102 protein-coding genes, 1 tRNA gene, 2 pseudogenes and 1 riboswitch (1 of these 106 running past the window's edge) are annotated in these 112,859 nt (G+C 70.9%); of the genes and pseudogenes, 40 read left to right on the top strand and 65 right to left on the bottom strand.

Annotated features, from left to right (window positions below; translation table 11 throughout):
* Nucleotides 1–203 carry the 3' portion of a DsrE family protein gene (locus AB0M36_RS27835; RefSeq protein WP_364162913.1) on the top strand. It extends 172 nt beyond the left edge of the window, so the window shows 203 of its 375 coding nt (coding positions 173–375); its start codon lies beyond the left edge, outside the window; it ends in the stop codon at nt 201–203.
* Between the two features lie 7 nt (nt 204–210).
* Here AB0M36_RS27835 and AB0M36_RS27830 read toward each other — a convergent pair whose 3' ends face one another.
* The 6 genes from AB0M36_RS27830 to AB0M36_RS27805 all read right to left on the bottom strand — a co-directional run bounded on the left by AB0M36_RS27830 (nt 211) and on the right by AB0M36_RS27805 (nt 4,569).
* On the bottom strand, nt 211–1,071 hold the full coding sequence (locus AB0M36_RS27830; protein WP_364162910.1) for a hypothetical protein: 861 nt from the start codon (nt 1,069–1,071) through the stop codon (nt 211–213).
* Nucleotides 1,072–1,204: 133 nt separating this feature from the next.
* The gene (locus AB0M36_RS27825) at nt 1,205–1,534 is read right to left on the bottom strand and encodes a DUF1416 domain-containing protein (RefSeq protein ID WP_364162907.1); all 330 of its coding nucleotides are present in this window, start codon (nt 1,532–1,534) and stop codon (nt 1,205–1,207) included.
* Nucleotides 1,535–1,539: 5 nt separating this feature from the next.
* Nucleotides 1,540–2,388: a sulfurtransferase gene (locus AB0M36_RS27820; RefSeq protein ID WP_364162905.1), complete on the bottom strand. Its 849-nt coding sequence runs from the start codon at nt 2,386–2,388 to the stop codon at nt 1,540–1,542.
* A gap of 160 nt (nt 2,389–2,548) precedes the next feature.
* Nucleotides 2,549–2,626 (bottom strand): Ms5788A family Cys-rich leader peptide, encoded by a 78-nt coding sequence (locus tag AB0M36_RS27815; protein WP_364163170.1) that lies wholly within the window; start codon nt 2,624–2,626, stop codon nt 2,549–2,551.
* Between the two features lie 70 nt (nt 2,627–2,696).
* On the bottom strand, nt 2,697–3,485 hold the full coding sequence (locus AB0M36_RS27810) for a DUF2993 domain-containing protein (protein WP_364162902.1): 789 nt from the start codon (nt 3,483–3,485) through the stop codon (nt 2,697–2,699).
* Nucleotides 3,486–3,561: 76 nt separating this feature from the next.
* Nucleotides 3,562–4,569: a hypothetical protein gene (locus AB0M36_RS27805; RefSeq protein WP_364162899.1), complete on the bottom strand. Its 1,008-nt coding sequence runs from the start codon at nt 4,567–4,569 to the stop codon at nt 3,562–3,564.
* A 236-nt stretch (nt 4,570–4,805) separates the two neighbouring features.
* Here AB0M36_RS27805 and AB0M36_RS27800 point away from each other — a divergent pair, with 236 nt between their 5' ends.
* The 6 genes from AB0M36_RS27800 (at nt 4,806) to pstB (ending at nt 10,845) form a co-directional block, all read left to right on the top strand.
* Nucleotides 4,806–5,528 carry a response regulator transcription factor gene (locus AB0M36_RS27800; protein WP_364162896.1) on the top strand — a complete coding sequence of 241 codons (723 nt, stop codon included), beginning with the start codon at nt 4,806–4,808 and terminating at the stop codon, nt 5,526–5,528.
* Nucleotides 5,529–5,539: 11 nt separating this feature from the next.
* The gene (mshD, locus tag AB0M36_RS27795) at nt 5,540–6,406 is read left to right on the top strand and encodes a mycothiol synthase (RefSeq protein ID WP_364162893.1); all 867 of its coding nucleotides are present in this window, start codon (nt 5,540–5,542) and stop codon (nt 6,404–6,406) included.
* Between the two features lie 259 nt (nt 6,407–6,665).
* A complete protein-coding gene (pstS, locus tag AB0M36_RS27790; protein ID WP_364162890.1) occupies nt 6,666–7,760 on the top strand; it encodes a phosphate ABC transporter substrate-binding protein PstS in 1,095 nt (364 codons plus the stop codon).
* Nucleotides 7,761–7,790: 30 nt separating this feature from the next.
* Nucleotides 7,791–8,840, top strand: coding sequence for a phosphate ABC transporter permease subunit PstC (pstC, locus tag AB0M36_RS27785; RefSeq protein WP_364162887.1), 1,050 nt, complete (start codon nt 7,791–7,793; stop codon nt 8,838–8,840).
* 129 nt (nt 8,841–8,969) lie between these two features.
* Nucleotides 8,970–10,052 carry a phosphate ABC transporter permease PstA gene (gene pstA / locus AB0M36_RS27780; RefSeq protein ID WP_364162884.1) on the top strand — a complete coding sequence of 361 codons (1,083 nt, stop codon included), beginning with the start codon at nt 8,970–8,972 and terminating at the stop codon, nt 10,050–10,052.
* A gap of 16 nt (nt 10,053–10,068) precedes the next feature.
* Nucleotides 10,069–10,845, top strand: coding sequence for a phosphate ABC transporter ATP-binding protein PstB (gene pstB / locus AB0M36_RS27775; protein WP_364162881.1), 777 nt, complete (start codon nt 10,069–10,071; stop codon nt 10,843–10,845).
* Here pstB and AB0M36_RS27770 read toward each other — a convergent pair.
* Nucleotides 10,842–11,612 carry an NUDIX domain-containing protein gene (locus tag AB0M36_RS27770; RefSeq protein WP_364163167.1) on the bottom strand — a complete coding sequence of 257 codons (771 nt, stop codon included), beginning with the start codon at nt 11,610–11,612 and terminating at the stop codon, nt 10,842–10,844. The two genes, pstB and AB0M36_RS27770, sit on opposite strands and share 4 nt — an antisense overlap.
* Nucleotides 11,613–11,668: 56 nt before the next feature.
* Here AB0M36_RS27770 and AB0M36_RS27765 point away from each other — a divergent pair, with 56 nt between their 5' ends.
* Nucleotides 11,669–12,634 carry a Gfo/Idh/MocA family oxidoreductase gene (locus AB0M36_RS27765; protein ID WP_364162878.1) on the top strand — a complete coding sequence of 322 codons (966 nt, stop codon included), beginning with the start codon at nt 11,669–11,671 and terminating at the stop codon, nt 12,632–12,634.
* On the opposite strand, the gene AB0M36_RS27760 is transcribed toward AB0M36_RS27765, so the two are convergent.
* On the bottom strand, nt 12,610–12,831 hold the full coding sequence (locus AB0M36_RS27760) for a hypothetical protein (RefSeq protein ID WP_364162876.1): 222 nt from the start codon (nt 12,829–12,831) through the stop codon (nt 12,610–12,612). The genes AB0M36_RS27765 and AB0M36_RS27760 overlap by 25 nt on opposite strands.
* Nucleotides 12,832–13,064: 233 nt before the next feature.
* Between AB0M36_RS27760 and AB0M36_RS27755 the strand changes: the two genes are divergently transcribed.
* Nucleotides 13,065–13,994, top strand: a complete 930-nt coding sequence (locus tag AB0M36_RS27755) for a helix-turn-helix transcriptional regulator (RefSeq protein ID WP_364162873.1) — start codon at nt 13,065–13,067, stop codon at nt 13,992–13,994.
* A 24-nt stretch (nt 13,995–14,018) separates the two neighbouring features.
* Here the strand turns inward: AB0M36_RS27755 and AB0M36_RS27750 are convergent, their stop codons facing one another.
* The 5 genes from AB0M36_RS27750 to AB0M36_RS27730 form a co-directional block, all read right to left on the bottom strand.
* Entirely contained in the window at nt 14,019–14,339 is a 321-nt protein-coding gene (locus AB0M36_RS27750; RefSeq protein WP_364162870.1) for a hypothetical protein, read from the bottom strand.
* Between the two features lie 10 nt (nt 14,340–14,349).
* Nucleotides 14,350–14,754: a DoxX family protein gene (locus AB0M36_RS27745; protein ID WP_364162867.1), complete on the bottom strand. Its 405-nt coding sequence runs from the start codon at nt 14,752–14,754 to the stop codon at nt 14,350–14,352.
* A 127-nt stretch (nt 14,755–14,881) separates the two neighbouring features.
* Nucleotides 14,882–15,889, bottom strand: a complete 1,008-nt coding sequence (locus AB0M36_RS27740) for an inorganic phosphate transporter (RefSeq protein WP_364162864.1) — start codon at nt 15,887–15,889, stop codon at nt 14,882–14,884.
* A gap of 3 nt (nt 15,890–15,892) precedes the next feature.
* On the bottom strand, nt 15,893–16,519 hold the full coding sequence (locus AB0M36_RS27735) for a DUF47 family protein (protein ID WP_364162861.1): 627 nt from the start codon (nt 16,517–16,519) through the stop codon (nt 15,893–15,895).
* Between the two features lie 158 nt (nt 16,520–16,677).
* Nucleotides 16,678–17,601 carry a hypothetical protein gene (locus AB0M36_RS27730; protein ID WP_364162858.1) on the bottom strand — a complete coding sequence of 308 codons (924 nt, stop codon included), beginning with the start codon at nt 17,599–17,601 and terminating at the stop codon, nt 16,678–16,680.
* Nucleotides 17,602–17,763: 162 nt separating this feature from the next.
* Between AB0M36_RS27730 and sigJ the strand changes: the two genes are divergently transcribed.
* Nucleotides 17,764–18,651, top strand: a complete 888-nt coding sequence (gene sigJ / locus AB0M36_RS27725; RefSeq protein ID WP_364162856.1) for an RNA polymerase sigma factor SigJ — start codon at nt 17,764–17,766, stop codon at nt 18,649–18,651.
* Here sigJ and AB0M36_RS27720 read toward each other — a convergent pair.
* Nucleotides 18,634–19,140: a DUF402 domain-containing protein gene (locus tag AB0M36_RS27720; RefSeq protein WP_364162853.1), complete on the bottom strand. Its 507-nt coding sequence runs from the start codon at nt 19,138–19,140 to the stop codon at nt 18,634–18,636. The genes sigJ and AB0M36_RS27720 overlap by 18 nt on opposite strands.
* 164 nt (nt 19,141–19,304) lie before the next feature.
* Between AB0M36_RS27720 and AB0M36_RS27715 the strand changes: the two genes are divergently transcribed.
* Nucleotides 19,305–21,446: an ATP-dependent DNA helicase gene (locus AB0M36_RS27715; RefSeq protein WP_364163164.1), complete on the top strand. Its 2,142-nt coding sequence runs from the start codon at nt 19,305–19,307 to the stop codon at nt 21,444–21,446.
* Nucleotides 21,447–21,569: 123 nt separating this feature from the next.
* Here AB0M36_RS27715 and AB0M36_RS27710 read toward each other — a convergent pair whose 3' ends face one another.
* Nucleotides 21,570–22,826 carry an AI-2E family transporter gene (locus AB0M36_RS27710; protein ID WP_364162851.1) on the bottom strand — a complete coding sequence of 419 codons (1,257 nt, stop codon included), beginning with the start codon at nt 22,824–22,826 and terminating at the stop codon, nt 21,570–21,572.
* A 131-nt stretch (nt 22,827–22,957) separates the two neighbouring features.
* Here AB0M36_RS27710 and AB0M36_RS27705 point away from each other — a divergent pair, with 131 nt between their 5' ends.
* On the top strand, nt 22,958–23,254 hold the full coding sequence (locus AB0M36_RS27705; protein ID WP_364163161.1) for a co-chaperone GroES: 297 nt from the start codon (nt 22,958–22,960) through the stop codon (nt 23,252–23,254).
* Here the strand turns inward: AB0M36_RS27705 and AB0M36_RS27700 are convergent.
* The 3 genes from AB0M36_RS27700 to AB0M36_RS27690 are packed head-to-tail and all read right to left on the bottom strand — an operon-like array spanning nt 23,251 to nt 26,314.
* Entirely contained in the window at nt 23,251–25,086 is a 1,836-nt protein-coding gene (locus AB0M36_RS27700; protein WP_364162848.1) for a PrsW family intramembrane metalloprotease, read from the bottom strand. The two genes, AB0M36_RS27705 and AB0M36_RS27700, sit on opposite strands and share 4 nt — an antisense overlap.
* A gap of 57 nt (nt 25,087–25,143) precedes the next feature.
* The gene (locus tag AB0M36_RS27695) at nt 25,144–25,482 is read right to left on the bottom strand and encodes a hypothetical protein (RefSeq protein WP_364162845.1); all 339 of its coding nucleotides are present in this window, start codon (nt 25,480–25,482) and stop codon (nt 25,144–25,146) included.
* Nucleotides 25,457–26,314 (bottom strand): FUSC family protein, encoded by an 858-nt coding sequence (locus AB0M36_RS27690; RefSeq protein ID WP_364162842.1) that lies wholly within the window; start codon nt 26,312–26,314, stop codon nt 25,457–25,459. The genes AB0M36_RS27695 and AB0M36_RS27690 overlap by 26 nt, the downstream gene beginning before the upstream one ends.
* Before the next feature lie 101 nt (nt 26,315–26,415).
* On the opposite strand from AB0M36_RS27690, the gene AB0M36_RS27685 reads away from it, so the two are divergent.
* On the top strand, nt 26,416–27,057 hold the full coding sequence (locus tag AB0M36_RS27685) for a metal-dependent phosphohydrolase (protein ID WP_364162840.1): 642 nt from the start codon (nt 26,416–26,418) through the stop codon (nt 27,055–27,057).
* On the opposite strand, the gene AB0M36_RS27680 is transcribed toward AB0M36_RS27685, so the two are convergent.
* The 4 genes from AB0M36_RS27680 to groL all read right to left on the bottom strand — a co-directional run bounded on the left by AB0M36_RS27680 (nt 27,038) and on the right by groL (nt 31,801).
* On the bottom strand, nt 27,038–27,310 hold the full coding sequence (locus AB0M36_RS27680) for a DUF4031 domain-containing protein (RefSeq protein WP_364162837.1): 273 nt from the start codon (nt 27,308–27,310) through the stop codon (nt 27,038–27,040). The genes AB0M36_RS27685 and AB0M36_RS27680 overlap by 20 nt on opposite strands.
* Entirely contained in the window at nt 27,307–29,088 is a 1,782-nt protein-coding gene (locus AB0M36_RS27675) for a glycerol-3-phosphate dehydrogenase/oxidase (RefSeq protein WP_364163158.1), read from the bottom strand. Before AB0M36_RS27675 ends, AB0M36_RS27680 begins: the two co-directional genes overlap by 4 nt.
* A gap of 62 nt (nt 29,089–29,150) precedes the next feature.
* Nucleotides 29,151–29,981 carry a winged helix-turn-helix transcriptional regulator gene (locus AB0M36_RS27670; protein WP_364162834.1) on the bottom strand — a complete coding sequence of 277 codons (831 nt, stop codon included), beginning with the start codon at nt 29,979–29,981 and terminating at the stop codon, nt 29,151–29,153.
* A gap of 197 nt (nt 29,982–30,178) precedes the next feature.
* Nucleotides 30,179–31,801 (bottom strand): chaperonin GroEL, encoded by a 1,623-nt coding sequence (groL, locus tag AB0M36_RS27665; RefSeq protein ID WP_364162832.1) that lies wholly within the window; start codon nt 31,799–31,801, stop codon nt 30,179–30,181.
* A gap of 378 nt (nt 31,802–32,179) precedes the next feature.
* On the opposite strand from groL, the gene AB0M36_RS27660 reads away from it, so the two are divergent.
* Both AB0M36_RS27660 and AB0M36_RS27655 read left to right on the top strand, forming a co-directional pair.
* Nucleotides 32,180–32,722: a GNAT family N-acetyltransferase gene (locus AB0M36_RS27660; protein ID WP_364162829.1), complete on the top strand. Its 543-nt coding sequence runs from the start codon at nt 32,180–32,182 to the stop codon at nt 32,720–32,722.
* Complete coding sequence (locus AB0M36_RS27655; protein WP_364162826.1) at nt 32,719–33,237, top strand: hypothetical protein; 519 nt, start codon at nt 32,719–32,721, stop codon at nt 33,235–33,237. Before AB0M36_RS27660 ends, AB0M36_RS27655 begins: the two co-directional genes overlap by 4 nt.
* Before the next feature lie 256 nt (nt 33,238–33,493).
* On the opposite strand, the gene thrC is transcribed toward AB0M36_RS27655, so the two are convergent.
* Nucleotides 33,494–34,768 (bottom strand): threonine synthase, encoded by a 1,275-nt coding sequence (thrC, locus tag AB0M36_RS27650; RefSeq protein ID WP_364162823.1) that lies wholly within the window; start codon nt 34,766–34,768, stop codon nt 33,494–33,496.
* A gap of 10 nt (nt 34,769–34,778) precedes the next feature.
* Nucleotides 34,779–34,918: riboswitch (SAM riboswitch) on the bottom strand.
* Nucleotides 34,919–35,051: 133 nt separating this feature from the next.
* On the opposite strand from thrC, the gene AB0M36_RS27645 reads away from it, so the two are divergent.
* The 3 genes from AB0M36_RS27645 to AB0M36_RS27635 all read left to right on the top strand — a co-directional run bounded on the left by AB0M36_RS27645 (nt 35,052) and on the right by AB0M36_RS27635 (nt 37,450).
* The gene (locus tag AB0M36_RS27645; protein ID WP_364162820.1) at nt 35,052–36,047 is read left to right on the top strand and encodes an ATP-binding cassette domain-containing protein; all 996 of its coding nucleotides are present in this window, start codon (nt 35,052–35,054) and stop codon (nt 36,045–36,047) included.
* A complete protein-coding gene (locus AB0M36_RS27640) occupies nt 36,044–37,030 on the top strand; it encodes an ABC transporter permease subunit (protein ID WP_364162817.1) in 987 nt (328 codons plus the stop codon). The genes AB0M36_RS27645 and AB0M36_RS27640 overlap by 4 nt, the downstream gene beginning before the upstream one ends.
* A 66-nt stretch (nt 37,031–37,096) precedes the next feature.
* The gene (locus AB0M36_RS27635) at nt 37,097–37,450 is read left to right on the top strand and encodes a DUF3263 domain-containing protein (protein ID WP_364162814.1); all 354 of its coding nucleotides are present in this window, start codon (nt 37,097–37,099) and stop codon (nt 37,448–37,450) included.
* A gap of 2 nt (nt 37,451–37,452) precedes the next feature.
* Here the strand turns inward: AB0M36_RS27635 and AB0M36_RS27630 are convergent, their stop codons facing one another.
* Nucleotides 37,453–39,660 (bottom strand): AAA family ATPase, encoded by a 2,208-nt coding sequence (locus tag AB0M36_RS27630; protein WP_364162811.1) that lies wholly within the window; start codon nt 39,658–39,660, stop codon nt 37,453–37,455.
* A gap of 114 nt (nt 39,661–39,774) precedes the next feature.
* On the opposite strand from AB0M36_RS27630, the gene AB0M36_RS27625 reads away from it, so the two are divergent.
* The 3 genes from AB0M36_RS27625 to AB0M36_RS27615 are packed head-to-tail and all read left to right on the top strand — an operon-like array spanning nt 39,775 to nt 44,263.
* Nucleotides 39,775–42,540, top strand: coding sequence for an alpha/beta fold hydrolase (locus tag AB0M36_RS27625; RefSeq protein WP_364162808.1), 2,766 nt, complete (start codon nt 39,775–39,777; stop codon nt 42,538–42,540).
* Nucleotides 42,537–43,394 (top strand): ABC transporter permease subunit, encoded by an 858-nt coding sequence (locus tag AB0M36_RS27620; protein WP_364162805.1) that lies wholly within the window; start codon nt 42,537–42,539, stop codon nt 43,392–43,394. Before AB0M36_RS27625 ends, AB0M36_RS27620 begins: the two co-directional genes overlap by 4 nt.
* Complete coding sequence (locus AB0M36_RS27615; RefSeq protein WP_364162803.1) at nt 43,391–44,263, top strand: alpha/beta hydrolase; 873 nt, start codon at nt 43,391–43,393, stop codon at nt 44,261–44,263. Before AB0M36_RS27620 ends, AB0M36_RS27615 begins: the two co-directional genes overlap by 4 nt.
* Here the strand turns inward: AB0M36_RS27615 and AB0M36_RS27610 are convergent, their stop codons facing one another.
* Complete coding sequence (locus AB0M36_RS27610; protein WP_364162800.1) at nt 44,264–45,049, bottom strand: DeoR/GlpR family DNA-binding transcription regulator; 786 nt, start codon at nt 45,047–45,049, stop codon at nt 44,264–44,266.
* A gap of 193 nt (nt 45,050–45,242) precedes the next feature.
* On the opposite strand from AB0M36_RS27610, the gene AB0M36_RS27605 reads away from it, so the two are divergent.
* From AB0M36_RS27605 to nagA, 3 genes are read left to right on the top strand one after another with little or no spacing between them, the layout of a single operon-like run.
* Nucleotides 45,243–46,169 carry an SIS domain-containing protein gene (locus tag AB0M36_RS27605; protein ID WP_364162798.1) on the top strand — a complete coding sequence of 309 codons (927 nt, stop codon included), beginning with the start codon at nt 45,243–45,245 and terminating at the stop codon, nt 46,167–46,169.
* Complete coding sequence (locus tag AB0M36_RS27600) at nt 46,166–47,101, top strand: ROK family protein (protein ID WP_364162795.1); 936 nt, start codon at nt 46,166–46,168, stop codon at nt 47,099–47,101. The genes AB0M36_RS27605 and AB0M36_RS27600 overlap by 4 nt, the downstream gene beginning before the upstream one ends.
* Nucleotides 47,098–48,195, top strand: a complete 1,098-nt coding sequence (gene nagA / locus AB0M36_RS27595) for an N-acetylglucosamine-6-phosphate deacetylase (protein ID WP_364162792.1) — start codon at nt 47,098–47,100, stop codon at nt 48,193–48,195. Before AB0M36_RS27600 ends, nagA begins: the two co-directional genes overlap by 4 nt.
* On the opposite strand, the gene AB0M36_RS27590 is transcribed toward nagA, so the two are convergent.
* Both AB0M36_RS27590 and AB0M36_RS27585 read right to left on the bottom strand, forming a co-directional pair.
* A complete protein-coding gene (locus AB0M36_RS27590) occupies nt 48,161–48,838 on the bottom strand; it encodes a phosphatase PAP2 family protein (RefSeq protein ID WP_364162789.1) in 678 nt (225 codons plus the stop codon). The genes nagA and AB0M36_RS27590 overlap by 35 nt on opposite strands.
* A gap of 29 nt (nt 48,839–48,867) precedes the next feature.
* The gene (locus AB0M36_RS27585; RefSeq protein WP_364162786.1) at nt 48,868–50,226 is read right to left on the bottom strand and encodes a serine protease; all 1,359 of its coding nucleotides are present in this window, start codon (nt 50,224–50,226) and stop codon (nt 48,868–48,870) included.
* A gap of 114 nt (nt 50,227–50,340) precedes the next feature.
* Between AB0M36_RS27585 and AB0M36_RS27580 the strand changes: the two genes are divergently transcribed.
* Nucleotides 50,341–51,513 (top strand): DUF4032 domain-containing protein, encoded by a 1,173-nt coding sequence (locus AB0M36_RS27580; RefSeq protein ID WP_364162783.1) that lies wholly within the window; start codon nt 50,341–50,343, stop codon nt 51,511–51,513.
* Here AB0M36_RS27580 and AB0M36_RS27575 read toward each other — a convergent pair.
* Nucleotides 51,510–53,294: a TrkA family potassium uptake protein gene (locus AB0M36_RS27575; protein ID WP_364162780.1), complete on the bottom strand. Its 1,785-nt coding sequence runs from the start codon at nt 53,292–53,294 to the stop codon at nt 51,510–51,512. The genes AB0M36_RS27580 and AB0M36_RS27575 overlap by 4 nt on opposite strands.
* A gap of 103 nt (nt 53,295–53,397) precedes the next feature.
* On the opposite strand from AB0M36_RS27575, the gene AB0M36_RS27570 reads away from it, so the two are divergent.
* Nucleotides 53,398–54,120, top strand: a complete 723-nt coding sequence (locus AB0M36_RS27570) for a hypothetical protein (RefSeq protein ID WP_364162777.1) — start codon at nt 53,398–53,400, stop codon at nt 54,118–54,120.
* Nucleotides 54,121–54,206: 86 nt separating this feature from the next.
* On the opposite strand, the gene AB0M36_RS27565 is transcribed toward AB0M36_RS27570, so the two are convergent.
* The 9 genes from AB0M36_RS27565 to AB0M36_RS27525 all read right to left on the bottom strand — a co-directional run bounded on the left by AB0M36_RS27565 (nt 54,207) and on the right by AB0M36_RS27525 (nt 64,644).
* Nucleotides 54,207–54,626 (bottom strand): GNAT family N-acetyltransferase, encoded by a 420-nt coding sequence (locus tag AB0M36_RS27565; protein ID WP_364162775.1) that lies wholly within the window; start codon nt 54,624–54,626, stop codon nt 54,207–54,209.
* Nucleotides 54,627–54,648: 22 nt separating this feature from the next.
* Nucleotides 54,649–55,050, bottom strand: a complete 402-nt coding sequence (locus AB0M36_RS27560; RefSeq protein ID WP_364163155.1) for a DUF5565 family protein — start codon at nt 55,048–55,050, stop codon at nt 54,649–54,651.
* A 134-nt stretch (nt 55,051–55,184) separates the two neighbouring features.
* A complete protein-coding gene (locus tag AB0M36_RS27555; RefSeq protein ID WP_364162772.1) occupies nt 55,185–55,826 on the bottom strand; it encodes a hypothetical protein in 642 nt (213 codons plus the stop codon).
* A gap of 230 nt (nt 55,827–56,056) precedes the next feature.
* Entirely contained in the window at nt 56,057–57,802 is a 1,746-nt protein-coding gene (locus tag AB0M36_RS27550) for an ABC transporter ATP-binding protein (protein ID WP_364162769.1), read from the bottom strand.
* A complete protein-coding gene (locus tag AB0M36_RS27545; RefSeq protein ID WP_364163152.1) occupies nt 57,799–59,391 on the bottom strand; it encodes an ABC transporter ATP-binding protein in 1,593 nt (530 codons plus the stop codon). Before AB0M36_RS27545 ends, AB0M36_RS27550 begins: the two co-directional genes overlap by 4 nt.
* Before the next feature lie 175 nt (nt 59,392–59,566).
* The gene (locus AB0M36_RS27540) at nt 59,567–60,586 is read right to left on the bottom strand and encodes a calcium-binding protein (RefSeq protein WP_364162766.1); all 1,020 of its coding nucleotides are present in this window, start codon (nt 60,584–60,586) and stop codon (nt 59,567–59,569) included.
* 179 nt (nt 60,587–60,765) lie between these two features.
* Nucleotides 60,766–63,105, bottom strand: a complete 2,340-nt coding sequence (locus AB0M36_RS27535; protein ID WP_364162763.1) for a hypothetical protein — start codon at nt 63,103–63,105, stop codon at nt 60,766–60,768.
* The gene (locus AB0M36_RS27530; RefSeq protein WP_364162760.1) at nt 63,102–64,112 is read right to left on the bottom strand and encodes a glycosyltransferase family 2 protein; all 1,011 of its coding nucleotides are present in this window, start codon (nt 64,110–64,112) and stop codon (nt 63,102–63,104) included. Before AB0M36_RS27530 ends, AB0M36_RS27535 begins: the two co-directional genes overlap by 4 nt.
* Before the next feature lie 458 nt (nt 64,113–64,570).
* Nucleotides 64,571–64,644: transfer RNA gene (locus tag AB0M36_RS27525), tRNA-Thr, on the bottom strand.
* Between the two features lie 181 nt (nt 64,645–64,825).
* On the opposite strand from AB0M36_RS27525, the gene ugpC reads away from it, so the two are divergent.
* The gene (ugpC, locus tag AB0M36_RS27520) at nt 64,826–65,914 is read left to right on the top strand and encodes a sn-glycerol-3-phosphate ABC transporter ATP-binding protein UgpC (protein WP_364162757.1); all 1,089 of its coding nucleotides are present in this window, start codon (nt 64,826–64,828) and stop codon (nt 65,912–65,914) included.
* Between the two features lie 43 nt (nt 65,915–65,957).
* Here the strand turns inward: ugpC and AB0M36_RS27515 are convergent, their stop codons facing one another.
* From AB0M36_RS27515 to AB0M36_RS27495, 5 genes are all read right to left on the bottom strand, one after another.
* Entirely contained in the window at nt 65,958–68,957 is a 3,000-nt protein-coding gene (locus AB0M36_RS27515) for an Hsp70 family protein (protein ID WP_364162755.1), read from the bottom strand.
* A 113-nt stretch (nt 68,958–69,070) separates the two neighbouring features.
* On the bottom strand, nt 69,071–70,186 hold the full coding sequence (gene rlmB / locus AB0M36_RS27510) for a 23S rRNA (guanosine(2251)-2'-O)-methyltransferase RlmB (RefSeq protein ID WP_364162752.1): 1,116 nt from the start codon (nt 70,184–70,186) through the stop codon (nt 69,071–69,073).
* The gene (gene cysS / locus AB0M36_RS27505; protein WP_364162749.1) at nt 70,186–71,601 is read right to left on the bottom strand and encodes a cysteine--tRNA ligase; all 1,416 of its coding nucleotides are present in this window, start codon (nt 71,599–71,601) and stop codon (nt 70,186–70,188) included. Before cysS ends, rlmB begins: the two co-directional genes overlap by 1 nt.
* 93 nt (nt 71,602–71,694) lie before the next feature.
* Entirely contained in the window at nt 71,695–73,344 is a 1,650-nt protein-coding gene (locus tag AB0M36_RS27500; RefSeq protein ID WP_364162747.1) for a S8 family serine peptidase, read from the bottom strand.
* Nucleotides 73,345–73,410: 66 nt separating this feature from the next.
* Nucleotides 73,411–74,820, bottom strand: a complete 1,410-nt coding sequence (locus tag AB0M36_RS27495; protein WP_364162744.1) for a class II fumarate hydratase — start codon at nt 74,818–74,820, stop codon at nt 73,411–73,413.
* A gap of 149 nt (nt 74,821–74,969) precedes the next feature.
* On the opposite strand from AB0M36_RS27495, the gene AB0M36_RS27490 reads away from it, so the two are divergent.
* A complete protein-coding gene (locus AB0M36_RS27490; RefSeq protein WP_364162741.1) occupies nt 74,970–75,491 on the top strand; it encodes a hypothetical protein in 522 nt (173 codons plus the stop codon).
* A 49-nt stretch (nt 75,492–75,540) separates the two neighbouring features.
* Here AB0M36_RS27490 and AB0M36_RS27485 read toward each other — a convergent pair whose 3' ends face one another.
* From AB0M36_RS27485 to AB0M36_RS27475, 3 genes are all read right to left on the bottom strand, one after another.
* Nucleotides 75,541–77,217, bottom strand: coding sequence for a fumarate hydratase (locus AB0M36_RS27485; protein ID WP_364162738.1), 1,677 nt, complete (start codon nt 77,215–77,217; stop codon nt 75,541–75,543).
* Between the two features lie 70 nt (nt 77,218–77,287).
* A complete protein-coding gene (locus AB0M36_RS27480; protein ID WP_364162735.1) occupies nt 77,288–78,604 on the bottom strand; it encodes a hypothetical protein in 1,317 nt (438 codons plus the stop codon).
* A gap of 62 nt (nt 78,605–78,666) precedes the next feature.
* Complete coding sequence (locus AB0M36_RS27475; protein WP_364162732.1) at nt 78,667–79,152, bottom strand: Lrp/AsnC family transcriptional regulator; 486 nt, start codon at nt 79,150–79,152, stop codon at nt 78,667–78,669.
* Nucleotides 79,153–79,251: 99 nt separating this feature from the next.
* Here AB0M36_RS27475 and AB0M36_RS27470 point away from each other — a divergent pair, with 99 nt between their 5' ends.
* From AB0M36_RS27470 to AB0M36_RS27455, 4 genes are all read left to right on the top strand, one after another.
* On the top strand, nt 79,252–79,854 hold the full coding sequence (locus AB0M36_RS27470; RefSeq protein WP_364162730.1) for an RDD family protein: 603 nt from the start codon (nt 79,252–79,254) through the stop codon (nt 79,852–79,854).
* Nucleotides 79,851–80,813, top strand: a complete 963-nt coding sequence (locus AB0M36_RS27465) for an RDD family protein (protein ID WP_364162728.1) — start codon at nt 79,851–79,853, stop codon at nt 80,811–80,813. The genes AB0M36_RS27470 and AB0M36_RS27465 overlap by 4 nt, the downstream gene beginning before the upstream one ends.
* Nucleotides 80,810–81,886, top strand: a complete 1,077-nt coding sequence (hisC, locus tag AB0M36_RS27460) for a histidinol-phosphate transaminase (protein WP_364162725.1) — start codon at nt 80,810–80,812, stop codon at nt 81,884–81,886. The genes AB0M36_RS27465 and hisC overlap by 4 nt, the downstream gene beginning before the upstream one ends.
* 127 nt (nt 81,887–82,013) lie before the next feature.
* Nucleotides 82,014–83,126, top strand: coding sequence for an ROK family protein (locus AB0M36_RS27455; protein ID WP_364162722.1), 1,113 nt, complete (start codon nt 82,014–82,016; stop codon nt 83,124–83,126).
* Here AB0M36_RS27455 and AB0M36_RS27450 read toward each other — a convergent pair.
* From AB0M36_RS27450 to AB0M36_RS27440, 3 genes are all read right to left on the bottom strand, one after another.
* Complete coding sequence (locus AB0M36_RS27450; RefSeq protein WP_364162720.1) at nt 83,123–84,268, bottom strand: PQQ-binding-like beta-propeller repeat protein; 1,146 nt, start codon at nt 84,266–84,268, stop codon at nt 83,123–83,125. The two genes, AB0M36_RS27455 and AB0M36_RS27450, sit on opposite strands and share 4 nt — an antisense overlap.
* 31 nt (nt 84,269–84,299) lie before the next feature.
* Nucleotides 84,300–84,758, bottom strand: a complete 459-nt coding sequence (locus AB0M36_RS27445; protein WP_364162717.1) for an SRPBCC family protein — start codon at nt 84,756–84,758, stop codon at nt 84,300–84,302.
* Between the two features lie 81 nt (nt 84,759–84,839).
* The gene (locus tag AB0M36_RS27440; protein WP_364162714.1) at nt 84,840–85,685 is read right to left on the bottom strand and encodes a hypothetical protein; all 846 of its coding nucleotides are present in this window, start codon (nt 85,683–85,685) and stop codon (nt 84,840–84,842) included.
* 244 nt (nt 85,686–85,929) lie between these two features.
* Between AB0M36_RS27440 and AB0M36_RS27435 the strand changes: the two genes are divergently transcribed.
* Nucleotides 85,930–87,117 carry an ROK family transcriptional regulator gene (locus AB0M36_RS27435; protein ID WP_364162711.1) on the top strand — a complete coding sequence of 396 codons (1,188 nt, stop codon included), beginning with the start codon at nt 85,930–85,932 and terminating at the stop codon, nt 87,115–87,117.
* Between the two features lie 206 nt (nt 87,118–87,323).
* Here AB0M36_RS27435 and AB0M36_RS27430 read toward each other — a convergent pair whose 3' ends face one another.
* Nucleotides 87,324–88,928, bottom strand: a complete 1,605-nt coding sequence (locus AB0M36_RS27430) for a hypothetical protein (RefSeq protein WP_364162708.1) — start codon at nt 88,926–88,928, stop codon at nt 87,324–87,326.
* Nucleotides 88,929–89,829: 901 nt separating this feature from the next.
* Here AB0M36_RS27430 and AB0M36_RS27425 point away from each other — a divergent pair.
* A complete protein-coding gene (locus AB0M36_RS27425; protein ID WP_364162705.1) occupies nt 89,830–90,684 on the top strand; it encodes a glycerophosphodiester phosphodiesterase in 855 nt (284 codons plus the stop codon).
* 318 nt (nt 90,685–91,002) lie between these two features.
* On the opposite strand, the gene ispF is transcribed toward AB0M36_RS27425, so the two are convergent.
* From ispF to AB0M36_RS27405, 4 genes and pseudogenes are all read right to left on the bottom strand, one after another.
* On the bottom strand, nt 91,003–91,473 hold the full coding sequence (gene ispF, locus AB0M36_RS27420; RefSeq protein WP_364162702.1) for a 2-C-methyl-D-erythritol 2,4-cyclodiphosphate synthase: 471 nt from the start codon (nt 91,471–91,473) through the stop codon (nt 91,003–91,005).
* Nucleotides 91,474–91,478: 5 nt separating this feature from the next.
* Nucleotides 91,479–91,607: pseudogene (locus tag AB0M36_RS27415) on the bottom strand (2-C-methyl-D-erythritol 4-phosphate cytidylyltransferase); the annotation flags it as partial.
* A 585-nt stretch (nt 91,608–92,192) separates the two neighbouring features.
* Nucleotides 92,193–92,744, bottom strand: a pseudogene (locus AB0M36_RS27410) (2-C-methyl-D-erythritol 4-phosphate cytidylyltransferase); the annotation flags it as partial.
* Between the two features lie 46 nt (nt 92,745–92,790).
* Nucleotides 92,791–93,276, bottom strand: a complete 486-nt coding sequence (locus AB0M36_RS27405; RefSeq protein ID WP_041832964.1) for a CarD family transcriptional regulator — start codon at nt 93,274–93,276, stop codon at nt 92,791–92,793.
* Between the two features lie 334 nt (nt 93,277–93,610).
* Between AB0M36_RS27405 and AB0M36_RS27400 the strand changes: the two genes are divergently transcribed.
* Entirely contained in the window at nt 93,611–94,390 is a 780-nt protein-coding gene (locus AB0M36_RS27400) for a hypothetical protein (protein ID WP_364162699.1), read from the top strand.
* Between the two features lie 235 nt (nt 94,391–94,625).
* Here the strand turns inward: AB0M36_RS27400 and AB0M36_RS27395 are convergent, their stop codons facing one another.
* The 3 genes from AB0M36_RS27395 to AB0M36_RS27385 are packed head-to-tail and all read right to left on the bottom strand — an operon-like array spanning nt 94,626 to nt 97,626.
* Nucleotides 94,626–95,687: a type III polyketide synthase gene (locus AB0M36_RS27395; RefSeq protein WP_364162697.1), complete on the bottom strand. Its 1,062-nt coding sequence runs from the start codon at nt 95,685–95,687 to the stop codon at nt 94,626–94,628.
* A gap of 44 nt (nt 95,688–95,731) precedes the next feature.
* Nucleotides 95,732–96,889, bottom strand: coding sequence for an acyl-CoA dehydrogenase family protein (locus AB0M36_RS27390; protein ID WP_364162695.1), 1,158 nt, complete (start codon nt 96,887–96,889; stop codon nt 95,732–95,734).
* Entirely contained in the window at nt 96,886–97,626 is a 741-nt protein-coding gene (locus AB0M36_RS27385) for a methyltransferase domain-containing protein (protein WP_364162692.1), read from the bottom strand. The genes AB0M36_RS27390 and AB0M36_RS27385 overlap by 4 nt, the downstream gene beginning before the upstream one ends.
* Before the next feature lie 46 nt (nt 97,627–97,672).
* Between AB0M36_RS27385 and AB0M36_RS27380 the strand changes: the two genes are divergently transcribed.
* From AB0M36_RS27380 to disA, 4 genes are all read left to right on the top strand, one after another.
* Entirely contained in the window at nt 97,673–98,509 is an 837-nt protein-coding gene (locus tag AB0M36_RS27380) for a UbiA family prenyltransferase (protein ID WP_364162689.1), read from the top strand.
* Between the two features lie 95 nt (nt 98,510–98,604).
* Nucleotides 98,605–99,384: a hypothetical protein gene (locus tag AB0M36_RS27375; RefSeq protein ID WP_364162687.1), complete on the top strand. Its 780-nt coding sequence runs from the start codon at nt 98,605–98,607 to the stop codon at nt 99,382–99,384.
* 38 nt (nt 99,385–99,422) lie between these two features.
* Entirely contained in the window at nt 99,423–100,832 is a 1,410-nt protein-coding gene (radA, locus tag AB0M36_RS27370) for a DNA repair protein RadA (RefSeq protein ID WP_364162684.1), read from the top strand.
* Nucleotides 100,833–101,040: 208 nt separating this feature from the next.
* The gene (disA, locus tag AB0M36_RS27365) at nt 101,041–102,144 is read left to right on the top strand and encodes a DNA integrity scanning diadenylate cyclase DisA (protein WP_364162681.1); all 1,104 of its coding nucleotides are present in this window, start codon (nt 101,041–101,043) and stop codon (nt 102,142–102,144) included.
* On the opposite strand, the gene AB0M36_RS27360 is transcribed toward disA, so the two are convergent.
* From AB0M36_RS27360 to AB0M36_RS27340, 5 genes are all read right to left on the bottom strand, one after another.
* Complete coding sequence (locus AB0M36_RS27360) at nt 102,121–102,828, bottom strand: MOSC domain-containing protein (protein ID WP_364162678.1); 708 nt, start codon at nt 102,826–102,828, stop codon at nt 102,121–102,123. The two genes, disA and AB0M36_RS27360, sit on opposite strands and share 24 nt — an antisense overlap.
* 11 nt (nt 102,829–102,839) lie before the next feature.
* Nucleotides 102,840–103,652 (bottom strand): phosphotransferase, encoded by an 813-nt coding sequence (locus AB0M36_RS27355; protein ID WP_364162675.1) that lies wholly within the window; start codon nt 103,650–103,652, stop codon nt 102,840–102,842.
* Between the two features lie 93 nt (nt 103,653–103,745).
* On the bottom strand, nt 103,746–104,480 hold the full coding sequence (locus tag AB0M36_RS27350) for an adhesin (RefSeq protein WP_364162672.1): 735 nt from the start codon (nt 104,478–104,480) through the stop codon (nt 103,746–103,748).
* An 82-nt stretch (nt 104,481–104,562) separates the two neighbouring features.
* Nucleotides 104,563–105,114, bottom strand: a complete 552-nt coding sequence (locus tag AB0M36_RS27345) for a peptide deformylase (protein ID WP_364162669.1) — start codon at nt 105,112–105,114, stop codon at nt 104,563–104,565.
* Nucleotides 105,111–105,614 carry an ACT domain-containing protein gene (locus tag AB0M36_RS27340; protein WP_364162666.1) on the bottom strand — a complete coding sequence of 168 codons (504 nt, stop codon included), beginning with the start codon at nt 105,612–105,614 and terminating at the stop codon, nt 105,111–105,113. The genes AB0M36_RS27345 and AB0M36_RS27340 overlap by 4 nt, the downstream gene beginning before the upstream one ends.
* A 25-nt stretch (nt 105,615–105,639) precedes the next feature.
* Here AB0M36_RS27340 and AB0M36_RS27335 point away from each other — a divergent pair, with 25 nt between their 5' ends.
* The gene (locus AB0M36_RS27335) at nt 105,640–106,542 is read left to right on the top strand and encodes an A/G-specific adenine glycosylase (protein WP_364162663.1); all 903 of its coding nucleotides are present in this window, start codon (nt 105,640–105,642) and stop codon (nt 106,540–106,542) included.
* Here AB0M36_RS27335 and AB0M36_RS27330 read toward each other — a convergent pair.
* From AB0M36_RS27330 to AB0M36_RS27315, 4 genes are all read right to left on the bottom strand, one after another.
* Nucleotides 106,524–107,075 (bottom strand): DUF4291 domain-containing protein, encoded by a 552-nt coding sequence (locus AB0M36_RS27330; RefSeq protein ID WP_364162660.1) that lies wholly within the window; start codon nt 107,073–107,075, stop codon nt 106,524–106,526. The two genes, AB0M36_RS27335 and AB0M36_RS27330, sit on opposite strands and share 19 nt — an antisense overlap.
* A 106-nt stretch (nt 107,076–107,181) precedes the next feature.
* Complete coding sequence (locus tag AB0M36_RS27325) at nt 107,182–109,704, bottom strand: ATP-dependent Clp protease ATP-binding subunit (protein ID WP_364162658.1); 2,523 nt, start codon at nt 109,702–109,704, stop codon at nt 107,182–107,184.
* A 423-nt stretch (nt 109,705–110,127) separates the two neighbouring features.
* The gene (locus AB0M36_RS27320) at nt 110,128–110,481 is read right to left on the bottom strand and encodes an Lsr2 family protein (RefSeq protein WP_364162656.1); all 354 of its coding nucleotides are present in this window, start codon (nt 110,479–110,481) and stop codon (nt 110,128–110,130) included.
* 673 nt (nt 110,482–111,154) lie between these two features.
* Complete coding sequence (locus tag AB0M36_RS27315) at nt 111,155–111,916, bottom strand: type III pantothenate kinase (protein ID WP_364162653.1); 762 nt, start codon at nt 111,914–111,916, stop codon at nt 111,155–111,157.
* Nucleotides 111,917–112,859: the final 943 nt, after the last annotated feature.

Here is a 112,859-nt window from a genome sequence, read left to right as displayed (position 1 = left end):
CGGAGTTCCAGCTCCCGCACGCCGCTCCCCTGCCCGACCTGCTCGGCCTGCTGCTCGAGGCCGGCACGGTCACGCTGTGCACCCAGTGCGCGGCCCGCCGGGACATCGGACCGGACGACGTGCTCCCCGGCATCCGCATCGCGGGCGCCGCGGTCTTCGTCGAGGAGATCATGGGCGAGGGCGCCCAGGCGGTCGTTTACTGACGTCTTCCTAGCGGCACGAGGTGGTGGCGCTGACCCGCGCGTCACCCTCGTCGCCGGTGACGAGCACCGAGACCTCCCCGACCCGGTAGGCCCACGCCCGCGGCTCCGCCCGCACGACGAGCCCGTCGCCCACCGCGTCGCGCAGTGCCCGGCCCAGGTCGCCCGACATCGTCGGGCCGCCGACGGTCACCGTCGCCGCCGTCTTGCCGTTCGGGCAGGCCACCTCGACGCTCGTGGCGGGACCGGCGGCCTTGACGGCCGTCATCGCGGCGGAGAGGGCGTCCGGGGTGGTCGCGGCCGGCCGAGGCGCGGCAGCGAGGTCCACGCCGGCGTTGGGTGGCCGGCAGCCGGTCAGGATCCGCACCGCGATGATCATCCCGTCGTTCTCGGCCGTGGCCTCCACCTCGATGAACTCACCGGCGTCGGCGCGAAGCACGTGCCGCGTGTCGTTGTCGAGGTGCCGGATCGCCGGCTTGTACGACCGCGGAAGCGCCCGGGCGATCGACTCGAGCGCGCCCGGCGCCTGGTCGGCCCGGACCCGGACGGTGATCTCCTGGCTGGCCTCGACCCCGGCTCGCACCGAGGTCAGCCCGCACCGCGTGTCGAAGCGCAGCGGTCCGATCTCGATGGTCCGGTCGGGGGCGTCCGCGGCGGTGACGACCGCACCCGCCGCCCGGTGCAGCACGGGCAGGGCGGCGGCGATGTCCCGCTGCTCGACGACGGTCGGCGGATCGTTGCGCACCGACCAGACGGCGGCGCCGGCAAGCACGAGAGCCCACACCGCCACGATCGCGATCAGCCACCAGCGCGGCGCACGGCGCCGCGGAGCGGGTGATGGCACTACCTCGGGATGGCCGGTCTGGGTCACGGGAGCCATGCTCGCACGCCCTCACCCCAGCCAGCACCTCACGCTCCCACCCCAGGCAGCACCTCACGCTCCCGCCCCAGGCAGCACCGAAGGGCGGAACCCGAGGGTTCCGCCCTTCGCAACAGAGCGTGGGTCAGGCGGCGACGCTGAGGCCGACCTCGTTCACCCCGCGGGCGGCGTCCACGGCGAGATCGCCGTTGCCCGCGCGGGACAGGGCACGCAGCGTCCACGAGCCCGGTGCCGCGAAGAAGCGGAAGACGCCGCCGGGCGACGTCACCACCTCGGCGGTGAATTCGCCGGTGGCGTCGAGCAGGCGGACGTACGCGCCGCCCACCGCCTCGCCCTCGGCATCGGTCAGGACGCCCGTGATGACGGTTTCCTTCTGCAGGTCGACGCCGGCGGGGAGGGGAGCCGACTGGTCGGGTGCGGCGCAGCCGTCCGCGATGTTCGACGATGTGGTCATGGCGGTCACGCCTTTCCCGGCTCGTCGCCGAGCGCGATCGGCACGCCGATGAGCGAGCCGTACTCGGTCCACGAACCGTCGTAGTTCTTCACGTTCTCGTGGCCGAGGAGCTCTCGGAGCACGAACCAGGTGTGCGAGGAACGCTCGCCGATGCGGCAGTACGCGATCGTGTCCTTGCCGCCGTCCAACCCGGCCTCGCCGTAGATCTTGGCGAGCTCGGCGTCCGACTTGAAGGTGCCGTCCTCATTCGCCGCCTTGCTCCACGGCACGTTGATCGCCGTGGGGATGTGGCCCGCGCGCTGCGACTGCTCCTGCGGCAGGTGGGCCGGGGCGAGCAGGCGGCCGGCGAACTCGTCGGGGCTGCGGACGTCGACCAGGTTCTTCGCGCCGATGGCCTGCACGACCTCGTCCCGGAAGGCGCGAATCGACAGGTCCGGCGCCGACGCCCGGTACTGCGTCGCGGCGCGCTGGGGAAGGTCCTTGGTGTACGGCCGGGCGTCGAGCTCCCACCGCTTGCGGCCACCGTCGAGCAGCTTCACGTCACCGTGGCCGTAGAGCTTGAAGTACCAGAACGCGTACGCGGCGAACCAGTTGTTGTTGCCGCCATAGAGGACGACGGTGTCGTCGTTGGCGATGCCCCGCTCGGAGAGCAGCGCGGAGAACTGCTCCTGGTTGACGAAGTCCCGGCGCACCGGGTCCTGCAGGTCCTTCTTCCAGTCGAGCTTGATGGCGCCGGGGATGTGCCCGCCGTCGTAGGCGGTGGTGTCCTCGTCGACCTCGACGAAGACCACCCCGGGGGCGTCCAGGTTCTTCTCGGCCCAGTCGGCAGAGACGAGTGCGGTGTCGCGACTCATCGCATTACTCCCTTGTCAGGTGAGAGATGGGGGGTGAGTCGGCGCGAAAGCGGGAAATAGAGCGCACGCGCGCGCCGACCCGACGAAACGGATCACGGTATGCGTACGGCGCCACTGCCGGGCGAAACACTGCCGGGCTAAGGAAACGCGAGTGGCCCCGTCAGAGGACAGGGCAACACAGGCAGGCGGCCACGCGGCACAGGTCGACCGCGCGCCTCTTGGTGAGCAACAGGCTCATGGGAAACGACCCTACCAGCGGCTCGGGTGAGCGGAACACCATCGACCAGCATCCGGGAAGGAGGCGGCGGTCACAGCCCTCCCGAGCTGAGCGACACGTTGCTGGCGCCCGTGGTGATCACGAGGCCCTCAGGGCGGGGCTCCACCTTCTGCAGCTGCAGTCCCATCGGCAGTGCGGGCACCTTGAGGTCGAGCGCCAGGTTCTTGGCGTAGTTGTCGATGAGGTTGCGCACCAGCGGCACGTCGGGCAGCCCTTCGGCGGTGACCTCGGAGAAGCGCACCTGCACCACGCCGTCCTTCACCTCGAGCGACGCCGTACCGGAGACGTTGAAGGTCTGGCCGAGCGCCTCGACCGGCGCCGAACCGATCAGCTTGCCGTCCTTCTCGCTGACCGTGATGCCCTCCCGGCCGATCAGGGCCGCGAGGTCGGTGTAGCCGATCGTGCCGGTGCCGGTGACGGTCTTCGCCACGATGTCGCCGTTGCCGGAGCGGATGGTGTCCAACGGCGCGGTCACGTCCCGCGCCCGGATGTCGAGCTCGGGCATCTTGACGGTCTTGCCGTTGCCCGCGGGGCCGGCGTAGTTCTTCAGCAGGATCTTGATCTCCTGGTACTCGCCCGCGAGCACCTGGGTCAGGAACGGCACCCCGGCCACCGTCACGTCCGGCTTCTCCGAGGTGGCCTGCCGGTCGGCGATCTGCCGGGAGACGCGGTCGCCGATCTCCCGTTCGGCGTACGAGGCCGCGACGCGGTCCGCCACCACCACCGCGACGGCGACGATAGCCAGCAGCACCAGGAAGGTGATCAGCAGTCGCCGACCCCACCTTTTGCGCGGTCGTGTCGACTCGTACACCTCAGCCACCGGTCCTCCTCGTTTCCGCCTGAAGAGACAGGGCGATCACTGTATGGGCTCTAGATGGGAAAGAACTGTACGAGCTTCAGGTGAGAAAGAAGAGCGTCAACGCGTAGGTGGCCGGCAAGATCAGCGCGAACGCGCCCAGCGGACCCTGCATGTGCCGGGCCACCCAGAACGTCGGCGCGTCGCCGGCCATGCTGCGTCCGGCCTCGGAGTAATTCACGGCGAGATCGACCAGCCCGGCGATGCCGGCGACGGCGAAGCCCAGCACCGCGCCCTTGCCGGGGGTGAACGGCAGCACCAGCACGCTGCCCAGCCCGGCCGCGGCCAGCGTGCCGAGCATCGCACCGAGCACGATGCCGGCCGCCCCCCGCGGCACCTGCGCGGCGATCCGCGGCTTGGGCCAGACCGCGTCCGTGAGGTGTGCGACCAGCAGCGCGATCCCGGCCGCGGTGAGGCAGACGAGGATGGCCTGGGTGCCCACCGGCCGGCGGGTGAGCACGATCAGCAGGGAGAACGACACCACGCCGAAGACGATGAGGAAGGTGCCGCCGAACGCGTCGCGCAGCTGTGTGCGGTCGCGGGCGCGGATCGCCTGCCCGGCCAGCGCGGCGACGAGGGCGCCCGCGGTGACAAAGAGCAGGGGCAGCATGCCCGCCGAGTCGCTCGTGATCGCCAGCCGGTCGGCGAGCCCGCCGGCCACCGCGCAGACGCCCGCGACGACGCCGGCCGCGGGCGGACGGATCGCCATGGTGAAGGCCAGGACATAGAGCAGCTGCACCCCGAAGACGACGACCGCGTACGACAGCCGCGCGTCCGGCCCCGAGCTCTGGGCGCCGAGGATCAGGCCGACGCCGAGCAGGGCGGCGAAGCCGGCGATGGCCACCGACAGCTTGCGGCGCACCGGCGCGACGGGAATCTCCTCGTCGATTTCCTCGTCGTCGTCCTCCTCACGCTTCCCGAAGTCGGGCTCCTTTTCCGGGGCGCCCGCGTAGAAGCCGGACGAGGAGCGGCCGGGTGCGGACCGCGCGATCTCCCGGGAGACGTCCTCGTCCCAGGGGTCGTCACCGCGTCCAGTGGTGGGTAACACGCCTGCGATGGTGCCAGACCCGGGCCCGAACGTCCCCATCGCGGCCGGTCACGCCTTTGCACCGAGGGTATTCGTCACATCATTCGGCGGCTCTGACGCCGAGGGTCGGGCCGCTGAATCAGATAAGGTGATCCCAGCCCACCCGTCGGTGACGCCGGGACGAGACCCTTCCGGTCGCGCGCGTCCTTGGCGTGAGACCGGGTCACCCGAAGCGGCCTGGCGCCGCGAGGATCGAGGTGAGTGTGGAAATCCTCCTGTTGGTGACGGCCCGCGCTGGTGAGCCCTCCGCTGTGCTCCCCGCCCTGGACCTGCTACCCCACTCCGTGCGCACCGCGCCCCGCGACGTGCGCACCCTGGTGGCGGGCCCCAGCCCCGACGCCGTGCTGATCGACGCCCGCTCGGAGCTCTCCGAGGCCCGGGCCACCTGCCGGATGCTGCACGCGACCGGCAGCGGTGTGCCGCTGTTCGCGGTGGTCACCGAGGCGGGTCTGATCGCCCTGAACGCGGACTGGGGTGTCGACGACGTCATCCTGGCCGGAGCCGGACCGGCCGAGGTCGAGGCCCGGCTGCGCCTGGGCGTCGGCCGCCTGACCAACGCCACCGCCGGCGCCGGCGGCTCGATCCGGGCCGGCGAGCTCACCATCGACCCCGACACCTACGCCGCGAAGCTCAAGGGCCGGCCGCTCGACCTCACCTACAAGGAGTTCGAGCTGCTCAAGTTCCTGGCCCAGCACCCCGGCCGGGTTTTCACCCGCGACCAGCTGCTGCGTGAGGTCTGGGGCTACGACTACTTCGGCGGCACCCGCACGGTCGACGTGCATGTGCGGCGGCTGCGCGCCAAGCTCGGCTCGGAGTACGAATCGATGATCGGCACCGTGCGCCAGGTCGGGTACAAGTTCGTGACGCCGCCCACCGGCCGCCAGTTGCCCGACAACGAGCCCGTATCGCTGCCGGTCTAAGCTCGCGCAGCATGACTGACGTCCGGCCCATGAACCGGCTCACCCCCGCCGAGGTGGCCGACGTGCTCGCGTTGGCCGCCGCGGCCGAGGAAGCCGACGGGGTCGGCCCCCTCTCGGAGGAGGGCGTGCTCGGACTCCGTGGGACGGCACACCGGCACCTGCTCGCGTTCGCCGAGGACGAGGAGCTCGTGGGGTACGCCTATCTCGCGGAAACCGCCGGCGAGCTGGTCGTCCACCCGAAACACCGACTGCGCGGGCACGGCACCGCCCTGCTGGCCGCGGCCGGGCCCGGAGAACTGCAGTTCTGGGCGCACGGCGACGAGCCCGCCGCCCGCGCGTTCGCCGAGCGGGCGGGCTTTACCCGGTCCCGCGTCCTGTGGCAGATGCGCCGCCCGCTCACCGACCTGCCGGACGTGCCCCTCCCCGAGGACGTCCGGGTGCGCGCCTTCGTGCCCGGCGCCGACGACACCGCGTGGTTGGGCGTCAACGCGCGGGCCTTCGCGCACCACCCGGAGCAGGGCCGCTGGACGCTGGAGGACCTGCGGCTGCGGTTCGCCGAGCCGTGGTTCGACCCGGAGGGCTTCCTGCTCGCGGTCGACCGGACCGACACCCTGGTCGGATTCCACTGGACCAAGGTGCATCCGCCGACCGCCGTCGAGCCGGCCCTCGGCGAGATCTACATCCTCGGCGCCGATCCGGGCGGTCATCGCCGTGGGCTCGGCACTGCCCTGAGCGTCGCGGGCCTGCGCCATCTCGCGGATCGCGGCCTGAGCGACGTCCTGCTGTACGTGGACGAGTCGAACACGGCCGCGGTGGCCCTCTACCGCCGCCTCGGCTTCGAGATCCACACCACCGACGTGCAGTACCACCGTTCCTGACCGACAGTGACGCGCGCCACATGAAAGCGTGCCAGGTTAACGGAAAAGGTCGGGCATAGCGGTCACACGCCCCGTCGTTCACGTAACGGACAACCCCTTCTTAGCCAAAGGCAACGAACAGGGGCTCAACCGTTCACCCTTCGTTCACTTAGCTCCGGGAAGCCGGCCATCTGGCCCTCTTAGCTTTCCGGGTGTGCCGATGAGACCTCGGCCGGCCGGGACTACGGAGCCCGGAGCAAGCTCATCCGAAGGGAACACCGTGAAGCTCCAGCGGTACTACGTTGCCGGCATTGCCTTGACGACCGCCCTCGCGCTCAGCGCGTGCGGTTCCGACAACACCGACACGTCCGCGGCCCCGGGAGCGTCCGCGGCCAAGGGCAACTGCGCCGCGGGTCAGCTGACGGCCCAGGGTTCGTCCGCGCAGAAGAACGCGATGGACGAGTGGATCAAGACCTTCCAGGGCCAGTGCGGCGCCGACACCAAGATCGGCTACGAGAGCACCGGCTCCGGCGCCGGCATCCAGGCGTTCATCGCCGGCACCGCCGACTTCGCCGGCTCGGACTCCGCCCTCAAGCCCGAGGAGCAGCCGCAGGCCGACGCCAAGTGCCCCGGCGGCCAGGCGCTCAACCTGCCGATGGTGACCGGCCCCATCGCGGTCGTCTACAACGTCGACGGTGTCGAGGGCCTCCAGCTCTCCCCCACGACGCTGGCCAAGATCTTCAGTAACAAGATCACCAAGTGGAACGACCCGGCCATCGCCGCCGAGAACTCCGGCGCCAAGCTGCCGGCCGCCACGATCCAGGCGGTGCACCGCTCGGACGAGTCGGGCACCACCGACAACTTCACCAAGTACCTGAGCAAGACCGCCGAGGCGGACTGGACCTTCGGCAACGCCAAGGCCTGGAAGGCCCCGGGCGGCACCGGCGCCCCCAAGTCCGACGGCGTCGCGTCGCTGGTCAAGAGCACCGCCAACACCATCTCCTACGTCGAGCTGTCCTTCGCCGAGAACAGCGACCTGAAGAAGGCGAAGATCAAGAACGGCGCGGGTGAGTACACCGAGCTGACCGGCGAGAGCGCCGGCAAGACCATCGCGGGCGCCAAGATCGCCGGCACCGGCGACGACCTCAAGCTCGAGATCGACTACGCCACCAAGGAGGCCGGGGCCTACCCGATCGTCCTGGTCACCTACGAGATCGCCTGCAGCAAGGGCAGCCCGAAGGCCGCCGCCATCAAGGGCTTCCTGAGCTACACCGCCAGCACCGGCGGCCAGTCGGCACTCGCTCAGCTCGGCTACGCCCCGCTGCCGGAGTCGGTCCGCGGCAAGGTCGAGGCCTCGGTCGCGAAGATCTCCTGAACCCCCTTCTAGACGACAGCGAGCGAGCGAATGGGTGACTACCCCTCCCGCTCGGCGGTCCGTCGGTCCACCGGGACCGACGGATCGCCGATCCCTCCCGACCAACGCCACGGCAGCCGCCCGCCGCTGGGCGGCGGGGGTGGTCTGCCCACGAAGGCGCGGTTCTCCATGGAGGCCGGCTTTCGGGGCCTCAGCACCGCCGCCGGCGCGATGGTGCTGGTCATCATCGTGGCCATCGCGATCTTCCTGGTCAGCAAGGCGGTGCCCGCGCTCAGCGCGAACACCGAGAACTTCCTGACCTACAAGACGTGGTTCCCCAACGAGGCCGAGCCCCGGTTCGGCATCGCCGCGCTCGCGTTCGGCACCCTGTTGACGTCCGTCATCGCGCTGATCGTCGCGGTGCCGATCGCCCTGGGCATCGCGCTGTTCCTGTCGCACTACGCGCCGAGGCGACTGGCCACGCCGCTCGGCTTCGTCATCGACCTGCTCGCCGCCGTACCCAGCGTTGTCTTCGGCCTTTGGGGTTTCGCCGTGTTCTCCGAGCCGGTGCAGGACTTCTCGGTCTGGCTGAACAAGTACTTCGGCTGGCTGCCCATCTTCGGCGGCGACGGCCCGTTCGGCCGCTCGATCCTGCTCGGCAGCCTGGTGCTCGCGATCATGGTGCTGCCGATCATCACCTCGCTGTCGCGCGAGGTCTTCCAGCAGACCCCGGGCATGAACGAGGAGGCGGCCCTCGCCCTCGGCGCCACCAAGTGGGAGATGATCCGCACCGCGGTGCTGCCCTACGGCAAGCCCGGCGTCATCGCGGCGGTCATGCTCGGCCTGGGTCGCGCGCTCGGCGAGACCATCGCCCTGGCCCTGACGCTGGGCACCACGTTCACCATCTCGGCCAACCTGATCCAGAGCGGCGGCAACTCCATCGCCGCGAACATCGCCAACACCTTCGGCGAGGCCAACGCCACCGGCCGCGGCGCGCTGATCGCGTCCGGCCTGGTGCTCTTCGCCATCACCCTGGTGGTCAACATGGCCGCGAGAGCGATCATCTACCGCCGCCGCGAGTTCCGGGACAGTGCGGCATGACGGACTGCACCGGAGCGAGCCTGCGAGTGCAGGGCCAGGACGGCATGCCCAGTAAACCCAGCATGACGAACTGCACCGGAGCGAGCTTGCGAGTGCAGGGCCAGGACGGCATGCCGAAGTGGAGCACGTATGAGCCTGCTTGAGAGAGAGACGCCCGGCGTCGTCATGACGCCGGACAACATCCGGTCGCGGAAGCTGCCGGTCGTCGCCGACCTCGGCATCGCCGCCCTGGCCCTGGTCCTTTCCGCCGCCGTAGTCCTCGGCCCGGGCATCGGCAACTGGGTGCTCGTCGTCTTCCTCGGCGTCGTCTTCTACCTCGCCGGCCTCTACTTCGGCGCCAGCCGGGTCGAGGGGTCGCGGTCGGCCCGCAACCGGATGTGGCGAGCGCTGATCTACATCGCCTGCGTGCTGGCCATCCTGCCGCTGGCCTCCGTGGTGTGGACGCTGGTCTCCAAGGGCGCCGCCCGACTGGACGCCAACTTCTTCGGCACCTCGATGAACAACATCGGCGCCCGGGACCCCAACGGCGGCGCGTACCACGCGATCATCGGCACGCTGGAGCAGGTCGGCATCGCCACGTGCATGGCAGTTCCGCTCGGCGTGCTCGGCGCGATCTACCTGGTCGAGTACGGCCGCGGCAAGTTCGCCCTGACGGTCCGCTTCTTCGTCGACGTCATGACCGGCATCCCGTCGATCGTGGCGGGCCTGTTCGTGCTGGCCTTCTGGGTGCTCATCGTCAGCCCGTGGTTCAACAACGGCACCCCGCGCTTCTCCGGCTTCGCCGCCTCGCTGGCGCTGACGGTGCTGATGCTGCCCACGATCGTGCGGTCCACCGAGGAGATGCTCCGGCTCGTGCCCGGCCCGCTGCGCGAGGGCGCGTACGCGCTGGGCGTACCCCAGTGGAAGACGATCGTGAAGGTCGTCCTGCCCACCGCCCTGCCCGGCATCGTCACCGGCATCATGCTCGCCGTGGCCCGCGCCGCCGGCGAGACCGCCCCGGTGCTGCTCGTCGCCGGCGGCGCCGCGGCGATCAACTTCGACCCGTTCGGCGGCAACCAGACGTCGCTGTCGCTCTTCGTCTACCAGCAGGCCGGCGACGCCTCGAAGTACGCGCCGGACCGCGCCTGGACGGCGGCGCTGACGCTGGTCGCCCTGGTCCTCGTCCTGACCATCGCAGCGAAGCTGCTCGCCCGCCGCAACCGGCTGACCTGAGGTAAAGGTGTCCCCCATGGCCAAGCGCATCGAGGCGAGCAACGTCTCGTCCTACTACGGCTCGTTCAAGGCGATCGACAACATCTCGATGACCGTCGAGCCGAAGACGATCACCGCCCTGATCGGCCCGTCCGGCTGCGGCAAGTCGACGTTCCTGCGGTCCATCAACCGCATGCACGAGGTGCTGCCGGGCGCCCGCATCGAGGGCCGGCTGACCATCGACGACCAGAACGTCTACGACCCCGACGTCGACGTCACCGCCGTACGCCGCATGATCGGCATGGTCTTCCAACGCCCCAACCCGTTCCCCACGATGTCGATCTACGAGAACGTGATCGCGGGCCTCAAGCTCAACGGCGTCAAGAAGAAGGCGGTGCTGGACGAGGCCGCCGAGAGGTCGCTGAAGTCGGCGAACCTCTGGGACGAGGTCAAGGACCGGCTCAACCGTCCGGGCGCTGGCCTCTCCGGCGGTCAGCAGCAGCGGCTGTGCATCGCCCGTACCATCGCGGTCGAGCCGCAGGTCGTACTCATGGACGAGCCCTGCTCGGCGCTCGACCCGATCTCGACGCTGGCGATCGAGGACCTGATGTTCAAGCTGAAGGACCGCTTCACGATCATCATCGTCACCCACAACATGCAGCAGGCCGCAAGGGTCAGCGACAAGACCGGCTTCTTCTCGATCGACAAGACCGGCGACCCCGGCCGCCTCATTGAATACGACGACACCCAGAAGATCTTCAGCAACCCGTCCGAGCGCAAGACCGAGGACTACATCACGGGCCGCTTCGGCTAAGGAATCCGCACCACGGCGCCGCCGTCGCCGGTCAGCTCCACCTGGGGCATGACCGGCACGGCGGCGTTTCTGGTCGCGGTCGCTGCCACGAGATCTTCCACATTTTCGTACGCGGACAGCTGGTCCAGTGTCACCCGCGTCGGCGGCAGCATCTTCAGGCCGTCGGCGGCCGCCGGGCTGATCCACGCGGTCGCCTCGGCCTCTCCGGACACGTCCCGCGCCGTCTGGGCTTGCGGCAGGAGAGCGACGAAGAACCAGGTGTCGAAGCGCTTGGGCTCGAACTCCGGGGTGATCCAGCGTGCCCACGGAAACAGCAGGTCGTCGCGCAGGCGCAGTCCGCGCCGGGCCAGCAAGTCCGTCATGGTGAGCTCCCGGGCCGCCACCGCGGCGCGGTCGGCCTCCCAGTCGTCGCCGGTCACGTCGCCGACGGTGCGGTCCGGCTCGTCGACCGGGCCGGCCAACAGCACGCCGGCCTCCTCGAACAGCTCACGCGCGGCGGCGCCGACAACGGCCCGTGCCTGCTCGTCGGGCACGCCGAGCCGCTCCGCCCAGTCACGCCGCACGGTGTCCGGGCTGTCGCCGGGATCGACGCGGCCGCCGGGGAAAGCGTGGAGGCCGCCGAAGACCATCGTGGCGGCGCGCCTGAGGACGTACACCTCGAAGCTCTCGGGATGCACGAGCACGACGGTGGCCGCGGCGCGGGCCTCAGCGGGGGTGCCGCGAAACTCGCGGGCCTTCTGGACCATGGCGGGCGGCAACGGGATCATTCGGCTCACGCCCTGATCCTCCCCCATCCGACCGCGCGGGCGATACGGTGACGCCCATGCGCTGGGGCATTCTGGGCACGGGCGGCATCGCCGGCAGGTTCGCGTCCGACCTCCGCCTCGTCCCCGGAGCGGACCTCGCCGCGGTCGGCTCCCGCACCCCCGAAACGGCGGCCGCCTTCGCCGCCAGGCACGGCTTCGCCCGCTCCCACGGCACCTGGACCGAGCTGGCGACGGACCCCGCCGTCGACGTCATCTACGTGGCGACGCCCCACGCCTTCCACCACGACGCGGTCATGACCTGCCTGGCCGGCGGCAAGGCGGTCCTCTGTGAGAAGCCGATGACCCTGGAACTGGCCACCTCGGCGCGGCTCGTCGAGGAGGCACGCGCCCGCGGGCTGTTCCTCATGGAGGCCATGTGGATGCGCTGCAACCCGGCGATCCGCAAGGTCGCCTCCCTGGTCGCCGACGGCGCCATCGGCGACATCGTCACCATCCACGCCGACCTGGGCCTCCAGGGCCCGTTCGAGGCCACCCACCGGCTGCGCGACCCCGCCCTGGGCGGCGGCGCCCTGCTCGACCTCGGCGTCTACCCGGCCCACCTGACGCACCTGCTCATGGGCAACCCGTCGACGGTGCGAAGCTGGGCCCGCCTCACCGGAGAAGGCGTCGACGAGACCACCGCCATGCTCCTCGGCTACGACTCCGCCGTGGCGGCCCTGACCTGCAGCATCGCGGGCGCCTCCCGCAACGCCGCCACAATCACCGGCACACGCGGGCGAATCGACCTGCCCGAGGGCTTCTGCGCGCCGCGATCCTTCATCCTGCACCGTGAGAACACCTTCGACTTCCAGTTCGAAGGAAACGGCTTCCAGTACGAGGCGACCGAGGTGCAGCGCTGCCTGGCGGAGGGGTTGCTGGAGAGCCCGCTCGTTCCGCATCAGGCGACGCTCGACGTGATGACCCTCCTGGACACCGTCCGCACCGAGATCGGCGTGGTCTACACCCCGCCGGGGAGTCTCTGACCAGTTCCGCTCGGATCCGGTTTCCCGGATGCGACCTGCGTCAGGGTCGCCCGCAGCTCTTCCGGATCGAGGACCAGCACGATGTTGCCCCGATCCTGAGCCACCGAGTCGACATCGACGAGGATGCCGTTGACATCGACCGTGACGCATTCATTGTCTTGTTCGCTGAGTTTGATGATCAGATCGTTGCGCAGCATCACAGGAACCGTGTTCCTCTCGTGAGTCAGATGGCAGGGCCGATGCTCGGAGGTAGCGCTCTCCGCGATGCCGCTGAGTCATATCCACCTCCGGCGATCATCTCTGTCGCCGCCGATCGTCATGGGGAAGGTGGCGCCGCGCAAGGCGCCGAATGGTGAAATCGAATGTTGATCATTGACGATGGCAGGTTGGCGGCGTAGACCTTTCAGAACGCAAAGCGGACGGTTCCAAAATGGAAAGCCTGGTCGACCAGAACGGAAGGAGGCCGGGCATGGGTGTCGCAGGCGGTGTCTCGACGGTCCCACGACGCACGCTCGGCATCGGGCTACGCGCCGCGAGAGACAGGGCAGGTGTCAAACTCAAGGACGCTGCCGAGCTGCTCGGGGTGAGCGAGCAGACGATCTGGCGGATCGAGCAGGGCACCACCTCGACCAAGCCTCCCTATGTGCAAGCTCTCTGCGACGCCTATGGAGTCCCGGACGGCATGCGTGACGTGCTCCTCGGACTTGCCAGGGAGACTCGAGCGCCCGGGTGGTGGCAGGCCTACGGCGACGTGCTCCCCAACTGGTTCGGGGCCTACGTGTGCCTGGAGCAGGCGGCCAACCGCATCCGGATCTTCGATCCGACCATGATGCCCGGACTGCTCCAGTGCCACGACTACTCAGACGTCGTCATCAGGATCGATCGACCCGACTGGTCCGACGATGAGGTCAGCCGGTGCCTCGAGCTGAAGCAGGCTCGGCAGCAGGTGCTGACCCGCGCCTTTCCAACCCCGCCCTCGGTCGAATCGATCATCAGCGAAGCGGTGCTGACGGCCGAGCCGAAACCCGAAGGAACGATGCGCAGGCAGTTGTGGCATCTCCTGAAGGCGACCGAGCTGCCGAACGTGTCCATCCGGATTCTCGACCGGCGGATCGGCCCGCATCTCGGCTCCCTAGCGGGTTCGTTCAAGATGCTCGACTTCCCGGAGCAGAATGGCTACATGCCACCGCCGACGGTGTTCAGCGAGAATCTGGTCGGCGCGGTGTGCCTGGACAAACCGTCGGAGATCAAGGCCTACTCCCGAGCGTGGGATTCGATCTCGAGAGCCGCCTTTTCAGAACACGAAACCATCGGGCTACTGCGGGAGAATCTGCGGGAGTGGAACGACCGCGAGCGTTGACTCCACCGCAGCGGTTTCAAGAAATCACTGCGTGCCGGCAATAGTGGGTTGGGGGTCTTTGTAGTACCAGACGGTGGCGTGGGGAAGTTCTTCGGCGACGCGTGCGGCCAGCAGGCGCGCCTCCGCGTCGAACGCTTCGTCCTCGGCTGTGGTGACGGCTCTGCTGTCATGGGGGTCCGCGAAGTTGACCATGGATTCGTACCATTGCTGCCAGGCGGCCAACCGTCCGACGACGCTGTCGCTGAGGCCGAGGGTGGCCGGATCGCATGTTTCGAAGATCTCGTCGTCGTCGCCACGAACCCACAGTGGCCAGCAGTTGTAGTCGTCCAATACCTTGATCAGCACTTCGGCAACGCTAGCAAGCAGTTCGGGAAGAGCGGGCGATCGAGGCCCGGCGCCCCCAGGCGATGAACGCGAAGAACACGAACAGCACCACCGGCGTGAGAACAAGCGCCCCGCCATCCAGGATGAACGCCTGGGTGATAGCGGCTCCGACCATGAGCAGCGCGAGTCCAACCGCCGCGAGGCCGGCGAGGCGGGGGACGAGCAGGCCGATTCCCCCGGCCAGCTCCACCAGGCCGATGAAGTAGCGGAACCAGGCACCGGCTCCCATGTCCTCGAAGGTCTGGACCGCCGTCGCCTCACCGAAGAGCTTGGGGCCGGCCGAGGCGACGATGAAGAACAAGCCGAGCAAGATCTGGAGCGCCCAGAGGGTGCGGTGCAGCCCACGGGCGACCGGTGCGGTGTCGATGGCAGTCATAGCGCTCGTCCCTTGGTCTCGAAAGTGCTGAGTCGACTTCTCAGACTTGCGAGGCGGGCCGAACTCATCGCTCCGCCGGAAAGATTTCCACCACGCCGCGGAGGCCGCGGCGTGGTGGTCGAAACGACTATCCGAAGAGCGGGCGTACGCAGAAGTACGTGACGCAGGCGATCGCCGCGGCCGCCGGGAAGGTAGTCAGCCAGGCGAGCACGATGTTGCCCGCCACGTTCCAGCGGACGGCGGAAAGGCGCTTGGTCGCACCGACGCCCATGATCGCCGAGGTGATCGTGTGCGTGGTGGAGATCGGCGCGTGGAGGACCAGGGCGTTGAAGAACAGGACCGAGCTTGCCACCGTCTCGGCGGCGAAACCCTGGGCCGGGCCGAGGTCGATGATCTTACGGCCGAGCGTACGGATGATGCGCCAGCCGCCGGCGTACGTGCCCGCCGCGAGCACCGCCGCCGAGGTCCAGTACACCCACCACGGGATGTGCGTGGCGTCGGACTGGAAGCCGCCGGAGTAGAGGGCGAGCACGATGATGCCCATCGTCTTCGCCGCGTCCTGCATGCCGTGGCCGAGGGACATGAAAGCCGCCGAGATCGTCTGGGCCACCCGGAAGCCGCGGTTGAGCTTGCCCGGGTGTCCGCGCCGGAACCCCCACATGATCGCCACCATGACGATGAAACCCAGCAGGAACCCGACGAATGGCGAGGCCACCATCGGGATCAGGACCTTCTCGATGATGGTGGCCCATTGGACCGTGCCGTGGCTGGCGAAGAGGGTCGCGCCGACGAGGCCGCCGAAGAGGGCGTGCGACGAGGACGACGGCAGGCCGAAGTACCAGGTGATGAGGTTCCAGGCGATGGCGCCGACCACGCCGGCGAAGACCACTCCGAGGCTGGGGATGCCGACAGGCAGCTTGACCAGGCCGTCGCCGACCGTCTTGGCGACGCCCGAGCCGAAGTAGGCGCCGATGAAGTTGCCGACCGCGGCCATGGCCAGGGCCACGCGCGGGGTCAGGGCCCGGGTGCTGACGCTGGTCGCGATGGCGTTCGCGGCGTCGTGGAAACCGTTGGTGTAGTCGAAGGCCATCGCGGCGAGGATCACCGCGAGGACCGCTATGAGCTCCGGGGACAAGGCCTAAGACTCCTTGACCGTGATGGTCTCGACCGTGTTGGCGACGTGCTCGAAGGCGTCGCAGGCGGCCTCGAGCTCGTCGGCGACCTCCTTCATCTTGAGCACCGTCAACGCGTCGTACTCACCGGAGAAGAGGCGGACCAGCAGCATCCGGTAGACCCGGTCGCCCTCGTTCTCCAGCCGGTTGATCTCGATCCAGTACTCCTCGAGACCCTTCATCGTCTTCAGCTTCGGCATCGCCTCGGCCGTGATCTTGGCCTGCTGGTCGAGCACGGTGACCAGCTCGTGCATCTCCCGCGGCAGCGAGGGCAGCTCGGTCAGGCCGTACAGATAGAGGAGGTTGCCGACCGCCTCGAGGTGGTCCATGACGTCGTCGAGCTGCGAGCCCAGCGAGTAGATGTCCTCGCGGTCGAACGGCGTGATGAACGTGGAGTTGATCTTCTTGTAGAGATCGTGGGTGATCTGGTCGCTGTCGTGCTCGACGTCGGTCAGCCGGTCGCTGACGGACTGCACGTCGGCGCCGGGCAGCGCCAGCTCATTCAGCAGGTCGGTGCCCCGCACGAGGTTCTGAGCGGCCCGGCTGAACAGCTCGTAGAAGGCGCCCTCGGTGGGGCGGAAGGAGAACTTCACGGCGCGAACCTCGTTTGACGGGGTGGACGGGTCTGGCGGATTCCCGGGGAATGCTAGGTAACACCTCTCCCCTTGCGAAGATCGCCTACCCCTGCTCAGCGGCAGTTCAGGGCACGTTCATCTGGCGTTAACCTTGCCTGTTCGTTTTTGTGGATCTTTCAGCTGGTTTGCGCCAGGTCCGGGCGGCGTGGCTGCGGCGACGGACGGCGCACCACCGGCAGCGGCCGGCGTACCGGATGCCGGCGCAGGTGCCGGGCCAGGCCCACGTAGTCGGCGTCGGCGACCACGTCCACCCCGGCCTCGCCCAACTCGGTCCAGACGGCCTGGCGCGCCCGGCGCGAACCGGACGGCAGGCCCGAGATCCGCACCGTACGGCCGTCCTCGTGCGCCGACCGCACGAGCGCGTGCAGCAGATGTCGCTCCTCGGCGGGGATGGGCTCGCAACCGTCCCAGCCGAACCGCCGGGTCCACTGCTCGCTGACCATCGGCACCAGGGTGGGCGGGGCCGCGGCCGCGCCGATGTCGTCGAACGAACCGTCGGCGAACGCGTACCGTTCCCGCTCGGTCGCCAGCAACTCGCGCGCGTCCACGATGCCGGCGACGGTCACCGTGACCGCGCCCGCGTCCAGCCTGCCGTCGACGCAGCGGCTCAGCAGCGGGGCGTGGTCCCGCAACTGCTGATCAAGCATTCGGTACGCCCGCAGCAGCGTCTCCGCGTCCCGGGTCGGCCCGGTGAACTCCACGACCAGCCGGAACGGCACCCGCTGATCCCGGCAGAGCCGGCCGCCCCGGGCATTGGCGCGGGCGAACAACGGGCTGAGCACGAGCCGGCGCAGCGTACGCCCGGGTCGCGGAATGCCCGGCCCGAGATAGAGCTCGCCGTGCGGTCCCGGCCGGACCGGCACGGATATCCCCGCGAGCCCGCGCCGCAGCACGTCCGGCAACGGGTCGACGGCCCGCTCGCCGGCGAGCGCATGCCCGGCCGGCAGGTAGGGGCGAGGCCGACGGGCCACCGCGATCCCGAGGGTCGTCGCGCCGGTGGCCCCGGCGAGCCCGGCCAGGCCGCCCAAGAGGGTCGCCACGTCCGCCACTGTCCTACCCCCTCCGCCCGCCAGCAAATTGGGTTAAATGCCCTATAGCGTCCACCACTGTGTCACATGTGACACCGGCGACCGGGCAATGTCGCGCAGAATTCCTCCATGCCGTCCGCATTTGACCGCAGCGGAAAACCGAAACGAGATCAAGTGGTCATTGACGAGTTCGAGACAGAACGACCGCACCTGCTCGCGGTCGCGTACCGCATGCTCGGCAGTCGTGCCGAGGCCGAGGACGCCGTGCAGGACGCCTGGCTGCGCTACCACCGCGCCCGGGACTCCGGCGACGACATCCGGGACCTGCGCGGCTGGCTGACCACCATCACCGGGCGGATCTGCCTCGACGTGCTCCGGTCGGCCCGGGTACGCCGCGAGGCCTACCCCGGCCAGTGGCTGCCCGAGCCGGTCGTCTCCCGCCTCGACGACCCCTCCGAGCAGGTCACGCGGCGGCAGGAGGTGAGCCTCGCCCTGCTCGTGGTGCTGGAGAAGCTGACCCCGGAACAACGCGTTGCCGTGGTGCTGCACGACGCGTTCGCGGTGCCGTTCGAGGAGATCGCCGCCGTACTGGACATCACCCCGGCGGCGGCACGCCAGCACGCGTCCCGGGGACGCAAGGCGGTGGCCGAGGGCCAGGCGCGCCACACCGCCGACCTCGCCGAGCAGCGCCGGGTCCTGGAAGCTTTCCTGACCGCGGCGGCCAGCGGCGACCTGCACGCCCTCGCGGCGGTGTTGGCGCCGGACGTCGTGGCCATCGGAGACGGCGGTGGTGTGGTGAACGCCGGCCGCAACGCCATCCTCGGCCAGGACAAGGTGGCACGGTTCTGGGCCGGCCTCTTCAGCCGACTCATGCGCGAGGCGTCCGACGTCACCACCGAACCCATTCTGGTCAACGGGGACGCGGGGATGCTGGTCACCGGCACCTACGCCGACGGGCGCGACCTGCTGACGGTGCTGTCCGTGGCCGTCGCCGACGGCCGCATCACGGCCGTCTACAGCCAGCTCAACCCCGCGAAGCTCGGCTCAGTCGTGGACCGTTGACAACCATTTACGGTACGCGGAAGCGAACGGCTCGGTGCCGTCGCCCAGGGCCCCCACCAGGTGCCGGGCGGCGGCGCGCGCCTGGGCGACCACCTCGTCGGGATAGCCGAACCGCACCCGGTGATCCTCGAACTCGTCCTCGTCCCGCAGCTCGACCAGCCCCGAGTCCCGCCGGCGCGAGACGTCGAGGTCCAGATCGACGATGTGGACCGTGTCACCCTCCCAGCGCGCCGGGGTGGTGATATCGCAGTAGACCTCGCTGGTGCGCGGCGGCGGGTTGAACATGCCGGTCCACCACGCGCTGTGCGGGATGAGCAGGACGAACGGGATCTGCTCGACCGAGGGTTGTCCGTGATAGACGGACGCGGTGCCGCGGGTCACTCCGACCCATATCCCCAGGTCGTCCTCGTTGAGCCGACGCGCCGGATAGTCGCGATGGGCGGATCCGTCGAACTTGGTGTAGATCACCCGGACCATCTCGCTCGGCATGACAAGACCCTAACGGTGCGACGGTTTCGTCGGTGGTGGCGGGTACGGTCTTCGTCGTGACTGCCCCCGCCAAGTCCCGCCGCACCACCGCCGCCGCCAAGGACCTGCTCGCCGCCGCGGTCGGCGCGGTCCCCGGAGGGTCCTCCCGCCCAGGTCAGGAGCGGATGGCGGCGGCGATCGAGCGGGCCGTGCGGCAGCGCGAGCACCTGCTCGTCCAGGCCGGAACGGGCACCGGCAAGAGCCTCGCCTACCTGACGCCCGCACTGCTCGTCGACGGCCCGGTCGTGGTCTCCACGGCAACCCTGGCACTGCAGAACCAGCTCGTCGAGCACGACCTGCCGCGGCTGGCGGACGCGGTCGAGCCGATCCTCGGCCGGCGCCCGACGTTCGCCGTCCTCAAGGGCCGCCACCACTACCTCTGCGTGGCGAAACTCGAACACGCCGACGAGGAGGCGCCGACCGACACCCTCTTCGACGACGCCCCCGCCCGCGCCACCCAGTGGCTCGGCGAGGCGGGCCGGCTCGGCAAGCAGATCCTGCGCGTGCAGGAATGGGCGGAGAAGACGGCGACCGGCGACCGTGACGAGCTGGACCCGGGCGTCGACGACACGGCCTGGCGCCAGGTCTCGATGCCGGCCCGCGACTGCGTCGGCGCCGCCCGCTGCCCGTACGGCGCCGACTGCTTCGCCGAGGCCTCCCGAGCCCGAGCCCGCGAGGCCGACATCGTGGTGACCAACCACAGCCTGCTCGCCGTCGACATGCTGGCCGACCGCCACATCGTGCCGCCGCACAAGCTGCTGATCGTCGACGAGGCCCACGAGCTGGCCGACCGGGTCTCCTCCGCGGCCCAGGCGGAGCTCACCCCGGAGGCCGTCGAACGCGCCGCGAAACGCGCCCGCCCCCTGCTCTCCCCGGCCGCCGGCGAGTCCCTGGCGGCCGCTGCCGACTCCCTCACCGTCGGCCTGGCGGACATCCCGGCGGGCCGACTGACCACCGGCCTGCCCCCACTGCTGCACCAGGCGCTGCTCCTGGTGGACGCGGCAACCCGCGCGGCGCTCGAGGCCATCGGCGACATCAAGTCGGACGACCCCGACCCGGTCCGCAAACAACAGGCCAAAGCCACCCTCGACGAGCTCTCCACGACGACCCAGCGCCTCCTCGAGGAGTCCGACTTCGACGTCGCCTGGGTCGAGAAGAACGACCTCGGCAACGGCCGCCGCGCGCTGGTGGTCGCGCCCCTCTCGGTGGCCGGCACACTGGCGACAAGCCTCTATGACGACCGCACCGTGGTGGCGACCTCGGCGACTCTGACATTGGGTGGTCGCTTCGACACCGTGGCCCGCTCGCTGGGGCTCCCAGCGAGCGGGCCCAGCAAGCCCTCCGCCGCCCCCTCCACAACCGGCCCTGCCAGCTCCTCGACCGCCCGGGTCGGCGCCTCCTCGACCGCTCGCGTTGGCGCTTCCTCGACCGACGGCGCCTCTTCCGCAGCCGGCCGGGGCGGGGTCGCCGCGGGCGGGGTCGCCGCGGGCGGGGTCGCCGCGGGCGGGGTCGCCGCGGGCGGCGCGGTTCCCGCTGCCCGCTCCGGCTCCGGCTCCGGCTCCGGCCTGAGTCCGGATGCGCAGCCCATGTCCGGCGAGGGCTGGACCTCCCTCGACGTCGGCTCTCCCTTCGACTACCCCAAGCAGGGCATTCTCTACGTCGCCGCCCACCTTCCCCGGCCCGCCGCCTCAGGCCTGCCAGACCTCGCGGGCGAGGAGTTGCTGAAACTGGTCGAGGCGCTCGGCGGCCGCACCCTGGGCCTGTTCTCGTCCCGCCGCGCGGCGACCCAGGCCGCGGAGCTGCTGCGCGAGAAGACCGATCTGCCGGTGCTGCTCCAGGGCGAGGAGACGCTGCCGATCCTGGTCCGCAAGTTCAAAGAGCAGAAGGAGAGCTGCCTCTTCGGCGTGATGTCGCTGTGGCAGGGCGTGGACGTCCCCGGCGACGCCTGCCAGCTCGTCGTCATCGATCGCCTGCCGTTCCCCCGCCCGGACGAGCCCCTGGCCGCCGCCCGCGCCGCCGCCGTGGACGCGACGGGCGGCTCGGGCTTCGCCTCCGTGAGTGTCCCGATCGCGGCGGTGCGTCTCGCCCAAGGTGTCGGCCGCCTGATCCGGTCGACCGGCGACAAGGGCGTCGTCGCGGTCCTGGATTCCCGCCTGGAGACAGCGCGCGGCTATGGCGCCTTCCTCCGCAAGTCCCTGCCCCCGTTCTGGTACACGACCCGGCCGGACGTGGCACTCGGCGCCCTCCAACGCCTCGCCGGAGGATAGCCAGGCACGCGGGAGCGTCCACCAGCTCAAGCCCCAGAGCCAGAAATCAACGGCTAGTCAGCCGGTGCCCGACGCGGAGGCGGCCCGATATCTCGTGCCGTCGCGGCGGGATCACCGGCTCAGTCACGACGGCGGGTCGCCGGCGGTGACGAGGACCGCGTCCGGGGGGATCTCGGGTCGGCGGCGGGCCAGTCGGCGGACACCCGTGTTCAGCACCGCGATCAGCGGCACGGCCACCAGCGCGCCCACGATGCCTGCCAGGACCACCCCCGAGGCGATGCCAATGATCACGACGAGCGGGTGGATGGCGACCGCCCGGCCCATGATCAGCGGCTGGAGGATGTGTCCCTCGACCTGCTGGACCACGATGACCGCGCCGAGCACGATCAGGGCGACGATCCAGCCCTCGTCGACCAGCGCCACCAGGACCGCGACCGCGCCGGAGACGCTGGCGCCGACGATCGGGATGAAGGCGCCGAGGAACACCAGTGCCGCCAGCGGGAACGGGAAGGGGACGTCCAGGATCATCAGGGCCAGGCCGATGCCCGCCGCGTCGATGAAAGCCACCAGCACCGTCGCCCGGACGTAGGAGCCGAGCGTCGCCCACGAGGCGTCGCCGGCGTCGGACAGGCTCCAGCGGGCGTTGACCGGGAACAGACGTACCAGAAAGCGCCAGATCTTGCGGCCGTCACGCAGGAAGAAGAACGTCGCGAAGAGCACCAGCAGCGCCCCGGTCAGCACCTCCGCCAGGGTGGCCGCGGTCGCGAAGCCGGTCGCCGTGAGCTGCGACGTGTGTGCGTCGATCCAGTCCCGGCCCGATTCGATCGCCTGGGTGAGCTGGTCGTCGTTGAGGTGCAGCGGGCCGTTGCGGGCCCACTTCTGGATCTGCCTGATGCCCTCGCTGGCGTTTTCGCTGAGCTCCGGCACCCCGTCGACGAACTGGTTGACCACCAGGGTCAGCGTGCCCGCCACCGCCCCGATCCCGCAGATCAGCACCAGGAACGTGGCCAGCGACGGCGGGAGGCGCAGCTTCAGCAGCCAACCCACGGCCGGGGCGAGCAGCGCCGAGAGAAGCAGGGCGATCGCCAGCGGGACGACCACGATGCTGATCGTGCCGATGAAGCGGAGCAGCACCCAGCCCACGACCCCGACGACGATCAGGCGCCACGACCAGGCCGCGGCGATCCGCAACGAGTGCGGCACCTCGGCGTCGTCCAGGCTGGTCGTCGAGTGGTGCTCGAAGACCGGCGGCGGGGATTCGTATTCGACCTCGGCGTCGTCGGTCGGCCGATCCGACTCGGCCCGGGACGTCCGTACGGATTCGCGACCCGCCTCGTAGGCCCTACGCAGGTTCGCCCGTACTCGTTGGAAGCGGCTCAACCGCTCAACCCCCTCGCCTTCGACACGCGGTTCCCACCGTAGTCGAGACCGGCACGCGTCCCCGCCAAGGTCGGGCGTACCGTCTCTGCGTGAGCACCGACACCCAGACAGAGGCCGGTCTGCCCATTCGCATGCTGCACGACCGCGTCCTCGTGCGGCTCGACGGCGGCGAAGGGGAACGTCGTTCGAGCGCCGGCATCGTGATCCCGGCCACCGCGTCGATGGGCCGACGCCTGTCGTGGGCCAAGGCGGTCGGCGTAGGACCGAACGTCCGTTCCATCGTCGTCGGCGACCGGGTCCTGTTCGACCCCGAGGACCGGGCGGAGGTGGAGTTGCACGGCAACAGCTACGTGCTGCTCCGCGAACGCGACGTGCACGCGGTCGCGGCGAGCCGCGTGGAATCCGACGGAACCGGCCTCTACCTCTAGGAACCGGGCGGCGGGCCATAGCCCGGCGGCGGCGGGTCATAGCCGGTGGGCGCGCCGTAGCCAGGCGGCGGTGAGCCGTAACTCGGCGGCGGGGAGCCGTGAGCGGGCGGCGGGGAGCCGTAAGCAGACGGTGGTGAGCCGTAACCGGGCGGCGGACCGTAACCCTGCGCCGGCGAACCATTGGACGGCCCGTAACCGGACGACGTCCCATAGCCGGCCGGCGGCGCGCCATACCCGGAGGTCAGGCCATAGCCACGCGGCGGCACGCCATAGCCGGCGGGCGGGCCATAACCGGGCTGCGGCACGCCATAGCCGGGCGACGGTGAACCGTAACCGGCCGGAGGGCCGTAACCGGCGTACACCGGCATGGGGGGTGGAATGCGCACCGGCACCGGAACGACCGGCTCGTCCGGCGGGCTGACCGTGCGCGTCACACCGTCCGGGAACGCGATCTGATAGCTGACGCCGTCCCAGAAGGCGTGCGGCGTCCGCGGATCGCGGCCCACGAAGACCGACCGGTAGCTGGAGATGTCCGTGAGCAGCTTGCGCTCCTCCTCCTGCGCCGCGGTCAGTTCCCGGGGATCGCGGTGGAGGCCGCGCTGCATGCCGTCGCGCAGCAGGGCGAGCTGCGTCGACGCCGATTGGAAGCCGCGCATGGCCCGCAGGCCCGCCTCGCCGGAGACCCGTTTCGCCCACTGCCGGGCGGAATGCCGGCGGCCCAGGCTGCCCAGCGTCGCCACCTCCGGCGGGGACAACCAGCCGGTGCGTACGTAGTGCGGCAGGATCCGCTCGCTGAGGCGCCCCTCGTAGCCACGCAACGCGATCGCGAAGCCCAGCGCGGCGAAGAAGAACGGGACCATGAAGCCGAGGTACCCGTACAGCATGATGATGGTCTCGCCGGTGGCGACCGAGAGCGTTGGCAGCAGGTTGAACAGGCCGTGCAGGATCATCGCCAGCAGCAGGCCGGCGATCGGCGCGAGCCAGCGCACCCGGCGGTCCGCCGAGCGTGCGGCGATGCCCAGGCCGATGCCGGACATCGCGGTGAACAGCGGGTGCGCGAAGCCGGTGAACAGGATGCGCACGATGAAGATCAGGAAAAGGTTCTGAATGCCGGTGGCGGGCCCGTATTGGTCCGCGCCCGCCGCGTAGCCGTGGCCGCCGAGGTAGAGCACGTTCTCGACCATCGCGAAGCCCAGCGCGGAGAGGCCACAGTAGACGATGCCGTCGGTGATGCCGGACCATTCGCGGCGGCGGCGCCAGAACAGCAGCATCGGGCCGAGCACCTTCATCGACTCCTCGATGAAGGGCGCCACGAGGACGGCGACCAGCGCCTCGGGCAGGCCCAGCTTGTCGAAGCCCCACGCGGCCGTCATGTTGACGCCGAAGGCCACCAGGGTGGCGACGGCCGACCCCCAGGCGAAGCAGAAGACCAGGTAGCGGATGGGTTCGGGCTCGTAGCGGTCAAGCCACAGGAAGCAGCTGACCAGCACCGGAACCGGCAGGATGGCGGCGGTGAGGCCGACAGCCAGGCCGACCGGACCATTGCTGACGCCGAGGATGACCAGCATCGTGATCGCGCAGAGGGCGATGAAGGTGATAATCAGCACGAGCGACAGCCAGCGTGGCCACCCGGTCCGACGGCCCGGCGTGGGCGGCAGATGCTCGAGATCAGGGGGCTGATAGGGCGGGTGGGTCTGGGCCTGGGCAACCTCGGCAGGGGCGGTCTCGGCGGGGACCGCGGGACCGGTCACCTGCTGCGCCGGGCCCGGAAACGCCCCGAGGGCCGGGTGCGGTGCCGGGTCGGGCGGTCCACCGGGAGCTTCATCGGCCATGCCGCCAGCGTAGCCACCCCGTCCCGCCGAGGCGGGCCCGCGCCCATGACGACCGAATCAGGTCCGCGCCGGCCCTCGCCGCGCCGCGCGTCCGCGCCACCCGATCGCCCGCCGCACCAGCCGGGGCGCCTCCGCATACTCGACGCCGGTAGCCCGCAGCAGATCGGTCACCGTGGTCCGCACCTGGGCCACGACCACGCCGCCGGAAAACCCGACACCTTCCTCGTAAGCCTTGGCCGACTCCGCCGCGCCCCGCAACGCCCGCCCCCGGGCCGCCTCCGGCTCCGCGCCCCGCGCCCATTCCTGCCGCATGAGCTCCACGGAGCCGGCCAGCGTCGTCAAGGAGGTCGGCAGGCAGACCGGCACGGGCTCACCGTCGTCCAGCGCCGTGATCATCCGCCGGGGTCAGCACCCGAACGTTGCGCAGAGCGTACGTAAGGTGCGGCGCGCCCTCCACGTACTGGCTGAGCGCGCCGCGGGAGCGCCACCGGGCCGGCGCGAAGGCGACGTTCTCGCTTGCCGCCGCAGCCGCCTCGGCGAACGCCGCGAAGTCGCTCTCGGCGTCGCGCAGCCGGACGAGCGCCGCCCGCACCTGCTCCACGTCGCCCTTCTCGGCCCCCTCGCCGACGGCGCGCAGCCCCGCGGCCATCGCCTCCAGGGCGGGGTCGGCCGCCCGGCGCACCACCGTCAGCGGGTTGAGCGGGAGCAGCAGCGTCATCACCGTCAGACCGACCACGCCGCCGACCAGGGCGTCGAAGAAGCGCGTGTACGGCAGCCCGGTGGCGGTCGTCAACGTCGCGACCAGCACGGCGGAGGAGGCGGACTGGATGACGAGCGAGGGTCCGCCCCCGACGGCTGCGGCGAGGAGGATGGCGAGCACCACCACCAGGCCGATCTGCCACGGGCCGGAACCGATGAGCGCGATGATCGCGTCGCCGACCCCGATGCCGATGGCGACCCCGACGACCAGTTCGACCGTACGCCGGGCGCGCCGCCCGACCGACGACGCCAGGGTGATCACCGCCGCGATCGGGGCGAAGAAGGGGCTCGGCCGCCCGATGAGGTCGTGGGCGACGAACCACGAGATGCCCGCGGCGGCACCCGCCTGGGTGGCGAGCCCGAGGCCGCCGCGTACCCGCGTCCAGCCGGCCTCGACCCCGGAGCGGGACCGGCCGCGCAGCCGGACCAGGGCGGCGGCGACCCTGCGCTGCGCACCCGCGTCGGTCATGATCCGACCCTAGGGTGCGTCTGGCGGATCACGGCGACGCCGAGCCGAGGTCCAGCAAGCGGGGTAAAGGACCGGCAGGCGGGCGTGCCAGGATGGCGGCCGTGACAACTCTTCTCGACCGATGGGTGGCCGCGGTCCGGGGCGCCGGGGCGGCCGCCGCGGAGCCGGATCTGCGGGCCGCCGGTGGCTACCTGCTCACGCGCTGGTCGGAGCCGCAGCGGCAGTATCACGACGTCGGCCATCTGACCGCCGTGCTGGACGTGGTCGACGAGTTCGCCGGACTGGCCGCCGCGCCCGACCGGGTACGCCTCGCCGCCTGGATGCACGACGCGATCTACGACCCACGGGCCCTCGGCGACGCCAACGAGCGCGACAGCGCCGATTTCGCCGAGGGGCTGCTGACGACGCTGGGCGTCTCGCCCGAGGTCGCGGCCGAGGTGGCGCGCCTGGTCGGGCTCACCGCCGGCCACGCGACCGGCGAGACCGACCCGGACGGCGAGCTGCTCTGCGACGCGGACCTCGCCATCCTGGCCGCCGAGCCCGACCGGTACGCGGCCTACACCGAGGCGATCCGCCGCGAGTACGCCCACGTGCCGGACGACACCTTCCGGGCGGCCCGGGCACAGGTCCTCGTGTCACTGCTGGAGCTGCCGGCGATCTATCGCCACGCCCCGCTGCACGAGGCGTGGGAGGCCCGGGCGCGGGCCAATCTCGAGAAGGAGCTCAGGACGCTCGCCGGCTGAGGTGCTTCGGGCGGCGCAGCCCGGCACCGCGCAGGCGGGCGGCGAGATCGCGCGGCGGCACCAGGGTCGCACCGAGCCACAGCGCCATCGCGAAGCGTGACTCCGGAATGTCGTAGTGGTCGCGGTCGAACCCGCGCCGGGGCGCGCCGAGCATCTCCGCGAAGACATGCAGCTCGGCGAACGAGACGTCGCTGACCAGATGGGACCAGAGCCGTCCCCGAGCCGGCCAGCGCGGCTCGTCGACGAGGATCACAGGTCCACGTGCAGCAGATCCGTCCCCCGGTCCGCCGCATATCCGCGCACATCCGGGACGCCGAGCCGGGCCGCGTCCGCGGTGAGGTCGTCGGGCATCTTCTGGGACTGCCGTTCGGCCTCGACCCGGGCGAGGTAGTGCTCGATCTCGCGGGCCCGCACGGCCTCGTCCCAGCCCAGCGCGTCACCCATGACCGCGGCCGCGTGCCGGGCGGTCTCGGCGCCGCGGTGCGGCGTCTCGATCGAGATTCGGGTACGGCGGGTGAGCACGTCGTCGAGGTGCAGGGCGCCCTCGGCGGTGGCCGCGTACGCGATCTCGGCCGCCAGATACTCGGGTGCCCCGGTGAGCGGCGTGGCCAGCGCCGGATCGGCCGCGATCATGGCGAGCAGGTGGACCGAGAGGGTGCCGTAGCGCTCCAGCAGGTGCTCGATCACTCCGGCCGTGACGCCGTGCCGGCGGGCGGTGTCCTGCCGGTCGCGCCACGCCGCGGCGTACCCGTCGGCGCCGAGCAGGGGGAGCTGGGCGGTGCGGGACGGCCGGTCGATGCCGAGCCGGCGGACCGCGCGGTCGATGACGTCGGCGGCCATGACGCGATAGGTCGTGTACTTGCCGCCGGCGACGAGCAGCAGCCCGAGCATGGGCTCGACCACGGCGTGCTCGCGGGACAGCTTCGAGGTGGAGTCGGCCTCGCCGGAGAGCAGGGGGCGCAGGCCGGCGTACACACCTTCGATGTCGTCGGTGGTGAGCGGACGGTCCAGCACTGTGTTGACCTGATCGAGCAGGTAGCTGATGTCACGGGCGGACGCGGCGGGGTGCGACCGGTCGAGCTGCCAGTCGGTGTCCGTGGTGCCGATGATCCAGTGGCCGCCCCACGGGATGACGAACAGGACCGAGGTCGCGGTGCGCAGGATCAGCCCGGCGTCGCCGGTGATCGCCGAGCGCGGCACGACGAGGTGCACGCCCTTGGAGGCTCGGACCCGCAGGCCCGGGCGGACGCCGACGTCGCTGAGCATGCGCGACATGTCGTCGCTCCACACCCCAGTGGCGGCCACGACGGTGCGGGCGCGCACCTCGATCTCGGGCGAGCCGGGCGCCTCCAGGTCGCGCACCTTCACGCCGACGACCTCGCGGGCTTCCCGGATGAAGCCGGTGACCCGCGCGCTGGTCACGACGGCGGCACCGAGGCTGGCGGCGGTCCGGGCCAGGTTGACCACCAGGCGGGCGTCGTCGACCTGCCCGTCGTAGTAGCGGATCGCCCCAGCGATCTTGTCCGCCCGCAGGCTGGGGAAGACGTGCCGCGCGCCGTCGCGGGTCAGATGCCGGTGCAGCGGCATACCGCGGCCCTGGCCGAACACGCCGGCGAAGACGTCGTAGGCGGCTACGCCGAGCCCGTAGTAGAACCGGTGCCAGGCGCGGGCCGGCGGCGAGGAGGTCTCGAGCGGCACGAGGATCGGCACCGGTCGGACGAGGTGCGGCGCGAGGCGGCTGGTGAGCAGGCCGCGCTCGGTCAAAGCCTCGTGCACGAGGTGGAACTCGAACTGCTCCAGGTAGCGCAGGCCGCCATGGATCAGCTTGCTGGATCGGCTGGACGTGCCGGAGGCCAGGTCGCGCGCCTCCACGAGGGCCACGCTCAGGCCGCGGGAGGCGGCGTCCAGGGCCGCACCGGCACCGGTGACTCCACCGCCGATGACGAGCACGTCGAACTGCTCGTCGCGCAGCCGCTTGAGGTCGGCGACGCGACGGATCGGCGAGAGCCGCCCGGCCGAATACCGGGACACGGAGGGAGAACGCACGACCCCACCGTAGCGCCGTCGGCGGTCAGACCGGGGAAGGATGTTTCTCAGCCGGAGATCGTGACGAGCATCTCGGCGACGGAACCCGCGGGGTCCGTGACCGGAAACTGCACCGACTGGATCGTCGTGGTGGCGTCGACGAACAGGGTCAGGCGCTTGAACCGGTCGGTGCCGCCGGCCCGGAAGGTCGGCAGGCGCAGGCTCGCGGCCAGCTTGCCGTCGGTGTCCGACAGCAGCGGAAACGGCAGTCCCGCGTACGCCGCGAAGGCGTCGAGCTGGTCCGGGCGCTGGGTGCTGACGCCGCGGATCTCGACTCCCCGGGCGGCGAAGTCGGCGGCCCGCGCGGCATAGGTGGTCGACTCGAGCGTGCAGCCGCCGGCGCCCGGAATATCCGTCCAACCGGGCGGATATCCCTGGGTTCCGGGGGCGTAGGCGCCCGGGAAGAAGTACAGGACCGTGGGCGCTCCGACCGTCAGGTGCGCGATGCGGCGACCGACTAGGCCGTGCACCCGGCGCGCCTCGGCGGAGGTGGGCGCGGCCGTCGCGGTCAGCGACCCGTCGCCCATCACGTGCCGGGTGCCCCAGTCCTGCAACGCGATGAGTACGGGCAGCAGGCCCTCACCCTTCTCCGTCAGCAGGTAGTCGTAGCGCGGCGGATGTTCGGAATACGCCACCCGGCGCAGCACGCCGTGCTCCGCCAGGCCGCCGAGCCGGTCGGTGAGCGCCCGACGGCTCATGCCGAGCTCGCGTTGCAGTGCGTCGAAGCGGGTCACCCCGCCGGCGATGTCGCGCACGATCAGGAACGTCCACCAGTCGGTGAGCACGCCGAGAGCCTGCGCGATGCCGCAGTCCGCGTCCGTGAGATCGTCCCGTCGCACGCCATCGAGTATAGTCCGTTCCAGATTGAAACTGACACGGTAGGCGGGGACTGTGCGTGCCTTCCGGCGGTGGTGCGCGGCCGGCGCGACCGAGGGTCGGCCATCGGGGGCGTGCACTGCCGCTGACGGCGCGTCCGTCAGCTAAGACGAAACGGGCCGCCCCCGAAGGGACGGCCCGTTTCAGCGTGGCTCTGGACTCAGAAGTCCATGTCTCCGCCGCCCGGGGCACCGGCCGGGGCCGCCGCCTTCTCGGGCTTGTCCGCCACGACCGCCTCGGTCGTGAGGAACAGCGCGGCGATCGACGCGGCGTTCTGCAGCGCCGAGCGGGTGACCTTGGCCGGGTCGATGATGCCCGCGGCCAGCAGGTCGACGTACTCGCCGTTCGCGGCGTTGAGGCCCCAACCGGACTCGAGGTTGCGGACCTTCTCCACCACGACGCCGCCCTCGAGGCCGGCGTTCACGGCGATCTGACGCAGCGGGGCGTCGAGCGCGACCTTGACGATGTTGGCGCCGGTGGCCTCGTCGCCAGCCAGGTCCAGCTTGTCGAACGCGGTCTTGCCGGCCTGCACGAGCGCCACGCCACCGCCGGGCACGATGCCCTCCTCGACGGCCGCCTTCGCGTTGCGAACGGCGTCCTCGATGCGGTGCTTGCGCTCCTTGAGCTCGACCTCGGTGGCCGCGCCGACCTTGATGACCGCAACGCCGCCGGCCAGCTTGGCCAGGCGCTCCTGCAGCTTCTCGCGGTCGTAGTCGGAGTCCGACTTCTCGATCTCGGCGCGGATCTGGTTGACCCGGCCCTGGATCTGCTCGGCGTTGCCGGCACCGTCGACGATGGTGGTCTCGTCCTTGGTGATGACGACCTTGCGGGCCTGGCCCAGCAGGCTCAGGTCGGCGGCGTCGAGCTTGAGGCCGACCTCCTCGCTGATGACCGTGCCGCCGGTGAGGATGGCGATGTCGTCCAGCATGGCCTTGCGGCGGTCACCGAAGCCCGGGGCCTTGACGGCGACGGACTTGAAGGTGCCACGGACCTTGTTGACGACCAGGGTCGCCAGGGCCTCGCCCTCGACGTCCTCGGCGATGATGATCAGCGGCTTGCCGCCCTGCATGACCTTCTCGAGGACGGGCAGCAGGTCCTTGACCGCGGAGATCTTGCTGTTCGCGATGAGGATGTACGGGTCGTCGAAGACGGCCTCCATCCGCTCGGCGTCGGTCATGAAGTACGCCGAGATGTAGCCCTTGTCGAAGCGCATGCCCTCGGTGAGCTCCAGCTCGAGCCCGAAGGTGTTGCTCTCCTCGACGGTGATGACGCCTTCCTTGCCGACCTTGTCCATGGCCTCGGCGATGATCTCGCCGACCGTGGAGTCGCCGGCGGAGATGGAGGCGGTGGAGGCGATCTGCTCCTTGGTCTCCACGTCCTTGGCGAGCTGCGAGAGACCCTCGGAGACGCTGGCCACGGCAGCCTCGATGCCCCGCTTCAGGGCCATCGGGTTCGCGCCGGCCGCGACGTTGCGCAGACCCTCACGGACCAGCGCCTGGGCGAGGACGGTCGCCGTCGTCGTGCCGTCGCCGGCAACGTCGTCGGTCTTCTTCGCGACCTCCTTGACCAGCTCGGCGCCGATCTTCTCGTAGGGGTCCTCGAGCTCGATCTCCTTGGCGATCGACACACCATCGTTGGTGATGGTGGGAGCGCCCCACTTCTTCTCGAGCACGACGTTGCGGCCCTTGGGGCCGAGCGTCACCTTGACGGCGTCGGCGAGCTGGTTCATGCCCCGCTCGAGGCCGCGACGAGCTTCCTCGTCGAATGCGATGATCTTGGCCATACGGCTGTGTCCTCCTGGACATTCGCGGTGCCGGGCCTGCTCGGCCTAGCCCTCCGCACGGTGAGGAAACGCTGCGGACGTCACCACCTGGCGATGCGACGTCCTCAGGTCGAGCCGGATAGCCCGCGACGACCGGTCCCGTGCCCCGGCACCGATGGCGGCGCCGTGGCCGCGACCCCACCGTCCCGACCTGCTGGCACTCACGTGGCGCGAGTGCCAAGAACTTGTTTAGCACTCTCGGGGGTCGAGTGCAAGGACAACGACCACGGCCGGGGGGCCCGCGGGAGCGCTGGATGGTGGAAATCCGCACGCTCCCGAGGGCGGCAATAGTGGCGGTCCGGCTTGCCTGACCGGGCGCCACCAGGTAGGCAGACAAGCATGACCAGCACGTTGGCGCCCACCCTCACCAGCGCGTTGACGCCCACCCTCACCGTGCACCGGGTGACGCCCGGCGACGCGGCCCGGATGCGGGCGCTGCGGCTGGAGATGCTGGCCGACAGCCCGCTCGCCTTCCTGGAGACCCTGGCCCAGGCGGCGGCCCGCCCCCACGCCGACTATCGGCGCCGGATCGTGCAGGCGTCGACGGGCATTCAGCTCGCCCAGTTCGTCGCCGACCCGGGCGGCCGGCTGATCGGCCACGCCGGCGGCACGGTCCTGCCCGAGGAGCCAGCCGCGACGGTGGTCTTCGCGGTCTACATCACGCCGACGCACCGCGGCCGGGGAGTGCTCGCCTCCCTGATGGAGGCAGTGGCCGAATGGTCGCTCTCCGTAGGACGGCGGGAGCTCATGCTCGAGGTCGTGGTCGGCAACGACCGGGCGGTCCGCGCCTACGAGCGGCTGGGCTTCGAGGACACCGGCGTACGGGTACCGCACCCCGTCGTCCCCGGCCTGTGGGAGCTCCAGATGCGCCGCCGCGCATGAGCCCAGAACCGCCCGGGTCCACCGGCCCGGAAGGAACCACCGGCCCGGAAGAGTCGGGGCGGGCGCGGCTGCGCCGGTGGCCGTTGGCCCGGTCGACGCTCACGGCGGTCAACGGCACCACGCTGGCCGGCCTGGCCGTCGCCGTCCTCACCGGCGCGCGGGTCCGCCGAGGACGCGACGGCATCCTGGTCGCCGAGGGATACCGGTTCAGGGTGCCGCCCGCGACCTGCTTCACCGTCGGCTCGGTGATCATCACCCGAAGGCCCGCGGAGTGGCTGCTCCATAAGGACCGCTCCGACCTGCTGGCACACGAGAGCCGGCACGCGGATCAGTACGCCGTGCTCGGCCCGCTGTTCTGGCCCGCCTACTGGGTGGCGTGCGGTTACTCGTGGCTGGCGACCGGCAGTTACGGCAGCCGCAACGTCTTCGAGCGGCACGCGGGTCTCGACAAGGGCGGTTACGCCGAGGCGGCCCTGCGCCCGTGGATCCGCAAGCTGCGCACCAGACGCCGCTGAAGAAAGCATCAGGCGCCGCTGAAGAAAGCACCGAGCGCCGCGGAGAGCGGGGCCGGAAGTTTGGTCGGGAGGACGCGCGCACAGCGCCTCCGGCACTGGGTCGTTGGGCCCCGAGAGATTGTCGCCAAGCTCGAAGGTGGGGCCACGTACGGCGTCGCGTCCTCCCGCGTAGAGCATCCTGCCGACCCCACGATCCTGGCGCAAGCCCTCGCGGGAAGGAATTCCTGACGTACGGCAGATAGCTCGCTACACAGTGTTATCCCAGCAGCCCGGCATCGCGCGCGCCGCGGAGGGAGGGCTTGATGCGGTGGGTCGGGCCGACCAGCTCGGCGACCGCGTCGATGGTCTTGAGACCCTCGCCGGTGTTGTAGACGACCGTCTCCTTGTCGGGGTCGAGCTTGCCGCTCTCCACCAGCTTCTTCAGCACCGCCACGGTCGTGCCGCCGGCCGTCTCTGCGAAGATGCCGGTGGTCCGGGCGAGCAGGCGGATGCCCTCGCGGATCTCGTCGTCGTCCGCGTAGTCCATCCAGCCGCCGGTGCGCCGGACCGCCTCGATCGCGTACGCGCCGGCCGCCGGATCCCCGATGTTCAGGGACTTGGCGATGCCGGTCGGTTTGACCGGGGTGATCTGGTCGGTGCCGTCTTGCAGCGCGACGGCGATGGGGTTGCAGCCGGCCGACTGGGCGCCGAAGACGGTCCAGCCTCCCTCGGGAGCCTCGACCAGGCCGATCTCGACCAGCTCGCTGAAGGCCTTGTCCACCTTGGTGAGCAGCTCCCCGGACGCCATCGGGATGACCACCTGGGCGGGGATGCGCCAGCCGAGCTGCTCGGCGACCTCGTACCCGAGGGTCTTGGAGCCCTCGGCGTAGAACGGGCGCACGTTGACGTTGACGAACGCGGTGTCCTCGAACTCGTCGGTCTCCACGAGCTCGCCGCAGAGCCGGTTGACGTCGTCGTACGAGCCCTCGATCGCGACCAGGTCACCGCCGTACACCGCGGAGGTGATGACCTTGCCGGGCTCGAGGTCGCTCGGGATGAAGACGATGCTGGGCACTCCGGCGCGGGCGGCGTGCGCGGCGACGGAGTTGGCCAGGTTGCCCGTGGAGGCGCAGGCGAAGCGGGTGAAGCCGAGTTCCCGGGCGGCGGTGAGCGCGACGGAGACGACCCGGTCCTTGAACGAGTGGGTCGGGTTGGCGGAGTCGTCCTTGACCCACAGCGGCGCGCGCAGGCCGAGCTCCGCGGCCAGGGCGGGGGCCGCCACCAGCGGGGTCAGGCCCGGGTCGAGGGTGACGCGGGTGGCCGGGTCCTGGCCGGCGGGCAGCAGGGCGGCGTAACGCCAGATGTTCGGCGGGCCGGCCTCGATGTGCTCGCGGGTGACGGCGGCCAGGGCGGCGGTGTCGTACGCGACCTCCAGCGGCCCGAAACACTCGTAGCAGGCGTGCTGCGCGGCGAGGGGGAACTCGGTGCCGCAGCCGCGGCAGATCAGGGCGCGGGCGGGGCTGGTGGTGGGGGCGTCGACCGTCGACGTCATGCGAGGCTCCTTCTCATCTTCCCCGGGCGCGGGCAGCCGCGATTCCGGGACGGAATTAGCACCTGCCGCACGCTGGCCTCGTCATCGAGTCAAGAGCGGTGGTTGCCGGGGCGTCGTCGGGCCGTATCCCTCAGCCCCTCTGGATGAGGTATTCAGTTGTGTTACCGCCACCTTACGTGCCCGTCCCGCTGAGCCAAGGGGAACGTCTCAGGGTGTGAGCACAGGGGTGGCATCCAGTGCATAGGGTGACGAAGGTCATTCCGACGATGCGGGGAGGTTCGGCGTGAGCGCCGTCCTTGAGATCCAGGGTCTGCAGAAGACCTATCGCAGCCGGAAGGGGGTGCGCAAAGCCCTCGACGGCTTCGACATGGTCGTCGAGTCCGGCCAGGTGCACGGGTTCCTCGGCCCCAACGGCTCCGGCAAGACCACGACCTTGCGCACCCTGCTCGGCCTGATCCGACCCAACGGGGGCCGGATGGCGCTCCTCGGCCGCGAAGTGCCCCAGTCGCTGCCCGAGGTCGCCGGCTCGGTCGGCGCGATCGTCGAGAGCCCGCAGTTCTTCGGCAACTTCACCGCGCTGGAAACGCTGCAGCTGCTGGCCGACGCGGGCGGCGTTCCGCCGGCGCGGGTCTTCGAGGTGCTGGAGCTGGTCGGGCTGCGGGACCGGGCCAAGGACCGCGTCAAGACCTACTCGCTCGGCATGAAGCAGCGCCTCGCCGTGGCGTCCGCGCTGCTCAAGAACCCCAAGCTGTTGATTCTCGACGAGCCGGCGAACGGTCTCGACCCCGGCGGCATCCGGGAGATGCGCACGCTGATGCGCAACCTCGCCGAGTCGGGCATGACCGTGGTGCTCTCCAGCCACATCCTCGGCGAGATCCAGCTCATCTGCGACTCGGTGACGATCATCGCGGCGGGTCGGCGGGTGGCGGCGGGCGCCGTCGCCGACGTGCTGGCCCAGCACGCCGGCTCGTCGGTGCGCGTCCGCCTGGAGTCGGCACAGGATCTGGCTGCCTCGGTGGGCCTCCTGCGGGAGCTCGGTGGCCAGGTCACGGTCGAGGACGACCACCTCATGGTCAGCGGCATCGACCGACCCAGCGCGATCACTCGAGCGCTCGCCGGCAACGGCGTGTTCGTCTCCGAGCTGAGCCCGGTCTCGGTCGACCTGGAGAGCGTGTTCCTCGAGCTCACCGGCACCACGCCGGTCGCGGGTGAGCACCGACAGGTGGACCAGACGGTCATGGCACCGACGGGTCCGGCACAGGGCGGGTGGGGGCATTGAGCCTGTACACAGCGGAGACCCGGCGCCTCACCAAGCGCCGCTTCACGCGATTCTTCGTCCTCGGGGTTCTGGTCGTGCTCGCGGCTATCGCGGTCGTCATGTTCTTCTCCAACGAGAAGGCGACTCCCCGAACGCTCGCGGTGGCCGAGACCCGGGCCGAGGAGCAGTTCCGGCAGGACCAGACGATCGCCGAGACCGAGCGCAAGGCGTGCGAGGCGCGACCCGGCGAGGACTGCACCGGCTACTGGGTTCCGACCCGGGAGGACTACAAGGCCGAGCAGTTTCTGCCACCCAGCTTCGACTTTCGCGAGGAGTTCGGGGTGCTGGCGGTCGCGCTCGCCGCACTGCTCGCGGTGATGGCGTTCGTCATCGGCGCGACGTTCGTGGGCGCGGAGTGGAGCAGCGGCGGCATGATGAACCTGCTGCTGTGGCGACCGCAGCGGCTCAAGGTGCTGGGCACCAAGCTGGGCGCCCTCCTCGTCGCGTTGACCGGGCTGACGGTCGTCGTCTCGGCCGCCTGGACCGGCTTCTTCGCGCTGACGGCGAGCCTGCGCGGCAGCCTGGACAGCATGACGTCGGGGGCATGGCAGTCGTTCCTGCTCATGGAGTTGCGCGGGTTGGCGGTCGTCCTCGTCGCCGGCGTGATCGGTTTCGGGCTGGCGTCGATCGGCCGGCACACGGCAGTGGCGATGGGCGTGGCGATCGGCGTCGTCGTGCTGTTCCAGTTCGGGCTCGGCACGGTGTTGTCGATGGCCGGGGCCAGATGGGTGGAGGCCTACCTCATCCCCACCTGGCTGATCGCCTGGATGGACAAGTCCTACGAGATCTCGGACTGGTCCGCACCCTGCGTCTACTCGCCGCAGGGCTGCGAACCGCCGACCATGACCATCACCTGGCCGATGGCGGGCGGAGTGTTCGCCGCCGTCCTCGCCGTGGTGATCGGCACGGCAATGTGGACCATGCGTAATCGGGACATCACCTGAGGTAACTTCGGTGGAAGGCGCGCGGCGGGGATCGTCGACTGCCACTATGGTGGCGTTCCCCTCCGCGTGACCCTCTTCCACCACCCCGAGGTAACCATGCAGCCCGATGCCGCCCTCAACGAGCAGCAGCACGTGCCGGTCCCCCGCGACGCCGAGGAGGCCGGCATCGGCACCGACGCCACCCAGACGTCCGACCTCACCGAACGCGAGCTGCAGATCCTCGCCTTCGAGCAGAAGTGGTGGAAGCACGCCGGCTCCAAGGAGCAGGCGATCCGCGACACCTTCGAGCTGTCGTCCACCCGCTACTACCAGATCCTCAACGGGCTCCTGGACAATCCGGCCGCCCTGGCCCACGACCCGGTCCTGGTCGGCCGGCTGCGCCGCCTACGCTCCACCCGCGCCCGCACCAGAAGGCGCTAGCGCTAACCGGCGGAGTGGGTGGTCGCGTACGCCTCCAGCCACGCCACCTGAGCCGGGTCGAGCGACGCCCGCACCCGCTTCCGCGCCGTCGCCACGTGCTCGGCGGTCACCGTCGTCGCGTCCAGGGATTCGCGCATGGCGGCCAGCGCCGCCTCCCGGATCAGCGCCGCGCAGTCCGCCGCCGAGAAGCCCTCGAGGTCCGCGCCCAGCGCGTCGAGGTCCACGGCGTCGTCCAGCGGCACCGATTTCGACGATGCCCGCAGGATGGCCGCGCGGGCGTCACCGTCCGGCGGCGGCACGAAGACCAGCCGTTCCAGGCGGCCGGGGCGCAACAGGGCCGGGTCGATCAGGTCCGGGCGGTTCGTCGCGCCGATCACCACGACGTTGCGTAGCGACTCCACGCCGTCCAGCTCCGTCAGCAGGGCGGCGACCACGCGGTCGGTCGTGCCGCCGTCGGTGGCCTGCCCACGGGTGGGTGCCAGCGCGTCCACCTCGTCCAGGAAGACCAGGGTCGGCGCGGCCTCCCGGGCACGGCGGAAGAGCTCCCGCACCGCGCGTTCGCTGTCGCCGACCCACTTGCTCAGCAGCTCGGCGCCCTTGACCGACAGGACGTTGGCTTTGCCCGTACCCGCGATGGCTTTGACCAGATAGGTCTTGCCGCAGCCGGGCGGGCCGTAGAGCAGCACGCCGCGCGGGGGTTGGACGCCGAGCCGCGCGAACGTGTCCGGATAGGTCAGCGGCCACAGCACCGACTCCGTGAGCACCTGCTTCACGTCGGCGAGGTCGCCGACGTCGTCGAGGGTCACCTGGGCGACCTCGAGCGTCGACTCGGCCATCGACGTCGGCCGGACCACGTCCAGCGCGGCCTCGAAATCGGCCATGACCACCGTGGGCGATTCCGCGTCCTTCTGCCGCAGGGCCGCGCGGACCCCGGCCTCGCGGGCCAGGGCACCCAGGTCGGCGGCGACAAATCCGGGGGTACGCCCGGCGACGTCGTCCAATCGCACGTCCTCGGCCAGCGGCATCCCGCGGGTGAGCACGCGCAACTGCTCCAGCCGCATGGCCGAGTCCGGCAGCGGCACGGCAAGCTGCACGGCCAGCAAATCGGGCGCGCGCAGCAACGGGTCGACCGCCTCCGGCCGGCTCGTCGTGCAGACCACCGCCGCCCCGCCGCGGACCAGCTCGGCCAGCACCTGCCGGAAGACGGTGGTGAGCGGGCCCGCCTCGTCGCGGGGCGCCAGGGCCTCGACGTCGGCGATCAGCAGCACCGCCGGCCCGCCGGCCCGCACGTCGCGCGCGAGCGCCCGCAGCCGGGTCGCGGCGGAGTCGTTCGTGAGCGCCGCGAGCTCCGGCGCCCACACCGGCAGCACGGTCGCCCCCACGCTCGCCGCGACGGCACGCACCATCGCCGACTTGCCCGAACCGGCCGGGCCGGAGACCAGGACGCCGAGCGAGACGGTGGTGCCGAGGCGGCCCAGCACCTCACCGTGGTGGAAGCCGAGATCGAGCAGCTCGGTCAGCTCGTGCGCCTGGGCCCGCAACCCCGGCAGATCGTCCACGCTCGGCGGCGGCGCGTCCGGGTCGGTGGAGGCCGGTTCGGCGCGGGCCGGCTCGGGCCGCGCGGCGGACACCGACGATGACTGACCGTCCTGCCAGCCCACGACCGTGTCCATGGTGACCAGGGCGGCGTCGCGGTCGTCGACCTCGACCACCTGGAGCAGCGTGCTCGTCCAGGCGTAGCCCACCCGGTTGGCCAGGCTGCGCCGGGCCGCCTCGACCAGCGACCGGTGCGCGGCCTCCGGTAGCACGTCCTGCGGCAGCAGGGACACGTCGTCGCCCGCGCTGACCACCTTGCCCAGCAGCGCCAGGCGCAACATCTCGGGCGAGACCACCGCGACGATCTCGGCCGGGCCGGTGAGGATCACCCTCCGCGCGCCCACCACGGGTACGGGGGTCACGCTCACCTGACCGCCGTCGCGCAGGCCCAGGTTGCCGATGGTGAGGTCGTCGGCGTAGAGCAGCGCCCGGCTGGCACCCGGCTCGGCCCGCGCGGCGATGCCCGCGGTGGCGCGGCGACCGGTGAGCCGCAGCGGATCGCCCGGGTTGACGGCCAGCGCGGCCATCACCTCGGGATGCAACCGCACGATGCCCCGGCGTGCATCGAGAGCCGCCGGCCGCTGGGTCACGGTCAGCGTGAGATCGTCTGGCACCGCGGGGCCTTCCGTCGGAACGAGGGGACTGTTGACACGCTATCGCCGTCGGTCGCCCCGGCGAGTCACCGGTTCACAGGTCCCGCTCAGCGGCCCGCCGATAGCGTGAGGCCCATGCGTGCCCTCAAGCTGCGTCGTTCCGTGCCCCGCCCGACGCGGCGGCGGGTCATCGCGGGCACCCTGATCCTCGTGCTGGTCGCCGCCCTGGTGACCTGGGCGGTCCTGCCCGAGCGCAGGTCGTGGACGGCCAGCGACCAGCGCGTCACGGTGCTGTCCGGCCCCTCGGGCACTGACCCCGTCACCCTCGATACCCGGTTCTACCTGCCCAAGGACCGAGACGGGAAGGTGCCGGCGGTGCTGCTGGCCCACGGCTTCGGGGGTACGAAGAACTCGGTCAGCGACGACGCGGAGTCCCTGGCCGACCGGGGCTACGCCGTGCTGACCTGGACGGCCCGCGGCTTCGGCAACAGCGGCGACCAGATCCACCTGGACAGCCCGGACTACGAGGTCAAGGACGCCCAGCGCCTGCTCGACTGGCTCGCCGCGCGTCCCGAGATCCGCAAGGACACGACCGGCGATCCCCGGGTCGGCGTCGTCGGCGGCTCGTACGGTGGCGCGCTCGCCCTCCTGCTCGCCGGCCAGGACCCGCGCGTCGACGCGATCGTTCCGCTGATCACCTGGAACGACCTCGGCACCGCGTTCTTCCCGCAGTCGGCCGGGGTCGCCGATCCGGGCGTGTTCAAGAAGAGCTGGGCGGGCCTGTTCTTCGGCAACGCCTCGGCACCGGAGTCTTCGCGAACGGGATCGCTGCTGCCGCCGCAGGCCGAAGCTGCCACCGGAAAGGGCGATCCGGCGTGCGGCCGGTTCGCCGCGGACGTCTGCGCGGCCTACCTGAACATGGCGACCACGGGCACACCGGACGACAGCACCACCGAGCTGCTGCGCCGCTCCAGCCCGGCGACGGTGCTGGACAAGATCAAAGCACCTACGCTGCTGATCCAGGGCGCGGTCGACACTCTCTTTCCGCTCTCCGAGGCGGACGCGAACGCTCGCGGCATCGCCAAGACCGGCACGCCCGTGCGCGTCGCGTGGTTCACGGGCGGGCACGACGGCGGTGAGGGCCCTCAGACCGACCAGGACCGGACCAAGTTCCTCACCGCCCAGTGGCTGGACCACTACGTCAAGGGCGAGGGGGAGAAACCACCGACCAGCTTCACCTACTCGCGGGTCGCCGGGTTCAGCGCCCTCGACCGCGGGCTGGTGACGAACGGCTATTCCGATCCGGCGTACCCGGGACTGGGCGGCACGGGCCGCACGGAGGTCGGGGTGTCGGGCCCGGCACAGCCGATCGCCAACCCGCCGAACGGCAACCCGGGCGGGTTGTCCTCGCTGCCCGGCGTCGGCGGACAGGTCAGTTCCCTGCTCGGCCGGTTCGCAGGGGACCTGCCCGGCCAGCACGCGACGTTCGACTCGAGCCCGGTCACCGAAGCGATCGAGGTGGTCGGTGCGCCGACCGTGCGGCTGCGGGCGGCCTCGCCGACCGGCACGGCGACGGTCTTCGTCAAGCTCTTCGACGTCGACCCGAACGGCACCGCGACGCTCAGCGGCGGGCTGATCGCCCCGGTCCGGCTCACCAACCTGCCACCGGACATCGCCGCGGCCGTCCCGATCACCGTGACGCTGCCGGCCATGGTGCGCCGCATCGACACGGGCCATACGGTACGGGTGGTCGTCGCGGCCTCCGACCAGGCGTTCCTGACCCCGGCCGACCCGACGGTCTACACCGTCGCGGTGGAGCCGGCGGTCACGCTGCCCACGGTGGTGGGCTCGCCGATCGCCAACCCGCAGGTCGTCTGGCGGTGGGTGCTGCTGGGTGTGCTGGGCGCGATCATCCTGGGCCTGGTCGTGGTGCTGGTCGCGCGCCGCCGCCGCGACGCCCCGCCGGTCGAGGAGTTCGCGGACACCCCGCTGGTGGTCCGCGAACTGCGCAAGGCGTACGACGACGGGTTCGTCGCCGTCGAGCGGGTCGACTTCCGGGTCGAACGCGGACAGGTCGTGGGCCTGCTGGGCCCGAACGGCGCGGGAAAGACCACGACGCTGCGGGTGCTCATGGGCCTGACGATGCCGACCTCGGGCGACGCGCTGGTCTTCGGGCGGCCGCTCGTGCCGGGCGCGCCGATCCTGTCCCGGGTCGGCGCGCTGGTCGAAGGGCCGGGCTTCCTGCCGCACCTCAGCGGATACGAGAACCTACGGGCGTACTGGCAGGCGACCGGTCGACCGATCGAGGAAGCGCGCTTCGAGGAGGCGCTGGACATCGCCGGCCTGGGCGATTCGGTGCATCGGCGTACCAAGAACTACAGCCACGGCATGCGGCAGCGCCTGGCGATCGCCCAGGCGATGCTCGGCCTGCCCGAGCTGTTGGTGCTGGACGAGCCGACGGACGGCCTCGATCCGCCGCAGATCGCCGAGATGCGCCGCGTCCTGCGCCGATACGCGACCGACGGGCGGGCGGTGCTGGTCTCCAGCCACCTGCTGGCCGAGGTCGAGCAGACCTGCACGCACGCGGTAGTGGTCAACAAGGGCCGCATCGTGGCGTCCGGCCTGGTCGACGACATCGTCGGCGAGTCTCCGTCCGTGCAGCTCTCGGTCTCCGACGTGACGGCGGCGACGACCGTGCTGGAGGGAATGAACGTGCGCTCGGTGCAGGCCGACGGCGCCTCGGATCTCATCGTCGACATGAACGGCACGCCCCGCGAGGAGGTGGTGGCCTCCCTCGTCCGCGCCGGCATCGGCGTGGACCGGGTGGTGCCGCGCCGCCGCCTCGAGGACGCGTTCCTGGCCCTGGTCGGCGACAACTCGCGGGGAAGTGGGGACCGATGAGCAGCGCTGCCACCGGCTACAAGGCGTCGGCCACCCTGCCGCTGCGTGCCGAGATCAGGCGACAGGCGACGCGGCGGCGTACCCATCTGGCCCTGGGTTTCATGGTCCTGTTGCCGTTGATCATCCTGCTCGCCTTCGAGTTCGGTGGGGGCGACGATGACGACAACGGCGGCGGGGGCGCGTTCGGCTCCCTGGTCGACCTGGCCACCTCGGGCGGCCTGAACTTCGCGCTGTTCAGCATCTTCGTGTCGGCGGGCTTCCTGCTCATCGTGGTCGTGGCCCTGTTCTGCGGCGACACCGTGGCCTCGGAGGCGAACTGGGGCAGCCTGCGCTATCTGCTCGCGATCCCGGTTCCCCGCGCCCGCCTGCTCGGCGTGAAGCTGGTGGTGGCCCTGGCATATTCGCTGACCGCCCTGCTGACCCTCACCACGACGGCCCTGCTGGTGGGCACCCTCCGATATGGCTGGCACCCGCTCGGCAGCACGGTCGCGGCGGAGATTCCGGCCGGCGAGGGCGTCCTGCGCCTGCTGGCCATCGTGGGCTACCTCGCGGTGACCCTGCTCGGCGTGGCCGGGCTGGCATTCCTGCTCTCGGTGCTCACCGACGCGGCCCTGGGCGCGGTCGGCGGCGCGGTCCTGCTCTGGATTCTGTCGAGCATCCTCGACCAGATCACGGCGCTGGGCTCGCTGCGCGACTTCCTGCCGACGCACTTCAACGACGCCTGGCTGGGCCTGCTGTCGACACCCATGCAGACAGACGACGTGGTCAAGGGCGCGATCTCGGCTGTGTGTTACGCGACGCTGTTCTGGTCATTCGCGTTCTACCGCTTCACCCGCAAGGATGTGACGTCGTGAGCGTCGCGCGCAACGGTGCGGTCGAGATCGCGTACGAGGTGTTCGGCCCGGCGGACGGTGAGCCGTTACTGCTGGTCAGCGCCACCGAGGCCCAGATGGTGATGTATCCGCGGGATCTGTGCGCGGCACTGGTCGGCGCCGGTTTCCAGGTGGTCCGCTTCGACAACCGGGACGCCGGGTTGTCCACCCACTTGTCCGGCCGGCCCGCGCCCGCGCCCTTCGTGGCGGCGCTGCGGCCTTCGACGGCGCCGTACCAGCTGACCGACATGGCCGCCGACGCGGTGGCGGTGCTGGACGCGCTGGGCTGGGAGTCCGCCCACGTGGCCGGCTCGTCGATGGGCGGCATGATCGCGCAGACCGTGGCGATCGGTTATCCGTCCCGGGTCCGCAGCCTGACCTCGATCTCCTCCACGCCGTCCGTCCGCGTCGGCGCCCGCCCACCGCTGAAGGTGCTGCGTGCCATGACGAGGCTGCTGGCACAGCCGGTGCGCACCGCGGAAGAGGCCGCCGAGCGGGAAGTGGCGATCTACCGGCTCATGGGTTCACCCGGCTATCCCCTGGACGAGGCCATGGTCCGCGGGATCGGCCGGGAGTCGTACGAGCGGCACCCCTCCGACCCGGTGAGCGGCCGGCGGCAGCGCGCGGCGGTCGCCGCGTCGGGAGATCGGCGCCCGGCCCTGTCCGGGTTGCGGATGCCGGCCCTGGTGATCCACGGGGACGAGGACGTGATGATGCGGCCCAAGGCGGGACGCGCGACGGCCGACGCGATTCCGGGAGCGCGCCTGGTCACGTACCCGGGCATGGGTCACGACCTGCCGCGGGCCCGCTGGCCCGCGGTGATCGAGGAGCTTCGCAAGGTGGCCGCCTAGTCAGGCGCAGACCACCTGGACACCGGCGTCGCGGAATGCCTGGATCGTCGACTGTGGCGCGCCGGAGTCGGTGACCAGGGTCTCGACCTGCCCGATCGGGCAGATTCGGGCGAACGCGTGCCCGCCCAGCTTGGACGAGTCCGCGATCACCACCACCCGCTTGGCCCGGGCCACCATCAGGCTGTTCATCGCCGCCTCGCCCTCGTGGTGGGCGGCCGCGCCGAGGTCGACGTCCAGGGCGTCCACGCCGAGCAGCACGATGTCGAGGGTGACCTCTTTGAGGAGCGCGCCGCCCAGCGGGCCGACGAGCTCGAAGGACTGCGGGCGAACCACGCCGCCGGCGACCACGATCTTCATGCGGGAGCGGACGAGCAGCTCGTTGGCGATGTTGAGCGCGTTGGTCACCACCGTCAGCTGGGCGCCGTCGCCGCTGGTGTTGAGATCGGGGCGGACCGCCAGGGCGCGGGCCACCTCGGTCATGGTGGTGCCGCCGTTGAGGCCGACGACCGTGCCGGGGACGACGAGGTTGGCCGCCGCCTCGCCGATGCGTTGCTTTTCCGCCGAGTGCTTGGCGCTCTTGTAGCGCAGCGGCAGGTCGTAGGAGACGCCGTTGGCGACCGCTCCACCCCGGGTACGGGTGATCATCTGCTGTTGGGCGAGCTGGTCGAAGTCACGGCGGATCGTGGCCTGGGAGACGTCGAGGCGGCCCGCCGCGTCCTCCACCGTGACGCGCCCGCTCTCCGCCAGTAACTCCAGCAGGGCATTCCACCGCGCGTACCGGTCCACCCGAACTCCCTGCTGCTCGTTTCGTGATAAGAGTGTGCACATTAGTGCGCGAAACGTCGCCTAGCAAAGAGCGTACCTGCGCGAAGCTCTCGCGGAGGTTGCGTTGCCGTGGATAGTCCACGCAGAATAGCGCTCGAAAGACCGGGAAACCGAGCGCTTATGCGCAGCACAACGGCCCGATGGGGGAACAGCCATGAGTCACGCCAAGGCGGAGATCGCCAGCCAACCCGATTGCTGGCGGCAGGCCGCCAAGATGGCGGACTCGGCCGGGCTGCCCCTGCCGGGCGAGCGGGTGGCCGTCGCCGGCTGCGGCACGTCCTGGTTCATGGCGAAGGCCTACGCGGCCATGCGCGAGGCCGAGGGACACGGCGACACGGATGCCTTCCAGGCCTCGGAATTTCCGCTCCGGCGCCGCTACGACCGGGTCCTCACGATCAGCCGCTCCGGCACCACCACCGAGGTCGTCCAGTTGCTCGACGCCGTCAAGGGCCGCAGCCGGACCACCGTGATCACCGCCGACGACCGGTCGCCGGCCGCCTCGACCGCCGACGAGGCCATCGTCCTGGACTTCGCCGACGAGCTGTCCGTGGTGCAGACCCGCTTCGCCACCAGCACGCTGGCCCTGCTGCGTGCCCACCTGAACTACGACATCGAGCCCGTGGCGGCCGACGGCGAAGTGGCCGTCCGGCTGCCGCTGCCGGTGCACCCCGCGCTCGCCGAGCAGATCACCTTCCTGGGCCGGGGCTGGACCATCGGCCTCGCCGAGGAGGCCGCCCTCAAGTGCCGCGAGGCCGCCGGCTGGTGGGCCGAGGCGTACCCGGCGATGGACTACCGGCACGGCCCGGTCTCTATCGCCGCGCCGGGCCGGGTGGTCTGGGCGTTCGGCGAGATCCCGGCGAACCTCTGCGAGGAAGTCGAGAGCACCGGCGCGGCGTTCGTGCACAGCCGCTACAACGGCGGGTACGCGGCCCTCGGCAGCTGGCGCGGCGGCGAGCGCCCCGGGCTCGATCCCATGGCCGACCTCATCGTGGCGCAGCGCGTGGCGGTGCTGCTCGCCACCAGCCAGGGCCTCGACCCGGACCATCCCCGCAATCTCACCCGGTCCGTAGTCCTCGCATGACACTCGGGTCCGGCGACGTCGTCATAGCGCTGGACGTGGGCGGAACCGGCATGAAATGCGCCCTGGTCTCTCCGTCCGGCACAGTGCGTCACGCCGAGCGGCATCCGACGCTGGCGCGGCGCGGCCCGGAGGCGGTCACGGCCACCATCCTCGACATCGCCGCCGGCCTGGCCGCCCGCGCGCGGGCCGACGGGCTGCGGCCGGTGGCCGCCGGCGTGGCCGTTCCCGGCGTGGTCGACGAGGAGTCCGGCACCGCCGTGTGGTCCAGCAACATCGGCTTCCGGGACGTACCGCTGCGGGACCTGGTGGCGAAACGGCTCGGGCTACCCGCGGCGCTCGGCCACGACGTACGCGTCGGCGGCCTGGCCGAGGCGCGCCTCGGCGCGGGCCGCGACCAGCGGCACGTGCTCTTCATCGCGATCGGCACCGGGATCGCGGCCGCCCCCGTGGTCGACGGGCGGACGTTCGCCGGCGCCCACGGCGCGGCCGGCGAGGTCGGGCACATCATCGTGCGGCCGGGAGGGCCGCCGTGCGGCTGCGGGGCGCGCGGCTGCCTCGAATCGATCTCCTCGGCCTCCGCCGTCGGCCGCCGCTACGCCGAGCTCTCCGGCGAGGAGGAGGTCACGGCGTACGACGTGGCGACGCGGGCCGCGACGGGCGACGAGCTGGCGAACCGGGTCTGGACGGAGGCGATCGACGCCCTCGCCGACGGGCTGCTCACCGCGCAGGCGCTCTACGACGCCGGGATCGTCGTGCTGGGCGGCGGCCTGGCCGAGGCCGGTGAGGCGCTGCTGAGCCCGCTGCGGACGGCCCTTGCCGACCGGATCACGTTCCACCGGGTGCCGCGGATCGTCCGGGCGGCGCTCGGCGACACCGCCGGCTCTCTCGGTGCTGCGCTGCTGGCCCTGGACTCCCTGGAGAACCCCACGTGACGGAGAAGATCTTCGGCCGGGTCGTCCGGCCGGGCGCGGTGGTACCCGGCGTCGTGGAGGTGGACGGCCCCACGATTCTCACCGTCGCGGAGCACGCGGACGCGGGCGACGACGTCATCATCCCGGGCTTCGTGGACCTGCACTGTCACGGCGGCGGCGGGCACACCTTCACCCGGGGCGACGCCGGGGACGCGGCGAAGGCCGCCGCGTTCCACCTGCGGCACGGCACCACGACGATGCTGGCCAGCCTGGTCAGTTCCCCGTACGAGCTGATGCGCGACGCGACCGCCGCCTACCTGCCGCTCGTGAGCCGGGGCGTCATCGCCGGCATCCACTTCGAGGGGCCGTACCTGAGCGCGGCGCGATGCGGGGCGCAGAACCCGGAGTTCCTGCGCGACCCGTCCCTGGAGGAACTCGGCGCGCTGGTCGCCTTGGCCGCGGGCGCGATCCGCATGGTGACGATCGCTCCCGAGCTGCCGGGCGCGTTGGACGCCATCCGGTATCTCGCGGCGCACGACGTGGTAGCCGCGCTCGGGCACACCGACGCGACGTACGAACAGACCCTGGCCGGGGTGGCGGCGGGCGCGACGGTCGGCACCCACGTCTTCAACGGCATGCGGCCGCCGCACCACCGCGAGCCGGGCCCGGTCGTGGCCCTGCTCGACTCCCCCGAGATCGTCTGCGAGTTCGTCGCCGACGGCATCCACCTGCACGACGGGATGCTGCGGTTCGCGGCACGCGCGACGCCGCACCGAGCCGCACTCGTCACCGACGCGATGGACGCGGCGGGCATGCCCGACGGGACCTTCGAGCTGGGCGGCCAGGAGGTCACGGTCGCCGACGGGGTGGCCCGGCTGGCCCGCGACGGCTCGATCGCCGGCAGCACGCTGACCATGGACGCGACGTTCCGGCGGGCGGTGGACGCGGGCATCGACCTGCCCACCGCGGCGGCGATGGCCGCGACCACCCCGGCACGGGCGCTGGGCCTGGCCGACGAGGTCGGTGCGCTGGAGGCGGGCCTGCGCGCGGACCTGGTGGTGCTGTCCGCGGACCTGCGGGTCAAGCGGGTGATGCGGGCCGGGGAGTGGATCTAGGTTCGATTCCCCACGGTACGCGCGCCAGCACGCGACCCAGGACCAGGCCGAGCAGCAGCCCCGCCACCGAATCGGTGATCCAGTGGAACCCGGTGTACGTCGTCGTGACGAAGACGATGGCCGGTGGGACGACCCGCAGGACGAGGTAGACCCGGCGGGACAGCGGCTTGCGCAGCACGAGGGCCAGCAGGAACCCGATGACGAAATACCAGACCACGGTGTTGGCGAGGTGCCCGGAGGGGTAGCTCATCGCGTACCTGCCGGAGGCGTCCGGGTTGAACAGGATCTCGCGGTTCGGGCCGACGAAGGCCGGCGCCGCCCGGTCCAGCCAGATCTTCAGCGGGCCGATCGTCAGGTACATCAGCACGAACGCCGCGACGAAGACCAGCAGCGGGCGCACCGACCGCAGCCGCAACGCGGCCCACCCGGCCAGCGCGATGGCGACCGGCATGAGGACCTGACCGCCCTGGCCGAGATAGTTGAACACCCGCAGGGTCAGGTCGAGCGGGGCCGGCCGGTGCTCCGCCGCCCAGTCGGCCACCGCCACGTCCAGAGCCAGCAAGTGGCCCCTTGCCAGCGCGACGGTCAGCAGCACGAACCCGGCGAGCAGCACCAGTTCCACCCACCAGTTCCGCACCCGCATGTCGGTCACGCTACCGGCCGGCCTCAAGATCAGAGGTACGACTGGATCCTGGAGAACAGCACGTCGGCGCGGACGCCCGAGTTGGGGCAGCCCCCGAAGTGGTGCAGGGCTACCACCTTGTCGGTCTTGCGAGACAGCACCGGGCTTCCACTCGAGCCGCCCTCGGTGTCGCAGTAGTAGGACACGTCGGAGTCGCGGGCGTACCCGTCGAACGCGTTGTCGGCGACCGCGCAGGTGCCCGCCTTCTCACCCAGGCGGCCGGCGATGCGCGTAGGCTCGCCCGCCGGGTGCTGCGGCACGTAGAGCTCCTGGCCGCGCGTAGGCCGGATGGTGTCGAGGGTCAGGTAGCCGAACTTGCCCACCTTGCCGAAGTTCTCGACGGTGAAGAGCGTGTAGTCATAGACGTGGTTGGTGGCGATGACCCTGTCGCCCCAGACCTTGGTCGGCCGGAACACGTCGTAGCCGCCGCACTTGGCGCACTGGTAGTTGAACCACACCTCGGTCTCGTACGCGTCGTCCGAGTTGTCGAAGCAGTGGTTGTTGGTCAACATCCGGTTCTTGGTGCCGATCCGCCAGCCGGTGCAGAGTTCGGTGCCGTTGATCAGCAGCCGCGCGATCGCCTTGGAGCGGGTGTAGGCGACCGGGTCGGCCGACCGGTAACAGATGGCATCGCTGCTCTCGTCACCGCCGCAGACCGACTCCTCGCGCCCGGTTCGGCGGGGGTTGCCCGCCCGCTGCCGCTCGTTCTTCGAGAAGCCCTTGGCCACCTGGTCGACGTGCACGCCGAGGCGGCCGAGCAGCGAGCTGAGCAGTGCGCCGCCGCCTCGGTGCACCTCGAGCACGGCGGTGTCACCGGTGATCGACATCGCCCAGCGGTCGTTCGGAGCGGCGGTGTCGAGCAGCTTCGGCGCGTCGTAGCGGTACGACTCCTTGCCGAAGGCGTCCGAGACGGTCACGTAGTCGCCCGGCAGCATCGTCATGCGGCCGAAGTGCAGCTTCACGTACGAAGCGCCGGGATAGTGGAAGACCTCGCGCTTCGGCGCCGTGTATCCCAGGAGCTTGTCGACGCTGAGCAACTCGCCGATCTTCTGACGGCCGTCCTCGGCGGGCTGGGTCGCGGACTCGTGGTCGATTTTCCCGCCGCCCTGGGACCCACCCCCCGCCGTGGCCGCGTTCTTCCCGGCCGCGCTGTTCCCGTCGGCTGCCTTCGCGCCCACGGGCTGCTGCACCGCGACCGGCGTGGGAGCGGCGATCGCGGGATCCTGCCAGGTGCCGACCGTCCGGCCCTCGTCCCCGGTCTGCGTCCAGGCCACCGTGCCGGCCGTACCCACCAGGGCCAGGGCAGCGCACGCCCCGGCGACGATGCTCACCGCGCGTCGCAAATCCACTCCCGTCCCTCAAAGCCGCATCGCCGACATAAGAAACAATCGGGCGATCTCGCTTGTATGTAACGAGCCAGTTGCGGCAGCGACGCGCCGTCGCGACCGGGCACACTGGGGGCCGTGCGCATAACCTCGGCCCTCGTCGACCCGGCACTGCTGGACCTGCCATGGCACCTGCCGCTGGAGGAGTGGCCGACGGACCGCCTGGTCGCACTGCCCCAGGGCATCTCGCGGCACATCGTCCGGTTCGTCAAGCTCAACGACACCGTCTACGCCCTCAAGGAGACCCGGGAGCGAATCGCTGAAAAGGAGTACGACCTGCTCCGCGCGCTGGAGCGGATCAACTTCCCGGCGGTGGAGGCGGTCGCCATCGTCGCCGACCGGGTCGACGACCTCGAGAGCGTGCTGATCACGCGGCATCTGCAGTTCTCCCTGCCCTACCGGGCGTTGTTCTCGCACGTGCTGCGCCCGGAGACGATGAACCGGCTGCTCGACGCGCTCGCGGCGCTGATCGTCCGGATGCACCTCACCGGCTTCTCGTGGGGCGACTGCTCACTGTCCAACACGCTGTTCCGCCGGGACGCCGGCGCGTTCGCCGCCTACCTCGTCGACGCCGAGACCGGAAACCTGCACCCCCGCCTCTCCGAGGGCCAGCGCAGCGAGGACATCGAGATCCTGCGGCTCAACATCTTCGGCGAGTGCCTCGACCTGCAGGCCGCCGAGCTGCTGCACGAGGCCATCGATCCCGAGACCGTGGTGGACGACATCGTGGCCCGCTACGAGCGGCTGTGGCACGAGGTCACGTACGAGCAGGAGGTTCCCCGCGACGCCCGGCACGACATCGAGGGCCGCATCCGCCGGCTCAACGATCTCGGCTTCGACGTCGCCGAGGTGTCGCTGTCCACCGTGGACGGCGGCTACCGGGTGCGTCCCAAAGTCGTCGACGCCGGCTACCACACCCGCCGGCTGATGCGCCTGACCGGGCTCGACGCGGAAGAGAACCAGGCCCGGCAGCTCCTCAACGACCTGGACACCTACCGGGCCGAGAGCGACCTCACCGACGAGCAGCAGGCCGCCCACCGCTGGCTGACCGAGGCCTTCGAGCCGGTCGTCCGGGCAGTGCCGACCCACCTGCGCCGCAAGCTGGAGCCGCAGGAGATCTTCTCCCAGATCATCCAGCACAAGTGGCTGCTCTCCGAGCGGGCCGGACGTGACGTGGGCATGGGACCGGCGGTGCAGTCGTACCTCGCCGACGTGCTCGTCCACAAACCCGACGAGCAGGCCGTCCTCTAGTCGAGCACCAGCGGTTCCGCGGGCGGGGTGGCCCGTTCGACCAGGGCCCGCAGGCCCGCGCGGCGGGCGACCACGAAGATGCGGTCTCCGGTGGCCAGCGCCCGGCGCGGGTCCGGCGCCCAGTCGACCCGTTCGTCGCCGGTCGACACACCGATCACCCGTACGCTCAGCTCCCGGTCGGCCTGGCCGAGCGGCGCACCCGCCAACGGCGAACCGGCCAGCACCCGGACCGCGGCGACCAGCAGCGCGTGCCGATCGACCGGGATCGTGGCGAGCACGTCCCGCTCCAGCATCGCCGCGGCGAAGGCGGGCGCCGCCAGCCGGGACACGCTGCGAGAGATGTCGATGTTGAAGGCGGTCTGCACCCGCTGGGCGAAGTCGTCGTCGAAGAGCCGCAGCACCACGCGCAGATCCGGGCGCACATCCCGGGCGTTCAACGCGGCCTGCAAGTTGGTGACATCGTCGGTCGACACCACGACGAGTGCCTTGCTGGTGGCCACCGACGCCGCACGCAGCGTCTCCTCGAGCGCCGCGTCACCGACGATGAACGGCACGCCCAGCTGCTGCGCCACCTTGGCGCCGCGAGCGTCCGGGTTGCGGTCGATCGTCACCACCTCGAGCCCGAGATCGACCAACTGACGCAGCACGCGCGTGCCGACGTTGCCGAGGCCGACCACGATGATGTGGTCCTCGCGGTCGTCCGGAACCGCGCCCCTCGACAGCGCCAGCCGCGCGTTGACCATGCCCTCGACCACCGCCGCGGTGATCAGCGGCAGCAGCGCGAGCCCGGCGATGGTGAGGACGAGCTGAGCGGCCTGCGCGACGGCATCGCGCTTCATCTCCACATCGGACGACCCGACCGCGGTGAGCAGCGTGACATAGATGGACTGCCAGAAGCCGTCGACCTCGTCGGCGTGAGCGAGGACCGTACCCGAAATCGCCGTCACCGCCAGCGTGATCATGACCGCCATGCCGAGCTTGCGACTCAGCGCCGCCCGCAACGCCCGGCCGAAGGTAGCGAGCGGACGGCGGCGGCGTTTGCGGGCACGGGCCAGCCGCTCGGCGGCGAGGGTCTGGCCGGCGGGACGCCCGGTCGCCTCGGCGAGGACGAGATCCGCCGGCCGCCGCGCCTCCGGCGCCGGCTCCGCGGGCAGGACGTTGACCCGCCCGGCGCCATCCCCCGCCGTCAGGGCACAGATCACGTGCTCCGGGGGTACGTCCTCACGCCGCGCGACGTAGACAGTGCGACCCGGAAGCCGCACGTGGGTCGGCGCCACCTCACCCAGCGAGGCGGCGACGAAGGCCGGCGCCGCCATGCCCGCGTCGGAGAGCACGGCGCAGTCGGCGAAGAGGCGGCGGACGCCGTACCCGAGCCCGGAGTTGAACATGCGGATCACCAACCGCAGATCGGGCTCGACCGCCTGGGCGCAGAGTGCGCCATGCAGATTGACCACGTCATCGGGCATCACCAGAGCCAGCGCCGCGGCGCCCGCGAGCCCCGCGGCGCGGAAAGTGCGCTCGTCGAGCCGGTCGGCGCGGACCACCCGGACACCGCGCAGACAGCCCAGATCCGGCACGTCCGCGCGCAGCTTCGACGGGATGACCACCGTCAGCCTGATCCGGTGACCGGTGTTCGCCAACTCCTCGGCGACGGTGTAGACCAGCGCGTCCGCGCCACAGACCACGAAGTGCGGCCGGGTGTCACCGTTGCGCGGCAGTCCCTCGCGCAGCCGCGACACCAGCGATCTGCGGGACACCTCGCGGGTGGGATCGACGGCCATGGCCGCATCGTAGTCAGCCGGAACCCCTCCCCGGGGCCGCTCGTTGCCCCTTCCGAGGCTTTCATCCCCTATCGCCTACATCCATACCGCAGGAGGAGATCCGATGCGCAAGTGGTTCTATGCCGGGGCGGTGGTCGGCAGCCTGCTGCTCGGCGCGGCACCCGCGCACGCCGACGACGTGGCACCGTCTCCCGTCGGCGATCTGACAGGGTTACTGTCCACGGCGGACGCCGGCCAGGGGCTCGGCCTCGACCCGGCGGGCGGCCTGAACCTGGCCAACCCGCTCGGCGGCAGCGACATCGTCGGCTTCAAGCCCGGCACCAACTCCGCCGACCTGAGCGACGTGACATCCCGCGTGACCCCACCGTCCGCTAATGAAGCCGGCGAGCCTGCGGACCGCAAGCCGGCCGCCGGCGTCCCGGCCGCCGACCTGCCGGGCCTGCTTCCCCAGACCGGCGGCGGCCTGCCGACCGACGGGCTCCTCGGCGGCCTTCCCCTGCTCGGCGGCCTGCCGCTCCTGGGCGGCCTGACCCCGGACGGCCGCCCGGCGGTCGCCGCACAGCAGGAGTCGGGCCCGTTCACCGACGGCGCGCCCCTGCTCGGCGGCCTCGGCGGTCTCAGCATCTTGTTCCCCACCAACGCGGCCTCGACCTTGCCGAGCGGATTCCCGGCCGGCGGCACCGACGTCACGCCGTCCGCCCTGGACCACAACAAGGGCGACGACGTGCGGGACCAGCGGGTGCACGAGGAGCCGATCGACGACGAGGCACGCTCGTTCTCCGGCGGCGGCCGCCCGGTCGCCGGCGAGGACGCCGACTTCCACTGAGCCGAGGGACCCGAAGAGCCCGCCCCCGGCGTTGTGGGGCGGGCTCTTCGCAGATCGGGCGGGCCTCTGTCCGACAAATCCTTAGTTCAGCGGTCTCCGGTCACGTCCCACGACAGCAGCAGGAACGGCTCCTCCTCGTTCGCGCCGGCCCTGCGGTAGGTCCGCTGCGCGGCCTCGTTGTCCTGCTCCGTGCCAACCCACATGCCGTAACAGCCGCGCTCCCGGGCGATGCCGGCGAGCGACTCGACCAATGCGGTGCCGACGCCCTTGAGGCGGGCGAGCGGCGCGACGCCGAGTTCGTAGATGAACATCTCCGTACCCTTGTCGGGGTGGGTCATCTCCACCCCGGAGATCATGCCGATCGCCCGGTCTCCGTCGTAGGCCAGCAGGAGGTGGTGGCCTGGGGCGGCAAGGAACTTCTCGGTGGCGTCCGGCAGCGGCGGGCCGTCGAAGAGATCGGCCGCCCGGTGCACCGCGGCGGCGTCCGTGATCCGCTCGATACGCATGGCGACACCATAGTGGTCTGGTTCAGGCGAAGTCGCGGCGCTTGAGCTTGGCCATCCGACCGTCCGGGTGATGCCACACGATCCCCTCGAACTGGGGGTGGGCGAGCAGCCAGTCGCGCAGACCGTCGAGGTCACGAGGTGCGTCGAGGGTCTCGGCGTCGTGGTGCGACACCAGTTCGTGGGCCTCGGTGCTTTCCGGGTTGCCGTTGATTTTCGGGCCGACCAGTTCGTACGTGCCGGCCCGGCGCTGCTCGTTCCCGAGCGCCTCGGCGTGGAACTTCGCGAACGCGGACTGGCCGATCGGCTCCCAGCCCATCGTCTTGCCCGTGGTCTCGTCGACCGAGAGGGGCACGTAATGGGGCGGCGGGTTCTTGCCCGGCCTCACCTCGCGGCGCGCCCACCAGTCGCCGTGCTCGTCGAGCATCACGCACGTGCCGTCGTATTTGCGGGTCGCGATTACATGTGGGTCGCTAAAGACCCATTCACAGCCTGGCGTTACCTGCCTCGTCACAAACCGGCGGTCGGCCTTGTTTCGAACAAAGACAGTCGGAATCTTCTTCATCGGCCCTTCATCTCTCGGCGTTCAACCTGGTACTGGGCAAAAATGAGTTCACGTTCAGCGGCCACATCCGGTGGTAGCCGAAGCCCGCTAGCGCTGTACGTCAGCGTTCGCTGCATGGCGAGTAGCAGATCAGCAAGCTCTGGCTTGATGACAAGGAAGGGACGAACGGCAACGAGTAGGGCCGCCATCCGCGGCCCTTCGCAGCGCCAATGAAATACCCGCAGATGGTTTGGCTGAGGCGGTTGGCCAGCCTGCGCTCCACCGCCAAGTCGTAGCTGGAGCCACTCAATCACCCGCTGCGAGGTGTTGGAGACACGCAAAATGCATCGAAAGTGAAGCCCTCCTCGAGGGTCGCGTTTCCTATAGATCAGGAGGCAGCCTTCGCCGTCGATCAGACCGGCAATGTAGGCCAGCTCGGTCAGCGAGAGCGCTGAGACGCTTGCGTCCGTGGGCGGGGCCTCCGCCGGTTCCGTTCGGCAACCCGCTGGTTGTCCTCTCCTGCGAGTAACACCACGTGCTTCGAGAAGCCGGCGGATGGTCTGGTCGCCCACTCCGAACTCATGAGCCAACCTGCGTGCAGACTTGCCGTCGACGTACGCCTTGACAACTGCGTCCTCACGACCGGCCAGCACGGTCACGCCCGGCCCCCTTCCGGGACGGCTCGCCCTTGCCGCCGAGCACCCGCTGGCGAGCCGGGCTGACCTCGGACAGCGCCTGCTTCAGGTCGTCCGGATCGCGGCGGAACAGGAATCTTCTGCATGCTGCCATTGTTCTCGGCAGGTCAAAGCGAATACGGTGCCCCGAGGCCCCAACCCCGCCTAGCTTCGAAGAGCCCCGTGAGATGGCGACGAGGCGTGGAGAGGCGGGCTCAGTCGGCGTGCCAGGAGCGCCAGAGCGCGGCATAGACGCCGCCGGCGGCCACCAGATCTTCGTGGGAACCGAGTTCGATGACGCGGCCGTCCTCCATGACCGCGACCCGGTCGGCGTCCTGCGCGGTCTGCAGGCGGTGCGCGATGGCGATGACCGTACGGCCGGCGAGGACCGCGACCAGCGCCCGTTCCGCGTTGCGGGCCGTCGACGGGTCGAGCAGGGCGGTGGCCTCGTCGAGGATGAGCGTGTGCGGGTCCGCGAGGACGACCCGGGCCAGCGCGAGCTGCTGGGCCTGGGATCCGGTCAGCTTCGCACCGCCCGAGCCGAGGAGGGTGTCGAGATCGTCGGGCAGGTCCCGCCACCAGGATGCGTCAACCGCGGCCAGAGCGGACGACAGCTGCTCGTCGGTCGCGTCGGGTCGGGCCAGGGTGAGGTTCTGTCGGAGGGTGCCCTGGAAGACGTGGTGTTCCTGGGTGACCAGCGCGACCTGGCGCCGGAGTCGATCCGGCACCAGGTCGGCCACGTCAACCCCGCCCACGGTGATCCGACCGGTGTGCGGCCGGTCGATCCCGGCGATCAGCCGGCCGAGCGTCGTCTTGCCGGCGCCGGACGGGCCGACGATGGCGAGCCGCTCGCCCGGCCGGACGTCGAGGGTGACGCCGCGGACGACATCGCGTCCGTGTCCGTAGGAGAACCGCGCGTCGACGATCTCGATCCGGTCACCGGACGGCTCGACGTCCGTCCGAGGCTCGTCGCGCGGGATGGTGGCCAGGCCCTCGACCCGCGCGTACGACGCACCGCTGGACTGGAGCTGCTCGACCCAGAGCATGATCGTCTCCAGCGGCGCGACCAGCTGGCGCAGGTAGAACGTGGACGCGACCACGACGCCGACGCTGATCTCACCGTTGTGCAGCAGCACCGCCCCGAGCAGGAGCGCGCCCACCACCGGCAGGCTGTATGCGATGTCGACGCTCGGCAGCAGCACGCTGCGCAGCCACAGGGTGTACAGGCGGGCCCGGCGCGACTCGGAGATCGCCGATTCGCTCGCGGCGATCCGCAGCTCCTCGAAGCGCAGCGCCTCGACCGTCCGGGCTCCGGCCGCGGTCGTCGAGACAACCTCGGCGATCGCCGAACCCGCCGCGCCTTCGGTCAGGTAGCCGCTGCGGGCGCGGCGCAGGTACCACCGCAGCACGACGGCGATCACCACGAAACACGCCAGGCCGCAGAGGCCGAGCCACGGATTGATGACGACGAGAACGACGATGATCATGAGAACCTGGGCCACGGAGATGACCACGTCGGGTACGGCGTTGCGCAGAGTCGAGGCGACCATGCCGACATCGGTCGTGCCGCGGGCGATGAAGTCACCGGAGGGCACGCGCTCGACCACCGCCGCCGGCAATGCCAGCGAACGCTCCACGAACCGCTCGCGGATCCGGGCCGCGGTCCGTTCGCCGAGCCGGGCTGACGCGTACCTTGCGTACCGTGAGAGCAGCAGTTGGGTCACGGTGACGACCAGGATCACCAGCGCGAGCCAGTCGACGCGGGCCACCGCCGACCGGAGGGTCGAGTGCTGGATGATGTCGACGATCCGGCCCAGGAGCCAGGGTGTGACCAGGCCGGCGATCGCGGCCAGCAGGTTGAGCACCACGACGACAGCGAAGCCGGACCGGTCGGCGTCGAGCTCGCGGCGCATCGCCCGGCGGACCTCGGCCGGCTGTGCGACCGGCAGCGACTCGATCATCGCGCCCACTCCGTGACAGCGCCGCGGGCGACGAGCGCCCGGTAGCCGGGTTCCGTGTCCAGCAGGAATTGGTGCGATCCGACGGCTGCGGAGCGGCCGTCGACGAGATAGACGACGACGTCGGCCTGGCACAGGACCAGCGGCGACGTGGTGGTGACCACGGTGGTCAGGCCGGCTCGCGCCGCCCGGAGGCGGGTCGCCATCGCGGCTTCGGTGTGTACGTCGACGGCGGAGGTCGGCTCGCACGCGAGCAGTACGCGCGGCGCCGCGTGGACGGCCCGGGCCAGGCGCAGGCGCTGGCGTTGGCCACCGGACAGGTTCCGACCGTTCGACATGACCACGGAGTCGAGCCCGTCCGGCAGGGCGTCGACGACGTCGTTCGCGACCGCGACCGTCAGCGCCTCGCGGATCTGATCATCCGATCCCGGGTGCCGCCCGGCGACGACCTCACGCAGGCTGCCGGAGAAGATGTCGGCGTCGTTGTCGGCGACCAGGATTGCGTCCCGGACGGCGGTCAGCCCGACCTGGTTGAGGCGGACGTCGCCCCAGGTCGCCTCGGATTGAGCGAACCGGCCGAGCCGATCCACGATCTCCGCCCCGTCGGCCGGCCTCGCCCCGGCCAGCGCGGTGAACCGACCCTCGTGGACCTCGACGCCGGAGACCGGGTCGCGGAGAACGGCCGGGGCGGCGGGAGCACCGACCACGTCATCGCCGTCGACGTGATCCACGGGGAGGTTGAGGAAGCCGATCACGCGCCGGGCGCTGACCAGAGCGCGCGCGATGTCCGTACCGCCCTCGATGAAGGACGCGACCGGCACGACCAGCATGGCGACGTAGCCGGTGACCGCGACGAGATCACCGGTGGTGATCGTGTGGGTAGCCGCCATCCGCACCGACAGCCAGGTCACGACGGCGAGGAAGATCGCCGGCAGACCGAAGGCGAGGGCACCGATCCAGCTCGTCACCCCGCCGACCTCGTACCCCTTCTCGCGCAGCGCGTTCGAACCGCGGCGGTACCGGTCGAGGAACGCCTCCTTGCCGCCGAGGCCACTAAGGACCCGCAGGCCGGTCATCATGTCGACGAGACCGCCGGTCAGCGCGCCCTGCTGCTCGCGATAGCCGGAGCTGAGGCGCTCCAGCGGGCGCAGCAGCGGCCCGACCGCGAACGCCAACAGCGGCACGCCGGCCAGGATCACCAGGGCCAGCACCCACGAGATCGACAAGAGCAGGAACGCGACCACGATGTACGCCACGACCGCGCCGATGCCCGGCCCGGTAACGGTCAGCGATTGAGCGATCGTCTGAACATCAGCCACACCGACCGCGACGACCTCGCCGGATGACACCCGGCGGGCCAGCGCGGCCCCGAGCCTGGTCTCCTGCTTCAGGATCGCCCGGACCATCTGGAACGACGCGGCCATGCGTATGCGGGTCATAGCGCGGTGCCGGGCGGTGCCCATGACGGCATTGACGACGGCCATGCCGAGCAGGGCCGCCACCCACAGGACGAGCGCGGTCGAGTCGCCGTGCGTCAATCCGTCGTCGATGGCTCGCGCGATCAGGTAGGGCGGGACCGCGAGGCCGACCATCCAGAGGGTGCCGAACGTGGCGCCGGCCAGGACCCGGCCCAGCTGGGACCGGACCAGCCACCACAGGAACCGCACCGCCGACCCCAGATCACGTGGTCGGGGCACTGTCCGAGGGGCAGCTGGGTCGGCCATCGGCACAAGGTACCGGCCGGGCCGGGTCGGCCGAAGGGGCGCGTCAGCGGGGGGCGAGAACCCGTGCCGCGGGAATCTCGCCGGGCTGGCTGGCCGGGACGCGGTTGGCGGAGAGGCGGTTGGCGACGAAGTCGGCCCTCTCGCAGTTCTTACGGGTGCCCTTCTTACCGACCACGCATGCGTCCGCCTTGCCGGCCCCACCGTCGATGCGGTCCTTGCCGAAGTGGAACGCCGGGTCGGAGTCCATGCTGTCGCCGAACAGCTTGTCGTCTCCGCCCAGGCCCTTGATGGTGTCGTCGCCGTAGTAGCCGAGGATGTGGTTGGCCTTGCCGTTGCCCGTCAGCGTGTCGTCGCCGAGACCGCCGACCAGGCCCTCGATGTCGCCCGCGATGGTGTCCTTCTCACCCTTGGCGCCGTCGTCGCCCTTCTTCTTGTCGAGGTCGGCACGCACATTGTCGAAGTGGTCCGTGTAGTTGGCGAGGTCGCCGGTGCCGGGCCCGCCCTTCAGGACGTCGTTGCCGGCGCCGCCCGCCACCTCGTCGAAGTTGCCGGCGCCGCCGTCGAGCTTGTCGTTGCCGGACTTGCCCTCGAGGAAGTCGCCGGCGCCGCCCCTGCCGTACAGCTTGTCGTTGCCGGCACCGCCGTCCAGGTGGTCCGCTCCGGAGCCGCCGATCAGCTTGTCGTTGCCCGAGCCGCCGAACCCGCGGAGTGCGATGGCGGTCTTGTTGGTCACCCAGTCGTTCTTGTCGCCCAGGACGACGGTGATCCGGTTGACGGGCTTCGCCGTCGTGCAGGACACCTTGGTCTTGTCCCGGCCGACCCGCTTACACCCCTTGCCGGGCTTGATCGCCACCTTGTCGTCGAACACGATGGTGGTGCCGGAGCCGCTGATGGACACGCCGTTGGTGGCCTTCGAGCCGGCCTTGAACTCGACCTTCGCGGTACCGACGACCTTGGCGGTCCCCACCGTGGAGGCGGCGCTCGCCGAGGGGGCCACCGCAACCGCGCTGACGACCGCGGCCGTGGTTACCAGACCGCACAGCAGGATGCGACGAGTCGACATAGGAATCCCTTCTCGGAGCGACGCGCCGTCAGACGCGCGAAGAAAGGATCTTATTGATCTTGGCACACGCCTGTCTGTCCCTTCGAGGGTGGCGCGACTCACGTCCGGCATCGAAGCAAGCAAGTCGGCCCAACGCACCGCCGTCGAGCCCGGGCGAGGACCGGGCCACTTCCCGCTGGTCAGCGGATTTCGTACACCGCCATGCGGTCGTTGCTGTACCGGAGTGCGGCCAGCTGCGCCAGCGCGGGACCTTCGGGTTTGATGACCCGGTCCACGACCAGGAACCGGACGTGGTACCTGTCCCGCATCTTGGAGATCCGCTCCGGGGTGGGGTCCGACATGACCAGGTCGTTCAGTTTCAGCAGTTTGGGATTCCAGAATGCCGGCGCCGGTTGGCCAGCCACCCGGGGAGCGAACTGCCAGCCTTCGACCAGGACCGAGCGCTCGGCATAGGCGCTGAGCCAGAAGACGTGTGCGCCCCGGCACTTGTTGTCGTCAGCATGCAGGGTTCGGCAGTGCACGTTGGTGGCCAGGATGTCGGTCGGGTCGCTGTTGTCGCGAATCCAGCGAGCCGCCTCCACTCGGGATGCCGGCATCGGCCAACTACCCCAGCCGCCGCCGTTCATGTCGCTGAGGTTGCGCTTTGCGTCGAGCAGCAGGCCGGGAGAGCCGGCGACCAGGATGCCGGTCAGTAGGACCAAGCCGCCCCGGCCCTTCCAGCCGGGCGAGAACCGGGTGGAGAACCGCCAGATGATGCCGGCGACCAGTGCGAAACCGGCAAGCACACCGGCCGGAACCAGGACCGGCAGCATGGAGTCGAACGAGTACCGCGGCTCTGGTGACGGCTCGGAGACGATCAGGGCGACCACGGCGACGGCGACGGCGAAGATCGCGGTGCCTGCGCCGAGGACGACCCGGCCCCTCCGGGGGAGGGCGGCTTTGTCGAAGAGTAGAAGCCAGCCCCACGCCGACAGCAGGACGCCGAACGGCAGTCCGGTTCGCATGAACCACACCGCGTTCATGTCGTCGAACAGGAAGAACAGTGCCGGGCCAGCGACCGCGCTGCCGAGGAGGAACAGTTGCACCTGGTCGAGGCGGAAGCGCTGGCGCCAGGCGAGCGCGACGATGCCGGCCAGGCGTAGCTGCATGTTGATCAGAAAAGCGACCCAGACAGTGACGATCAGCAGGGCCTGCTCGCCGAAGGGCCGCCCACCCGTGGGCTGCTTCCAGAACGTCTCGATGTTGTGCAGTGGGTCGACGGCCAGACCATATGTCTGGAAGCGGAACAGCACCGCCATCGAGAACAGTTGCCCGAGGCCGGCGATCACGCCCATCGCAACGATCGGCCACGAGATCTTCCGGGTGAACAGCAGCGTCAGCGCGCCAGCGAAGGCGAGACCGGCGACCAGCACCGGCAGAGTACTGGCCTTGGCCCCGCTGGCGGCGATCACCAGCAGCCCGGTGATCAGGTAGGCGCCCCAGCCCAGCGGCGGGACGTCGGACTCGCCGTCCCGCCGGTGCCCGGTGTCCCCGCCGGTCGGCTCGCTGGATCGGCGGCGCAGTACCTCTCCGACCACAGCGATGAGCGCGGCGATCAGCGCCCAGCTGTATGTCATCGACAGACTCGGCCAGACGACCATCTCGACCTGGGTGCCGAAGATCAGGCTGATCGGGTCGGTGAAGTTGAACGACCCGATCACCAGGAACAGCACGGCCGCGACCAGGCCGGCGTAGCGACGGCCGGTAAGGCGCCAGCCGGCGACCGCGGTCAGCGTCGCGGTAAGCGCGAACATCGCCGGGATCATCAGCCGCATGGTCAGGACCGGCAGGTCGATGTGGCCGACCATGCTGCCCATCGCCAGGTGCACGAATGCGAACCAGTGGTAACGCAGCGGCTCGCCTGCGACCTGCGGCAGGTCCAGCGGGAAGTTGTGCTTCGCCTCACCGGCGAGGGACAACTGGTAGGCCAGGTCGATGTACTGCCGGGTGCTCTCGCTGTCAGGCAGGATCGGGTTCTCGACGAAGAACGTGGCATAGACATACCCGGCGAAGAACATCACCACCGCGGCCAGGGCCCACGACCAGACCAGTCCGACCGGGGTGTAGCCGGTGACCCGCCAGTGCCGGCGCAGCCGCGGCACAGCCGCAAACGGCACGACGACCAGTAGCGGCCAGAGGATCGCCGCGTCACGCAGACCGACCGCGGAGAAGAACGCCCAGGCGGCCAACTCCAGGGTTAGGCCGACCGCCGCGCCCAGAGCAAGATCCTCGGCGAGGGTGTGCGGCTGGCGGCGCAACGCTCGAAAAACCAGGGTTCCGGGCAGGATCACGGCGAAGATTGCGTATGCGGTGTATCGCAGCACGTCCAGGACCGAGGTACCGGACGCCGCGAGCAGCCCCGCCCCGACCAGATAGGCGACCAGCAGCGGCAGCCACCGCTGAAACCGGCTCCGGGTGAAACCCGCCGCCAAGGCGACGTCGGGAGCCTCGAGGATGACGTTTTCAGTGGTGCTTGTCACAGGCCAATCCGCTCCTGTACGGAGTTCTCGACACTGGTACGGCTAGCCGGTACCCGCGGACCCGCCACCTGCTCTTCGGTATCCGAAGCGATGAAGTACGCCGGACGGTTCTGCACCGCGGTGTAGAGCCGTCCGATGTACTCACCGAGCAGGCCAAGGCACAGCAACTGAATGGCGCCCAGGAACAGCACCGCCAGGAAGAGCGACGACCAACCGGGCACCACCGAGCCACGCGCGTACGCGACCAGACCGCTGACCACCAGCGCCGCGCACAGCGCCATCCCGGAGATACCGAGCCAGGTAGCCAGACGTAGCGGCGCCGCGGAGAAGTTCGTGATGCTGTCCACTGCCAGGATGATCATCTTGCGCAACGGGTACTTCGTGCTGCCCGCCGCGCGCTCCTCACGGACATAACTGACCTGCCCGCTCGGGAACCCGATCCACGGCACCAGCAGCCGCAACACCGGCGCCCGCTCCGGCAGCTCCCGCAAGGCCTCCACCGTGGTGCGGCTCAACAGCCGGAAATCACCGCCCTGCGACGGCACGTTCCGGCCTACCAGCCGGCGCATCAGCCGGTAGTAGAATCCGGCGGTCAGCCGTTTGAACGCGGTATCGGTGCCCCGGTCACTGCGGACGCCATACACGATGTCCAGACCCTGCGCCCGGGCCAGCTCCAACATCTCCGGGATCTTCTCCGGCGGGTCTTGCAAGTCTGCATCGATGCTGGCGACATAGGCACCCCGCGACAACATCAGGCCAGCATTCAGCGCCGCCTGATGCCCACTGTTCCGGCGCAGGCGGACGATGCGTAGCTGCGGCCACGTCCGGCGTACACCGAGTAGCACTGCATACGTCGCGTCGTGGCTCCCGTCATCGACGGCGACCACCTCGTAAGGCTCACCGATACCATCGAGGGCCGGCCGCAGCCGCTCGATCAGCAGCGGAACAACCTGCTCCTCGTTGTACATCGGAATGACGACCGACAGCGTCAGGCCGGGCTCACTCATGGGCTCGACTCCCCTCGTGTTTATATATGAATCAGAGCGGACGACGAGAGTGCCAGCCGATCCGGCCTTGCGGTGACACGCAGTGCGCAACCTCGATGTTCAAGCGCTAGTGGCGTAGAGTAGCTCGCCCGCCTAGGTCCTGGTTAGCTGCCTCCGCAAGTGTTGGAGATCGCACACAGCGTGAGCCTCCAGGCGCGGTTCGGCCGATCGGAGCATCGATGCCGAGAACCATCACGAACTCGACACGATAGGCTCGAGCGTCAAGAGGAGCCGTGATAACCCGCCCGCCAAAACCAGTCACGCAGTTACCGGATGGTTACTGTTGGTAGGGCGGTGCCGCCACGCCCGACCCGCCGTCACGGGCATCCGGACCGCCGCCGACGACGCCTTACCACCGGCGGATCGCGAATGCGTACGGGGCCTGGCCCGTTGGCCGCACCCGCCAGAGCCTTTCTCTGAGCCCCCGGTCGGAATCGAACCGACGACATCCTGTTTACAAGACAGGTGCTCTGGCCAACTGAGCTACAGGGGCGTGCGCCCCAGCATAGCCGCTGCCCTCCGCGCCGGCGGAAACGCCCAGCCCCCGCCCTGTCCTTGGCAAAACATGAAGAAACCTTTACGGTGGCGAAGCGTGTGTGGCACGCCACACTTGCGGTTCCTCCCACTCGGATCGTCCGGCACGTTCCTGCCGGTGGAAAGGAAGTCGATACCCCATGGCTACGGTCACCTATGACAAAGCCTCCCGGATCTACCCCGGGTCCGACCGTCCCGCCGTCAACGAGTTGAACCTCGAGATCGGCGACGGCGAGTTCCTCGTCCTGGTCGGCCCCTCGGGTTGCGGCAAGTCGACCAGCCTGCGCATGCTCGCCGGCCTCGAGGACGTCGACCGCGGCCGGATCCTCATCGAGGGCAAGGACGTCACCAACCTCCCCCCGAAGTCGCGCGACATCGCGATGGTCTTCCAGAACTACGCGCTCTACCCGCACATGTCGGTGTACGAGAACATGGCGTTCGCCCTGAAGCTGCGGAAGACCCCGAAGTCGGAGATCGACCGTCGGGTCAAGGAGGCCGCCCAGCTGCTCCAGCTCGAGGAGTACCTGTCGCGTAAGCCGAAGGCGCTCTCCGGTGGTCAGCGGCAGCGGGTCGCCATGGGCCGGGCCATCGTCCGCGAGCCGCAGGTGTTCCTCATGGACGAACCGCTGTCGAACCTCGACGCCAAGCTCCGCGTCCAGACCCGTTCGCAGATCGCGACGCTGCAGTCGAAGCTCGGCATCACCACCGTCTACGTGACCCACGACCAGGTCGAGGCCATGACGATGGGCCACCGGGTGGCGGTCATGCTCGACGGCGTGCTGCAGCAGTGCGACACCCCGCGTGCGCTCTACGACACCCCCGGCAACGTCTTCGTCGCCGGCTTCATCGGCTCTCCGGCCATGAACATCAAGACCGTGCCGCTGGTCGAGGCCGGCGCGAACTTCGGCCCGCTGGCCGTGCCGCTGACCCGTGAGCAGATCACCTCCGCGCAGTCCGGCGGCGGCGGCAACATCACCGTCGGCTTCCGGCCCGAGGCCACGGACCTGGTCTCGCCGACCGAGGGCGGGCTGCCGATCGTCGTCGACCTGGTCGAGGACCTGGGCTCGGACGCCAACGTCTACGGCCACGCGGCCCTCGACGGCGGCGCGGAGCGCTTCGTGGTCCGCACCGACCGGCGCGGGATGCCGACCATGGGCGAGACGGTCTTCATCAAGCCGCAGGCCGACCACGTGCACCTTTTCAACGCCAAGACGGGCGAGCGGATCTGAGCTTCTTGAGAAGGGGCGGTTCCCGAAAGGGGCCGTCCCTTCTTCATGACGCGAACGTATGGAGGACGAAGTCCTTCTCGGCGACGCACGCGAGGTATTTCTGGTCCCACGCGCAGGTCGCCGACCGTACGCCGGCAAGCGAGCCGAGCGGCACCGCGGCGTCGCCGACGTGCTCTCCGGACAGGGCCGGATCGTCCGCCGAGGTGGAGAGCGCCTTGGAGAAGAACAGCAGGTTGCCGCCGTCGAGCCGGGCAGCCGCACCGGTACGCGTCCACGCGACGCTCCCGTCGGCGCCGAGGAGACTCACCTGGCCGGGTGACGTGTTCTGGGCGGCGAGCACCGTGTCGCCGACGGGCACCAGTTCGTTCGTTTCCGGCAGGGGACGGGACCACTGCTTGCCGCCCTTGGCCACGTCGATCGCCACCACCTGGGCGGCCTTGGAGTCGTACCCGTTCTTCTGCACGAAACAGACCCGATCGTCGCCGCAGGCGGTGAGGTGCTCCAGCCGGCTGTTGTCCGGCGCGGTATAGGGAACCTCGGGCTCGCCCAGCTTGCCGAGGTCGTAGACGACGATGCGGCGGGTGCTGCCGGACTCGGCCACGATCAGCCGCCCGTCGTGGGCGATGACCTCGTCGCCCGGATCGGCCACGCTGAGCCGCGGCCCGGCCACCCGGTCGCCGGTGCTGGCGTCGAAGACCCGGGCCGAGCGGTCGGCGCCGATCTGCACGAGGCGCTCGTCGTCGTCCATCGGCGCCGCGAACGGCACCCCGCCCGTGGTGGCCGCTCCGGCGAAGTCACCGGAGGTGGTGGCCGTGACGACCTTGGTGGTCGTCTGGCCGTACTCGGACTTGGGATTGTCTTGTTCCCAGGCGACCCGACCCAGGTCGCTGACCTCGAGCCCGACGAGCCGACTTTCGGCCCGATCGACCAGGACCGCGGTATCCCCGGTGAACAGCATGCTGTCGTCGCTCGAGATCCGGCGCTCCCACATCTTGCGCCCATTGACGGGTTCGAGCAGGACCATCCGCCGGTCGTGGGTTTCGGAGTCGGTGGCGCTGATCGCGACGACGGCGCGCGGCAGCGTGAAGAAGAACTCCCAGCGGTCGGCGGCTCCGGCTTCCGTGCTGCTCCACAGCGTCTCGCCGCTGCCCGCCGCGGCCGCGACGACGCCGAGCTGCCCGTTGTCGCCGGCGCTCGCGAAGTAGGCCCGCCCGTCGCGCAGCGCGGCAGCGGAGAAAGCCGAGGTCACCGGCACCGCCGGCTTGACCCGCCGCGGCTCGCTGAGCGGCTGGTAATCCAGCGCGGAATAGCCCGGCCAGAACAGCGCGACGACGGTCGCGGCCACCCCCAGCACGACGACGGTCGCGGCCGCGACAATCCAAAGACCTTTTCTCCGGTACGGCGGAAGCACCGGTTCCGGCGGCGGCTGAGCCGACGCAAGCCACGGTTCGCCGGGCGGCGGGACGGGAGTAGGGGCAGCAGGGGTAGGCACACCCGTCGTCGACAGCGCGAAGGAACCACCGTGGCCGGCGGCGAGCGCTGCCGCCTCTCCGATGGCCCAAGGGTCGACGGGCTCGGCGTAACTCGGCTCCCCCGCACCAAACGACCCAGCCGCCGCCGACCCGCCCGGCGACGCCCCACCCGGCGACAAACCGGCCGCAGCGGCCGGCGGGCGGCCGGCATCGGACGAGACGGCGACAGACGCGCGCGGGCCGGAGCCGGAGCCGGAGCCGGAGTCGGAGTCGGAAGGGCCCGCGTCGGAGCCAGGGCCGGGCTCGGACGGACCGGCGCCGGGCTCGGAGTCAAGGCCGGGCGGGCCGGCGTCGGAGTCGGCGGGCGGCCCAGCGGAAGCCGAGAAACCGGCAACCTCGGTGTGCACCGCGTCATGCGCCGGCCCGGCCTGCACCACTGTGTCCGGCATCGGCTCGACCGGAGCCGCCCGCAGCGCCTCGGGCGCGGTCTCGGTCCCCGGCTCGCCCCCGGCCAGCATCGCCCCCTCGGCCACGGGAAGCTCGGGCTGCTCCAGCACCGTCGGCGCGACACCGAGCTCACTGTGCAGCAACCGCGCCACCAACGGCACCCGCGACGACCCGCCGACCAGGAACAGACCCGCCAGGTCCGCCGGGCTCAGACCCGCGGCCTTGATCACCACGCCGGCCTCGGCCACGCCGCGGCGCACCAGCGGAGCCGTCACCAGCTCCAGCTCGTCGCGGGTGAGGTGGACGGCATGCTCCAGGCCCGGGACCGCTACCGGAGCCTGCACCGCCCGCGAGAGCATCTCCTTCGCTCCGCGTACGTCGTCCCAGAAGTGGCGCCGGGCCCGCCACTGGGCCAGGGTGGCCGGCTCGCGCAGGGCCTCCCAGGCGTCGGGCTCGGTCGTCGCCAGGTCCATGCCGAGGTGGTCGACCAGGGCCGCGTCGATGTCCAGGCCGCCGAGGTCGTCCAGCCCGCCGGAGGCGACCACCTCGAACCGGCTCCGGCCGTCCGGCGCGGCGATGTGACGCACCACGGCGATGTCCAGCGTGCCGCCGCCGAAGTCGAAGACGGCCAGGGCCGCACCGACCGGCACCGGGCGTCGCAGCACCTCGGCGAAGTAGCGGGCGGCCGCGACCGGCTCCGGGACGAGTGGGGTCTCCGGCGGCCAGCCGGCCCGCGCGAGTGCGCGGGTCAGCACCTCGCGGCGGGCCGTGCCCCAGGCCGCGGGATAGGTCACCACCGCCGGCGGCAGGAACCCGGCGGCGGCCACCGCCTCCCGCGCGATCGCCTCGAGCAGGGCCGCGAGCAGATCGGACACGGGCACCTCGGCGCCGCCGAGCAGGACGCTTTCCGCGTCGACGTGCCGTTTCGGGTTGGGCTCGAGCCGGGCCGGTTCCGCATATCCGAGCCGCACCGCGTCGTGGCCCACGTGCAGGCGTCCGGTGGTGTCGCGGTAGACAGCGGAGGGCAGAAGCGGCTGGCCGTCGAAGAGCAGCGGCCGCACCCGCCCATCGGGCCAGCGCAGCATGGCGACCGTGTGGGACGTGCCCAGGTCAACACCGAGCATGTGCTGCCCTTCCACCGACGGCCGACTCGGCCCGCCACGTTACAGGGCGGACCCGTCCACCCGAAGCCGCGGCAGGCGTCGTCGCGCCGCGGCTTCGGCGGGTTTTCGGCAGGTCAGCCGTACGTGCGGCGGCGGGCGACCTCGGCGAGGGTCACCGCGGCGGCGACGCTGGCGTTCAGGGATTCCACCGTGGAGACCATCGGGATGCTGACCCGCATGTCGCACGTCTCGCCGACCAGGCGGGAGAGGCCCCGCCCTTCCGAGCCCACCACGACGATCAGCGGGCCGACCGCCGCCTCGAGCTGGTAGAGGTCCGTCTCGCCGTCCGCGTCAAGGCCGATCGCGGTGAATCCGGCCTGCTGGGCGGCCTTGATGGCCCGGGTCAGGTTGACCACCTGGGAGACCGGCACGCGGGCGGCGGCACCGGCGCTGGTGCGCCAGGCGGTGGCCGTGATGCCCGCGGCGCGGCGCTCGGGCATGAAGACGCCGTGCGCTCCGAAGGCGGCGACCGAGCGGATCACCGCGCCCAGATTGCGGGGGTCGGTCACCCCGTCCAGGGCCACCAGCAGCGGCGCGGTCTGCTCCATCGCCGCGGCGACGAGGTCGTCGAAGTTCTCGTACGCGAATGGCGGCACCTGCAGGCCGACGCCCTGGTGCAGCACGCCGCCGGTCATCCGGTCGAGTTCGTTGCGGCTGATTTCCAGGATCGGAATGCCCCGGTCGCCGGCCGTCCGCACGATCTCGGAGACCCGGTCGTCGATGTCGATGCCCTGCGCCACGTAGAGCGCGGTGGACGGGACGAGGGCACGCAGCGCCTCGACCACGGGGTTGCGGCCGAGCAGCAGCTCGGGCCCTTCCTTGGTCGGGTTGGAGCGCCGGCCCGGCGCGATCCGCGGGCCGCGGCTCTGCATCCGGCCGCCGCGCTGGGGTGCCGGGCGCCCGGTGCCGCGGCCACCGCCGCGACCCCAGGTGGTGTCCTTGGTGCCCGGAATGCCGATCTTGGGGGCCCGCCCCTCGGCCGCCGCGGCACGCCGCTCCTTGTCCTGCTTGCGGGCCGTCTTCTCGGGCAGCTTCTCGGTGCCGGAGTAGCCCTTGTGCCACGGCCTCTCGTCGGCGGGCAGGGTCTTGCCGCGGCCCTTGAGGCTGGCCCGGTTCTTGCCGCCGGAGCCGGCCGAGGCGCCCTTCTTCGACGTGACGCGCTTGCTCGCGTTACGGGAGTTTCCTGGCATCAGTGCTGCTCTCCTACCGTCCAGCGCGGCCCGGTCGGAGTGTCCTCCACCTGAATTCCCGCGTTCTTGAGCTGGTCGCGGACCGAGTCGGCCGCCGCCCAGTCCTTGCGTGTGCGTGCCTGCGCGCGCTGCTCCAGCGCGAGCGCGACCAGTGAGTCGACGACCGGCTTGAGGTCGCCGCCGGCCGTCGTGGTGCCCCAGGCCTCGTCGAGCGGGTCGAGCCCGAGCAGGCCGAGCATGGAGCGCACCTCGGTCAGCGCGGCACGGACGCCGGTCTCGTCGGCCGCCGCCAGCGCGGTGTTGCCGTCACGGATCGTGTCGTGCACGACCGCGAGCGCCGCCGAGGTGTTGAGGTCGTCGTTCATCGCCGCGGCGAAGGCCGGGGGGACCTCCTTGGGGCGGCCGGGGCCGACCACCTCGACGGCCCGCTGCACGAAGCCCTCGATCCGCTTGTACGCCGTGGCGGCCTCGCGCAGCGCGTCATCGGAGTAGTCGATGCGCGAGCGGTAGTGCGGCACGCCGAGGTAGTAGCGCAGCTCGACCGGGCGGATGCCCATGGCGCGCACGGCCTCGACGTCGATGACGTTCCCCAGCGACTTGCTCATCTTGGCCTCGCCGAGGTTGAGCAACGCGTGGTGCACCCAGTAGCGGGCGAACGGCAGGCCGGCCGCGCGCGACTGGGCGACCTCGTTCTCGTGGTGCGGGAATGTCAGGTCCAGCCCGCCGCCGTGGATGTCGAACTCGTCGCCGAGGTAGCGCCGGGCCATCGCGGAGCACTCGATGTGCCAGCCCGGGCGGCCCCGGCCCCACGGCGACGGCCAGGAGGCGTCGTCGGGCTCGTCCGCCTTGACGCCCTTCCAGAGCGCGAAGTCACCGGCGTGCCGCTTGCACCGGTCCGGGTTCTTGTCGCTCACGCGCATGTCCTCGGGCTTCTGCCCGGAGAGCGCACCGTAATCGGCATAGCTGGGGACATCGAAGTAGACGTCGCCGTTCGCCTCGGACGACTCGTAGGCATGGCCGCGCTCGATCAGCGTGCCGATGATCTCGTGCATCTCCGGGATGTGCCCGGTGGCGAGCGGCTCGTAGGTCGGCGGCAGCACGTTGAGCGCGCGGTAGTCGGCGTCGAGGATGACCTTGTTCGCGTACGCGATGGCCCAGAACGGCCGTCCCGTCTCCAGCGACTTTTCCAGGATCTTGTCGTCGACGTCGGTGAGATTGCGGATGAAAGTGACGTCGTGGCCGGTATGGGTCAGCCAGCGCCGCAAAACGTCGTAGTTGATGCCGCTGCGCAGGTGGCCGATGTGCGGCACGGACTGCACCGTGAGGCCGCAGAGGTAGATGCCGACCTGTCCGGGCGTCTTCGGGACGAAGTCCCGGACGGATCGGGTCGTGGTGTCATGCAGCCTCAGCGTCACCGTACAAGGGTACCGACCCTGAGAAGTTGATAACCGCCCCGTCCGAGTGCCCGGCCGGAGCGGTTATCCACAACCTTGTCCACAGGTACGGGCTCAGCGCCCGCCGACCGCCTTGTATGCGTCGACGATGCCGTGACCGTAGAAGCTGTTGAAGTCCTTATCCCCGTCGCAGTACGCGTCGAACTCCGCGGCGTAGCCCTCGTTCGCGTAGCTGCGCAGACGCGGCTCCGGGCAGGCGGTCTTCTGGGCCGTGCGGTAGAGCCGGGCCTCGACCAGCTTCGGGTTCATCTTCAGGCCGCCGCGCCACCAGTCGCGGTGGCCGTACCTGCTGACGATCAGCGCCGCGACACCCGCCGCGTGCGGCGAAGCCATCGACGTGCCCGCCAGGAAGGTGTAGTAGCCGCACTTCCCGTCCTGGGTGCACTCCTTGAAGACGTTCGGGCTGGTCGGGTTGCCGTCCGCGTCGACCGTCCCCTTCTCCTGCAAGACCTTCAGCGGGTACGTGGACAGGATGTTGTTCGCCGCGTTGTTGTACTGCGGCGTACCGAAGAAGTCCTTGGTGAAGCCGCCCGGCGCGGAGACGCCGATCTGCTCGGTGCCGTAGTTGGAGTAGTGCGACTTCGACGTCGACGGGCCGATCGCCGAGACGCCGATCACGTGCGGGCCCTCGGCCGGCAGCGAGAAGCAGGTCTTGTTGTCGAGCGGCCGCTCGTACGGCGTGCCGCCGTAGTCCGGGCTGGTCGTGTCGACCTGCGGGTCGTTGAGGTTGTCGTGCTGGTTGCCCAGAGCGCCCACCAGCGTGACCCCACGGCTGTGCGCGTAGTTCAGCGCCCGCTTCATGCCCGTGATGATCGCCTGCTGCTCGGCCTGCGCCTCGGGGGAGTCCGCCGCGTTGGCCTTGCAGTTGTAGAGCCACGGGTCGACGTAGAACGACATGTTGACCACGTCAAGGCCGGCGTCGCCCGCGTACGTGAGGGCGTTGACGACCGGGGCGAGGAAGAAGTAGCCGGAGTCCTGGCCACCCTTGAGCTCGACCAGCGTGACGTTCGGCGCGACGCCGGAGAGCCCGGTGCCGTTGGCCGCGGCGGCGATCGTGCCGGCCACGTGGGTGCCGTGCCCGCCGTCGTCGGTGCCGACCGGGTCGAGGCAGCTCTCCACCTCGCAGGGCCCGTCGACGTCCACCAGGTCGGGGGCGAAGTTGCGGGAGAGCTTGGTGCTGAAGTTGGGCGCGAGATCCGGGTTGGACGCGTCGATGCCGGTGTCCAGGACGCCGACGGTGACGCCGCGCTCGCCCTTCTCGATGGTCCGGGCCTTGTCGGCCTTGACCATCTTGAGGCCCCACAGCTTGTCGTCGAGCGGGTCCGGGGTGGTCGCACCGTGCGGGCCGCGGCCACGCAGCGCCTCGGTGACCGGCTGCTCGACGGCCGGCGAGACCTTGGGCGAACGCCCGATGGCCTTGTTGGCCGAGGCGCCGATCAGGGCGTCGGCGCGCGCGGCGCGGGTCTTGAAGTCGGCGGCGGACGAGGTGACCTTGTATGTGCCGACCGCCGTGTTGCTCGCGACGACCGTGCCGCCGGCGGCGGTGATCGCGGCGATCGCGTCGGCGGTCGAGACGTCGTCATCGGCGACGACGGTGTATTCGGTGGTGGCGGTAGCGGCCGCCGGCGTGGTGGGCAGGCCGACAAGGAGGGCGGCGAGGCTCGTCGCGGTGACGACGGCCCCGGCCGTCAGACGTCTTCTCATCCCCGCATTCCATCGAAGAAGACGATCATCCACAAGGGTTGACAGCGTCGTTCTGCCAACGATCGGTCACGGGCGGGTCATCCGAAGGACATCCAGCGCCGCATCCAGCTCCTCCTCGGACAGTGTGCCGTTGGCGACATGTCCGCGTTCGATGACGACTGCCCGGATGGTCTTGTCTTCCTTCAGCGCCTGCTTGGCGATCGCGGCGGCCTCGTCATAGCCGAGGTGGCGGTTCAGCGGCGTGACGATCGACGGCGAACCCTCCGCGTACGCCCGCGTGACGGCCTCGTCGGCCTCCAGACCCGCGACGCAGCGGTCGGCCAGCATCCGCGCGGACGCGGCCAGCAACTTGATCGACTCGAGCACGTTACGGGCCATCACCGGCAGCATGACGTTGAGCTCGAAGTCGCCCTGCGTGCCGGCGAACGCCACCGCCGCGTCGTTGCCGATGACCTGCGCGACCACCTGACGCACCGACTCCGGCACGACCGGGTTCACCTTGCCCGGCATGATCGACGACCCGGGCTGCAGGTCCGGCAGGCGCAGCTCACGCAGCCCGGCCCGGGGCCCCGACCCCATCCAGCGGATGTCGTTGACGATCTTGTAAAGGCTGACCGCGACGACCCGCAGCTGCCCGGAGGCCTCCACCAGGCCGTCCCGCGCTCCCTGCGCCTCGAAGTGGTTACCGGCCTCGGTCAGCGGCAACCCCGTCGACTCCCGCAGCCGCTCGATCACCGCGGCGGCGAACCCCGGCGGCGTGTTGACGCCCGTTCCCACGGCGGTGCCGCCCAGCGGCAGCTCGGCCAGGCGGGGCAGGGCGGCGGTGAGCCGGTCGATGCCGTGGCGCACCTGGGCCGCGTACCCGGAGAACTCTTGACCCAGGGTGACCGGAGTCGCGTCCATGAGGTGCGTGCGGCCCGACTTGACGACCTCCGCCCACTCCGAGGACTTGGCGCTGAGCGCCTCCGCGAGATGCTCCAGCGCCGGAATAAGGTCGCCGGTGACCGCCTCGGTCGCGGCGAGATGGATCGAGGACGGGAAGACGTCGTTGCTCGACTGCGAGGCGTTGACGTGGTCGTTGGGGTGCACCGGCCGACCCAGCTCCCGCGAGGCCAGCGTCGCGATCACCTCGTTGGTGTTCATGTTGGACGACGTGCCGGAACCGGTCTGGAAGACGTCGATCGGGAACTGGTCGTCGTATCCGCCGTCCGCGACGTGCGCCGCGGCGGTCGCGATGGCCTTGGCCAGATCGTCGTCCAGCACCCCCAGCGCGGCGTTGGCCTGGGCGGCCGCACCCTTGATCCGGGCCAGCGCCCGGATGTGCGCGGGCTCCAGCCCCCGCCCGGAGATCGGGAAGTTCTCCACCGCCCGCTGCGTCTGCGCCCGCCACAGGGCATCGGCCGGCACCCGGACCTCACCCATCGTGTCGCGCTCGATCCGGAAACCGCTCTCGTCAGTCGTCGTCACGGTCTCCATCCTGCCCCCGCGACGGGCCGCACGCAGTTGATCCGCGTCACTGACCGACAGCCGTTCACGTGCCACAGGGATGACACCGGTTGGACGGCACCCGAAGCCGGAAGTATCGTCCCGAGGGTTTGCAACCCCTCACGAACGGGATCTTCGTCATGCGACGCACCCTTTTCGCCGCGGCCCTCTGCGGCCTCCTGCTCGCCGGAGCCGGCTGCGGCAGCACCAGCGACGCGGACGGTTCCCAGACGTCCTCAGTGGCCACTCCCACGACCGCGCCACCCACGGCCGCCACGACTGCGCCGCCTGACTACTCGGCGGACACCAAGAAGGTCTGTGCCCGGCTCGAGAAGATCTTCGACGCCGACCTGGAGAATTTCGGGGCCGAGCTCGGCAAGATGATCGCGTACAAGGAGGCCAAGCAGGCCGACAACGCGAAGACGGCGCAGCAGGCCGCGAGCAAGAAGCTCAAGGGCGTCAGCGCACAGGTGCGCAAGGAGACCACGGCGGCTCAGGACCCGGAGCTCAAGGAAGCGGGAGCGTCCACGGCCGCCCGGCTCGCCAAGAGCGCCTCGGACACCAGGTTCTTCGACGGCATCAAGGCCGAGAAGGACCTGGACAAGATTCTCCAGAACGCCATGACCAACTGGCTCACCCCGGTCGCCGGCCGCTGCGCCTGAGGCTCAGCACGGCCGGAAGCCGTCCGCCCGCACTGCGCGGGCGGGCCTTCTAGACGCCCTTGCCGATCTGCAGGACGCTCTTCGGGCGGGTCACCTCGGCGAAGAAGTCGTTGCCCTTGTCGTCCACGACGATGAAGGCCGGGAAGTCCTCCACCTCGATCTTCCACACCGCCTCCATGCCGAGCTCCGGATACTCGAGCACCTCGACGTGCCGGATGCAGTCCTGGGCGAGGCGCGCCGCCGGGCCGCCGATCGAGCCGAGGTAGAAGCCGCCGTGGCTCTGGCAGGCCTCGGTCACCTGGCCGGAGCGGTTGCCCTTCGCCAGCATCACCAGGGAGCCGCCCGCGGCCTGGAACTTCTCCACGTACGCGTCCATCCGGCCGGCCGTGGTCGGGCCGAACGAGCCGGACGCGTAGCCCTCCGGCGTCTTGGCCGGACCGGCGTAATAGACCGCGTGATCGCGCAGGTACTGCGGCATCGGTTCGCCCGCGTCGAGGCGCTCGGCGATCTTCGCGTGTGCGATGTCGCGGGCCACCACCAGCGGGCCGGTCAGCGACAGGCGGGTCTTCACGGGGTACTTGGCGAGCTGGGCCCGGATGGCGTCCATCGGCTGGTTGAGGTCCACCCGGACGACCTCGTCGGTCTCCAGCGTCTCGTCGGTCACGTCCGGCAGATAGCGGGCCGGGTCCGGCTCGAGCCGCTCCAGCCAGACCCCGGACGGAGTGATCTTGCCGAGCGCCTGCCGGTCGGCCGAGCAGGAGACCGCGATCGCGACCGGGCAGGAGGCGCCGTGCCGGGGCAGGCGGACCACCCGTACGTCATGGCAGAAGTAGCGCCCGCCGAACTGCGCGCCGATGCCGAAGTCGCGGGTCAGCTCGAGGACCGCGGCCTCCAGCTCGACGTCGCGGAAGCCGTGGCCGGACATCGAGCCCTCGCGCGGCAGATTGTCCAGGTATTTCGCGCTGGCCAGCTTGGCGGTCTTGAGCGCGTGCTCGCCGCTGGTGCCGCCGATCACCACCGCCAGATGGTACGGCGGACAGGCCGACGTACCGATCAACCGCAACTTCTCGTCCAGGAACGCCATCAGCCGCGCCGGGTTCAGCAGCGCCTTGGTCTCCTGGTAGAGGTACGACTTGTTGGCCGAACCGCCGCCCTTGGCCATGAACAGGAACTTGTACGCGTCCGGCTGCCCGCCCGGGTCCTCCGCGTACAGCTCGATCTGCGCCGGCAGGTTGGACCCGGTGTTCTTCTCGTCCCACATGGTCAGCGGGGCGAGCTGCGAATACCGCAGGTTGAGGCGGGTGTACGCCTGGTAGACGCCGAGCGCGATCGCCTCCTCGTCGGCGCCGTCGGTCAGCACGTGCCGGCCGCGCTTGCCCATCACGATCGCCGTACCCGTGTCCTGGCACATCGGTAGCACGCCGCCGGCGGCGATGTTGGCGTTGCGCAGCAGGTCGAGCGCGACGAACCGGTCGTTGGCCGAGGCCTTGGGGTCGTCGATGATGGCCCGCAGCTGGGCGAGGTGCGCCGGGCGCAGGAAGTGCGCGATGTCGTGCATCGCCTCGGCGGTCAGGTGCGTGAGCACGCCGGGGTCGACGGTGAGGAACCGCCGGCCGCCGGGACCGTTGACCACGTCCACGCCCTCGTCCGAGAGCAGTCGGTACTCGGTGGTGTCCTCGCCGGTCGGCAACAGCGGCGAGTACGAGAAAGCGGCGGCTCTGCTCATGACGGGCAAGCCTAGGCCAGCGCATGCCGGCTGTGCGAACCAGCGGGGTCATGCCCACATACCGGTTAGATCACTGTGCGGCGGACGACCCGTACGGAAGGTATGCCATGTCGCGTCCGGAGACCAGGATCAGACCGCCGGGTCCGGCGGCGAAGACCGTCGCGTCCGTGCGTGCCTCGGTCAGGACCTTTCCGGTACGCGGGCTGAGTGCGACGATCCGGGCCGGTTTCTTCTCCGTGATGATCGCCGCGTACGGAGTGAGTGCGGCCGTCGCCCCCGCGCCGAGGTCGCGGCGCCACACCACGGACCCACCGCTGAAGGAGCGCGCGCTGAGCGTCTTCTTGTCAGCGGAACGGACCAGTGCGTAGGCGTTGTCGACGGCGAGCACGCTCTGCCCCTCCTGGCCCCGCCACAGGTTGCGGCCGTCGTGCGCGGCGATCAACTCCTGCCGCCCGGTGGGATCGACGCCGAGCACCACGTCCGAGCCGCCGGCCGGGTCCCGCCCCTGCTTGCAGCCGGATCCTTCGGCCGTGCGCAGGTTGAGCCCGTCGCGCTGCCACACCGGCCGGCCCGAGGGCGGGTCGTGGGCGATGACGTCGTAGTAGCAGGTGCCGTCACGGCCCTCGCCGGTCACGGTCAGCACCCGGCTGCCGACGACGGCGACCCGCTGGTCCCGCCCGGGCGTACGGGTCTGGGCGACCCGGCCCTGCGCGGTGTCGATGATCTGCACCTTGCCGTCGCCGGGAAGCCCGATGAGGTGGGGCAGCGGCACGGGTCCACCGGCCCGCGCGTCGACCCGCTCGGCGGCGAGCGGCTGGGTGTCGGGCAGATCCGGGTTCGACGCGTTGAGCACGAAGCCGATGCCGGGCGTGGCGACGGTCCACAACGGCTTGCTGCCGCGCGGCTCCCAGGCGCTGAGCTCGCATTCCCCGGCCTCCGGGCAGCGCAGATCGAGGATCGCGTCGGCGTACGTCCAGACGGCCGTGGCGGCGGTGTCCGTGCGCCGGACCGCGCCGGTGGCGGGATCGAGGACCTCGTAACCCTTGGTCAGCAGCCGGCCGACCACGACGACGGCCTCGGAGTCGGCGCCGGCCAGCCCGGCCCAGTCGGCGTCGGACTTCCACAGGCGCACGCCGGCGGTGAGCCCGTACGCCTCGACCGACGTGCGGTATTCGACGATGGCCGTGCCGCCGGTGATCGTGACGCTCTCCGGTGAGCCGCCGATCGCCGTCTGCCAGGTCGCGACGCCCTCGGCGATCGGCTCGGTCTGGGCGATCCACGACCACAGCCGCGGGAACGGGTTCCACACGCCGGTGGTGGCCAGGACGATGACGGCGACGACACCCACGAACGCGATGCTCTTGAGGTTCGGACCGCCGGAAGCCACGCCGACACGGTAACGAGATCAACAGGGCGCGATGGCCAGCCCGATAAGACCGTGTCGATGCCTTATATCCCGCTGGCTGCCCGGACCAGCGGTGTCGTCCGGTATGGCACCTGCTCGGCCAGCGCGATGATGGTCGACGCCCGCATGATCCCCTCGTACGCCAGCACGTTGTCGATCACGCGCTGCAGGTCGGCGTTCGAGCGGGCCACGATGCGGCACAGCAGGTCGCCGCTGCCGGTGATCGTGTGCGCCTCGAGAACCTCCGGAATTTCCGCGAGGTGCTCGGTGACCGCGGTGTGGCCGTACCGCTGGGAGATCTCCAGGGTCACGAAGCTCATCACGCCGTAGCCGATCGCGGCCGGCGAGACGTCCGGGCCGAACCCGCGGATGGCGCCGCGGGCGATCAGCTTGTCCAGCCGGGCCTGCACCGTGCCCCGGGCCACGGCCAGACGGCGGGACAGCTCCAGGACGCCGATGCGCGGCTCCTCGGCGAGCAACGCGAGCATCCGGCCGTCCAGGGCATCGAGGTGGACATCTTGCACAGTCATGATGCGTTCAGACCCTACCGAATGCGCAGCCCGGCCATCGGATATCCCAAGGCGTCGTGCGGGATCAGGAGCGGCGCGGAAACCTGTAACACTGTCCTCGTGACCGAAGCGAGAGACGCCGCGCCACCGCCGGGCTACGCGCCGCCCCTACCCGCGCCCGGATGGCGGCCGCTGCCCGTGCCGCTGAGCCCGGACGGCCGCCCGCTCGCGGACTTCGGCACGCGGATTCTCGCGTACATGATCGACGTGGCGATCCTCTCGCTCGTCGCGATGGTTCTCTTCCTTCCGCCGATGTTCTGGCTCGTCTTCAGCAGGTTTTCCGAGGTCGCCGCGCAGAGCGATCCGTTCGCGCGGAGCGACGCCGACGTGTTCGGCGAGATCTTCCTGCCGCTTCTGCTGCTGGAGCTCGGCTTCTTCGCGTTCCTGCTGGTCGCCTACTACGTCTACTACGTCGAGATGATGTTCCGCAGCGGTCAGACGCTGGGCAAGAAGCTGATGAAGGCGCGGGTGGTGCCGCTCGAGCCGGGCGCGACGCTCACCCGGGGCATGGCCGCCAAGCGCTATCTCGTCGAGTGCGTCGCGGGTTCCCTGGTGCCGTTCCTCGGCCTTCTCGACGGGTTCTGGCAGCTCTGGGACAAGCCCTACCAACAGACCCTGCACGACAAGGCCGCCAAGACCATCGTGATAAAGGTTGCGCCATGAGTTCGCTACCCGCCGGTTGGTACAAGGACCCGGCCGACCCCTCGACCCAGCGGTGGTGGGACGGCGAGGGCTGGCTGGGCGCGGCGATCCCGGCGGACCAGGTGCCGCCGCAGGGCCCCCCTCCCGCCGAGGAGCCCGCGCAGCAGCCCGAGCCGGCTTCCCCGTCCGACGCACCCCCCACTCCACCTGGCGCTCCCGCGATCCAACCCGGCTACCCGGCACCCCCTCCCGGCTGGCAACCACCCCCGGGCTACCCGGCGCCCCCGCCCGGCTGGCAACCACCGCCCGGCTACCCGGCGCCCCCGCCCGGCTGGCAACCGCCGCCCGGCTGGCAGCCGCCTCCGGGTCTGATGTACCCCTACCCGGTGCAGGCGCGACCGCACGGCATGGCCCTGGCCGGACTCGGCCGCCGGCTGGTCGCGCGCCTCGTCGACATCGCCGCCGTGCTGCTCCTCAACGTGCTGGTGAACGGCTGGCTCGCCTACCAGTGGTGGCGCGAGTTCGAACCGGTGCTCCGCGCCGCCATGGCCAACCCGACGGCGACGCCGGAGCCCGCCTCGCCCCGGTCCACCACCATCCTGCTGACCATGCTGTTCGTGGCGACCGCGCTGTGGTTCGCCTACGAGGTCCCGGCGCTCGCCAACAGCGGCCAGACCCTCGGCAAGCGGCTGCTCGGCGTCAAGGTGGTCAAGCTCGAGGACAACACCGCGCTCGGCTTCGGCCGGGCCATGCGGCGCTGGGGACGGCTCGGCGTCTGGACACCGCTGTGGTACTGCGGCATAGGGTTCCTGGCCCAGTTCGTCCTCTCCCTGTCGGTGCTCTTCGACCAGAAACTGCACCAGGCCCTGTACGACAAGTCGGCCGGCACCGTCGTGGTGTCCGCGCCGCCCGGCACCACCCCGAACTCCGTCCCGGCCAAGCCGGAGAACGCTGACGATTCCACCGGAGGAGAACGATGACCAGGCTGACCCGCGCCGACCTGGACGCACTGCCCGTGTACGTGCCCGGGCGCAACGTCGCCGACGTGGCCCGAGAGCTCGGCATCGCCGAGGCGATCAAGCTGGCCAGCAACGAGGTGCCGTACGGCCCGCTGCCCGGCGTGCCCGAGGCGGTCGCGGCGGCGGTCACCCAGTCGCACCGCTACCCGGACATGGGCGTGGTGCAGCTCCGCGACCGGCTCGCCGAGCGGTACGGCGTCAGCCCCGACCGCGTCGTCACGGGCTGCGGCTCGGTCGCGCTCGCCGAGCACCTGGCGAAGGCCACCTGCCTGCCCGGCGACGAGATCGTTTACTCATGGCGCTCCTTCGAGGCGTACCCGATCATCTCCGCCGGGGTGGGCGCGACCAGCGTGCGCGTCCCCAACACGCCCGAGCACGGGCACGACCTGTCGGCGATGGCCGATGCGATCACCGACCGGACCCGGCTGGTGATCGTCTGCAACCCGAACAACCCGACCGGCACCAGCGTGCGCCGGGCCGAGCTGGACCGCTTCCTCGACACCGTGCCGAGCGACGTCCTCGTCGTGCTGGACGAGGCCTACCGCGAGTTCGTCACCGACGACGAGATCCCGGACGGGCTCGTCGCGTACGGTGACCGGCCCAATGTGGTCGTGCTGCGCACGCTGAGCAAGGCCTGGGGCCTCGCCGGCCTGCGCGTGGGCTTCCTCGTGGCGCAGCCCGACGTGGCGGTCGCCATCCGCAAGGTGCTGACCCCGTTCTCGACGAGCCTGGTCGCCCAGGCGGCCGCGCTGGCCGCCCTGGACGCCGAGGACGAGGTGAAGCGGCGCTGCGCCATCGTCATCTCCGAGCGGGAGCGGGTCACCGAGGCGCTGCGCAAGCTGCTGCCCGAGGTGCCGTCGAGCCAGTCGAACTTCGTCTGGCTGCCCCTGGGCGACCAGGCGGCGGCCTTCGGCGCCGCCTGCGAGCAGCGCGGGGTCATCGTCCGTCCGTTCCAGGGCGACGGCGTGCGCGTCACCATCGGTACGCCGGAGGAGAACGACGCGTTCCTCGCGGCCGCCGAAACGGCCCTCTGACCCCCGCACCGTTCCCCCGCCGGAGCGAGCCCGGAAAGTCGGCGAACCGGACACGCCGTGCGCCGCCACCCGGATCCGCCGGGGCGGCGCAAGGATGGGAAAGGGGAGCACGAGAAGGGGGAACGGTGTGACGACGCGCGCGACCGAGCTGCTGCGGGTGGTGCACGCCCGGCCCGGCGTCACCCGGGCCGATGCCGCCCGGCTGATCGGCGTCGGCACCGGCGCGACCACCGAGCTCGTCGGGCGGCTGGGCCAGGCCGAGCTGCTCGCGGAGGGTCCGGCGGCGCCGAGCGGCGCCCGCGGCCGGCCCACGACCGCGCTCATCCCGCACCCGCGCGGCCCGCTGATCGCGGCCGCGTCCATCACTCACGAGGCCTGGCGTGCCGACGTCGTCGAGCTCGGCGGCGGCATCCTGGCCACCGTGGGCGAGGCTCTGAACGGCCGTGGCGGCAACGAGGTCGTCGCGGCGATCGGTACGGCGGTGGCCGAGTTGCGCCGCCGGTTCGCCGGCCGGATCCGCGGCATCGGCATCGCCGTCCCGGGCACCGTCTCCCGCGATCTCATGCTCGACGCCAGCAACCTCGGCTGGCACGACGTCGACCTCGCGGCGGCCTGGCCCGGCGCTGACCTCTTCGTGGCGGGCAACGACGCGACGCTGGCCGCCTCGGCCGAGTCACATCGCGGGGTGGCGGTCGGCGCGTCGGTCGCCCTGCACCTGCGGATCGAGGCCGGGCTGGGCGGCGCCGTGGTCAACGGCGGCCAGGTCCTCGTCGGCGCCCTCGGCGCGGCCGGGGAATTCGGGCACATGCCGTTCGGCGACTCGGCGGTCGCCTGCCCGTGCGGCGCCCGCGGCTGCTGGGGCACGGCCGTCGCCGGTTCGGCCCTGGCCCGCCTCCTGGGCCACGAGCAGCCCCGCGACCCGGTCTCGTACGCCCGCCGCGTCATCGCCGCCCCGGGCGCGGAATCGGCGGCCGCGACGGCGACCGTGGCGGCTGCCCTGGGCCGGGGCATCGCGGGGCTGGTCAACGGCCTCGATCCGGACCTGGTGACGCTGGGCGGCCTCGGCGTGGACCTGCTGGCCGCGGCCCCGGACCGGATCGAAGAGGCGTACCGGGCGGGCCTGATGGGCTTCCGCCGCGCGGCGCCCCCACCGGTGCTGGCGGCGGCGCTCGGCGACGACGGCCCGCTGGCGGGTGCGGCCGAGGAGGCGTGGACGGCTCTGCTAGCCAACCTCGGCTAGACCGCAGCCATGATCTCGGGTTCGAAGGTGTAGTAGTGATCGTGCTCGTCCGGGTCGGCACTCGCGCCCGGACGCAGCCGTTCGATCGCCACGACGGAGTCGGTCACCTGCCACAGGTGCGGCTTCCACGGCTCGACCCGCTCGTTGTCCGTGTACGCCGTGAACCGCGCGAGCTGCGCCCCGCTCCGCGCGTCCAGGGTCACCAGCTCGAGCTCCGCGGCGAGCAGCACAACCTTGTCCGCCCGTACGCCGAGGATCTGAGCGTTTCCCTGCCAGCTCCACGACGCCGCGCCGGAGGCGGTGACCACGCCGCCCGAGTTGGTGAGCACGAGCCCGCCCGTGGCGCTGGCGCCGGGCTGGTCGAGGGCGGCGGCGCGTTCCGGGCGGTGACCGCCGACGAGCCAGCCCTGGCCCGAGGCGTCTCTCAGCCCGCCGCACGCCGACCGGGCCACATCGCAGCCGACGGGCGTCGACGGGCCCTTCGGCCAGCCGGGCACCGCCGCGCCGGAGACGACGTCCCAGGCGCCTTCCCCACAGACGAAGCGCCCACCTACGGTGACGAAGGAGCCGCCTGCGCAGCCCGAAGGCAGGGGGGCGGTCCACCGCCGGGTCCCGTCCGCGGCCGACCAGGCGAGCAGCTCGCGCCCGGCGACGACCAGGACGCTGGCGCCCGCGACATGCATTCCCGGCGGCGCCCACACCGGCTCGGCGCCGGTGCGTCCGGCGAATCCCGGACCGGCGGGCCCGGTGGCACGCCATGCGACCGTGCCGGTAAGCGCGTCGAGCGCCACCAGTTCCCCGTCAGTCCACCGGGTCACCACCGTGGTGCCGACAGCCACCACTCCGCTGACCTGCGCCGGCCACCGCCGGTATGACCATCGGGGGGTGAGCATCGTGCGTGCGTCGACCGGGCCGTCGGCCTTCACGAGGCGCTTGCCGGCGTACACCCGGATTCGGCCGTTGACGATCAGCGGCGCCATCATGGCCTTGCCCGTGATACCCGGGGGCCGGACGACGGCCATCGGGTAGGGCTCGGTGGCGGGCTCGATCACCTCGGCGGGTCCCAGCACCCGCCAGCCGATCAGGGCCGCGGCGGCGAGCACGACGACCGCGGCGAGGGCGCGCGGTAAGTTCCGGGTCACCCCCGGGACCCTAATTCAGCCGGGAAACAACCTAGGCGACGGCCGCGAGGTCGTCGAGGTCGCGGCGCAGGGCGCCCTCGACCGTACGCGCGGCCAGCCCGCCGAAGACCAGCGCGAGGAACCGGCCGGCCGGGGCGGTCGGTGCCCCGTCCTGGACCACGGTGACCGTGGTGGCCCCGCGGTGCCGCCCCTCGACGACCGGGTCGAACGTGTAGGTCATCCGGTAGTCGGCGCCTATCCCGGGCGACGCCACCACGAACCGCTCGGGAACCACGCACTCCCGAACCCGGAACTCCTCGGTGATCTCTCCGCCGTCGACCATGGTGCGGGTCTCCCGCCACACCGTCCCGGCGCCGAACGGGCCGGTGGTCAGCAGCTCGACGCGGGTGACCGTGGACAGCCATTCGCAGCGCTGGGGAAGGTTGGTGAAGACCCCCCACACCTCGACGACCGGCGCTTCGACCAGCCGTGTCACCGCGATCGTGGACATAGCGTGACCTCCCGCGTACACGGTACGGGGAGTTGCGACCCGAGGACAGACAGTTTCAGTTCCCGATCAGGGGGTCCGGGGTCAGCCATCTCCGCTGTTGATCAGGCCAAGCCGGATCAGCTCCGTCAGCGGCTCCAACACGTTGCCCGCGCCGAAGCCGACCCACAGCGGCCGGGCCTCGTCGCGCCGCACCCGGGCCGGCTCGACGAGCGGCAACGGATGCGTCGCCGCCAGCACCTCGGCCACATCGGCCACCTCTCCGCCATCGACCGCGAGCGCGGAGGCGACCAGCACGTTGAGGAAGCCGTGATGGGTGAAGCCGGTCTCCGGGTCGGTGTGCCGCAGCGCGTGCCGCAACCCGGCGGCGAGCTTGAAAGGCAGGTCCCGATCGCGGCACGCGCAGATCACCGCGGCCAGCTCCACCGGCGTCGGGAACAGCTCGGCCGCCAACCCGCCGACCCGGAACTTCGGGTAGATCGCCACCCCTTCGGCGCGCGCGGCGGCGACGGTGTCGAGGGCGGCGAGCAGGCCCCAGCTCAGCGGAATCTCGGCGTACACCCGCAGGTCCGGCTCCCGGGTGGCAAGCTCGCGCAGCGCGCCCAGACCGGGCTGCGGATCCTCACCCCGACGGGCCACGAGCGCCTCGGCCTGCGCCACCGAGGCGCCGGCGGCGCGCAGCTTGGCGATGGCGACGGGCAGCGCGGCGATCGCCGCGTCATTGACAACGGCCACCGAAAGCCCCTGCGGCGACACTTCAAGATCAACAAATGACGCGGGTACGAGCAGAGCACCAACGAGTGGGGCATAGCCGGCGGCGCAGTGCTTGCGATGGGCCGCCACGGACTCGATGACGCCACCCATAGCCGGCGGCAACATGGACGCGTCGTCCACGAGCGCGGCGAACAGGGGTGGCACCAGGGTTGACACGATTATTGAACCTAATGGACTCCGCGAGAGCCGGACAACACCGTGTGCCGAGAAGGCGGGGAACCCCCGTGGCTCCCCGCCTCCGGCGTTCTGGTCACCCGGCGGCGTCACCGTCCACACCGGGCAACCAGCCGTCACGCTAGGTCAGTTAAATTGATTTATCAATAGGTTTCACTGGACCGGGCGGTATTGACTTCCGTCCCGCTAATTGTTAGACAGATTGCCAATTCCGAGGAGGCACCGGGTGACACGCCTGGCGGGTTCGTCCAAGCTGCTGCGCGCCATGAACGCCAGCGCCGCACTGGCCCACCTGCTGGAGCAGGACATGCTCACCCGAGCCGACCTGCGCAGGCTGACCCAGCTCTCCACCCCGACCATCTCCGACGTGCTGCGCAGACTCACCGACGCCGGCCTCGTCGCGGTCGTCGGCCACCACAGCGGACGCCCCGGCCCCAACGCGGAAATCTACGCCGTCAACCCCGACGCAGCGTACGCCGCCGCGGTATCCGTCCGCGACATCGGCGCCAGCCGCACCCCCTCGGTCGTCGCCGCCCTCTGCGACCTCACCGGCGACATCCGCGCCCGCATCGAACGGCGTATCGACTTTCTCCGCACCGACCCCCGGACAGCCCTGGTCGACGCGATAGCCGACCTGCGCACAGAGGCCGGCATCGCCGCCGAGAACATCCACCACGTCCAGCTCGCCGTCGCCGGCTCGTACGACACCCGCGCCGAAACCATCCGCCACGTCGACGTGCCGGGCTTCGCCCGCCCAGGCCTCGTCCCGGAAACGGCCGCGGCGCTCGGCACCCGCGTCGGAGTCGACAACGACGTCAACCTCGCCGCGGTCGCCGAACGCCGCCGCGGCGTCGCCGCGGACGTCGACGGCTTCGCCCTCCTCTGGCTAGGCCAGGAAGGCCTCGGCCTAGCCATCGACATCGGCGGCACCCTGATCCGCGGCGCCCGAGGCGGCGCCGGCGAGATCGGCTACATGCCCCTCTACGCCCCCGGCTCCATCCACCGCAAGGTCGACCTCCAAGACCTCCTCGGCGGCGCCGCGATCATGGCCCTCGGCCAGGACCACCGCGTACCCGGCCGCACCCCCCTCGAGATCGTCACCGCCGCCGCGACCGACCCGAACCAAGCCGCGGAATTCATCACCCACCTAGCCGACCGGATCGCGGTCGGCCTCGCCGCGGTGATCGCCGTGCTCGACCCCTCCCTGGTCGTCCTCGCCGGCCCGATCGCCCAAGCCGGCGAAGACACGCTGCTGGCCGCGGTCAGAGCCGCCCTCCGCCGGGCCGCGCCGCTGGAGAGCACCATCGCCGTCACGACCATCACCGACGACGCGGTCCTGCTCGGCGCGCTCGACGCCGGGCTCACCGCGGTTCGCGAAGGTTTGATCGCCGCGATCCGCGACAACCAGGCCTGAGGGGTCGACCACGTTCCCCCTCGCCGTCAGGCGCGGCCCTTCTGCCCTCAGCCGTAGCCTTCTGCCCTCAGCCGTAGCCTTCTGCCCTCAGCCGCAGCCTTCTGCCCCCAGCCGCAGCCTTCTGCCTTCAGCGGCGGCCTTCGGGCCGTCAGATGCGGGTCCTTGCCGCCAAGCACCGCCCTCGCCGCCAGGCGCACCCCTCGCTGTCAGGCGCGGCGAGTTAGCACCACAAGTTCCGCGCCGACGGCCACCACCATGGCCACGATCAGCGGGATCAGGCCGCCGATCACTGCGTGCAAGACCAGAAGGACGGACGACAACGCGGTCGCATACGCCGCGAGAACGAGCTTGCGAGGGGCGCGGCCGAACACCACGCCGATCGACTCCGGACGAAGCTCGCGTGACAGCCACACTGCCACTCCCGCCAGGATGATCACGCCCATCATCCCCGCCCACATGCGGGCGACACCGGAACTGGTCAGGTTCATGACCGCGCTCAAAACGGCCGCGACCAGCACGCTGTTGGCACCGATGAGCACGGCCTGGCGAACCGCGGCCGCCGTGACCCCGGAGCGGTCCAGCACCGGACCGGTCGGCAGACTCACCTCCGGACCCGGTGCGGGGAACGCCGAACCGGATCCCCAACCCGTCACGCCCGACCCTCGACCCGGCGAACGAGGCTTCTGACCAGCCGCCCCCGACCCTCGGCCCGGCGAACGCGACCCCTGACCAGCCGCGCCGAGTCCCTGACCCGTCGGACCTGACCCTTGGCCAGCCGCGCCCAACCCATCACCCGTCGAGCCTGGCCCTTGACCAGCCGCGCCCGACCCCTCAGCCGTCGAACCTTGCCCTTGACCAGCCGCGCCCGACTCCTCGCCCGTCGAATCCGGCCGTTGACCTGCCGCACCCAACCCCTCAGCCGTCGAAGCCGGCCCTTGGCCTGTCGAGCCGGACACCTGACCCGTAGAGCCGGGCACCTGACCCGTCGAGCCGGGAGCCGCGTCGCTCGGGCCGGACGGGCGAGCCGTGGAGTCGGGCGCCTGGCCCGTCGGGCCGGGCACCTGACCCGTCGAGCCGGGAGCCGCGTCGCTCGGGCCGGACGGGCGAGCCGTGGAGTCGGGCGCCTGGCCCGTCGGGCCGGGCGCCTGAGCAGCCGGGTCGGGCGCCGGTGGAAGTGTCGCCTCGTCGGCCAACTGTTCCAACGCGGCCGCCCAGCGACGCCGCTCCAGGCGGACGACCCCCACCTGATGCTGGGCGTCCCCGATCGCCGCGTCCAACTCGAGGGCTTCGCCGTACCCGCGCTGAGCCAGGTCGAACAGCCGTAGCCGAGCGGCAACCACCGCGAGGACAAGATGCGCCTCTGCCTCGCGCGGGGCGAGCCGCACGCCGTTCCAGGCCGCGTTGAGCGCCTCCTGGCCGTTCCGCGACTCGCTGAGCAGTGCGGCACCCGTACGCTGCGCGAACGCGTCCTCCGGCCAGCGGGCGAGAATGTCGGCCGCCGCTTGCGCGGCCTCTGAATACCGGCGGTCGTCAGTCAGCGCCATAGCCCTAACCACGAGCGGTTCGATCGTGCCGGGCGAGGCCGCCGCCGCCCGGTCCGCCGCCGCCAGCGCCGCCACCGCCTGCCCGGCAGCCACGTGCAGCCGGGCGAGAGTGGTCAGCAGTCCCGCGTCGTCCGGCGCCGACGCGAGGCCGGCCGCGAGCTCCCCGGCCGCCTCGTCGTAGCGGCCCAGGTCGGCAAGGAGCAAAGCCCTCTGCCGGTATTCCTCAGGCGTCGTGGGCTCGGACTGGGAGGTGGACTCGCTCGACACCTGTCGAGCGTAGGTCGTCTACCGCGATCCGCACCTCGCCGGCCCGGGCAGATAGGCGATCCGAGCGATTCCGGTTGGTCCAAACGACCTGTATCGCAGGCGCGCCGCCGCCGTTCGTGCCCGCCAGCCGGTCTAGCACCTGCCGCAGTCCCGCTCGGTCCAGACGCTGCTCGGCGCGCGGGCTGCTCGGCGCGCGGGCTGCTCGGCGCGCGGGCTGCTCGGCGCGCGGGCCGCTCGGCGCGCAAGCCGCTCAGCGTAGAAGCCGCTCGGTGCACAACCGCTCAGCGCTCAAGCCGCTCGGCGTGGAGGCAGTGCCGCGCAGTCGCGGTTGGCCGGGAGTCTCAGCGGAGTGCCAAGCGCTTACCGTCGCTGCCCGTGCGAGAGCAGCGGTTGCCGCACTTATCCGAGATCCAGCCTCGTTAGGGAACCTTGTTCTCCTATGTGGCAATGCGGCATCAAGCTCCCCGGAATGCAAGAATCGCTCCCGCAGAGCACCGTATTTGTCGCAAACATCAGCTCCTGGAACTAGCCGCGCTCAGCCGAAATAGTCCCAGATACTGCCTAGACGCCCGAGTCGACGAACGATATTGACTCCAGCGTGACGCCACACTTACCGAAGGAAACGGCGCGCCATCCGAGCCGCTGCAGCTGAGCCCTCAACGCACTCAATGACACCTGTCCGCATGCATTCCAATGCGAACAGTAATCGAGGTGATCTATCTCATTCACAATCGCTCGTGACGGGCGAAGATCGTCGTCTAGAGTTGCGGATTCCATTGCGCTAATTCGACTTCTTCCGAAGCGATTGCCCCTTGGCATAAGGATTTCGCAGAGTGCGCAAGCCGTCCACCGTCAGCCGCGCGGGTGTCGTCGGCGCCGCAACGGTAAGGCGCAGGCCAGCATGATCATCACCCTTTCCCGGGCGGGTGGGCACCACATGCGCGCTTCGTGGCGGAAAGCGGCCATCGCGGCTGTCTCAGTTCTCGCCTTGGCCGGATGCCGGCACGACAACTCGGCCGAGGCCGCGGCCGCGTCCTGCGAGCCGGGTCCAGCCGCCATCGCGCATCGCGGCGGCACCGAACGCGCCATGGAGAATACCCTCGGCGCGTTCACCGCCGCCGGTGATGCCGGCGTCAAGGTGTGGGAGATCGACGTCCACTTCGACGTTCGAGGAACACCCGTGGTCCTGCACGACGACACGGTCGACCGGGTCAGCCCGGCGAGCGGTCCCATCGCCCGGCTCGACGCCGGCGACGGCATCCCGACCGACGACGGGCAGCGCATCCCCACCCTCCGAGAGGTCTACGACCTCGCGGGCCGGCACCAGGCCCAGGTCCTTACCGAGTTCAAGACCGTGCCCACCGCCAAGCAGTGGTCGGCGGTCGCGGCTCAGATCGACGCGACGATCGGCCGTCGCGCCGTCACGCTCATGTCGTTCGACCGCGCGGTCGTCCTGGAAGCGGCCCGGCGAATTCCGGATACGCAGCTCGCCCTCGTTCACGCAACCGGCGACCTCACCCCCGAAGAGATCAAGCAGTACGGCGGCGCAATCAACAAGCACCACTCCTCGATCATCTACAGCCGCGCCAAGAAGTGGCACGACGCCGGCATCCGCGTCTACGCCTGGACCGTCGACAAGGAGACGGACTGGGAACGCCTGTCGGTCCTGCCCATCGACGGTTTCGTCACCAACCGACCCATCGAATACACGCGGTGGGCCGCTGAGCGATGCAAGTCCAAGGACTCGGCGAACTGACGCCGCCCATCGCACCGCCAGGGCCGCATCGCACCACCAGGCTGGCGAGTCCCGGCCAGCCCGGGGTCCGAAACCACGCGAACATCACCGCCGAGCCGCCACGTCTGAAACCACGCGGACGTCATCGCCAGGCCGCACGTCGCAGACCGGACGAACATCACACCGCTAAGCCGCCCCACGTCCGAAACCACGCGAACATCACCGTCAGGCCGCACGTCGGAGACCGGACGAATTCACCGCTGAGCGGGCCGGCCTCACAAATCTCAGACACGCGGAACAGGGCGGTGGCGATCGCCGCGAGCCCTCACCGCGGCCTGTTCAGAGCACGCGGAGCAGGGCGGTGGCGATCGCCGCGAGCCCCTCACCGCGACCTGTCAGGCCCAGGCCGTCGGTGGTGGTGCCGGAGACCGTGACCGGCGCGCCGACGGCCTCAGAGAGCACGCGCTGGGCCTCGTCGCGGCGTTTGCCGATCTTGGGTCGGGTGCCGATGACCTGGATTGCCACGTTGCCGATCTCGTAGCCGTGCCCGCGGACCCGACGCGCGGCCTCACTCAACAGGTCGACCCCCGCCGCACCGGCCCATCGCGGCTCGGAGGTGCCGAAGTTGCTACCAAGATCGCCAAGCCCAGCGGCGCTGAACATGGCGTCGCAGGCGGCGTGCGCGGCGACGTCGGCGTCGGAGTGCCCGGCCAGGCCGGATTCGCCGGGCCACATCAGGCCGGCGACCCAGCACACCCGGCTGGGGTCGAAGGCGTGCACGTCCGTACCGATGCCGATGCGCTGGTCCACGTCCGTCAGGCTACGCGGAGCAGCGCCTCGGCGATCACGAGGTCCAGCGGCCGGGTAATCTTCATTGCTAGCTCGGAGCCCGGTACGCAGACGACCGGCGTTCCCGCCTTCTCCACCATCCCGGCATCGTCGGTGTGGCTGATCCGCCCGGCATCGCCGGCCCGGACGACCAACCCGACGTCACTGGCTGGCCCGACCAACCCAACGTCGAGAGCTGGCCCGACCGGCCCGGCACCATCCGCATGCGCGACCAGCGTCGCATCGCCGGCAGGGCCGGCCAGCCCCGCGCTGCCGGTGCGAGCGAGCGGCCCAGCCTCGCCGACCTGAGTGAGCAACCCAGCCTCGCCGACCTGAGTGAGCAACCCAGCCTCGCCGACCTGGCTGAGCGACCCGACCTCGCCAGCGCGATCGAGCGACCCAACGTCGTCGGCGTGAGCGAGCGACCCAACGTCGTCGGCGTGAGCGAACGACCCAACGTCGCCAGCGCGAGCAGGCCGCCCCACACCGCCAGCCCCTGCAAACGGACCGACGTCGCCGGCGTCAGCAAGCGACGCGCCATCACGGGCGCGACCTACCGGCCGCGCAAGGTCGGCGTCAGCGGCTGGGGCCGGAGCCGAAGCGGGGGCCGAAGCCGGAGCCGAAGCCGGAGCCGGAGCCGAAGCCGGAGCCGGGGCCGAGCCCGGGACCGGGGCCGCGGCTTGGGCAGAGGCAGAGGCAGGGGCCCGGCGGTGCGCAGCGGCGAGGATGTCGTGTCGGAAGCCTTGGGGGGTTTGCACGCTGCGGAGGACAGAGCGGTCGACCGTGCCGAGGACGGTTTCGCCGGGGCCGACTTCCTTGATGGTGTCGACGACCGGGAGCACTGGGATCACCGCGGGATGTCCGGATCGTACGGCTGCGGCCACCGACTCGACCAGGTCGGGCGGCGTCAGCGCGCGGGCCGCGTCGTGCACGAGGACGATCTCGATGTCGACCGGCACCGCCGCGAGCATGGCGGCGACGGAGTCCTGGCGTTCGGCTCCGCCGGGGACGACCACGACCGGGGCGATCGGTTCGAGCAGGTGGCGGACGGCGGCGACCTCGGCGATGGGAGCGGCGACGACGATCATGCGTACCGAGGGGGCGGCCGCGACGCGGCGGACCGCGTGGACGAGGAGGGGTTCGCCGGCGAGTGGGCGTAGGGCCTTGGGGGCTCCTGGGCCGAGGCGGAGGCCCGAACCCGCCGCCGGAATGAGGACCGCGACGTCACCGCGAGCATTAAGCTGCGCGGTCACGTCGCGGTCCTCAGTTCGGAGATGGTGCTGAGAGGTGGTGGAAACGTCAGGCCTCGGTAAGCACCTTGTCGAGGAGGACTTCCGCCTCGTCCTTGGTGCTCTTCTCGGCGAGGGCCACCTCGCCGACGAGGATGTCGCGGGCCTTGGCGAGCATGCGCTTCTCCCCGGCCGAGAGACCACGCTCGCGCTCGCGACGCCAGAGGTCACGAACAACCTCGGCAACCTTGAGCGGGTTACCGGAGGCGAGCTTCTCGAGATTGGCCTTGTAACGCCGCGACCAGTTGGTCGGCTCCTCGGTGTGCGGTGCGCGGAGGACGTCGAAGACCTTGCCCAGGCCTTCCTCGCCGACCACTTCGCGCACGCCGACGATTTCGGCGTTCTCAGCGGGCACGCGGACCGTCAGGTCGCCCTGGGCGACCCGCAGGACGAGGTACTGCTTCTCCACGCCCTTGATCGTTCTAGTCTCGATTGCCTCGATGAGTGCGGCCCCGTGGTGGGGGTAAACAACGGTCTCGCCGACACTGAAAACCATAGGTTCGAAACCCCTTTCGCTGTGTCTAGGGTAACACGCTCAGGCAGCGATGTCCCACCCAGACGGTGACTGTTAGTGCAGCTCAGGGGCCCTGTGAGCCGTCTTTCTACCGCTTGACATGCGGGCGAAGAACTGCCTCAGTCACCCAGCGTGATGACATCGTGACCACCGGATCCAGCGAGTCGGATATTCCGGACCTGGAGTCTTTGTGAGGTCAAGCTTATCGCTAGCGACCCGAACCTCTCACTACTGGCGGTCCGCCCCCCGAGTGGGGGAGGCTGGGTGCACGGTCCCCGCAGCACGTGAGACTCTGCGGCAGAGGGGAGGGTGAGCCATGGGCAGTTTGAGCGACAACGGCGGCGGTTGGGCGGGCGACAGCGGCTCCCCCGACGGCCTGCGCGGCCTTCCTGAGGAGTGGGGCGTCGTCGTCGTCCCGGACGACCTCTCCGAGCTGTCTGACGAGGTCACGGCCGTCCGCGCGGAGCTGCACCAGTCAGAGCGGCGCACCCGCTGGCAGCGGTTCACCGACCGTTCGGGCATCCGGGTTCTGCGCCGGCTGGGCCCGGCCGGGCTGCGCGCGCCCGTACTCATCATCTCCATGGCGATCCTCGTGACGATCGCCAGCCTCTTCGCCTCCGCCTGGCCCGGGCCGACCCGGTCCCCGGCGACCCAACGCACCGCGAACACGACTGACGAGGGCCCGGAGACGCTTCCCGCCCTCGAGCTGATCGGCACGGACGGGCAACCCGTGCCGCTACGTGGTCAGCTTCCGGCCGTCATTCTGCTCACCGAGGGTTGCGACTGCGAGCGGCTCGTCGCCGAGACGATCGCGGCCGTGCAGGCCGGGATCACCATCGTGACGGTCCACGGGCCGGCGCCCGCGGTGACCACGGTCACCCCGGCAACCAACACGACGCCCCAGGCGCAGGGCAAGACCGTGCTTCAGCTTCGCGATCCAACCGGCGGGCTGCGGTCCGCCACCGACCTCAACCGCCCGGACGGCACAGCCGCGGTGCTGCTGGTCGACCGGAGCGGCGAGATCGTCCGGAAGGTCCCCCGGGCGGCCACCGTCGCCGTCTTCGAACCCGACCTGGCCCGCCTCGCCACCCGCTGACGGCGGCACCAGACGGCCCAGCGCCGGCCAGGTCAGGCGTTCCCAGACGGATCAGCGGCCCGCACAGACCGGCGGCACAGGCGGCCCGAGGCCAGACGGTCAGGCGCCAGACCCCGTCGTGCATCACTTACCGCTGAGAAGGACCGTCAGCCGCTGAGCAGGACCGTCAGTTTCCGCTGAGAAGGACCGTCAGTTTCCGCTGAGCAGAACCGTCAGTTTCCGCTGAGCAGGACCGTCAGTTTCCGCTGAGCAGGACTCCGTAGAGAGTGAGGCCGGGACCGAAGGCCAGCATGACCACATGGCCTGGGGGCTCCCGCCTGCGGCGCAGCTCCTCCAGCACCAGAAGAACCGTCGGCGAAGAGCAATTCCCGTACGCCGCCAGCACCCCGCGCGACGCCGCCAGGTCGTCGTCGGTGAGGCCGAGCCGCTCCTGCACCACGTCGAGGATCTTGGGGCCGCCGGGATGCACCGCCCACCCGTCCACGTCACCCACCGCCAGCCCGTTGCGGCGCAGCAGGTCCTCGACCAGCGCCCGTACGTGCACCGACAGCACCTGCGGGACCTGCGCCGACAGCCCCATGCGGAAGCCCAGATCGGTGACGTCCCAGGTCATGTGCCCGGCCGTGGTCGTGTCCGTGATCGCGGTGACGTCGCTGACCGCGTACCCGCTGATGGCACCCGGCGTGAGCACGACGGCGGCCGCGGCGTCGGAGAAGAGCGCGTGGGAGACGATCTGCTGAATGTCCGCGCGGCTGTCCGGCGGCTGCAGGTGCAGGCTCGTCAGCTCGGTGCAGAGCAGCAGGGCGGGACGGCCGCGGGCCGCCACGAAGTCTGCCGCCGCGCCGAGGCCGGGCAGCGCCGCGTAACAGCCCATGTGCCCCACGAACAGGCGTTGCAGTGTCGGTGACATGCCCATGTCGCGGGCCAGCAGTATGTCCAGGCCCGGGGTGGCGTATCCCGTGCAGGAGCAGACCGCGAACAGGCCGAGGTCGTCGGCCGCGACGCCGGCGTCGGTGAGGGCGCGGCCGACCGCTTCCTTGCCCAGCGGGACCGCTTCGACCTGGTAGCGGCGCATGCGGCGCTCGGTGGACCAGTCCGACACGTCCTCGAGCAGCGGGCTCACCGCGGCCTGCCGGGTGCGGACGCCGGAGTTCGCGAAGATCCGCTGGGCCAGGCCGCGACGGCCGCCCGCCGCGTAGTGCTGGGCGAAGTACCCGTCCCACAGCTCGTCCTGCACCGTCGAGGGCGGCAGCGCCACGCCGAGACCGGCGATCACTGCCTGACCGTTTCTGTTCACTTGTGCCTCCCCAGGCCGACCCCGTTGATACCCGCGTAGGCCGTTCACCAACGTGGGGCGGTGCCCTGTGAGTCCGGATCGCCGCCCAGCGCCTCGACGCCGAGCCAGTCGGCGCAGACGTCCGAGGTCGCGGGCTGCAGTGAACCTGCCCGCGCGTCCCGGTAGAGGCGTTCCAGGGGATGGCCGCGGCGCATCGCGGAGGTGCCGGCGGCTTCCAGCATCGAGGCGGCGACGTCGGCCGCGGTCGTACCCGCGATCAGCTTGGCCCGCCACACCCAGCGGTTGGTCTCGGCGTCGCCGGGCGCCGCGTCGACCCGGCGGGCGGCTTCCATGACGGTCAGGTGGGCGGCCGCGACCGCCGCGTCGGCCCGGCCGATGCGCGCGCGTACGGCCGGGAGGTGCCCCAGCTTGCGAGCGTCGACGTGCTCGACGGCGGCGTCCACGGCCGCCCGGGCGACCCCGACGTAGACGGCCGCGTAGCTGGCCACCATCCAGTGCGGAGCCAGTTGGGCGACCACGAGCGCGAGCCCTTCCACGCCGCCCAGCAGCGCGGTCTCGCCGACGGTGACATCGACGTGGACGTCGTGCGAGCCGGTGGCGCGCATGCCGAGCGCGTCCCAGGTGGGCTCGACCGTCAGCCCGTCCCCGGCCGGCACGAGAAACTGCGAGACCTGTGACGGGTCGTCGGCGTTGCGGGCCGCGACCAGGTACGCGTCGGCGTGCCCCGCGCCCGAGCAGAACGTCTTGGCGCCCTTGATGTGGTAGCCGTCGGCGGTCCTGGAATACCTGGTCGCCATCTCGGAGAGCCGCGAGCCCGCGCCGCGTTCACTCATCGCCACGGCGTACCAGCTGCCCTCGGCGGCGGCGCGCAGGTAGCGGTCGCGGGCGTCGATGGCCTCCGGCGGCAGGCCCAGGGCGTCGGCGAGTTCGTCCGTCACGCCACTGAGCGCGCCGGTGACCGAGGCGTGCATGTTGAAGACGAGGGCGGTGGCGCCGTTGCCGCGGGCCAGCTCGTAGGCGACCGCCGCATAGTCGGCGAAGCCGGCGCCCATGCCGCCGAGGCGGGACGGGACCATCAGGCCGAACAATCCCGCGCGGCGCAGGTCGGCGAAGTCCTCGACGGGGAACGCGCCGGTGCGGTCGTAGTCGGCGGCGCGAGCCGCGAACCGGGGCGCGAGCCGCCGGGCCTCGTCGGCCGTCATGCGCGCACCTGCCCGGGTCGACCCTCGCCCTGTTTGCGGCCCATCCCCTGGTAAAGCACCTGAGTGGAGCGGGTCGGCACCATCCGGCCGAGCCCGGACGCGGTGCCGGTCGGCAGCAACAGCCAGCGGAGCAGGCCCGGAAGGCTCGGGCGTACGCCGCGGACGCGTAGCCGTACGCCGTGTTTGGCGCACTGTGTCGTCAGGTCGCCGGGGTCGACGAACAGCTCCGGATCATGGATGCCGACCGGCGCGGCGCCGAACCGCTCGCCGAGGGTGATCGAGACGAACCGGCCGAGCCGGGTGGCGTTGATCGTGTCCAGCAGGAGCAGGCCGCCCGGCCGCAGCACCCGGCACAGCTCCGCCACGGTGGCCGGCAGGTCGGGCACGTGCTCGAGGATCTCCCCCGCCACGACCACGTCCGCGGACTCGTCGGCCAACGGCAGCGCGGCGACGTCGCCGACGATCGCGGCGACGCCGCGTGAGGCCGCCTGTTCCAGGCCCGAGCGACGCAGGTCCACGCCGACGTGGCGGTAGCCGAGATGTTCCACATGCGGGGCCAGCAGGCCACCGCCGCAGCCGGCGTCCACCAGGACCGCGTCGGGGCGGGCCGCGGCGGGCACGAGCGCCCCGCGCGCCACCGCCAGCCAGTGCAGCATCTCGAACCCGCCGCCCGGCCGCCACCACTCGCCGGCGAGGTCGTCGTATTGGCGGGGATCGTTACGCGCGAGGCGAGGCATGTGATCGAGCGTGGCACGTACGGGACACAACCACCACACTGCTCTCATGCCCGATCCCGTCGCTCTCCTGAGGGCGTCCCACGCCGAACCGGGTGGGGCCGTCACCCTCGCCATGACCCTGCTCGCCGTCGGCGTCGGGCATCGTGGCTGGGCGGTGGTGGGGGTCGCCGCGGCGATCGGCGCGACGCAGCTTTCGGTGGGGTGGGTCAACGACTGGCTGGACGCGGACCGGGACCGGGCCACGGGACGCCGGGACAAACCGGTGGTCTCGGGGGCGGTCTCCCGCCGTACGGTCGGGATCGCGGGGTTGATCGCCTCGCTGGCCATCCCCTTGCTGGGACTGCCGTTCGGCCTCGCCGCGACCGCCTGCGTCTCGCTCGTCGGCGTCTTCGCGCTGCTCTACGACTGGCCGCTCAAGTCCACGCCGCTGTCCGTCGTGCCCTACCTCGTGGCGTTCGGGCTGATGCCGGCGTTCGTGGTGCTCGCGCTGCCGGGTCACCCGTGGCCGCCCGCGTGGTTGGTCGCGGCGGGCGCGCTGCTCGGCGGCGGCGCGCATTTCGCCAACGTCCTGCCGGACCTGGCCGACGACGCGGCGACCGGTGTGGTGGGGCTGCCGCACCGCCTCGGCGCCGTCTGGTCTCAGGTCGCGGCCGGAGGCTTGCTGCTGGCCGCGACGCTCACGCTGGTCTTCGGGCCGCCCGGGCCGCCGTCGTGGCCGGGCATCGTGGCCGCCGCGGCCGCCGTCGTGGTCCTGCCGCTCGGTTGGTACGCGGGAAAGCAGGCACTGCGGCGAGGCACCCGTCAGGTGGCCATGTTCCGCGCGGTGATCGTGGTGGCGCTGCTCGACGTCGCATTGCTGGTCTTCAGCGGGCGTGTCGTCTGAGGGCCGGGCCGGAGATGGACGGGTCGGCGTACGCGCCGGATCTCGGCCCTCTAGGCTGATCGGCGGAGGATTCGCGATTTTCTTGGAGGACTGTGATGCGCTCGCTGGGAACCCGCCGCGCCTTCCTGGCCACGGGTGTCGCCGCCGCGGTCGCGCTCGTCGGCTCCGGCTGCAGTGCCGGTCAGGTCGCTGAGACCGCCCTCAAGAGGGCCTCCAACCCGGGTGTCAACGTCGACAGCTCCGACGGGTCCGTCGTCATCCGCAACCTCTCGGTGCAGTATTCGGGCGTCGCCGGCTACGCGGCGGGCGCCGACGCGCCTCTGGAGCTGGGCATCTACAACCAGACCAGGCAGGCCATCACCGTGCTGGTGAGCAGCCAGCCGAGCACCGACCAGGCGGGCAGCAAGGGCGTCGTCGCGGCGCGGCAGGTGGGTCTCGTCGGCGGCGGTGCCGCCAAGCCGGCCGCGCCCCCGACCGCGATCCCGGAGCCGTCGGGCAGCCGCCCGTCGGGCAACTCCGACGACCACAACGGCGAGCAGGTTCCGTCGGCGGGCCCGAACGCGCCGGCGCCCGGCCAGCCCGCCAGCGCCCCGCCGAAGGCGCCCGCCGAGCCGGCCCGCCCGGGACGCATCGAGCTCCCCCCGTTGGGCTCGGTGACCTTCCACCCGGGCGACGCGGAGCAGCTGACGGCGCTCGGCCTCACCGGCAAGCTCATGCCGGGCAACGCTCTCAACCTCGTGTTCGAGTTCAGCAACGGTGCGAAGCCTCTGGTCGTCCAGGCCCCGGTCAGCGTCCCGCTCTCGCCTGCCTCCCGGGGGCCCGCCGCCCCGGGCGAGCACGCCGAGAGTGAGGAGCAGGACAACACCCACGGGTAGTCCCGGGATTGTCACACCGCCGGGCTAGCGTGACCTCTGTGACGACTTCCCGCACCCGCTCGGAACCGCGCCCCGTCTACCAATGTGACGCGTGCGGGCACCAGCCGCCGAAATGGCTGGGGCGCTGCCCGGAGTGCAGCGAGTGGGGCTCGATCATCGAGTCCACGTTGACCGGTCCGATGGTGTCCGGCCGGGTGGTCAGCTCGCGGCTGCCGTCCGAGCCGGCGCGTCCGATCGCGACGATCAGCGCCGCCCCGGCCAAGGCCGTGCCCAGCGGCGTCAGCGAGTTGGACCGGGTCCTCGGCGGCGGCCTCGTCCCCGGGGCGGTGGTGCTGCTCGCCGGCGAGCCCGGCGTGGGCAAGTCGACGCTGCTGCTCGACGTCGCCCAGCAGTGGGCGGCGGGGGCCGGCTCCCCCTCCCTCGTGGTCAGCGGCGAGGAGTCGGTCAGCCAGGTGCGGCTGCGCGCCGAGCGGCTCGGCGCCCTGCACGACCGGCTCTACCTGGCCTCGGAGAGCGATCTCGGCGCGGTGATCGGGCACCTCGACGCGGTCAAGCCCGGCCTGCTCATCATCGACTCGGTGCAGACCATCTCGGCCCCCGGCACCGAGGGGGTGCCCGGTGGCGTCACCCAGGTGCGCGCGGTCACGGCCGCCCTGGTCAGCGTCGCGAAGGAGCGCGGCATCGCCACCGTCCTGGTCGGTCACGTCACCAAGGACGGCTCGGTCGCCGGTCCCCGCGTGCTCGAGCACCTCGTCGACGTCGTGCTGCACTTCGAGGGCGACAAGCACTCGTCGCTGCGCCTGGTGCGCGGGGTGAAGAACCGTTACGGTGCGGCCGACGAGGTGGGGTGCTTCGAGATGCACGAGAGCGGCATCGTGAGCCTCGCCGACCCCTCGGGGCTGTTCCTGACCCGATACAACGAGCCCGTGCCGGGCACCTGTGTCACAGTGGCGATGGAGGGCCGCAGGGCGATGGTGACCGAGGTGCAGGCGCTGATCGGGGCGCAGGTGCAGGGGTCGCCGCGGCGGACGGTCTCCGGACTCGACAGTGCCCGGCTGGCCATGGTGCTGGCCGTGCTCCAACGCCGGATGGAAAAGATCAAGCTCCATGACCGCGAGGTCTTCGCGGCCACGGTCGGCGGCATCCGTGTCACCGAGCCGTCGGCCGACCTGGCGATGGCCCTGGCGGTGGCGTCCGGCGCCCTCAACCTGGCGATGGCACCCCACCTCGCCGCCATCGGCGAGGTCGGGCTGACCGGCGAGGTCCGGCGGGTCGGCGCGGTGGGCCGGCGGCTCGCCGAGGCGGCTCGGCTGGGCTTCCGCTTCGCGTTGGTGCCCCCGGGCTGCGGGCCCGGCGAGGGTGACAGTCCGCCCAAGGGGATGCGCGTCGTCGAGGTGGGCGACCTGCAGACAGCGGTGCAGTGGGCCGCCCGGGCATCAGCGGAATGAGGATCTTCGTGCCGAACGCCGCGACCGAACCACAGCCCCGATCACTGAGCGTGAGCGCCGATCACGCTATGGAGCATCGGCCGAACCGAGGGTCGTTGAGCTGGATGACAGTCCGTAGAATGTACAGGTGCCGCTCGACCGCGATGCCTCGACCAACCGTCATACCCACGCGGCTGCGCCCGGCGTCAACGGATCGGCAGCCCGTCCGATGACCCCTACCGCGCCCGGCCTGACCGGCGGTGGGCTCAGCGGCGATCCGCTCCGTGCCAACCTCGCCCTGATGGCCCCCGGCACCGCGCTGCGCGATGGTCTCGAGCGCATTCTGCGCGGTCGGACCGGCGCGCTCATCGTGCTGGGCCACGACGAGGTCGTCGATCGCATCTGCACCGGCGGCTTCCCGCTCGACGTCGAGTTCTCGGCTACCCGCCTGCGTGAGCTGTGCAAGATGGATGGCGCCGTGGTGCTCTCCAGCGACGGCACCCGCATCGTCCGCGCGGCCGTGCACCTCATGCCCGACCCCGGCATCCCGTCGGAGGAGTCGGGCACCCGCCACCGCACCGCGGAACGGGTCGCCAAGCAGTCCGGCTACCCGGTGATCTCCGTCAGTCAGTCGATGCGGATCATCGGTCTCTACGTCAACGGCCAGCGCCACGTCCTGGACGACTCGGCCGCCATCCTCTCCCGCGCCAATCAGGCCCTCGCCACGCTCGAGCGATACAAGCTGCGGCTCGACGAGGTGTCGGGCACCCTGTCGGCGCTCGAGATCGAGGATCTCGTGACCGTCCGTGACGCCGTGGCGGTCGTGCAGCGTCTCGAGATGGTGCGCCGCATCGCCGACGAGATCTCCGGATATGTGGTGGAGCTCGGCACCGACGGCCGGCTGCTCGCGCTGCAACTCGACGAGCTGATGGCCGGCGTCGACTCCGACCGCACCCTGGTCATCCGCGACTACCTGCCCACCGGCCGCAAGGCACGCACCCTCGACGAGGCCCTGGTCGAGCTCGACCTGCTCACCGCGACCGAGATGATCGACCTGGTCGCGGTCGCTAAAGCGATCGGCTACGCCGGCGCCTCCGACGCGCTGGACGCGGCGGTCAGCCCCCGCGGCTTCCGGCTGCTGGCCAAGGTTCCCCGGCTGCCCGCCCAGATCGTCGAGCGGCTGGTCGACCACTTCGGCAGCCTGCAGCGCCTGCTGGGCGCCACGGTCGAGGATCTCCAGGCGGTCGAGGGCGTGGGCGACGCCCGGGCGCGCGGGGTTCGCGAGGGCCTGTCCCGCCTCGCCGAGGCGTCAATCCTCGAACGCTACGTCTGAGCCGACGGCGACCCGGCCGGGCCGCTCGACGGTGGCGAACACACCGAAGGTCATCTCGTGCCGCTCGGCCAGCACCTTGAGCAGGTCGTTGCGGCCGGCGGCGCGATCCTGCGCCATGTCGATCATCACGCAGCGGGTGAGCGGCCGGACCACCCGGAGCACGACGTCGGGGCCGAGCCTCAACCGCCGCCCGGACCAGCCGTCTTCGGAGAAGCCGCTCCCGGGCACGTCGACCAGGAAGTTGGCACGGAACCGCAGCGGGTCGACGTCGCCGCCGCCCGGCTCGCCGCCGCACATCCCGGTCAAGGCACGGAGCGCGGCCGTGGTAATCAGGCTGACCGGGCCCTCGTCGTGATGCGCGGTCGTCGTCTCCGGGACGAGCGTCACCGGTCGACCGAGCACCTCGCTGACGGCTCGGTGGCAGGCCTGGTCGTCGGCGGCGAAGCGACGGCCGTCGGGCAGCTCGACGACGGGGGCCGGCTCTCCCCCGTGGGCCCGCAGCCGGAACAGTCCCGGCATCCGTCGGAACCGGCGGGTGTTCTTGCCGCTGCCGAGCTTGCCGTCCGGGTCGCGCACCGCCCACAACCGGTCGCCCACGATGCCACGGCGATCAACCTGGACGTCCGCCACCACCTCGCCCAGCAGGGACTTCACCGGGAATCGGCGCACCTCGACGATCTTCACAAGCGTGCCCCCTACCGTTCCCGCCGGTGTTCGAGAAGTTCGCTGGTCCACGCCGTGTGACGCGCACGCAGGTCGGTAGCGGTGAGATCGGTGCGGCCGAGGCTCTGGTAGTTGGGCAACCAGCCCTCGACGGTGTGGTGGGAGTTCGTCAGCGCGAACAGGTCCCACAAGGCCAGGTTCGCCACGACCTGTCGCGCCGCTCGCTGGTAGGCGGCCAGGAAGATCTCGGCCGCCGTCGGGCCGTGCAGAAGAACGAGGTCCAGCCGGCACCAGCTCACGTCGAGGCCACGCGGTGCCCGTGACGCCCCGGACCAGTCGACGATGCCGGTGATCGTCTCCCGCTGCCACAGCACGTTGCCGGACCAGTAGTCGAAGTGCGTCAGCACCGACTCCTCGGCACGGAGACGCTCAAGGCCGGACGCCAGGACCGCCGCTCCCGGGGCACGGCCCGGGTCGGGTGACGATGCCGCCAGCATGCCGTCGCGAAGCCCGCCGAACCGATCCAGCGGCACGGCGTGAACGCGCGCCAGGGCCCGTCCCAACTGCTCCGCCGCGTCGTGCGGCGGCACCGAGGTGATGTCGGCGTGACCGGCAAGACGGGTGATCAGAACCGCGGGCTCACCGAACCGCTTTCCGAGGGCGTCGGAATCCACGAGTCGCGGCGCCCAACCCTCCAGGCCGTCGAGTGCCTTCAGGATCTCCGCTTCCCGGCCGGCTGCGGTGTCGCCGGGCGGATATCGCCGCAGCACCAGCTGGCTGGCCGGCTGCTCGGTCTCCAGCAGGTGGGTGACCGCGTGCGTGCCGCCGGCAAGACGCTCAACCACACGCGCTGACGCCTCGGGACCGGCGTTCTCAGCGGCCCAGAGAACGGCCGCGGACGGCGGACAGACCTCGATCATGGGCGCCGGGTTAGCTGGTCACGCTGTGAGGGTCAGGACCACCGGCGCGCTGACCTTGGCGCCGAGGCGACCGCGCACCTGGTACTGCCCCGCGGGTGGGGCCGTGCCCGCGGCCAGACCGGCCGAGCACTTGTTCGACTGGCGGCCGTTCCACGTCACGTTGTATTCGCGTTCGCCGTTCGGCGGGAACTCGCGGACATCCGAGCCCTTGGCGTTGCTGCACGTATCCGACGACCAGAGCTTCTGCGCGCCGGACTCGATGTACAGCTCCTGAAGATCCGCGCCGACGTCGCGCGAGCACGTACGCGCCGACACGTTCTTGATCTTCAAGCGGATCTCGATCGGGACGCCGCGCCGGGCGCTGGGGCCCGCCGGGATCGGGGTCACCGAGACCTCCGCGTCCGTGCAGGAGCCGTCGGCAGGCACGGTGACATTGGTGTCCGTTCCCGCCTGCTCGCCGTCTTCCGTGCCCGTGTCGGGCTCGCCGGCCGGGGCACCGGAGCGCAGCTCCTCGGGACTCGGCCGCGCCGGCGTGCCCGCGCCCGGAGGCACATCCTCGAAGGACGGCTCGGTCTCGGGTTTCGCGGAGGCCGGCGTCGACGCGGGGGTTTGCGAGCCGGTGGCGCGCTTGCCATCGTCGCCGCCCGAGCAGGACACGAACAGCACGATGACGCCGAGCACCAGTGCACCTAGCACCACGGCTCGACGCCGCCAGTACACGGCGGCGGGAAGGGGACCAACCGTCGTACGCATGATGGGAAGCACCGTATCGCCGTCGCGCCGCCGAGGTGGCCGCGACGCGCCGGTTATGCGACACCGGCTCGTTTACTGATCGTTAGAGATACACCTTGCGCTGGTAGACGGCGTGCGCCCCGGCCACCCGATCGAGGAAAAGTTTTCCGGCGCAGTGGTCGATCTCGTGTTGCAGGGCCCGGGCCTCGAAGGCGTCGGTGGTCAGGCGGACCGCTTCGCCCGTACCCGGAAGAACTCCCTCGACCACGACGCGGCCGGCGCGTTTCACGTCGCCGGTCAGGTCCGGCACGGACATGCATCCCTCGCGGGCCGGCCGCCAGCGGCTGGCCTCCACCACGCGGGCGTTGCACAGCACGAAGGTGCCGTGCGACGTCGCGGTCTTGGGATGCTGGGTGACGTCCACGACGAAGACCTGGGCACCCACCCCGACCTGCGGCGCGGCGAGACCCACGCAGCCGGGCGACACCCGCATGGTGGCGACCAGGTCCGCGGCCAGCTGAACGACCTGGGGGTCGGTGGGGTCCACTTCGGCTCCGGGGCGGCTCAGCACCTCGGCGGGGGCGGTGACGACCGGCAGCACCCGGCCGTCGACGCCGAGCACGTCGGGCTTCCAGTCGGCCAGCGCGTCACTCACAGGACGTCCGTTTCGGCGCGGCGCAGGGTCACGTCGACGCCCAGTTCGTCGGCCACGGTGGCGAGGCGTACGGCAAGGTCGTCGCCGATGCCCGGCGGCAGGTCCACCTCGGCGATCAGCACGTACAGCGGCCCGGTGAGCCGGGTCGTCAGGTCGGTGATGTTGCCGCCCGCCGCCGCCACCACCCGGGTGACCGCGGCGACGATGCCGAGCCGGTCCGCGCCGTGCACGCTCACCAGGTACGGCTCCCCGCCGGCGTCCGCCTCCGCCTCCGGCTCGACCGTCCGCACCGTCGCCAGCAGGCCGCTGAGCGGCTCCAGCGCCTTCTCCACGTCTCCGGCGGACGGCCCGGTGCAGATCAGCGTCATGGCGAAGTGTCCGCGCAGCCGGGTCATCGTGGAGTCGGAGAGGTTGGCCCCGACGCCGGCGAGGGCCTCGGAAACGTCGGCGATGATGCCGGTGCGGTCCTGGCCTATGACGGTGATGGCGAGCTCGTTCATCCCGGCATCTTAAGCTTGTCCGGTTATGACGCTCGCCGACTCCGCCATCCAGTGGTACGACCGCAATGCCCGCGACCTGCCCTGGCGGGTCCCCGGAACCAGCGCCTGGGCGGTGCTGGTCAGCGAGGTGATGCTGCAACAGACCCCGGTCGTGCGGGTGGAACCCGCCTGGCACGCCTGGATGACCCGCTGGCCGACGCCCGCGGACCTGGCCCAGGACCCGCCGTCCGAGGCGATCCGGATGTGGGGTCGACTGGGATATCCGCGCCGGGCCATGCGGCTGCACGCGTGCGCGGTCGCGCTCGTCGAGCGCCACGACGGGCAGGTGCCGGACGACCTCGACCAGTTGCTCGCGCTGCCGGGCGTCGGGACGTACACGGCCCGGGCGGTGGCCACCTTCGCGTACGGCCAGCGTCACCCCGTCGTGGACACGAACGTCCGCCGCGTCGTCTCCCGGGCGGTCGCCGGTGATCCGGACGCCGGCCCCGCGACCACGGCCGCCGACCTGACCGCCATGGCCGAGCTGCTGCCCGAGGACCCGGCCCGCGCCGCCCGGGCCAGCATCGCGTTCATGGAGCTCGGCGCCATCGTCTGCACCGCGCGGTCGCCGCGGTGCACCGAGTGCCCGTTCGAGCGGGTCTGCGCGTGGCGGCTCAGCGGCGCCCCGGCGCCGGCCGGGCCGACGCGTCGACCCCAGCGGTACGCGGGCACCGACCGCCAGGTCCGCGGCCTGATCCTCGAGGTGCTGCGCCATGCCACCGGGCCGGTGCCGCGGCAACGGCTCGACGTCGTCTGGGCGGACGACGTGCAGCGTGCCCGCGCCCTCGCCGGCCTGGTCACGGATGGCCTGGTGGAGCCGCTGGACTCCGACGCGGACCGCTTCGTGCTCGCCGGCGACCACCCGCCCCGCTATCCGACCATCGGGTGATATGGGCGTTCCTCGGGCAGGAGCGCCGGGTCGCGGTTCGCCGCGATCTCCCTGACCAGCGCGGTCACGTCTGTGATCGATACGGTCCAGTCGTCGACATAGCGCCCGACCGCGTCCCCGCCGATGCCGAGCTGCAACGACCGGTAGGGCAGCACTTCCAGGTGAAGTGAGCGTTCGGGGTCCCATTGCACCCGGATGTCGCTGCGCCGCAGCCGCCGCGACCACTCCTCCGGGCTCTCGCCGCTGGACGGGTCGTGGTGACTCGGGCAGGCCTGGGTGAGAGCCCAGTCGAATCCCGCACGGGTGATTTGGACGGCGAGGACGCGCTCCTGGCCGGGCTTGGTGGCCCAGCCGCAGCGGTACATCATCCACAGGAAGGACGGCTTGATCCAGGTCATCCGCTCGCGCTTGAACGGGTCCACGAACCGTCCGGCGTGCACGGCTGGACCGGCGATCTCCTCCGGGTACGCCTGGTAAACGGTGATGGTGTGCTCGTCGTACACGGCTCGGATCTGCCGCCGGGGAACTTCCATGAGCCGATGATCGAGGGTGGCGCCGAGTGCCGCGACCGAGTTATTCCCACGGAAGACGACAGAACGGCCCGGCGCGTTCCGCGCCGGGCCGTTCTGTCGTGCTCGATTACTCGTCGGCCGCAGCCGCGCCGAGGTCGGCCGGCACGGCGTCCGGGACCACGGATCCGCGGTCGGCTCCCTTGTAGGTCAACTTCGCCTTGTCGGTGTTCTCCGGGTCACCCTCGCAGTCCACCACGACGATCTGGCCGGGCCGCAGTTCGTTGAAGAGAATCTGCTCGCTGAGGGTGTCCTCCAGCTCCCGCTGGATCGTCCGGCGCAGCGGCCGGGCGCCCAGGACCGGGTCGAAGCCCTTCTTCGCCAGGTACTTCTTTGCGGTGTCGGTCAGCTCGAGGCCCATGTCCTTGTTCTTCAGCTGGCTCTCGATCCGAGCGGTGAAGATGTCGACGATCTCGAGGATCTCGTTCTGCCGCAGCTGGTGGAAGACGATCGTGTCGTCGATGCGGTTGAGGAACTCCGGGCGGAAGTGCTGCTTCAGCTCGTCGTTGACCTTGACCTTCATCCGCTCGTAGTTGGACTCCTCGGCCTCGGAGGCCTGGAAGCCCAGCGACACCGCCTTGGCCACGTCGCGCGTGCCCAGGTTGGTGGTCAGGATGATCACCGTGTTCTTGAAGTCCACGATGCGGCCCTGACCGTCGGTGAGGCGGCCGTCCTCGAGGATCTGCAGCAGCGTGTTGAAGACGTCCGGGTGGGCCTTCTCGATCTCGTCGAAGAGGACCACCGAGAACGGCTTGCGGCGGACCTTCTCGGTCAGCTGGCCGCCCTCGTCGTAGCCGACGTATCCGGGAGGCGCACCGACGAGCCGGGACACCGTGTAGCGGTCGTGGAACTCGGACATGTCGAGCTGGATCAGCGCGTCCTCGGAGCCGAAGAGGAACTCGGCGAGGGCCTTGGAGAGCTCGGTCTTACCGACACCGGACGGGCCGGCGAAGATGAACGAGCCCGACGGGCGCTTCGGGTCCTTCAGGCCGGCGCGGGTGCGCCGGATCGCCTTCGAGACCGCCCGGACCGCGTCCTCCTGGCCGATGACGCGCTTGTGGAGCTCGTCCTCCATGCGCAGCAGCCGGGAGGTCTCCTCCTCGGTGAGCTTGTAGACCGGGATGCCGGTCCAGTTGCCCAGCACCTCGGCGATCTGCTCGTCGTCGACCTCGGACACGACGTCGAGGTCGCCGGCCTTCCACTCCTTCTCCCGCTGTGCCTTCTGGCCCAGCAGCTGCTTCTCCTTGTCGCGCAGCTGCGCGGCCCGCTCGAAGTCCTGCGCGTCGATCGCGGACTCCTTGTCGCGGCGGACCTGGGCGATGCGCTCGTCGAAGTCGCGCAGGTCCGGCGGCGCGGTCATCCGGCGGATGCGCATCCGCGCACCGGCCTCGTCGATGAGGTCGATCGCCTTGTCCGGCAGGAACCGGTCGGAGATGTAGCGGTCGGCCAGCGTCGCCGCCGCCACCAGCGCGGCGTCGGTGATGCTGATCCGGTGGTGCGCCTCGTAACGGTCGCGCAGGCCCTTGAGGATCTCGATGGTGTGCGCCAGCGACGGCTCGCCCACCTGGATCGGCTGGAAGCGGCGCTCGAGCGCGGCGTCCTTCTCGAGGTGCTTGCGGTACTCGTCGAGGGTCGTCGCGCCGATCGTCTGGAGCTCACCACGCGCGAGCATGGGCTTCAGGATGGACGCCGCGTCGATCGCACCCTCGGCGGCGCCGGCGCCGACCAGGGTGTGGATCTCGTCGATGAACAGGATGATGTCGCCCCGGGTGCGGATCTCCTTGAGCACCTTTTTGAGGCGCTCCTCGAAGTCACCGCGGTAGCGGGAGCCGGCGACCAGCGCACCGAGGTCGAGCGTGTAGAGCTGCTTGTCCTTCAGCGTCTCGGGCACCTCGCCCTTGACGATGGACTGCGACAGCCCCTCGACGACCGCGGTCTTGCCGACGCCCGGCTCACCGATCAGCACCGGGTTGTTCTTGGTGCGGCGCGAGAGCACCTGCATGACGCGCTCGATTTCCTTCTCCCGGCCGATGACCGGGTCGAGCTTGCCCTCGCGGGCGGCCTGGGTCAGGTTGCGACCGAACTGGTCGAGCACCAGCGACGTCGACGGCGCGGCCTCGCCCGCCGCCGCGCCGGCCGCGGCCGGCTCCTTGCCCTGGTAGCCCGAGAGCAGCTGGATCACCTGCTGGCGGACCCGGTTGAGGTCGGCGCCGAGCTTGACCAGCACCTGGGCGGCGACGCCCTCGCCCTCACGGATCAGCCCGAGCAGGATGTGCTCCGTGCCGATGTAGTTGTGGCCGAGCTGCAGGGCCTCGCGCAGCGAGAGCTCCAGCACCTTCTTGGCCCGCGGCGTGAACGGAATGTGCCCGCTCGGCGCCTGCTGGCCCTGGCCGATGATCTCTTCAACCTGCTGCCGGACACCTTCGAGGGAGATGCCGAGGCTCTCCAGAGCCTTCGCGGCGACGCCTTCGCCCTCGTGGATCAGGCCGAGCAAGATGTGCTCTGTCCCGATGTAGTTGTGGTTGAGCATCCGGGCCTCTTCTTGGGCCAGGACGACAACCCGTCGCGCTCGGTCGGTGAACCGCTCGAACATGCCCTCGTGCTCCTCACGTGCCGTGCGCCAATGAACTGGCGGGGCCAGCGCACGGGCATCGGTGATACCCGTGCTGTAACTCTATCGCCGCCGGGTGACTCTGCTGGGCCCTCGAGCCCTCTAGGGACGTCCTGCGCCGATGATTTCCCCAACTTCGCACGCTCAACGGCTGTTCCCTACCCCTGCGGAGTACGCGCACAGCGAAATCCAATGCGCGATCATCGGCAGCGACGGCCCCGTCCACAGCCTGTGGACAACGCCGTACACCCCTGTGGATAACTTACGCACGCCAGGCGCGGTAGGAGTGAAAAGCAGCAGGGTCCGCAGCGCCGAAGCGCTACGAACCCTGTGGAAGCCGTATCCGGGCGAGCGGCCGAGGCCCGGAGGCCGCACCCGGCACAGTCCAGCCCGGAGCAGTGAGCCTTAGCGGCCCGGACCCTTGGCGTGGAACTCGTCCACGATCTCCTGCGGGATGCGACCCCGGTCGGAGATGTCCTTGCCGTTCTTCTTGGCCCACTCCCGGATGGCCTTGTTCTGCTCCCGGTCGGCGGTCGCGCCGCCCCGGCCCCGGGCAGCCCGGCCCCCCACGACCACCCCGCCGCGGGCGACCTTCGATCCAGCGGCGACGTACTGCGCGAAGACGTCCCGCAATTTCGTCGCGTTCTTGTCGGACAGGTCGATCTCATACTGAATGCCGTCGAGGGCGAACTTCACGGTCTCGTCGGCATCACCACCGTCGAGATCGTCGACCAGCTTGTGAATGATCTGCTTGGCCACGCGCCGTTATCCTTCCGAACACAGGTTCTGGAGACAATGCCCTGCGGAGAACAATAACGCTAAGCCCGCGTGTTCCGTCAATGCGGGCCTCGATATCGACTTCACCGCACGCCCCATCGAACGCCAGTGTTTCGTGAATGCTCCGCTCTGCGCGCGCCATCTCCAGCGAGGTCGATTCCCCATTCCGCGGCAGGCACTGGCGGCCGATTCCCACTGAGGACCCACGGAAATCGTCCGGATGTTTGGCTTACGCGGAGCGCGGCCGCCGCCGACGCCTGGCGGGCAGGAGGCGGGCGGTGCGCAGCAAAGCCTCATATGTGCCGGGCGCGGAAGTCACAGAGGGTACCCGCAGGACCGCGAAAGTAGACGGCCGCCGCACCGCACCCGCTCCCGTTCACGATGCGCGTTCCCAGCCGGCGAAATCGTCACGGCCTCCCGACCCCCCGACGAAGCCCGTCCGCCATGCCGCAGGTAGAGGAATTGCAACGATGATCAACCGAGCGGTCGCCGAACGCCGAAAAGATAGAGATCCGTGAACAACGCGTCGCTGTGCGTCACAAACCACCGCCGGAGCATCTGTCGGCGACTGCAATTAATGCGACAGCGACCCGTCTCACCGAGTAACCGGCCGAGCGATCCGGACGATCAGCGCGATCGCGGTCGGAACACCCGATCAGCCAACATTGCGCTCATAGACCATGCGCAGCCCGATCAGAGTGATCATGGGCTCGAACGCGGTGATGGTCCGACACTCGTCCTTCACCAGCCACGCCAGCCCGCCCGTGGCAATGACCGACCGGATGCCGCCCAGCTCGGCCGTCATCAGCTCCACGATGCGGTCCACCTGCCCGGCCACGCCGTAGTAAAGCCCGGACTGCAGGCATTCGACCGTGTTCTTCCCAATGACCGACCGCGGCTTGGTCGGCTCCACCTTGCGCAACTGCGCCGCCCGCGCGGCCAGCGCGTCGAACGAGATCTCGATCCCAGGCGCGAAGGCCCCACCGAGGAACTCACCCTTGGCGCTGATCACATCGAAGTTGGTGGTGGTGCCGAAGTCCACGACAATCGACGGCCCGCCGTACAGCGCATGCGCGGCCAGGGTGTTGACCACCCGGTCCGCGCCGACCTCCTTGGGATTGTCGATCGCGAGCTGCACGCCGGTCTTCACGCCCGGCTCCACGATCACATTCGGCAGCTCGCCGTAATACCGCCCCAGCATCGTCCGCAACGACCGCAACGCGGCGGGCACGGTCGAACAGGCCGCCACCCCGGTGATCTCCACGGCATCGCCGGCCAACAGCCCACGAAACATCAGCCCAAGCTCGTCGGCGGTCGACCGGGCATCGGTCTTGATCCGCCAGCTGTGCACGAGCTTGTCGCCGTCGAAGGTGGCGAGAACCGTGTTGGTGTTGCCGATGTCGATGCAGAGAAGCACGATCAAAACCTTAACTTCCCGGGTACGGACGTTGGCGTCCGCAACCGCAACACCGTCCCCCACCCGCACACCAGACCCAAGACCGGGGCCCGCGACCCCGCTGCCGGGCCCCTGCTTCGTGCCACCCGGCCAGGAAATTCGCGCAGCCGCCCACCTCGCCCTGCCGGGCCGCCGCTTCGTGCCACCCCGCCAGGAAATTCGCGCAGCCGCCCACCTCGCCCTGCCGGGCCGCCGCTTCGTGCCACCCCGCCAGGAAATTCGCGCAGCCGCCCACCTCGCCTCCCTCAAGGCCCACCCCCGGCCCCGAAACCGCTCGGCCCGCAGCCGCACGCACGCCGGCAGTGCCTCGCGCGGAGCGCGGCCCCTCCCGCCAAATCACGGCCCGCCGCGAGCCACGCTCAACGCCAAGGCCCACGCCCCGCAGGAATGAGCCACCCGGACGCCGCGCCCGCCCACCAAGCCGCAGTCCGACCATCAGCCACGTCGCCCGCCGCCACCCGTCAGGCTTCTCCGCCCCGTAGGCGCCGCCTGTCGGACACTCCGCCCCTTTGCCCCGCCCGCTCACCGCCGAGGCCCCAGCGCGCCCGTCGCGGGCTCTAGCGCGCCCATCGCACGTCCAGGCTGCCCGTCACGCCCAGCCCGCGAGCCGTGCCCGGCTGCCCGTCACCCCCAGCGCGCCCGTCGCGGCCCGCGCGCACCCAGCGCCTAGCGCCGTCACGCCCAACGCGCCCGCCGCGGCCCGCGCATGCCCAGCTCGCCCGTCGCAGGCCTCCCGCGCGTCCGTCGCGCTTAGCTGCCGTCACGCCCAGCGCGCCGGTCGCGGCCCTCGCACTCCCAGCGTGCCCGTCGCGGCCCTCGCACTCCCAGCGTGCCCGTCGCGGCCCTCGCACTCCCAGCGTGCCCGTCGCGGCCCTCGCACTCCCAGCGTGCCCGTCGCGGCCCT

Origin of the sequence: Actinoplanes sp. NPDC051346 (assembly GCF_040682215.1) — a bacterium.
Taxonomy (GTDB): domain Bacteria; phylum Actinomycetota; class Actinomycetes; order Mycobacteriales; family Micromonosporaceae; genus Actinoplanes.
This window is presented reverse-complemented; position numbering and strand designations above follow the sequence as displayed.

What these genes read in the sequence shown, in the direction of transcription:
- ugpC (WP_364162757.1), top strand. Translation starts at nt 64,826, where the DNA reads ATGGCTACGGTCACCTATGACAAAGCCTCCCGGATCTACCCCGGGTCC.
- AB0M36_RS27335 (WP_364162663.1), top strand. Translation starts at nt 105,640, where the DNA reads ATGACGCTCGCCGACTCCGCCATCCAGTGGTACGACCGCAATGCCCGC.
- AB0M36_RS27560 (WP_364163155.1), bottom strand. Translation starts at nt 55,050, where the DNA reads ATGCTCGACGAGCACGGCGACTGGTGGGCGCGCCGCGAGGTGAGGCCG.
- disA (WP_364162681.1), top strand. Translation starts at nt 101,041, where the DNA reads ATGACCCCTACCGCGCCCGGCCTGACCGGCGGTGGGCTCAGCGGCGAT.
- AB0M36_RS27550 (WP_364162769.1), bottom strand. Translation starts at nt 57,802, where the DNA reads ATGATCGAGTCGCTGCCGGTCGCACAGCCGGCCGAGGTCCGCCGGGCG.
- mshD (WP_364162893.1), top strand. Translation starts at nt 5,540, where the DNA reads ATGACTGACGTCCGGCCCATGAACCGGCTCACCCCCGCCGAGGTGGCC.
- pstA (WP_364162884.1), top strand. Translation starts at nt 8,970, where the DNA reads ATGAGCCTGCTTGAGAGAGAGACGCCCGGCGTCGTCATGACGCCGGAC.
- AB0M36_RS27445 (WP_364162717.1), bottom strand. Translation starts at nt 84,758, where the DNA reads ATGTCCACGATCGCGGTGACACGGCTGGTCGAAGCGCCGGTCGTCGAG.
- AB0M36_RS27745 (WP_364162867.1), bottom strand. Translation starts at nt 14,754, where the DNA reads ATGACTGCCATCGACACCGCACCGGTCGCCCGTGGGCTGCACCGCACC.
- AB0M36_RS27350 (WP_364162672.1), bottom strand. Translation starts at nt 104,480, where the DNA reads ATGCGTACGACGGTTGGTCCCCTTCCCGCCGCCGTGTACTGGCGGCGT.
- AB0M36_RS27385 (WP_364162692.1), bottom strand. Translation starts at nt 97,626, where the DNA reads ATGCCTCGCCTCGCGCGTAACGATCCCCGCCAATACGACGACCTCGCC.
- groL (WP_364162832.1), bottom strand. Translation starts at nt 31,801, where the DNA reads ATGGCCAAGATCATCGCATTCGACGAGGAAGCTCGTCGCGGCCTCGAG.
- AB0M36_RS27765 (WP_364162878.1), top strand. Translation starts at nt 11,669, where the DNA reads ATGCGCTGGGGCATTCTGGGCACGGGCGGCATCGCCGGCAGGTTCGCG.
- AB0M36_RS27340 (WP_364162666.1), bottom strand. Translation starts at nt 105,614, where the DNA reads ATGAACGAGCTCGCCATCACCGTCATAGGCCAGGACCGCACCGGCATC.
- AB0M36_RS27620 (WP_364162805.1), top strand. Translation starts at nt 42,537, where the DNA reads ATGAGCAGCGCTGCCACCGGCTACAAGGCGTCGGCCACCCTGCCGCTG.
- AB0M36_RS27660 (WP_364162829.1), top strand. Translation starts at nt 32,180, where the DNA reads ATGACCAGCACGTTGGCGCCCACCCTCACCAGCGCGTTGACGCCCACC.
- AB0M36_RS27330 (WP_364162660.1), bottom strand. Translation starts at nt 107,075, where the DNA reads ATGGAAGTTCCCCGGCGGCAGATCCGAGCCGTGTACGACGAGCACACC.
- AB0M36_RS27515 (WP_364162755.1), bottom strand. Translation starts at nt 68,957, where the DNA reads ATGCTCGGTGTTGACCTGGGCACGTCCCACACGGTCGCCATGCTGCGC.
- AB0M36_RS27390 (WP_364162695.1), bottom strand. Translation starts at nt 96,889, where the DNA reads ATGACGGCCGACGAGGCCCGGCGGCTCGCGCCCCGGTTCGCGGCTCGC.
- AB0M36_RS27760 (WP_364162876.1), bottom strand. Translation starts at nt 12,831, where the DNA reads ATGCTGCGCAACGATCTGATCATCAAACTCAGCGAACAAGACAATGAA.
- AB0M36_RS27380 (WP_364162689.1), top strand. Translation starts at nt 97,673, where the DNA reads ATGCCCGATCCCGTCGCTCTCCTGAGGGCGTCCCACGCCGAACCGGGT.
- AB0M36_RS27825 (WP_364162907.1), bottom strand. Translation starts at nt 1,534, where the DNA reads ATGACCACATCGTCGAACATCGCGGACGGCTGCGCCGCACCCGACCAG.
- AB0M36_RS27720 (WP_364162853.1), bottom strand. Translation starts at nt 19,140, where the DNA reads ATGCCGAGCGAGATGGTCCGGGTGATCTACACCAAGTTCGACGGATCC.
- AB0M36_RS27530 (WP_364162760.1), bottom strand. Translation starts at nt 64,112, where the DNA reads ATGAGTGAGCCCGGCCTGACGCTGTCGGTCGTCATTCCGATGTACAAC.
- thrC (WP_364162823.1), bottom strand. Translation starts at nt 34,768, where the DNA reads ATGACGTCGACGGTCGACGCCCCCACCACCAGCCCCGCCCGCGCCCTG.
- AB0M36_RS27485 (WP_364162738.1), bottom strand. Translation starts at nt 77,217, where the DNA reads ATGAGCAGAGCCGCCGCTTTCTCGTACTCGCCGCTGTTGCCGACCGGC.
- AB0M36_RS27565 (WP_364162775.1), bottom strand. Translation starts at nt 54,626, where the DNA reads ATGCGTATCGAGCGGATCACGGACGCCGCCGCGGTGCACCGGGCGGCC.
- AB0M36_RS27490 (WP_364162741.1), top strand. Translation starts at nt 74,970, where the DNA reads ATGCGACGCACCCTTTTCGCCGCGGCCCTCTGCGGCCTCCTGCTCGCC.
- pstB (WP_364162881.1), top strand. Translation starts at nt 10,069, where the DNA reads ATGGCCAAGCGCATCGAGGCGAGCAACGTCTCGTCCTACTACGGCTCG.
- AB0M36_RS27375 (WP_364162687.1), top strand. Translation starts at nt 98,605, where the DNA reads ATGCGCTCGCTGGGAACCCGCCGCGCCTTCCTGGCCACGGGTGTCGCC.
- AB0M36_RS27755 (WP_364162873.1), top strand. Translation starts at nt 13,065, where the DNA reads ATGGAAAGCCTGGTCGACCAGAACGGAAGGAGGCCGGGCATGGGTGTC.
- AB0M36_RS27405 (WP_041832964.1), bottom strand. Translation starts at nt 93,276, where the DNA reads ATGGTTTTCAGTGTCGGCGAGACCGTTGTTTACCCCCACCACGGGGCC.
- pstC (WP_364162887.1), top strand. Translation starts at nt 7,791, where the DNA reads ATGGGTGACTACCCCTCCCGCTCGGCGGTCCGTCGGTCCACCGGGACC.
- AB0M36_RS27770 (WP_364163167.1), bottom strand. Translation starts at nt 11,612, where the DNA reads ATGATCCCGTTGCCGCCCGCCATGGTCCAGAAGGCCCGCGAGTTTCGC.
- AB0M36_RS27600 (WP_364162795.1), top strand. Translation starts at nt 46,166, where the DNA reads ATGACACTCGGGTCCGGCGACGTCGTCATAGCGCTGGACGTGGGCGGA.
- AB0M36_RS27545 (WP_364163152.1), bottom strand. Translation starts at nt 59,391, where the DNA reads ATGGTCGGCCTCGCGGTCCCGCCCTACCTGATCGCGCGAGCCATCGAC.
- AB0M36_RS27495 (WP_364162744.1), bottom strand. Translation starts at nt 74,820, where the DNA reads ATGGAGACCGTGACGACGACTGACGAGAGCGGTTTCCGGATCGAGCGC.
- AB0M36_RS27325 (WP_364162658.1), bottom strand. Translation starts at nt 109,704, where the DNA reads ATGTTCGAGCGGTTCACCGACCGAGCGCGACGGGTTGTCGTCCTGGCC.
- AB0M36_RS27570 (WP_364162777.1), top strand. Translation starts at nt 53,398, where the DNA reads ATGCGCAAGTGGTTCTATGCCGGGGCGGTGGTCGGCAGCCTGCTGCTC.
- AB0M36_RS27625 (WP_364162808.1), top strand. Translation starts at nt 39,775, where the DNA reads ATGCGTGCCCTCAAGCTGCGTCGTTCCGTGCCCCGCCCGACGCGGCGG.
- AB0M36_RS27540 (WP_364162766.1), bottom strand. Translation starts at nt 60,586, where the DNA reads ATGTCGACTCGTCGCATCCTGCTGTGCGGTCTGGTAACCACGGCCGCG.
- AB0M36_RS27475 (WP_364162732.1), bottom strand. Translation starts at nt 79,152, where the DNA reads ATGACTGTGCAAGATGTCCACCTCGATGCCCTGGACGGCCGGATGCTC.
- AB0M36_RS27705 (WP_364163161.1), top strand. Translation starts at nt 22,958, where the DNA reads ATGCTGCACGACCGCGTCCTCGTGCGGCTCGACGGCGGCGAAGGGGAA.
- AB0M36_RS27655 (WP_364162826.1), top strand. Translation starts at nt 32,719, where the DNA reads ATGAGCCCAGAACCGCCCGGGTCCACCGGCCCGGAAGGAACCACCGGC.
- AB0M36_RS27820 (WP_364162905.1), bottom strand. Translation starts at nt 2,388, where the DNA reads ATGAGTCGCGACACCGCACTCGTCTCTGCCGACTGGGCCGAGAAGAAC.
- rlmB (WP_364162752.1), bottom strand. Translation starts at nt 70,186, where the DNA reads ATGCCAGGAAACTCCCGTAACGCGAGCAAGCGCGTCACGTCGAAGAAG.
- AB0M36_RS27700 (WP_364162848.1), bottom strand. Translation starts at nt 25,086, where the DNA reads ATGGCCGATGAAGCTCCCGGTGGACCGCCCGACCCGGCACCGCACCCG.
- AB0M36_RS27400 (WP_364162699.1), top strand. Translation starts at nt 93,611, where the DNA reads ATGGGCAGTTTGAGCGACAACGGCGGCGGTTGGGCGGGCGACAGCGGC.
- AB0M36_RS27590 (WP_364162789.1), bottom strand. Translation starts at nt 48,838, where the DNA reads ATGCGGGTGCGGAACTGGTGGGTGGAACTGGTGCTGCTCGCCGGGTTC.
- AB0M36_RS27465 (WP_364162728.1), top strand. Translation starts at nt 79,851, where the DNA reads ATGAGTTCGCTACCCGCCGGTTGGTACAAGGACCCGGCCGACCCCTCG.
- AB0M36_RS27575 (WP_364162780.1), bottom strand. Translation starts at nt 53,294, where the DNA reads ATGGCCGTCGATCCCACCCGCGAGGTGTCCCGCAGATCGCTGGTGTCG.
- AB0M36_RS27695 (WP_364162845.1), bottom strand. Translation starts at nt 25,482, where the DNA reads ATGATCACGGCGCTGGACGACGGTGAGCCCGTGCCGGTCTGCCTGCCG.
- AB0M36_RS27690 (WP_364162842.1), bottom strand. Translation starts at nt 26,314, where the DNA reads ATGACCGACGCGGGTGCGCAGCGCAGGGTCGCCGCCGCCCTGGTCCGG.
- AB0M36_RS27500 (WP_364162747.1), bottom strand. Translation starts at nt 73,344, where the DNA reads ATGAGAAGACGTCTGACGGCCGGGGCCGTCGTCACCGCGACGAGCCTC.
- AB0M36_RS27715 (WP_364163164.1), top strand. Translation starts at nt 19,305, where the DNA reads ATGGCGGCGGCGATCGAGCGGGCCGTGCGGCAGCGCGAGCACCTGCTC.
- hisC (WP_364162725.1), top strand. Translation starts at nt 80,810, where the DNA reads ATGACCAGGCTGACCCGCGCCGACCTGGACGCACTGCCCGTGTACGTG.
- AB0M36_RS27425 (WP_364162705.1), top strand. Translation starts at nt 89,830, where the DNA reads ATGATCATCACCCTTTCCCGGGCGGGTGGGCACCACATGCGCGCTTCG.
- AB0M36_RS27815 (WP_364163170.1), bottom strand. Translation starts at nt 2,626, where the DNA reads ATGAGCCTGTTGCTCACCAAGAGGCGCGCGGTCGACCTGTGCCGCGTG.
- AB0M36_RS27605 (WP_364162798.1), top strand. Translation starts at nt 45,243, where the DNA reads ATGAGTCACGCCAAGGCGGAGATCGCCAGCCAACCCGATTGCTGGCGG.